Genomic DNA, 115,343 nt, shown 5'->3' with positions numbered 1-115,343 from the left:
CAGCACTTGACGTTTCAATTCAAGCGCAGGTTATTAATCTAATGGAAGATTTACAAGACGAATTTAATCTTACATACATTTTTATCGCACACGACTTGAGTGTCGTTCACCATATTAGCGATCGGGTTGCGGTCATGTATTTAGGGGAGCTTGTGGAAACTGGTGAAGCGGATGAGCTCTATCAAAACCCCAAACACCCCTATACACAAGCATTATTATCGGCGGTACCAGAAGCAAATCCACACCGAGAAAAACAGCGAATTATTTTAAAAGGAGACCTTCCATCACCTGCTATGCCGCCACAAGGATGTAAGTTTCACACAAGATGTCCATTTGCAGAGGAAATATGTCGCACCCAGGAACCCTTACTCAAGAAGGTATCAACCAATGGACAACAAGCAGCGTGTCATTTTGCTGAGGAGGTGGTTGATTAACCCAAACCACATTAGCATTTTTACTAATTTAATTTTTACGAGGGGGAAATATCTTGAAAAAACGTAATTTACTAGCATTATTCAGTTTACTTTTTGCAATTGTATTATTTGTAAGTGCATGTAGCGATGATGCAAATTCAACAGATAGTGATTCAGATGCAAATGCTAACGATGACGACCAAGCAACAGAAGAAGCTTCTGGGGAAAAAACGCTTATATTCGGACGTGGTGCCGATTCGATTCAATTGGATCCATCAAAAGTTACAGACGGGGAATCGATTTATGTTACCAATCAAATCTATGATACCCTGGTTCGCTATAAAGAGGAAAACACAGAGGTTAAGCCAGCCCTTGCAACGGAATGGACACCGAGTGAAGATGGTTTAACATGGACATTTAAACTGCGAGATGATGTGAAATTCCATGATGGAACAGATTTTACCGCAGAGGATGTTGTCTATAATTTTGAACGGTGGGCAACGTCAGCAGAATATATTTACTATGGGTATATGTTTGGTGCTTCTGAGGACGATCTTGGCGGAATTATTGAAAAGGTTGAAGCAACTGGAGATTACGAGGTTAAATTCACGTTATCTGAACCAAATGCGCCATTTCTTCAAACGTTAGCGATGCCACCATTCGGTATTGCAAGTCCTGATGCTATTAAAGAACATGGAGAAGATTATTTTAAAAATCCTGTTGGTACTGGACCTTTCGTATTTGAAGAATGGGTTCCGGATGACAGCATTACGGTAACGAAAAATGAAAATTATTTTGGGGAAGTTGCTAACGTAGATAAAGTGATTTTCCGTACTATCCCAGATAATGGTGCCCGCTTTATGGAGTTACAATCAGGGTCTATCGATATGATGACAGGACTTAATCCTCAAGATATTCAAACAGCAGAAAGTGATGAAAACCTGCAAATTATTCGTCGGCCGTCTATGAATGTAAGTTATATGGCAATGAACACCGGCAAAGAAGGTCCTATGTCAGAAAAATTAGTTCGTCAAGCTATTAACCTAGCAATTGATAAAGAGAAGCTCATAACACTATATGAAGGTATTGGAAAAGCAGCTAAGAATCCTATCCCACCATCACTTTGGGGGTATAACGATGAAATCGAAGACTATGGCTATGATGTGGAAAAGGCAAAAGCATTGTTAGCAGAAGCTGGTTATGCAGATGGATTTGATATAACACTATACACTTTTGCTAATCCTAGACCATACATGCCACAGCCAAAAGTAACTGCTCAGGCAATTCAGGAAATGTTGAAAGAAGTAAATATTAATGTAGAAATAATAGAAAATGACTGGGATACTCATTTAAGCGTAACCGAAAATGGTGAACATGACATGGCATTCCTTGGTTGGACTGGTGATAACGGTGACCCAGATAATTTCCTATACGTTTTATTGGATAAAGACAATGCAAAAATGGGATCTGCCGGGAACATTGCTTTCTATAAGAGTGATGAGGTACACGATCTGTTGAAAGAAGCACAAACAGAAATGGACCAGGAAAAGCGCACAGAACTTTATTTGAAAGCACAAGAGTTAATTCATGAGGATGCACCATGGTTCCCAATTGCACATACAACACCACCAATTGCTGCAAGTAAAAAAGTGGTAGATTATGTTCCACATCCAACTGGTAGTGAGCCATTTAACTTGTTAGATATTAAACAGTAAATTTAAAAATAATTCCCTAAATGGAGAATAATGAGCGTGTCTCTTGAACAAAAGAGGCACCCTCTATACTCCAGATAATTGGAGGAATCAAACGATGCTTAAATACATTATCCGAAGACTAATTATGCTTATCCCCGTTCTCATTGGTGTTTCCATCCTTACTTTTTCCCTAATTCATCTAATTCCTGGGGACCCAGCAAGAAGTATGCTCGGTGAGAAGGCTACTGAAGCCCAACTAGAGTCTTTACGGGAAGAACTAGGTCTAAATGATTCTTATATCGTACAGTATGGACGCTTTCTAGGAGATATACTACAAGGTGATTTAGGTGAATCCATACAATCAAAAGAAGATATCGCAATTCAATTATTACATAAGCTTCCAGCAACCGTTGAACTAACGATTTTTGCAATGCTTTTAGCTGTGATAATAGGAGTATTAGCAGGCGTAATAGCCGCTGTAAAACAATATTCGTGGTTTGACAACATAAGTATGACCGGGGCCTTATTTGGTGTGTCATTACCAATATTTTGGCTGGGGTTAATGATGATCTGGCTTTTTTCTGTAACATTAAATATATTACCTCCGTCTGGTAGGTTAACCTCTGGTGTTGAATTAAATACGATAACCAACTTTTATCTACTAGATAGTATATTAACGGGAAATTGGCTTGCTTTTAAAGATGCATTTTTACATTTATTAATGCCAGGACTTGCTCTTGGTACAATACCAATGGCTATTATTGCCCGAATGACACGTTCTAGTATGCTTGAAGTTATGCGTCAGGATTATATACGTACTGCAGATGCCAAAGGGTTAAAAAAACATTTCGTTATATTTCAACATGCATTAAAAAATGCTGCTTTACCCGTCTTAACAGTAATAGGTTTGCAATTTGGACTGTTACTCGGTGGTGCCGTTTTAACGGAAACTATCTTTTCTTGGCCTGGTATAGGACGATACGTATATCTTGCTGTGCTCGGACGAGATTATCCAATTGTCCAAAGCACAATCTTGATCGTAGCAACCATTTTTGTTCTAGTTAACCTATTAACAGATGTACTCTACAAATATTTCGATCCTAGGATAAGGTATGAGTAGAAACTATACTTACTTGGTGAAAATAATGACTAATAGGAAAGGATGTGCACCATTTGTCACTTCAACCAAATCCATTACCAGATCCAAATTCAGCAAATATTGGTGAACCTGAACAAACAAAATCTAGCAAATTATGGCTAGATTCAGCCATGCGAATTGTAAAAAGTAAAACATCCTTTATTGGATTATGTATTATTCTAATATTGATATTAACAGCTATATTAGCGCCAATAATTGCTACAAACAGCCCTACGGATCAAGACATTATAAACCGCTATCAGCCACCATCATCTGAACATTTTCTAGGCACAGATGAACTTGGACGAGATATCTTCAGCAGAATTGTGTATGGATCACGGATTTCCATTCAAATTGGGGTTATTGCAGTTGGTATTGCCATGATAATTGGCGTACTATTGGGAGGCATTGCCGGTTATTTCGGCCGTTGGATTGACCAAATTATCATGCGGATAATCGACATTATGATGGCTTTTCCAAGTATTCTGCTCGCCATTGCTTTAGTAGCTGTACTTGGACCAGGTTTAACAAATGCTATGATTGCTGTTGGTATAGTAGGAATACCACAGTTTGCCAGAATTGTTCGATCTGCAGTATTATCTATTAAAGAAACAGAGTATATCGAAGCTGCTAAATCTATTGGCGCAAAAAACGGAAGAGTCTTAATGCAACATGTACTTCCCAATTGTGTTGCTCCAATAATTGTTCAAACAACTCTTAGTATTGGTACGGCCATATTAGACGCCGCTGGGTTAAGCTTTCTTGGTCTTGGAGCACAGCCACCAACACCTGAATGGGGCGCTATGTTAAGTGATGGGCAGGCTGCGATACAAAATGCTCCATGGGTTGTAGCTTTTCCTGGCCTTGCAATTTTCTTTGTCGTATTAGGATTTAACCTATTAGGTGACGGATTACGCGATGCCTTAGACCCTAGATTAAAACAATAAATAGTTTATACTAAAAAAGGTAAAGCCATGCTTTACCTTTTACATTTTTTGGCGAGAAGTGGAGTGTCTTAATTGAAGAAATATATTCCAGTTATTCTATGTTTTTTTCTATCATTAACCTTTCTATTTACCTCTATGGATTTTTCCACAAATAAGCATGTCAATACATATCCAAATCTACCAGCACCAATTGGTGTGGAAAAAATCCTAATTACTTCGGCAGGACAAGCTCCAGAAGGTACGATCCTTCTCTCAATTGCTGAAAATTTGAACCTTGATGCAGATTATCGTCCAAGAGCACTAGCTACAGATCTTTATGATTATCAAAGTGTTGTGATTGTACTTGGATATAGTGCTAATGGTTTGTCACATACACCAAGATCTTTAAACGATGAAATAGTCCGTACAGGGAAATTGGTAAAAGAAGCTGAATTGAAAAAGTTGCCTGTTGTACTTGTCAACCTTTCTGGTTCAAGTCGAGCTAATAAAAATACATGGAAGCTTTTCAAAAAGGCTGTTCCCTATGCTGACTATTATATCGGTCTAAAAAATACGAAACATGTAACCAAACTATTAAATACACTAAAAGCACACCACGTACCATCTACACTTGTAAATCAGTTAGCGGATATGCAAGTACCTTTTAACTCTGTGTTTAGATAGGATCTTTTAATAGTAAGGAAGGTTGAGATACGAATGAAAGAAAAAAATTATTCACTTATTGGCTTTGTAGGAATTCTTTTACTAGCATATGGCGAATTCTTTCCGACATTTATAAATGAATGGTCAATATTTATATTAGAGGGGATTAAGGAAAGCATTGTCCTACAAGATAGCGGTCAACTTATGATTATTTCATTTGCCTATATAGCAAAATATACAATCATTTTCTTTCTTATTATTTTTGGTAGTATGATGGTTGCCCATGCTCTTTCCAAAAATTTGGAATCCATTACATTTTCTTTGTTGTTTATTGCCTTTTCGATGATTGCCTTTTTACTATTTAATCAATTTTATAATGAAAATTTTTCTTCCCTTGGGTTTATCCTAACAATAGGTATTGTGATTTCCCTTCAATTGTTCATACCAAAACAAAAGCTTTATTATATGATTTCATCTATTATTATCTTTTTAATTTTGGTTTCCATTCAATGGGCTCAGCTAATCCCTGCTTTATCTCATTTTGGATTCGGAACAAGTGATATTGCAGTTAGTATAAAAATTGCCGATAACTATTTTACCAGTAACAGATTGTTTAATACACTTGCGACGATATTTTTTGCTTCGTTTCTTACAATCGCAAGCATTCTTACCTTCCTTATTCATCTTGTTAACAAACAACTCTTTACCGTAAGAAAGTATCAGCACCAGGAGGAAGAATTAAAAGAAACTCGTATTGCGTTAGTTGAATCAAAAGTGTATCAAGAAATAAATGCATTGGTTCACGATTTAAAAACGCCCTTAGTAACTGTGGAGGGTTTACTTTCGTTAATTAACATGAAATTACAGCCGGAAAATAATAGCATTTTACATAACTATTTTAAACGAATGGACCACTCCCTTGACAAGATGAACGATATGATTTCAGAAATACTCTATGAGAATATTAAACAATACATCTCGATCAAGGATTTACTTAACTATGTAACAAGTCATTTAGGTCTAGACGAACAAAAAGCTGATTTAGAAATTGTTATGGAAGAAAATTTGCCACCTATTTACATAAATAAAATTCGTTTTTCCCGTGCTATTTCCAACATTCTAGAAAATGCAATCACTTCATTCGCTGGAAAAGCAGGATATATCCGTGTCCATGTCAAAAGAATAGATAGGGGGATTTTGTTCCGAATTCAGGATAATGGTCCAGGGATCAAAACATCACACCTGGAAAGTATCTGGCAAGATGGATTTAGCACGAAAAATTCTTCGGGGCTTGGTCTATCTTTTGTTAAACGTGTAGTGGAAAACCATGATGGAAGTATAACTGTGAACAGTGTACCGGGTAGTCATACACAAATGAATATTTTACTTCCGATTCATAAAGAAGGTGAAAACAAAGTTGAGTACAACCGTTTTAATAGTTGATGATAACGAAGACATTCGTTATACATTAAATGAGATCTGTAAATTTGCCGAATATAACGTTGTTGAAGCATCAACTGGCAGACAGGCAGTAGAGTTATGTAAAAAAATAATTCCAGATTTAGTACTCCTTGACTACCACATGCCAAATTGGGATGGGTTAAAAACGACAAAAGAAATCCGGTATTACAACCAACGAGTACCAATCATTATCCTAACAGTAGACGAACGGCAGGAAATTGCGAATAGTTTTCTAAATGCTGGTGCAACTGACTTTGCTCTAAAGCCATTCAAAGCACCGGATTTACTTTCCAGAATTCGTATTAATTTAAAAATCAGCCGACTGACAGATGATAAAAACAGTGTGTTTGTCGATAAAGGGATCAATCAAGCAACATTGATGTCAATCAAAAATTATCTTTTGACGCAAAACAATCCCTCCTCAATAAATGAAATTCAGCAAAATTTACCGATTGCCTATCAAACTGTTCACCGCTACTTAAATTACCTCGAGGGAAAAGGAGAAGTTGAAGTTATTTCACATTATGGGAAAAAAGGGCGTCCAAAAAATATGTACAAATTCATTTAAAAAAGGCTCTTTTCGCTTAATTTGTTGCTATTTATAGAAATTATGACATAACACAAAATCATGTATGATATGCTGCGACTGCTACGGGAAAATACTACGCTTTGCACGGGCTCGCGCTGCGAGACAAAGAGCAACTAAAGGTGCGAAATCAACATAGCATTTCATATCAATTATTAAACCGTACGATTCAACATGTAAAAAAGCAACAATCTTTTAGAAAATAGCCTTTAAACATAATCGATAACTAGATAACGCTCAGTAAGAAGGTTTATTTTATAAGATAATGGGAATGATGGAAAGTGTATTTTTTACAAATTAAAGAATATATTAGCCTATTTCATTACTAACTATGGATGGCTAACAGAAGAGCTTATGCTTTTTATTTATATTTTGTCGATCGTTTTTGTTTGACCTTTTTTGACCTATTAGTTATGATAAAAATATCCAATCTAAATGGATTACTTTGAATGAATTAAGGGAGGATTTACACATGAATTTAATACCTACAGTTATTGAACAAACAAACCGTGGAGAACGTGCATATGATATATACTCACGTTTACTTAAAGACCGCATCATTATGTTAGGAAGTGCTATTGACGATAACGTGGCAAACTCAATCGTTGCTCAATTACTTTTCCTAGAGGCAGAAGATCCTGATAAAGACGTTTCCATATACATTAACTCTCCGGGTGGTTCTATTACAGCTGGAATGGCTATCTATGACACTATGCAGTTAATTAAGCCTGATGTATCCACAATTTGTACTGGGATGGCAGCATCAATGGGTGCATTCCTTCTGACTGCTGGTGAGATTGGAAAACGTTATGTTCTTCCAAATAGTGAAGTAATGATTCACCAACCACTTGGTGGAACACAAGGGCAAGCAACAGATATTGAAATCCATACAAGACGAATCTTAGAAATGCGTGAAAAAATCAATGAAATTCTAGCTGAGCGTAGTGGTCAACCACTTGAGGTTATTCAACGTGATACAGAGCGCGATAATTTCATGACCGCTTCAAGAGCTGTTGAATATGGTCTAGTTGATAAAGTGTTAGAACGTAAATCAGATAAGAAATAACAACAAAAACCCCTTGATTATCATGAACATAATCAAGGGGTTTTCATATTTCAAACTTTTGTAACCGTTACAAACGAAGTCAATTGATTAAGAGCTACCTCTTCGTCAGTTCCTTCAGCAATTAATGTAATAGTTTCACCCATCGTAATTGCTAAACTCATTAACCCCATAATGCTCTTCGCATTCACACGTTTTCCATCTTTCTCTAAAAATAAATGTGAAGCGTAACGATTTGCCTCCTGAACAAATCTAGCTGCTGGTCTTGCTTGTAAACCACTATCAATTTCCACCTTTACAGACCTCTCAACCAACTCCATCATCCTCTCCCCATTTTTTGAAATCGCTATCATTATATTTCAGAAAAACACTCCCCACCTTTCCCAGATGAAGAGCATTGGGTAAATTATCCACATTATATCATGGAATATTGTAAAAATGTTTATATATATTATTTTTCCAAAACTTTTTCGCCGTTTCGAATTTTATCTGCGAATTCATCAATTTTCTTTAACCGGTGATTAACTCCAGATTTAGAAATTTTCCCATTGGATACTAGTTCCCCCAATTCTTTTAAGGAAACATCCTGATGCTGCACTCGTAACACTGCTACTTCACGAAGCTTCTCAGGTAATGTGTCAAGTCCAACTGTTTTGTCGATTAGATTAATGTTCTCAATCTGTCTAAATGCCGCTCCAATTGTTTTGTTCAAATTAGCAGTTTCGCAATTTACAAGTCGATTTACCGAATTACGCATATCACGGACAATCCGAACATCCTCAAATTTAAATAATGCATTATGAGCTCCAATGATACTTAGCAATTCAGTTATTTTTTCAGCTTCCTTTATATACGTGATATAACCATTTTTCCGTTCTAGTTTTCGAGCTTTCAAATTAAAACTATTTAATAAATTACATAACGAGTCGTTATGTTCTTGATAAGAATTAAATATTTCTAAATGATAAGAGGAAGTTTCTGGATTGTTTACCGATCCCCCTGCTAAAAAAGCACCTCGCAGGTAGGATTTCTTACAGCATGACTTTTTCAAATAGTGTTCTGAGATGGTACGGTCAAATGTATATGGCTCTTGTAAAATATCTAGATCCGATAGTAAAACCCGTACATCTTCCTTCATCCGAACAATATAAACATTATTTTTCTTCAGCTTCATCTTTTTGCGTACCAGCAATTCTACTTGAAACGAATAAAGTGATTTAATCAATGTATAAATACGACGTGCTATTGCAGCGTTTTCCGTTTGAACATCAAGTAAATAATCCTGCCTAGATACCGAAATGGCACCGTTCATGCGAACTAGTGCTGCAAGTTCTGCACGAATACAGCATTCGTCAAGTTGAACTGATGTTAATTCTTTTTTTATTTCCGATGCAAATGACAATCCATCACCTCCCTACTATTTACTTTATATTTGTCGTTTGAACAAAAACAGCTACGAAGCCGATTTCTTCAAACCCTCTCGTTTACAGAAAACACAGAGGATGTTGAGTGTTGATTTAAGTTAATCAATAAGTGAATAAAGCAGTTTGGCAATTTTATGCGTATCATGCCGAAGCGTTGATTTTGAATGATCAATAATATCCCCTTCGATTATTTGCAGATTCATCTCCAGAAGCTGCTCCGTATCATAAACTACAGGCTCAGCATTTTCCTCTGCATACACATCACGGACACTTTCACTAATTGGTTCATTATGCACAACAATTGAATCGACACATTCATTGCCAACATGATTGCGAATAGCTTGGACATGATCTGAAGCAGTGAATCCAGTTGTTTCACCTGCTTGTGTCATAACATTGCAAACATAAACAACTTTTCCTTTTGAATTGTTCAATGCAATATCTATTTTTGGAATGATTAAATTTGGTAATATGCTTGTATATAAACTACCTGGTGAGATTACAACCAAATCGGCATTATTTATTGCACGTACTGCATTTGGTAATGGCTGAATCGATTGAGGACTTAAAAATACGCTCTCAATTCGTTTCTTTACAAGTGGGATATTTGATTCTCCAGAAACGATTGTTCCATCTTCCATTTTCGCATGTAATGACATACTTTCATTTGAGATAGGATATATTTTGCCTTTCACATTTAATACACGGGAAATTTCTTTGATACCGGTGTAAAAATCACCTGTAATTGAAGTTAATGCAGCCAGCAACAAATTTCCCATTGAATGCCCAGATAATCCATTTCCATTTGCAAAACGATGCTGGAATAAATCTAATAGCATCGGTTCTGCGTCTGATAATGCAGCAATGACATTCCGGATATCACCAGGAGCTGGGATATCCATCTCTGTACGCAATCTTCCTGTGCTTCCACCGTCATCGGCAACCGTAACTAGAGCAGTTAAATGAATTGGTAAACTTTTCAGGCCACGCAAAAGAACGGGCATCCCAGTCCCACCACCTATTACGACAACCTTTGGTAATTGTTCCTTATTCATATATGATGGGCCTTCCGCTTATCAATGTCACGGTGACTTATATGGGTAATATAATTGCTTGATAACTTTTTAGCAAAATACTCAGCTATGGCTACTGACCGATGCTGACCACCCGTACAACCAATTGCAATGACAAGCTGGGATTTACCTTCTTTTTTGTATTGAGGTAACATAAATTGCAGCAAATCAAGAACCTTTTCATTAAACTTTTGTGTATCTGACCATTTAAATACATAAGAGGAAACTTCTGGATTAAGACCCGTTAATGGCTGCAATTGTGATACATAATGAGGATTTGGTAAGAACCTGACATCAAAAACTAAATCCGCATCAATTGGCACACCATATTTAAAGCCGAACGAAACCATGTGTACAGAAAAAATCTCCTGCTTATCCTCTGAATATGTTTTAATTATCTTTTCACGTAATTCTCTTGGTTTCAGGTTTGTTGTATCAATAATCCGCTGTGCTCTGCCCCTTAATTCATCAAGTATTTTCCGCTCTTGTTTAATACCATTAAGAGGTAATCCACCTACAGCGAGTGGATGGGAACGTCTTGTTTCCTTATATCTCGTAACCAATGATTCATCTTTTGCATCAAGAAATATAATGTGCTCCTCAAGCCATTCTGATTCATCCAGTACATCTAATGCCTCAAATAAAGAATCGAAAAATTCACGTCCTCGCAAGTCCATTACTAATGCGACTTTTTGAATATTGTTTGTTGCATCTCTCATTAGTTCCAGAAATTTCGGTAGTAACGCTGGGGGTAAATTATCAACACAGTAATAGCCTAAATCTTCAAAACTCTGAACAGCTACTGTTTTTCCTGCTCCAGACATCCCAGTAATAATAACCAATTTCGTTTCCTGTTCCGTTTTCTTCATATGCTTTCCCCCTTAAGATATTGCTGGATCAAGCCTCTCATCAAGTAACTCATACTCTGTTGTATACGTAAATGTTCCATATAACATATCTTTATTATTGGATAAAATGTGTTTAAAGATATTTCGATCCCCTTCAGCCATCGGCAAGTCAAGGATTTGGTTTAATGGTATCCATTCCAACTCACCTTCAACACAATGCTCTGTTAATTTGCCATCAAATGTTTGACAAACAAATGTAAACATCATCCACTCTTGAATAATTGTTTCATGATCAAAAATGTTAAACGTAAATACTCCGGCCAGCCTGGGATTTTTGATATTCAATGAAGTTTCTTCGCGATATTCCCTTGTCACTGATTCTTTTATGGACTCCCCTTGCTCCATTTTCCCACCAGGAATAGCATACCAGCCTCGTCTAGGTTTTTTTAATAATAATACCTGTTCATTATCTATAACTATGCAATTTGTCACTCGTTGCATGCGTAATCCACCTCTTTCTTTTTAAGAGGAAAAGTATAAACACTACTCCTATTATACAATGAAAAAATTCAAAGCTACAAGAATATGATTCAAATAGAAGGCTGTTTTCGAAAAGACTGTTGCTCATTCTAACGCTGCATCTTATCTAATTGAACTCACCACTGGGCGCCGCTAAGGAAATACACTACGCTTTCCGTGGCCTAGCGCTGAGTCTCCTCGCTCACAAAGACCACTCCCTGTGGAGTCTCCGTGTATTTCCTTCGCTGCCCATTCACTTATCAGAAAAGATAAACATATATCGCCATAGATGCGCGCAATGTATACGGGCTACGTGCCAGAAAGTAATAAAAAATGTGAAATTCTGTTGTTATATATAAATAGAAATATATAAGCCTAATGGAAAAAACCACCTTAAATCGATATAGGACTGGCAAGGATGTTCGACAAGTTTGGACAAACGCTTATCATAAAGTACAAAAAAAGGCACAGATGCAAAGCACCTGTGCAATAAACTAATTTATCTATTAAAAGGGGGTCAATTAGTTAACTATATTGTACCCCAAAAATATTTCGTGCGTGTTACAACAGCGTTAAAAAGCAATTACTTTCATAAAAAAATTATTAATTTTTATTTTGCGGCTTTTAGTTCTTCTAATAAATTTTCAATGTAGCCCTGTGCTGACTGGGCTGCAATGCTTCCATCACCAGTAGCTGTCACAATTTGTCGAAGCTCTTTCTCACGAATATCTCCGGCAGCAAAGACACCTGGCATCTTTGTTTCCATGTTTTCATTCGTTGGAATATAACCATCTTCATTTGTTATTCCTAGTGATTTAAATGGGTCACTTAATGGCACCATTCCAATGTAGATAAACACCCCATCTGCTGAGAAATCACTTTTCTCTCCAGTATTTCGGTTGTTTAATGTTACACTACTTACTTTTCCATCTGTACCATTGATTGTTTCAACTACTGTGTCCCAAATAAAGTCAATTTTTTCGTTATCAAATGCACGTTGTTGCAGAATTTTTTGAGCGCGTAATTCATCACGACGATGGATAATCGTTACTTTCTTAGCAAAACGAGTTAAATAAACACCTTCCTCAACGGCAGAGTCTCCACCGCCAATTACAACTAATTCTTTTTCTTTAAAGAATGCGCCATCACATACTGCACAATAAGATACTCCACGACCACTTAATTCTTCTTCACCTGGAATTCCCAATTTTTTATACTGTGCACCAGTTGTAATAATAAGTGTTCGCGTTTTGTATTCTTTTTTACCAGCAATTACAGTTTTATAATCTCCATGGTCAACTACTTCTTTAATATCACCGTACGCATATTCTGCACCAAATTTTTTAGCATGCTCAAACATCTTATTTGATAAATCCGGTCCTAAAATATGATCATATCCAGGATAGTTTTCTACATCTTCTGTATTTGCCATTTGGCCCCCTGGAATTCCTCGTTCAATCATTAATGTCTCTAAATTCGCACGTGAAGCGTAAACAGCTGCTGTCATTCCTGCAGGTCCAGCTCCTACAATAATAACATCGTAAATTTGCTCTTCGGACATATACTTCAGCCCCTTTTTCTCTATTATCTTAAATCACACTTATCGTATAAGAACAAGACCGTTTCGTCTATTATTCTGCTCAAATTGGGCCTACCACGGTTTCTGTACATTTGACAGTTTAGGGTGCCGTTTACAACCCTCTTCCCACAATTTATCTGCTACAGCCTGCTCTCCTAACTGATACGCTGCACAACTATACCATCTGTAATAAGATGGATGACCTTTAACGACACTTTTTACAAGCGCACGAAAACGCTGATATGCTTCTTGATAAAAATGTGTTCTTGCTAACGTAGCAGCTATCCTTAATTTTTGATGTTCATGGATTGGATATACGTTTAATAGTCCACTAATATGTTTTTTATATTCTTCATCATTTGATTCATAATAAAACACTGCTAAATTAGTATGACAATACAAAGAATTAGGTTCCTCCTCAAGAACATCTAATTCCATCTGAATCGCATCCTTTTGACGTCCACTGAAGAATAATGCATGTGTATAATCATGTTTGGTTAACTTATGATCTGGAAATAGCGAGATCATCTCTTCGAGTATTGGTAATGCCTGTTCCCATTCCATGTTTTCCATATGATGAAAAACCGTTTCCTGGTAAACAAGAAGCTCATCCTCTTCTTCCAGTTCCCAATCTTCCTCATCATCTTCATCTATATCAATTAAATATAACAAACTTTCTGCCTCTTCACTGAAATCACCATTAGGCTCTTTATCAAGGTACGATTTAGCATATTTTTTGGCATCGTTTAGTAAACCTAGATGTGCATAATTATTAGCTAATAAATAATAGCAATCTGTATATTTATCACCTGTTGATTGTAGTACCTGGTTCAACAGTTGGTTAGCTGCATGGAATGCTCCAATTTCCGTATATACAATTGACATTTGACATTGGTATAATGGGTCTTTGGGGGTTGCTTCTATTGCCTTACGCAACCATTTTAATGAAATATCAAACTTTCTTTTCTGAAAGGCTTCAACGCCTTTTGTAAAATAAAAATCACCTTCAGGAATAAAAGGGACAACATTATTTTGTTTACTATTTTCTGTATTATTCTCTATACGTTGCATGCTTATCCCCCTACTTATCATAACGTACCCGAACAAAGTATATCACATTCATGTAGGGAATTATAGAAGATATATTTAATTTCCTTTGATATATATAAAAACACCACTCAAATGTGAGAGGCGTTTCTATTCCGCTATTATTTTTCCGGTGTTACAGCTTCATGAAGCAATTCGTCTAATTGTTTTGTGTAATCCTTTTTTTGATCGTCGCTCCAATTAAAGGTTTTAGCCATATAGTTTATTACATTATCTTTGTGTGTTCTAACCCAATCAATCTCAAAAAATAATCCACCAGTTCTGCGTATGAAAAAGTCAACTGGTTTATATGCCAGTTCATAATCTAAAGCATAGATAAGTTCAGCAAATACGATTGGATCAATTTCCTCATTATTAGCTTGACCCTGTTTATCCTGATATATTTCAAAAATAGTATCTATGTTTGCACCATATCTTTGAACAAGCATTTCCACCGTAGTTTCATCGATTCCTAGTACAACACCCTCTTGAACTTTTCGTTGTTTATACCGTGCAAACCCCTTAGAACCACCGACTTCACCACCAGAAATTGGCATGTGTTCCGTTTCTGATTTAGAATATAATATCCCCTGTTCATCCTTCAATTGTTTAACAACTGTATTAACAGCTTGTTCCGCCATTTTTCTATAACCAGTTAATTTACCACCAGCCATAGATATAAGACCCGAATCAGATATGAATATCTCATCTTTGCGAGAAATTTCATCAGGAGATTTCCCTTCTTCTTGAATTAATGGTCGTAAACCCGCCCAGCTAGATTCTACGTCTTCTGATTTCATATCTAACGAAGGGAACATATAGTTAATGGAGTCTAACAAATAATCCCGGTCATTTTCAGTCAAGGTTGGATGTGCAATATTCCCTTCATAACTTGTATCCGTTGTACCAACATAAGTACTATTGTTACGTGGAATTGCAAATATCATCCTACCATCGGGTGCATCAAAATAAATCGCTTGTTGTAGCGGAAAACGTTCTTTAGAAAATACTAAGTGTACACCTTTTGTTAAATGTAATGACTTGCCTTTTTTAGACCCATCAATTTCCCTTAAATCATCAACCCATGGACCACATGCATTCACAATTTTTTTTGCATAAATTTTTAATGTTTCTCCATTTATTTGGTCTTCAACTAAAACCCCTGTAATCTTACCTGATTTGTTATAAATGAAGTCCATCGCTTTAGCATAGTTAATGGCATGCGCTCCCTTTTGTACTGCCTTCTTCATTACTTCAATAGTTAAGCGTGCATCATCTGTTTTGTATTCAACATAGTAGCCAGCACCTTTTAGATCTTCTTTTTTGATTAACGGCTCTCGTTGTAATGCTTCATTCGGACTTAACATTTTTCGACGTTCACTTTTCTTAACACCTGCTAAGAAATCATAAACACGTAATCCTATGTTTGTTGTGAATGGTCCAAATGTTCCACCTTTATGAAATGGTAACATCATCCATTCAGGAGTAGTTACGTGAGGTCCATTTTCATACACAATCGCACGTTCCTTCCCAACCTCTGCTACCATTTTTACTTCAAATTGTTTCAAATATCGTAGTCCGCCATGCACAAGTTTAGTAGAACGGCTTGATGTACCTGCAGCAAAATCCTGCATTTCAATTACACCGGTATTTAGCCCACGTGTAACAGCATCTAACGCGATCCCTGAACCTGTTATTCCGCCACCTATTACTAATACGTCTAATGACTGCTCAGTTAAATTGTTAAAAATATCGTTACGCTTTAAGCTTGAGAAATTTGTCATCAACCTTCACTCCCCTACAAAAATTCTCTTCTAATTATAAGTACCCTTTCAATCAGAAACTCATGTATTATTTAGAAGAATTTTTATTATAGTTAATGGATTTTAAACATAAAAAAACCACAAGACGCACTAATGACCTAACATTAGTGGTTTGTGGTTTCTCCAATTCTCCGTCCAAAAAATATTAACTTATCTTTACTTTACCATAAAATTTCGTTTTCGAAAAGGAAAAAGAATTACTTAAATGCTTGGGCAGATTTAACGGCTTTTTTCCATCCTGTATATAACTCTTCTCGTTTTGCTTTAGCAAGGTCCACCTTAAAGGTATGATCAATTTTCCATTGTTCTGCAATATCATTTATACTCTCCCAATATCCAACAGCTAAACCGGCCAAATAAGCAGCACCTAATGCAGTGGTCTCGTTTACTACTGGTCGTTCAACCGGGGCACCTAACATATCACTTTGAAATTGCATCAGAAAATCATTTTTTACGACTCCACCATCGACACGCAATTTTTTTAATTCGATACCTGAATCTGCAATCATCGCATCCACTACGTCTCGTGTTTGGTATGCTAACGATTCTAAAGTAGCTCTGACAAAATGTTCCTTACTTGTACCACGTGTGAGACCAAATACAGCACCCCGGACATCACTATCCCAATATGGAGTTCCAAGACCGACAAAAGCTGGGACAACATAAACACCCTCTGTGGAATCTACTACTTTTGCCAGTGATCCACTTTCTGATGAACTATTGATTATTTGTAAACCATCACGGAGCCACTGGATAGCCGAACCTGCTACAAAAATACTACCCTCTAATGCATATTCTACTTTTCCATTCACTCCCCATGCCAATGTTGTTAGTAAACCATGATTAGACTTTATTCCTTCATCACCAGTGTTCATTAACATAAAACAACCAGTACCATATGTGTTTTTCGCCATTCCTTTTTCAAAACAAGCTTGTCCAAATAATGCTGCTTGCTGGTCTCCTGCAATCCCTGCAATTGGTACCTCATAGCCAAAAAAATGATAGTCTACTGTTTTTCCGTATACTTCAGATGATTGTTTCACTTCTGGTAGCATTGATTTTGGTACAGATAAGATATCTAATAATTCATCATCCCATTTTAAGTCGTATATGTTGTACATTAACGTTCTAGATGCATTAGAATAATCAGTTACATGTACTTTTCCACCAGTCAATTTGTAAACTAGCCAAGTATCAATCGTACCAAAAAGTAAATCACCATGATTAGCTTTTTCTCTTGCACCGTCTACATTATCAAGAATCCACTTTACTTTGGTTCCAGAAAAATACGGGTCAATTAGAAGACCTGTTTTATCACGAAAAAGATCATTGTGACCAGCTTCACGCAATTCTTTACAAATATCAGCTGTTTGCCTTGATTGCCAAACAAGCGCTTTATAAATTGGTTTTCCCGTATGTTTATCCCATACTACAGTTGTCTCACGTTGATTCGTTATACCAATTCCCGCAATTTGGTTTGGTTCAACATCACTTTTTCTCAACACATCAGAGATACATGCAAGAATAGAAGTCCATATTTCATTCGCATCATGTTCTACCCAGCCTGGTTTTTGAAAATACTGTTCAAATTCCTTCTGGCCAGTTTCTACTATTTCCCCATTATGATTAAAAAGAATTGCACGTGAGCTTGTTGTACCCTGATCAAGTGCTAAAATATATGTTTCCACGAAAATTCCTCCCTAAATTATCATATAATAATAAAATTCTATACGAATCTTTCTATTTTCCTTTAATTATTCGCCTTTCTAAGTTCAATTCCCAACGAGATAAGAAAAATAACAGCAATAATTCCACTACTCATCCAAAAATAAAAAGTTTTATCCCCTTCAAACATCGCTTGATAAAACAATCCGCCATAAATACCACCAAACGCTGGACCTAATACCGGTACCCATGAATACCCCCAATTTGACGGTCCTTTGCCAGGTATTGGTAAAAACCAATGTGCTATTCGTGGACCTAAGTCTCGAGCAGGGTTGATCGCATAACCTGTTGTTCCACCTAATGACATACCAATTGCGACAATTAAAAACCCTACTATCAATGGATTTAATCCTTCTGTAAATTCATTTGATCCAATAAACAGAATCCCCATTACTAACACAAAGGTACCAATTATCTCACTTACTAAATTTGACATTGGACTTGCTATAGCTGGGCCGGTTGAAAATACTCCTAACTTTGCATCCGGATCATCCGTCACTTTCCAATGTGGTAAGTAGTGAAAGAATACAACTACCGCACCAACAATTCCTCCAATCATTTGCGCGGTAATATACATTGGAACTTTAGACCATGGAAAATCGCCCACTGCGGCTAATCCTAATGTCACAGCAGGATTGACATGTGCACCAGTGATATTACCAACGGCATATACCGCCATTGCTACGCCTAACCCCCAAGCGAATGTGACCAATACCCAGCCAGCACCTTCAGCAAGTGTATTTTTCAATGATACACCTGCAACAACGCCACCACCAAAAATAATTAATATCATTGTGCCGATTAATTCTCCTAGAAATTCAGACATAGCAACTCCTCCTTTGCAAGCGATATACGTTTATAATGTTTAGGTTTTAAACGGATTTGTAACATCTATTCCACTTTATTCGAATTTAATAACATTTTTCTAAGAAAAAAGACTATACAAAAGCCCACTAAAATAGTAGCTATCTTTTGTATAGTCTCTCAAAAAACTATATTTTAATAATGCCAAAGCGCTGAATTTGATGTGGATACAGCTCTTGCACCACTATTTAATGCGGAATTTATCTCATCTTTGGACTTTACCAATCCCCCTGCGATCACTGGTATACCTGTTTTTTCATATATGTGAGTGATTAGATCCGGGATTAGGCCAGGTAATACTTCAATACAGTCTGGTTGATAACGTTCAATTGATTTTAAATTATGCTCCAATGCCAAGCTATCCAATAAAAATATACGCTGGATTGCCAATAATTTATGCTTTTTTGCCAAATTAATGACATTCCCACGGGTAGATAAAATACCATCTGGCTTTATTTCACGTAGCATGAATTCCATACCATATTCATCCGCTTTTAAGCCATGTATCAAGTCAAAATGGACAAGTGCCAGCTTTTTTGCACGTTTTGTATACTCCACCAGACTTTTTAGTTGAGCAAGTCTTGTTTCTAGAAAAACAATTGAATCATGCGTAGTTTCAAGCGCCTTATCAAAATCTTTCATTTTTCGGATTGCAGGCAGTATACCTGTAGGCATGTACATTTTGATCCCCTCCCTTGTGTTGGTTGCTATTATTGGATGTATTGATTAACATCTATAATCAAAAGTCATCCTTCGCATCCCGCTTCTCCATCTCTTCTTTAGAATAGATTATTTGCATCGGATTACCACCAACAAATGCACCGGGGGGGACATCTTTATGTACAAGCGTACCTGCAGAAACAATGGCATGATCACCAATTGTTACCCCTGGTAAAATAGTCGAATTAGCACCAATCATAACTTCATCACCGATCACTACATCCCCGATACGGTATTCCTTGATAAGATATTCATGCGCCAGAATTGTAGTATTATAGCCAATGATGCTATTTTTACCAACACGAATCTTCTCAGGAAACATAATATCGGGCATTACCATTAAAGCGAATGCAGTTTCATTTCCAACATCCATCCGTAAAAAGGTTCGATACAACCAGTTTTTCATCGCTAAAAATGGTGTATAACGAGCCAGTTGAATGACAACAAAGTTTTTCATTACCTTCCAAAAAGAAACAGTATTATAAATTTTCCATAACGAATTGTATTTTTCAACTGGATACCGCTTTGTATTGCGCATCGCTTACACTCCTACAATTTTCAATAAATCACGAATGTCTTCCAGCATATAGGTTGGATTGTATTCCAATAACTTCTCTTTTCCTTTTAACGACCATGCTACAGCAGCAGTTTGCACGCCAGCGTTTTGACCTGCTTCAATATCATGTGAATTATCACCAACCATTAACGTTGTATCGACCGTTGCACTTAATTCCTTCATCGCCTTTACGATCGGTTCAGGATGTGGCTTAGCTTGCGTTACATCATCAAGTGTGATAATGGTATTAAAATAACGGTCCAGTCCAGTTAACACCAATCCCATATCGACTGTGCCACGCATTTTAGTAGTAACTATCCCTAAATTATAATTCTCTTCCTTTAATTGCTTTATCGTTTCAAGCACATGTGGAAAAGCAGTTACATAATCGTCATGATGTTTTAAATTATGCTCACGATAGGTTTTTATCATGGCATCTGTCTGATTTGAATCAATTTTTTCAAACGAGTCCTTTAATGGAGGGCCAATAAATTCGATTGCCTGTTCACGTGATACGTTTTTCCCATAAAAATTAAATGTATGCTCAAATGATGCAATTATTAATTCATTTGTATCAATCAAAGTCCCATCAAGATCAAAGAGTATGGTATGAATGCTCATGTGATGTGTCCTTCCTTTTTGTATATTCAACTCGTTTCCATATAATTGCGACAACCATTGTTACTAGTATTGCCGTAATCAAGCGAATTACAAGTAGTGGCCAAACAGGTATTCCAAGTGGTATGAATATGACTGTATCTTCGACAACTGCATGACAGGAAACAAGAAAGATCAACGCTAAATACATATCCCGCTTCGAGACGCCATCTTCTTTAACCGCCTGAATCATTAGTCCTGCACCATAGGCCAACCCTATGGTTAGCCCAGCTACAAGTGTCATCGAAGTATTCTTTTCCATACCAAGCATTTTCGTGAAAGGAGCTAAGCCATTCGAAAGTCTTGTTAAAAATCCATTCTCACGCAAAAATTGCATAACAACCATTAATGGTATGACGATTAATGCCAATTGGGCAACTGCTACAACAGACGTTTGAATACTTTGAATAACAATTTCGATCCATCCATCTAACATTACCTCAGTTGATGATATGAAACCATATTGCGCAGGCTCTGAGCCACCATTCCAAATAAAATTAATTAACATAGCTGATAGAAGTGCAAGTACTATCCGTATACCAGATATCAACCATCCATTTACACCAACTTTTCCGGCGACTGTTGATTCGATAAACAAGTTATGTGAAAAAGAAAGCATTACCGCCATAATAAATACTTCTTTGACGGAAAAATCGAACGACACAATCGCAGCAATCCCGGCATACAAATTAAGAGAATTTCCTAGAACTAATGGTACCGCTGCTTCACCAGATAAGCCGATCATCCCCATAATAGGGGTTAATTGATCAATAATCCACGGCAAAATTGGTGTATACTGTAAAATTGATACAATGATCGTAATAGGAAAAATAACTTTTCCTAATGTCCATGTTGTTTGAACACCTTGCTGTAGACCTCGATAAAAAATTCCAGTCAACCCCTAATGCCCCCCTTTGTCTATCTAATTCATTTTTTCTTAGTAGATTGAATTTTTTTGCCATCATACCGTTTTTCAGCCATACCAGACTTGCGGCGATAAATAATCAGTACGATCGATAAAACAACTAGTATGACAGAAATTAATTGGGCTGTTCGTAACTCTCCTACAACATAGAGGCTATCTGTTCGCATACCTTCAATAAAGAAACGTCCTATTGAATAGGTTATTACGTAGCTTAAGAATACCTCACCACGAACAGGATTATACCTTCTTAGTACTAGTAGAAAAATAAAAACAAGAATATCCCAAAACGATTCGTACAAAAATGTTGGATGATACATAATACCATCTATACACATTTGATTCATAATGAAATCGGGTAGGTACTGGTGAAAACTATTGAATGTAGCCTCTGAAATAGGTCCTCCGTGTGCTTCCTGGTTCATAAAATTTCCCCAACGACCAATTGCCTGTCCTAAAATGATACTTGGCGCAGCAATATCGGCTAATTGCCAGAATGAAACCTTTTTCACACGCGTATAGACGATAGCTGTGATCACAGAACCAATCAATGCACCATGAATGGCAATACCGCCATTCCAGACTGCAAACACATCCCACCATTTACCGCCATCGTATTGTTCCCATTCAAATAGTACGTAATAAATACGTGCTGATATAATAGCAATAGGTATTGCAAAGACAACTAAATCTACCATTAAGTCTTTTTTGAGTCCTAAACGATCCGATTCTCTTGTTGCTAAAAATAGTCCTATAAAAGCTCCTGTTGCAATAATTACTCCATACCAATAGATTGGTAGTGGTCCTAACTGCAAAAATATACGATCCATTGAAGGTGCACTACAACTCAATAAAATCACTCCTATTCCAAATCGTCTTGTTCTTGTTCAATCATTGTTGACAGTCTTTCTGAAAATTCCTCTGCCGCGTTTACGCCCATCCGCTTCAATCGGAAATTCATTGCTGCTACTTCGATAATTACTGCTAGATTTCGACCTGGGCGTACAGGAATTGTAGCTTTTGGCAGCTGTACATCCATTATTTTCATGTAATCTTCATCTAGTCCAAGCCGATCATATTGTTTTTTCTGATCCCACAATTCTAAATCAATTATGAAGGAAATTTTTTTATTGCTCCGAACAGCTCCCGCACCAAACAATGTCATTACATTGATAATTCCTAATCCGCGAATCTCTAAAAGATGCTCAATTAATGGTGGAGAATTTCCGATAAGGGTATCATAATCCTCCTGACGAATTTCTACACTGTCATCTGCCACTAAGCGATGCCCCCGTTTAACAAGTTCTAATGCAGTTTCACTTTTACCGACACCACTTTGTCCAGTTATTAATACACCAATACCATAAATATCAACCAAGACACCATGGATTGCAGTAAAAGGCGCAAATTTAGCTTCAAGATAATTAGTTAATCTACTAATTACTCTTGTTGTTTTGCGCGGGGAATGCAAAATTGGGACACCGGATTTATTTGCTGCCTCAATCATAACTTTCGGTACTTCCATTCCCCTTGATACAACAATGCCAGGGGTGATATCGGTACATAACCTCTCAGCACGATCCTTCTGTTGCTCAAATGATAGATCTAAAAAATATGCCATTTCTGTCTTTCCAATTAATTGCAGACGTTCTTTTGGATAATACTTAAAATAACCTGTCATCTCTATCCCTGGCCTGGAAATGTCACTAGTAATAATTTCTCTATGTACACCATCGCTTCCGGCAACAAGGGTTAGATTAAAATTTGCTAATAAATCCTTCGTGCGTACTTTGTCCATTTAATGGTCCCTCCACATACACGCAATTACTGTTTTTTATTGTAGCATATTTTTTTGTTATGAAGTGAAGGATAAAGTTTAAAAGTAAAATCGCAGGAGAAACCCCCTGCGATTTTGCATATTTTATGATTTTAAAGTATCTTTTATTAGACGATTTAATAACAAATTTAAAATTGAAACAACAATTGCTGCAATAACAGCTGTGCCAAAACCTTCAATTACAAACGATGAATCCATTAACCATTGCGTAATCATTAATGTGATGGCATTAATAACAAATAGAAATAGCCCAAGTGTTACTACAGTTATCGGTAATGTAAGAACAATTAAGATAGGTTTAATAATTATATTTAGGATTGATAATATAAAACTAGCTAGTAATGCCGTACCAAATCCTTCAAGATGAAAAGAATCAACCAATTGTGCAACAGCAATCAAAGCAATTGCATTTAAAAATATCGATATGAACCAGCGCAGGAACATTACTAGACCTCCCTATCCTTTGGAATAATAAAGTATGCCACAAAATATATTAATGTTAATGTAAACATACTTGGAATTAAGGCGATTACAAATATTAACCGAGCAAGTGTTGAGTCTACACGAAAGTACTCTGCAATACCACCTAAAATTCCTGCAATTTTACGGTCAGTATTTAAACGTGTTAAACGTTTAATCATTATAGTGATCCTCCTCTACCATACTACTTCCCAATAATCAATATACGAAAAACATTACTATACATATCTATACGTTTGTAGACGTAAAAGGCTTCATATTTTTCACAGAAAAAATCCCTCACCGCTAAAAGTAAGGGACAATAATTCCTAATCAATAGTTCCATATATAAAATTGCTCAGTTCCTAGCCTTTGTTTTGCCGCCTCTTCAATATCTGCAGTTATTTCCGAGTTTTCTCTGAACTTACCAAGTATTCCGTCGGCCTGTGATTTATGTGCTACTATAGCTTTCATTTTTTGATCAAAATAAGCAGTTACATCATTACGTACATCTGGTTTGCCAAGCTCTTCATCATAATTATTCGTAATCGCTTGGACCCAAACAACTGGACGTTTATCTTCGTCCATCAATCGAACAGCTTCAATAGCGGCTGCACCTAATGCGTTATGGTCCGGATGTACTGCATGTTCTGGATAATGCGTTATTACTAAACTAGGGTTAATGTCTTCTAGAAGACCTTTCAGATGATTAGCAACCATTTGACGATCTTCAAATTCAAGTGTTTTATCTCTATATCCAAGCATTTGCAATTCAATATCTAGTGCTTCACATGCATTAATCAATTCTTCCTTGCGAATCTCTGGCAAGGTTTCTCTATTTGCAAATGTCGGTGATCCCATGTTTCTTCCCATTTCACCTAATGTACCACACAAATATGTAACTGGTACTCCTTCTTCACGAAATTTTGTAATCGTTCCCGCCGCACCAAACGATTCATCATCTGGATGTGGATAGATTACCACAACATGTTTCTCCATTTATTTTCACCTAACCTTTACCAAATTTAATAACGAAATGGTACTTCACTAAGCTCAAGTGAAACCATTAAACGTCCTTCACGATCATGTCCAGCAAGCAAGAGTTGTTTTTCTTCATGTATTGTCCAGTCTGTTAAGCCTTCTGCGTAAATCCAGCCAAACTCCATTTTCAAACCAACTCGATAGCTTTTTCCATTTCCTACAATTTTTGCCTGAGAAAACTTAACCTGTGCATTTCGTATGTACGCACCTACATTATATGCTTTTTCATCAAAATGACTTGCATATGCTCCATTTGTAGTTTCTAAATGAACATAAACATCTTTATCTATAAAACTTTCTAGTTGTTGTTGTACACTTTCTATTTCAATTGGATTCATAAAATGGACTCCTCTCAAGAACCTTCTTCTATTTTACATTACATAAATGAAATTGATGCGTCAAAAATTTTGACCGTAAAATTTCTCCTCTCGCGACAATTCACTATATCCTAAATAAAAAGGTTGCCTTCTAAATGTTTGTTGCTTTTTCAAATGTTAAATCATATCTATTTTGAGTTGATATTGCATTTTTTATTGCTTTCTCCTCATAAATGAAATAAGAATAATAGCAGATCATCGGTGGAGGAAATACACGGTGACTCCTTTGGGAAAGCAAAGAAGATGAGACCCACGGAAAGCGTAGTATTTCCGGAACGGTGGTTTTCGCGGTTTCTATAAAAATAACAAATGATGTGAAATGAGCCTAGTAAAAAAGATAGCAAACCAATACTGGCTTACTATCTCAAAAAAATTAATTTGATCCAATTTTCTCTTTTTCTTCCACCAAAGCTTCAGCACGTTTTTTATCTCGCTCCAAAACCGGCTTCAAATAGCGTCCTGTATAGGAAACTTCTGATTCTGCAACTTTCTCTGGTGTGCCGGTGGCAATTATTTGACCACCACGGTCGCCGCCTTCTGGACCAAGATCGATAATATGGTCGGCAGTTTTAATTACATCAAGATTGTGTTCAATAATTAATACGGTATCCCCATTATCAACTAAACGTTCCAATACACTTAACAAACGTTGGATATCATCTACGTGTAATCCGGTGGTCGGTTCATCCAATATATAGAATGATTTTCCATTAGAGCGGCGGTGAAGCTCACTTGCTAGTTTTACCCGCTGTGCCTCCCCACCAGACAATGTAGTAGCCGGCTGACCAAGCTTAATATAACCAAGTCCGACATCATATATGGTTTGAAGTTTACGTTTAATTTTAGGAATATTCGCGAAAAAGTCGAGTGCTTCTTCAATCCTCATATCTAAAACATCAGCAATGTTCTTACCTTTGTATTTTACTTCTAACGTCTCACGGTTGTAACGCTTCCCATGACATACCTCACATGGCACATACACATCAGGCAAAAAATGCATCTCAATTTTAATAATTCCATCACCACGGCAGGCTTCACAACGTCCACCTTTAACATTAAAGCTAAACCGTCCTTTTTTATAGCCTCTAATTTTTGCTTCATTTGTTTGGGTATAAACATCACGAATATTATCAAAAACGCCTGTATATGTTGCAGGGTTTGATCTTGGTGTTCTACCGATTGGTGATTGGTCGATATCAATCACTTTTTCGATATTTTCTATCCCCTTAACTTTTTTATGTTTACCAGGCTTACGTTTGTTACGATAAAGTTCTTTTGCTAATGATTTATACAAAATTTCATTCACCAATGTGCTTTTTCCTGACCCTGATACACCTGTAACTACTGTCATTAAACCAATTGGAAATTTGGCGGTTACATTTTTTAGATTGTTCTCTTCTGCTCCAACAACCTCAATTTTACTTTTTGTTGCTTTACGCCGTTTTGTTGGAAGTGGAATATATTTTTGACCTGATAAATATTGTCCAGTCAATGACTTTTTGTTTTTCATAACCTTTTCTGGTGTTCCGCTTGCAACAATTTCCCCACCATGTTCACCTGCACCTGGTCCAATATCGATCAACCAATCCGATGCAAGCATCGTGTCTTCATCATGCTCCACTACGATTAACGTGTTATCTAAATCCCTCATTCGTTGTAAAGTGCTAATTAAGCGATCATTATCTCGTTGATGCAAACCAATTGATGGTTCATCCAATACATATAGTACTCCCGTTAATGCGGATCCAATTTGCGTTGCTAGACGAATTCTTTGTGCTTCTCCACCAGAAAGTGTTCCAGCAGCTCGAGACAATGTTAAATAATCAAGGCCAACATTATTTAAGAATTCAAGACGATTATTAATTTCCTTCAAAATCATCTTCGCAATCTTTTCCTCTTTTTCAGTTAGTTCGAGATTGCCAAAAAATTCAGTTGCCTCTGTAATGGAATAATCTGTTATCTGACTTATATGCATGCTATTAATTAGAACGGCAAGTGCCTCTTCTTTCAACCTGTACCCATCACATGAAGGACAATTTTTCTGGGCCATATATTTTTCTAACTGTTCCCTAATGAAATCAGAAGATGTTTCCCTGAATCGTCGCGCTATATTATTAATTACACCTTCAAACATAATCTGATTGTCTCGAACATTACCGAAATCATTCACGTAATGAAAATGAATTTTTTCTTTTCCACTTCCATGTAAAATTTTGTCCATTTGTTCTTTCGTTAATTTCTTAACTGGTGTATCCATATCTATCCCATAATGGGCACAAACACTTTTAAGCAGCTGTGGATAGTATTGAGAACTAACCGGTTCCCATGCTGCAATAGCATGTTCATTTAGTGTTTTATCCCAATCGGGTATGACTAAATCAAGATCAACCTCCAATTTAGTCCCTAATCCATCACATGTTGGGCAGGCACCGAATGGACTATTAAATGAAAATAAACGTGGCTCTAATTCACTGATTGAGAATCCACAAATTGGACATGCATGGTTTTCACTAAACTTAAGTTCCTCTTCTCCAATTACATCGACAATTATGTTTCCATCTCCAAGGTTCAGAGCTGTTTCAATTGAATCACTTAGTCGTCCTGAAATTCCTTCCTTTACAACAATCCGGTCCACAACAACTTCGATTGAATGTTTTTTATTTTTTTCAAGCTTGATCTCTTCCGTTACCTCACGCATTTCTTTATCAACTCGAATTCGAACGTAACCTTCCTGCTTTAATTTTTCAAATGTCTTTACATGCTCACCTTTTCGTCCGGAAACTACTGGAGACAGAATTTGTAATTTCGTTCGCTCTGGGTATTCTAAAATTCTATCAACCATTTGTTGCACCGTTTGTGAGCTAATTTCAACCCCATGATTTGGACATGTTGGACGACCAATGCGTGCAAAAAGAAGGCGCAAATAGTCATAGATTTCTGTCACTGTTCCGACAGTTGACCTTGGGTTTTTACTTGTTGTTTTCTGATCAATTGATATCGCAGGTGATAAACCTTCGATCATATCAACATCCGGCTTATCCATTTGACCTAAAAACTGCCTGGCATAGGCAGAAAGGGACTCGACGTAACGACGCTGTCCCTCTGCATAAATGGTATCAAAAGCAAGTGACGATTTCCCTGACCCAGACAAACCCGTTAAGACTACAAGTTTATTTTTGGGGATCGTGATATCGATATTTTTTAAATTATGTGCTCTAGCACCTTTAATTTGTATTGATTTACTAGGCATAAAACGGTCATCCTTCCACTATTAAACATTGAATAGTTATACTTCCAATTTTAATTCCATTACAATATCTCGAAGCTCTGCAGCTTTTTCGAAATCAAGCGCTTTTGCAGCTTCCTTCATTTCTTTTTCCATGTTTTCGATTACTTTTACTTTTTCTTTCTTCGGTAGTTTTGCTAGGCTTGTTGTTTTATCATCATCGTATGATTCCTGATCTTCGGCTGCAACTGTTGCCTTGATAACATCCCGAACATTCTTTTTAATCGTTGTCGGTGTAATGTTATGTTTTTCGTTATATGCCATTTGTTTTTCACGGCGCCGATTCGTTTCATCCATTGCCACTTGCATCGAATCGGTTATTCTATCAGCATACATAATAACTTCACCGTTTTCATTGCGGGCTGCACGCCCCATCGTTTGAATAAGTGAACGTTCCGAACGTAAAAATCCTTCCTTATCAGCATCCAAAATAGCTACGAGTGAAACTTCTGGAATATCAAGTCCTTCACGTAATAAATTAATTCCAATTAGAACATCATATTTTCCAACTCGTAAATCTCGAATAACTTCAATACGTTCAAGTGTTTTAATTTCTGAATGTAAATAAGCAACCTTAATACCAATCTCTTTCAAATAATCCGTTAAATCCTCTGACATTTTCTTCGTTAATGTTGTCACAAGCACGCGCTCGTTACGCTCAGAACGCTTATTTATCTCACCAATTAAATTATCAATTTGACCATCAATTGGTCGTACTTCAATTTTTGGATCCAACAATCCAGTTGGCCGAATAATTTGCTCTGTCATTTCAGGTGAGTGCTCCAACTCATATGGTCCAGGAGTAGCAGAAACATAAATAAGCTGATTTGTTTGTTTCTCAAACTCCTCAAACTTTAATGGTCGATTATCAAGTGCTGATGGCAAACGGAAACCATGATCAACTAATACTTGTTTTCTTGCTTGGTCTCCATTATACATTCCCCTGATTTGGGGTAAGGTAACATGTGACTCATCTATTACCACAAGGAAGTCTTCTGGAAAATAATCCAGCAATGTATATGGTGTCGATCCTGGTTCACGAAATGTCAAATGTCTCGAATAATTTTCAATTCCAGAACAAAATCCCATTTCTTGCATCATTTCAATGTCATAATTCGTACGTTGCTCGATCCTTTGAGCCTCTAGTAATTTGTTCTCTGAACGTAATTCCTTCAAGCGTTCCTCTAGTTCTTTTTTTATATTTGTAATTGCAAGCTTCAGTTTCTCCTCACGAGTTACAAAGTGGGATGCCGGGAAAATAGCTACGTGCTCACGATCTCCAATAATTTCCCCTGTTAAAGCATCTACCTCCCGGATACGGTCTATTTCATCACCAAAAAATTCGAATCGTAAACAATGTTCTTCGCGTGATGCTGGAATTACTTCAACTGAATCTCCACGAACACGGAAAGTACCACGTTGAAAATTTATGTCATTTCTCGCATATTGGATATCTACTAAATCACGCAATAATTGATCACGATCCTTTTCCATCCCCATACGTAATGAAAGAACCTGACTGCTATAATCCTCTGGTGAACCCAAACCATAAATACACGAAACACTAGCAACAATCAGCACATCATTTCGTTCAAATAATGCTGAGGTAGCAGAATGTCGTAACTTATCAATCTCATCGTTTATACTTGCATCTTTTTCAATAAATGTATCTGTCGATGGCACATAGGCCTCTGGTTGATAATAATCATAATAGCTAACGAAATATTCAACAGCATTGTTCGGAAAGTATTCTTTAAACTCGCTGTACAATTGACCTGCCAATGTTTTGTTGTGCGCAATTACCAATGTAGGTCGATTAATTTCCGTAACAACGTTTGAAACAGTAAATGTCTTACCTGTACCCGTTGCTCCTAGTAACGTTTGATGCTGCTGACCTGCTAAAACCTTTTCAACTAATTCATTAATTGCTTTCGGTTGGTCTCCACGTGGCTCATATTGTGCCACTAGTTCGAACTGTTTTTCCACAAGGCAAGCCTCCGTTCTTCTAATTTACTATAATTATAAACTAATTTTAACATAAACACGAACAAATATTCGACCAATATGTTTTATTTTTCTATCTTCTATTCTACCCTTATATTATATTGAAAAATCATTTGTAAAAGGAATCACGTATAAATACCAGCAGATAGGTGATTCTCTGCTGGTGTTATACTGAGTTATCCCTCATTATTCTATCAATAATTAAATAAATTGGCCGTTTATCTATATTTTGATGATACTCTACAACCCTTTGTGAGTACCTTTCCTGTTGATTTTGATCGGCAAAATAATTCACTAATTGCGTATTTATTGATTTATTCATATTTATTGGCAGGATAAGTCCTTGATTGTATAAATGTTTTGTGTTAATTGTTTCCTGACCTGGCAGTGGATTATATACAAAAATTGGTTTTCGCTTTAATAAGCTTTCACTTATCGTAACACCACCTGGTTTTGTCATTACTGCGTCAACTTGATCATATAAACGATTCATCTTATCCCTAGATGTTATATATGCGTATGGCGTAACATTTGCTTTATTTTCATGTACTAGCTGTTGATATAATTTTTCGTTTTTCCCACACAGCACATGATAATGAAGGTGATTTTCATTTGTAGGATCCGATAACATCTCTTTTATAGATCCTACACCTAAATTTCCTCCAGCAACCAATATAGAAAGCTGTTGCACTCTATTTGGCTTCGATTCCTGTATCTTAAAAGCTGAATGCACAGGTATACCCGTAACAAATATACAATTTTCATTAACACCTTGATCTAACAAATAACGTTTAACAGCTAGTGTTGGAGCAAAATGAAAATCAATTTCTTTCAATCCCCAAATTCGATTGACAAAAAAATCCGTATACACATTAACAATAGTAGCATTTAGTTGATTTTTTTGTTTCAACACACTAGCAATATTTGATGGTAATGCATGCGTGCAAAAAACAACTTTTGGCTTTTTAGCATTGATTAGCCGTTTAAAAAAATAGGTAAACAATAATTCATAGAGATAATTACGATTGTTCTGAGGAGAGCTTTTATATGCAGAATGGAAATAAAGCCAATGGTAAACGCTTGGTAACCATTTAATCCAAGTTAAATACGAAGCAGATACAACTTTCTCCACTTTTCCAAAACTGTACGATAAAATATCAATCTTGTCACATGTCATATTTCTTTCACAGTATTTCATTTCGTTTATTAATGCATCTGCGACATGATGATGTCCGGACGGTATTTGCATAAAAGGCAAAAATAATGCTACTTCTCGATTAGGTTGATCCATTAAATCATCTCGCTTTATTTATAATACCACTATTTACATATGAAATAACTGATGTATGCATGATATAATCCTTTGTGGGAGAGGAGTTGTCTATTATGGCATTCACACTTACAATTTTGCTTATTTTAACAGTAATTCTCTGTTACAAAGCTTATAGAAATACAAAAGACATTACGATAAATAAAATAAAAATAAATTCTAACCATACCCTTAAAACAAATCATTCCCTATCTATTCTCCACATCTCTGACATGCACCTTGAAAATATATCATTAACACCTTCGCAGCTAAAGAAAAAACTGAACGACGAAGCGGTTGATATCATTGCCTTAACAGGAGATTTTCTTGATCGCAAACGTACTATTCCAAAGCTACAACCCTATTTAAAGGTTCTACAAGAAATAAAACCACGATACGGGATGTACGCCGTTTTTGGTAATCACGATTATGTTTTAAACGAAACTGATCTTACTGAACTAAAGTCGTTGCTTGAACGATATGATTGTCACGTATTGCAAAATACTAGTAAAACAATTTCAATTAACGGAAGCTTAATTAACATAATCGGTGTCGATGATTACAGCACAAACCGAAGCAATTTACCTTTAGCTTTTCATAATGTAAAAGCAGGTACAAATATTGTTTTAACCCATGACCCAACGATAGTCTTGGAAATGGATCATTATTCATTTGATTATTTAATGGCAGGTCACTTTCATGGCGGACAAATATGTTATCCTAAAGCTTATCACCTTGCTAAAATGGGAAAGCTTGCTAGAAAAAACGTTATTAAGGGCCTGCATAAACAAAATAATATGCCTTTTTATATTAGTGAAGGATTAGGACAAACTGGTCTAAATATTCGAATTGGCAGTAGACCTGAAATAACATTTCATGATATTGCAATTCACACTTCGGAATCAAATGTTATATAAGGTTAGCAGTTGCTCTTTAGACATGAATAAATAAACCGGGCTATTCCGACACGAAGTATTAGCTAAGAAATTTATTGGTAAAAAGCTCCCTTTTTTTAATATACTATAGTAAGGATTGTTAATTGAAGTTATTTCAAAACCTAAACGGTCTGCACCACGATATAAAGTAGTAATGCCTATTATGGCTTTAATTTCTTTATTTCGATAGTGAATCTGGACGTAATTAGCAAGTCGAGGTAAGGAACGTTTAATCATATGATAAACGTAAACAGCTCGTTTAACTTCACTTGTGATGTTGTTTAAATCTGTGAGCATTCGTACATTGTGTAAATGAATTTTTATTAATAAATCATTTTTATTGATTACAGTTCCATCTTTTAGTATTACTCGACTACCTTTATAACGTGTTAGTCTAACACGAAACAGCGTATTACGTTTATCATTATCTGGTACGTAGCGTAAACGAGTTAAACTATAATATATAGGATCAATAACATTCCATACACCTAACAAATAGCTTTTCATTTTGCTTTCCTTTCTTTGCGGTGATTACTATTAGTTTGTTATAAAGGTAAGAAATTATAAAAGGAATTTTTTAGCAAAAAGAAGTGCTCTACAAATTAAACGTAGAGCACTTCTTTTTTGTTATGATTCTAGTTACCTTGTAACGCCTGTCCATCATCGTTTCCATCAACTGTTACTTTAATGTGGCCAACTGCACCCTTAGCAGCATGATTCATTTGATGGGTAACAAAAGGATAAACACCTTCTTCATTTACAGTAAATTCAACAATTGCTCCACCACTTACCGGAAGTATAACAGTCTGCATTCCTTCAAAATGGTTTTCAGGATTGCCATCTAAATAGACATCGTCAAAGATCGTTCCTACTACATGGAAAGAACTTATCTCATTCGGTCCCACATTGTTAAGATAAATTCGTACTTTATCACCTACTTTTGCTAAAAGAGGCTTATTTTTAATAGCTGTAACTGTACCGTTTGTATTAGCTTGACCTTCGTGAAGAGCTTTTGTAGAAAATACTACTTGAGATGGCTCACCATTTGTCATATCATCCAAATCATTATATTTATACCATTCGTTCTGTATAACTACATATTCTTTGTCAACCTCTTTATCGGTTGGATATCCATCATTTGGTTGTACAATAATGACGCCATGCATTCCATTTGCGATATGTGCAAGCATTGGTGCAGTTCCACAATGGTACATAAATACTCCCGGTTTCATTGCTTGATAAGTAAATGTACCTTCCTCATTCGGTGCTACGTCCGTAAAACTTTTATTTGGCGCAGTTTGTACTGCATGAAAATCCATGCTGTGTGGAATTGCCGGATCTTTATTTTCGAGTGTAAAATGAATGGTGTCTCCTTCATTTACTATAACTAGAGGTCCTGGTGCCTCCCCATTGAATGTCCATGCTTTATACGTATACCCTTCTTCAACTTCAATATCTGTTATTTGCGCTGTCATACTAATAAATACTTCTGTTCCTCTTCGTTCCATTTTTACGGGTGTTGGTTGTAAATTAATGCCTTGATGCGGTTTAATTACGTTTGATGTTTCAGATTTTGCGTGAACGGCATCGATAGTATTTTCCACTTCAGGTGATACCTTTGTTTGTGATTCAGAACAAGCAGATAACATTAAAACCGAAATACTTAAAGCAGTAACGACTTGAATCCTTATATTTCTTAACATGCAAGTCACCCCTCATTTTTCATTAGATAAGTTTAGTAACCATCTAATCATTATTAACGTTGACATTGTTATCTGCTAGACTAAATGGTTTATCTTATCTTCATCTGTAGCGTAGTCTAAAATACCTAAATCACATGTGACTCAGATCACTAACACTTTGTGAAATTGTGAACAAATCATGAAAATAAAAAGGTAAAGAAGCACTCTTTAAGTACTTCTTTACCTTTTACTTTAATGTATTAACTTAATTTAAACTATCAGCATGAAAAAGCTCTTTCGGATATTGGCTATTCGAAAAAATAATTCCTAACTCATGATGCTCCCCTTGGTACAATGCACTCTGTAGGAGCCTAACTTCATCCGAATCATCTAATAATTCTAGTTTAAAAGAAGCTCCACTTGCTTGTAATGCCTGATAAAACGCATTGACATCATTTATTTTTTTACCATTTACTTTTATAATTGTTTCTCCAACAAGTATATCTAATCGATCTGCAGGTGTACCTGGTATAATGGATAATACTTTTAAACCTTTATTATTCATATGAAAATACGGACTCTTCTCTTTATCACTAACACGGTGCCTATAACTAATATATTCTCTTCCTAGTATTGCAATAATTACTGCAATAAGTGATATCCAGGTAACAAAAATACTTCCAATCGATAAAAGAAGTACTATTACGCCTAAAGTTGCTATCGACCTTGCTATTCGTTTTCCAGCTGGTTGTGGTAAGCTCCCTTTTACCACATGATCAAACCCAAGTAAAAAAGGTACTAGCAATATACTATATGTTTCTCCCCCTATAGAAAAATATGGCCAAAATGGAGCAAATGAAGTAATCATCCCAGATGGAATTAAAACAAAAAATGGAATAATACTAGCTCTTTTTAGATGGTGTTGCCCTATCCATTTCCCACGTTGACCTATCTTTAAATGAGGGAAAGTTTCATTTCGTTTGGTCCTAACCATTAAAATCGCTTCTATAAGTAAAAATAATCCTAACAATATCGTTAAACCTGTAAAATTAGTTGTTGAAAACAAACTAGCATTTGCAAATGATTGGTTATCTAAAAAAAACGGGATAAATAAAAGTATTAAATACGTCGTACCAATCGTATAACTTGCAGAAAGCATGGTAAATCTAATCGTTAAACTGAAGCTAACAACTACAACACTTAACAAAAGAATTGTTTCATAGGAAAAAACCATACCGACACCTAGCAATAGTACCGATATAAGCACCCCTGATACAAGTGATATAGTCCATGTTCCTTTCCATTCTGAAAAAATATCAAATACTTTTAATCCAAAAATCTTTCTTTCACTATTAATCCGTTTAACCCCAACTAATACAGCCAAAATAATCGACCAGTATAACAAAGGGTTTAAAAACAATCTGCCTATTCCTTTTGCTAGCTCTATTAACCATGTTTCCATTTATGTAATCACCTTTCAGTGTACCTTCATACCTACTCTTCTTATTACTATTCGATATATGTCGAATTATTTCCTGCTTGTACTGGGTGGAATTTTAGCTATAAGTAGAAAGTCCGCGAGATAATCTCGCGGACCATGTTATTCATATAATGAATCTAAGGCCTTCTCCAACTGTCGGTCATCTTTACCACTACGTATCTTATCAACAATTTTTGTTTCAATTGCTCCTGCTGTTTTCTGATCAATTTCCCCTGTAGCTTTCAAATTATTATCCTGTTGGAATACTTTTACAGCACTTTCTGTTTCTTTGTTAAAGTACCCATCATCACGTCCAGTATCATAACCGAGACCATTTAACATAACTTGAATGTTTGCTATTTTTTCGCCTGTATGATTATATGTCAATGGATCCTCTATTTGAACAGGATTAGAATAGAAATAATCCGGCTGCTTCACTTCAATTGTAGGTTTGATTCCTTTTTCATGAATCCAATTCCCCTTTGGTGAAAGCCATTTAAAGAATGTTAATTTAATCGTACTGCCGTCCCCCATTGGAACTGCTTGTTGTACAGTACCTTTACCAAAGCTTTTCGTTCCTACTACATTATATCCAATCTCTTTCATGGCCACAGCAAGGATCTCTGAAGCAGACGCACTACCTTCGTCAATAACTACACTTATAGGATAATCCTTTTTCTCTTCAAGTTTGGAAAAGATCCTCTGTTTCTTTCCATCCCCATCTTCTATTTGCACGTATGGAATATCTTTAGGTACAAACTGTTTCAAAATATCCTCGACAACGTTTAAAAGACCACCAGGATTACCACGTACATCAATTACAAGTCCTTCGATCCCTTTTTCTTCTAACGTTGCTAATTGATCTGTAAAGTCTTTTGCGGTGTTTTCCGAGAAAGTAGTTATTTCAATTACACCCGTTTTCTTTCCATCAACCGTTTTAATATCCGAATAAACGGTTTCTAAAGGAATATCATCACGTACTATTGTTACGTCAAATGGTTCTGATACACCGGGACGCTGAATCTTTAAAACGACCTCAGAACCTTTTTTCCCACGTATTTTTTCAACAGCTTCAAATAAATCTAATCCTTCCACACTTTCCTTATTTACGGTTAGAATTTGATCATTTGGACGTAATCCCGCTTCCTCTGCTGGTGAATCTTTAATTGGTGCAATGATGGTTACTTGTCCGTTTTTCATACTAACCTCTGCACCAATACCTTCAAAGGACGATTCTATTGTTTCATTAAATTGTTCCATTGTTTCAGCATCCATGTATGTACTATATGGATCCTCAAGGGTCTTTAACATTCCTTGAATTGCGCCTTCAATTAACTTTTTATCATCAACATCTTCTAAATAGTTCTCTTTAATTAAACTATACGCTTGGACAACTTTATCCATATTTTCTGGTTGGTCAGTTTTTTTATTCCCATTGTCAGTTAAAGCTGATTGTAAACTCGAACTATCTTCCTGGTTTGATTGATCCGGTTGTGCAATTTTCACTCCAAAATACGCTCCTGCAAAACCAACAATTAATGCAGCTACTAAGATTAGTACTATATTTTGTTTTTTGAAATTCATTTTTTCACCCCAATAGTTAGTGTTCGATTGGTGGTTCTATGTAGTTAATAATTAGAACTATCAAAAAGGCATCACACCGTTATGTGCGATGCCTTTAATATTATAGTTTATGCGAGAAAAATGCAAATATCCATTGATAAAATACTAATTTAAATATTTGATAGGATTAACTACGTTTGAGTTCGGACCAGAGCCTTGGTATCCACCTTTGTGAATTTCAAAATGTAAATGTGATCCAGTAGATGCCCCTGTACTACCCATATATCCGATTAGATCACCTTGTTTTACAGCTTGTCCACTACCTACTACATAGCTACTCATATGTGCATATAACGTAGTATATGTCTGCCCATCTATTCTACTAACAATTATAACATGGTTTCCGTACGAACCATCTATATGTCCTGGCATGGCGACTCCTGAGGTCGATGCATATATTGGTGTTCCACTAGCTGCGGCAATATCTATACCACCATGAAAGTCAGCTGTTCCTCTAATCGGGTGAGTTCTCCAACCAAAATTGGATGAACGGCTACCACTTGCTGGCCATATAAAATTTCCACCAGTAATAACTGGTCCAGAAGATGTAGTTGATCCAGAATTAGCCTTAGCTTTTGCTGCTCGTTCTTTGGCTAGTTGTTCTAGCTCAGCTTTTTGTTGTTCTGCTAGTTTCATAGCTTTTTGAAGAGCAATTTCCTGTTTACGCAATAGCTCCTGTTCATCTGCTAAGCTTATTTTGTAATCTTCTAAACTTTCATGTTGCTCTTCCAATTTTTCCATTAATTTTTCTTTTTCAGCCATTTGATCATTTAACTGAACCTTTAACGACTCTAATTCTTTCTTTTGATCTTCCATAGCTGCTTTCTTTTCTTCAACTTTTATCTTTTTATCTTCAAGTTCTTTCTTTTCGGCAGCATGTGTTTCCATAATATTTTTATCCTGATCCATTATCGTGTTTACTGCCGTAGACCTGCTAATAAAGTCTCCAAAACTTTTTGACCCTAGTATCACTTCTAAGTATCGCATGTCTCCACCATTTTGTTGGATCGTGCGTAACCGTTCCTTAAGTAATTTCTCGCGTTCTTTAATACGTTCTTTTAAAACTTTGATATCTTTTTTTAATTGTTCAATTTCTTTGTTTGTTTTAATAAGTTGATCTTCTTTTGTTTTAATTGCATTTTTCGTTTCTTTAAGCTTCTGATCGATAGAATTAATATCAGTTTTTACCGTATCCTGCTTGGACAGGTTTTCTTGGATTTTTTCTTCTGTATTCGATTTTTCACTATCCAACTTATTCTGTTTATTATCTAATTGATTTTTGTCTTTTTCCATTTGATTAATTTCATCTTTTACATCATCAATTGATTCTGCTTCTACTTGGTTCCCATTAAGCATCCCTGTTCCTAGTAGTAAGGTAACTACTAGGAAGGATGATCCTATCTTTTTCATTCCGTTTCCCCTTTCCCCTTGAAAGTAAGCTATCTTTTGTCAAACTTTTAAGAATTTACGAACACTCATTATGCTTCCCCACATGCCGATAAATGCACCGATGGCTAGAATAATAAGTGATAGTTGCCAAGCAAATGGATTAAACGGTAATATCTCAACAAAGCTAAAGGAAATTTGCTTGCTTAACGTGTTTTCCAAGTAATAATACCCCGATATTATGATGGCAATTGGAATGATTGCTCCTAATACCCCCAGAAGCATTCCTTCAATGAAGAATGGCCATCTAATGAATCCGTTCGTCGCCCCGACTAGCTTCATAATTCCAATTTCTTTACTACGAGCCATAATCGTAATTTTAATCGTATTTGAAATGAGGAAAATAGCTGTAAATACTAGTCCAACAATTAGAACCAATCCAATAGTACGTGCATACTCATTAAACTGGAATAATTTTTGAACTACGTCTTTTCCATAGCTTACTTCCTGCACTGCATCAAAGTCTTTAATCTTATCTGCTATATCCACGGTATCAAGCGGATCTGTTGCTTTTACGATATAAGCATGGTTTAAAGGGTTGTCCTGTTTAAATAATTTCCAAGATTTACCTTCCTCACCCATACTTTCAATTAAGTTTTCTAATTCCTCTTCTTTTGAGGAAAATGACACAGTGTCTACTTCATCTATCTTTTTTATTTGTTCGCCTAGTGACTTAATTTGTGTTTCGTTTGCGGTAAGGTCAATTAAAACTTTTATTTCAACATCATCTTCAATATTATCCGCCATTTGATTTAAGTTGAGCATTAATGCAAGAAATGCCCCTACCAAAATTAATGTAGTTGTTACAGCACCAACTGATGCAACTGTCATCCAACCATTACGAAAAATATTTTTTATTCCTTCACGAAAATGTCTCTTTGCTGTTCTAAGCTTCATAGCCGTATTCACCTCGATGCTCGTCTCGCACAATTAAACCGTCTTCAACAGCAATAACACGCTTCTTAATCGTGTTCACAATATGTTTGCTATGTGTGGCCATGATAATTGTAGTGCCTTTTGAATTAATTTCTTCAAAAACCTGCATAATTCCCCATGATGTATCAGGATCTAAATTACCTGTAGGTTCATCTGCAATTACAATTTTAGGATGATTTACAATAGCTCTTGCAATGGAAACACGCTGTTGTTCACCACCAGATAATTCATCGGGTATAAATCGAGCCTTATTTTTAAGGCCAACTAGTTCGAGGACGTCCATTACACGCTTACGAATATTACGCGGGGATTCTTCGATAACCTCTAGAGCAAATGCAACGTTTTCATAGACTGATAGTTTCGGCAACAATTTAAAATCTTGAAATATTACTCCAATATTTCTACGTAGAAAAGGAACCTTCTTTTCTTTAAGATCACTCATATCCGTATTGTTTATAACAATTGATCCTTGTGTTGGTTTTACTTCCCGGTACATCAGTTTAATAAATGTAGACTTACCAGCACCACTAGGACCAACAATATATACAAACTCTCCCTGATCAATATCTATATTAATGCCATTTAGTGCAGTTACACCATTGGCATACGTTTTGTAAACATCTTTCATATGTATCATTTTACGTATCACCTTCATCTTCTTTTTTATTGTAGGTTCTAAGCTGTCAAAACTTTGTATAAAGAAGTCAATAATCTATTATTTTTAAAGCTCGAATAATTCATTTTAAATTATACTTATATAGTATAACATTTTTCAGCAATTTTTTTAGACAAAAATTATTACATTTTCATTTCAAAGTGATGTAGTTTTTTGTTTTTATGAAAATATTTGTCTAATTTAGACAATATTTGTAATTTTAACGGTTTACTATAAATAATTGCACAAAAAAAGCTTGACCCACAATGGACCAAGCTTTCTACCAAAACTACTTATTTCTTTTCTGCTAACCAAGATGCAATTGTTTGTGCATCTTCTTTTGATACTTGTGACTGTGCTGGCATTTGACCTTTACCATTTTGAATGAATCCAGCAATGTCATCTGCTGAATATTTTGAGCCAACTTTTGTTAAATTAGGTCCCACGCCACCAGATAGGTCTGCACCATGACAAGAAGCACAGTTGCTTTCAAATAATTTTTCAGCAGCTGCAGTGTCTACAGTACCACCTTCAGAACCACCATTGTCGGCAGATTCTTCAGTTGCATTATCGCCACCATTATCGTTAGCATCATCACTTGCGCCGTCATCCCCGCCACCACAAGCTCCAAGTACTAGTGCTGAACCAAATAAAACTGTAAATAGCCATTTTTTCATGCTTCAATCCCCCTAACAAAATTTAGTAGTAACTAACATATTTTATTATAACCTAATTATATTCTTTTAAAACCCTATCCTCACATACTCAAGTAACCGAAAAAGCCAATAAAAACAAGTGGTTCAACGTCTTTGGCAAATTGTGTCAAATTCATGAAATCTTTTTAAAGTATAATTAAATAGGGACAATCCTTGATAATGGATTGTCCCCTAAAAAATTTTCTTTACTTAGTCGATTTGTGACCTTAAATAAGCATCAATAAATGGGTTGATATCTCCATCCATTACAGATTGAGTATTCCCGACTTCAACATTTGTACGGTGGTCCTTTACCATAGAATAGGGGTGGAAAACATAAGACCGAATTTGGCTTCCCCATCCAATTTCTTTTTGTTCTCCACGGATATCGTCCAATTCTTGTTGTTGCTTTTCAATTTCCAATTGATACAATTTTGACTTAAGCATTTTCATTGCTTGATCACGGTTTTTAATTTGCGAACGCTCTGATTGACACGTAACGACAACATTTGTCGGTATATGTGTGATTCGGACAGCTGAGTCAGTTGTGTTAACATGCTGCCCACCTGCTCCGCTTGAACGATACGTGTCAATTTTTAGATCTTCTGTCTTAATATCAATTTCGACATCATCATTAAATTCCGGCATGATGTCGCACGATACAAACGATGTATGTCTCCGACCAGATGAATCAAATGGTGAGATACGTACTAATCTGTGGACACCTTTTTCAGCCTTCAAATATCCATAGGCATTATGACCTTTTATTAATAGCGTAACACTTTTTACACCTGCTTCATCTCCAGGTAAATAATCAAGTGTTTCAACTTTAAAATCTTTATCCTCTGCCCAACGTTGGTACATCCTTAGAAGCATACTTGCCCAATCTTGTGACTCCGTTCCACCTGCACCTGGATGTAATTCCAATAATGCATTATTTGCATCATAGGGCTCGCTTAACAACATCTGTAATTCAAATTCGTTAATGCTTTGGCGTAGGTCTGAAGTTTCATTTATCAATTCGTTAAATAATTCTTGATCATTTTCCTCTTTAACTAATTCATATGATACTTCAATATTGTCCAAACGTTCTTCTAACTCCTCAAATGCAGTAACATATCCTTTTAATCCGTTTGATTCGTTAATGACTTGTTGAGCTACATTTTGATTGTCCCAAAAGTCAGACTCTGTCATTTGCAGCTCTAATTCTTTTATTCGCTCTTTCTTAGCATCTAAGTCAAAGAGACCCCCTAAAGTCAGTAATGCGTGTAGCCATTTTATCTAATTCATTTCTGATTTCAACAAGTTCCATATCGTCACCTCATCAATTAACTATCATGAAAACACTCCCAAATTATATGGGAGTGTTTTATCTAATTAGAAATCGATTTTCTTACCAATTTCCTTCATCTAACTTCTAACTTCAGCCATTTACTTCCCATGACATTGTTTATATTTTTTACCGCTTCCACATGGGCATGGATCATTTCTGCCTATATTTTCTTTTTTTACATATGGTTTTCGGGATTTCTTTTTGTTTTCATCGCCACCAGAAACAGCTTGTGTATTTTTCACGACTTCCTGGCGTTTTAAATTATCACGGATTTGAGCTTTCATCACATATTTGGCAACTTCTTCTTCAATTGCAATTATCATTTGCTCAAACATGTGGAACCCTTCAGCTTGATATTCCTGTAACGGATCATTTTGGCCGTAAGCACGCAAATGAATACCTTGACGTAATTGGTCCATTTGATCGATATGATCCATCCATTTTGTATCAACCGTACGAAGAAGGATTACTTTTTCAAACTCACGCATTTGTTCAGGTGTTAATTCCTCTTCTTTTTCATTTAATTTTACTTTTATCTTTTCCATAATTAAGTCAATAATTTCTTCAGGTTCTTTACCTTTTAATTCATCAACAGTAATGTCTTCCACGTCAAATAAATTTCCGTGTGCATATTCAATAATAGCATTTAAATCCCAATTTTCATCAAGGTCATCTGCTGTATGCGTATTTACAACACGTTCAACTGTTGATTTAATCATAGTTTCAATAATTTCCGTCAAATCCTCGGAATCAATTACATCGAATCGCTGTTTATAAATGATTTCTCGTTGCTGACGTAATACATCATCATAAGACAATACTGTTTTACGTGCGTCAAAGTTATTACCTTCAACACGTTTTTGAGCTGATTCAACAGCCCTTGATACCATTTTACTTTCAATTGGCTGCGTGTCATCCATTCCCAGTCGTTCCATCATTGAACGAAGATTATCTGATCCAAATCTACGCATTAATTCATCTTCCATCGATAAATAAAATTGTGTCATACCTGGATCACCTTGACGTCCAGAACGACCACGTAATTGGTTATCGATACGACGAGACTCATGACGTTCAGTACCTATTACAACAAGTCCACCAAGATCTACTACACCGTCACCAAGTTTAATATCTGTACCACGACCAGCCATATTTGTCGCGATTGTAACTGCTCCTTTTTGACCAGCATTTTCTATAATTTCGGCTTCTCTGTAATGGTTTTTAGCATTTAATACATTATGCCTAACACCGGCTTTTTTTAATAGCTGTGAAATTAATTCTGATGTTTCGACAGCTACCGTTCCGACTAAAACTGGTTGACCATTCTCATGTCGCTCTTTAATATTATCTACAACGGCACGGAACTTACCTTCCATTGATTTATATATCAAATCAGCACGGTCATCACGAATGATCGGTTTATTTGTTGGTATAGCAACAACATCCATAGCATAAATATTACGGAATTCTTCCTCTTCTGTTTTAGCTGTACCTGTCATACCTGAGAGCTTTTGATACATCCGGAAGAAGTTCTGGAATGTAATTGAAGCTAATGTCATGCTTTCATTTTGAATCTGTAAACTTTCTTTTGCCTCAATTGCTTGGTGGAGTCCATCGCTATAACGACGCCCCTTCATTAAACGACCAGTAAATTGATCGACAATAACAACCTCGCCTTCCTCTACCACATAATCTGTGTCACGATGCATCGAGGCATGTGCTTTTAATGCTTGATTAATATGGTGAGTTAACGAAACATGGCTTAAATCAAATAAGTTTTCAATTGAAAAATATCGTTCTGCTTTATTTATACCTTCCTCTGTTAATTGAACACCTTTTGTTTTTTCATCGTACGTATAATCTGTTTCTTTTTGTAATGTACTAACAAAAGAATTCGCTTGTTGATACATAGAGGCGGATTTTTGTGCTGAACCCGAAATAATTAAAGGGGTCCTTGCTTCATCAATTAAAATGGAGTCAACCTCATCAATAATTGCAAAATTTAATGGACGTTGTACCATCTGCTCTTTGTAAAGAACCATATTATCACGTAAATAGTCAAAACCGAACTCATTATTTGTACCGTACGTAATATCACAATAGTACGCATCCCGTTTTTCTTCTTTCGTTAATCCATTACCATTCAAACCAACTGTTAAGCCAAGAAAACCGTATAGTTCCCCCATATCTTTCGCATCGCGACCAGCTAAATATTCATTTACAGTTATGATATGGACACCATCACCTGCGATTGCATTTAAATATGCTGGCATAGTCGATGCGAGCGTTTTACCTTCACCAGTTTTCATTTCAGCAATATTGCCTTCATGTAAAGCTATAGCACCCATTAACTGAACAGGGAACGGTCGCATATTTAATACACGTTTTGATGCTTCACGAACAACTGCATAAGCTTCAACCATCATATCATCTAAGCTTTCACCATTTTGATAGCGCTCTTTAAATTCTTCTGTTTTCTCTTTTAAACCATCATCTGCTAAATTCTCATACTCTGGCTCCAATGATTCTATTTGATCAACTATTTTTTGATATCGATTTAATTGCTTTTGATTTCCATCACCAAAAATCTTTTTCAATAATCCTGGCATACTAAACGCTCCTCAATAAAGTTCAAAATCATTTATATGTTTACTTTTAGCTAACTTTAATAATAACACTTTCCAAACAAGTATGACAACTGCTTGCATTATGGCGTATTTGCTGATACGGAGAGATTATGCAAAAAAAGAGTAGCTTGTGGATAAGCTACTCTTTATATTGAGGCATACTTCGAGGTAGTATTGCGGAATATTGGAAGAAACTATTCGGAGAGATGATTAGGTAAGAGAAAAACCATGTTCTTTTTTATGTACTTTTCGTGATAGCTCAGTAAGTTTACGGTTTGTCGTAGCTACTATTTCTACAAGCTGGGCTATTGTTTCTTCCTGTTGCTGAACTTTAACTACTAATGCGTCAAATGCGATATAATCCTGACTATTCATCACCTTTCCCCCTTCAATTTTTTGTTATCTTACTTATATCATGGAATACGATGACAAGACCAATCTTTATTTTTAAATTTTTAGACCAATTTTGACCGTTTTTTCATTTAAAATGGAATTTTCGAATAGTATTATTCTCCTATTTTGTAAAAAAACATCTTGTAAAAATTCAAAAAAATAAATTTAGTACATTTGAAAGAAGATATAAAATCAAAAAAGCTGACCCGCTGGTTACAAAAATTTGCACCTTGTGAGTCAGCTTAATATTTTTATTTTCAATTGCTATTAGCTATTAGGCTCAATCAAACCATATTTACCATCTTTACGGCGATACACAACATTCGTATCACCAGATATTGCGTTAGTAAATACGTAGAAAGCATGCCCTAACATATCCATTTGTAATACTGCCTCTTCAGAATCCATTGGTTTTAAATTAAATCTTTTTGTTCTTACTATTTCAAGTTCATCTTCTTCTAAAGCAATTTGACTACTTGCTGATTCTTTTTCTAGTTCCGCAAAAACATGCTTGGGAGCTCCATTTTGACGGAATTTACGATTTACTTTTGTTTTATACTTTCGGATTTGTCTCTCTAACTTGTCGACTACAAGGTCGATGGCAGCGTACAAATCAATATGTTGTACCTCCGCACGAAGTAACAAATTAGTCATTGGAATTGTAACTTCAATCTTCTGCTCATCATTATAGACACTTAAATTTACATGTACATCGGATGTTGGCGGTGTATCAAAGTATCTTTCTAGCTTGCTGATCTTCTTTTGTACGTAGTCACGTATAGCGCCAGTCACCTCAATATTCTCACCACGAATGTTATATTTCATAAAAGTGTCCTCCTTTCATCCTTATGTATTTATTATTCTACTATACCCTGTCCAATTCCTGCAAAAACTAAATAATATTTGTGTCAAATCAAGAAGAATTTTGTTGATAAGTTGATAGAATGCATCTATGCAAAGGATTAACCCTAGAATAATTTTGGTCACTTTTTAAAACCTTTTTATTATTAGTTTATAAATGACAAAAAGCCCCTTTAAATAGGAGCTTTTCCATTATTTTCTGCTATCCATAAACATACCATCTATTGTTTTTACGTTTTCATATGGATTTGTATACGTTTTATTAGACTTCTTTTGTTGCTTAATTTGCTTCATTTCCTGTTTTAGCTCAACAAATAGAGAATTCATTTTTTGTTGAATTTTGTTGTTCATTTCGACAAGTTTTTCACCAGTCAGCTTTTCAGTATCATTGAATGGAGGCATTACTTTTTTTAAAAGATCTCCCCTTTTTTCGGTTAACTCATTTATTTCACCTATAACTTGCTCCCGATTTCCAGGTGAAACATCATGATCAAGTATTTCTTCCAGCTGTTTTGTAACTTGATAAAGGCTATCCAAACGATTCATCAGACACTAGCACCTTGTGCGTATTGCTTTTGTCGAGTCTTTAGAATTACTTCCTTCCATGTATCACGAAATTCTGTCACAAGACCTAACACTTCTTCAAGTGGTGCTACCTCATTTTTCACATTTCCCTCTTTTAACTGAAACTGCATATAGTCATATAATGGTAATAGTTGACTTGAAATCTCATAAGAAGGATCTAGTGTAACCATTAATTCTTGTATAATATTTTGCGCTTTTTGGATATTTGTATTTTTTGCTTCAAACCTTTTTTCGTTCATATCTTTCATTGCTTGTTTAATAAATTTAATACAGCCATTATATAACATTAATGTTAATTCGCCACCAGAAGCCGTATTTACCGCATTTTCTTGATAGGTTTGGTACTTGTTTTGTGCCATATGAACGGAACACCCCTTTTATATTTATTACCAATACACAATCACTAAATTAGTACATCACATATGTTGTACTACTTTCCATAGCGTTGGTTTTATACGCCATTTGTCTAAACCAACCTTAATCTTATATTTTTTCATCCACAAGTAATCCCATAAATTCTGCCATCGCAGCATACATATCTAGCATTTTTTTCGGAGGAATTTCTTTGATAACCTCATCAGTTAATGGATTAACAACGGTCACATAATATTCTTTAAGTTTTTCATGAAACTCAAACTTTAAATTAGTTCTTGTAGGTTCAATAAACTCATTCAATTTAGATACAACCGTTTTAACTTCTTTTGAACTAGTTATCTCTTCACCCTGTTTTTCGTGGTTTATCTCGTTAATTTTCTCTATTGTGGATCTATTTTTTGCAGATGTTAGTAGCTCGTTGTGTTCTCTAGTTTGCAAGGGGTGCGATCCAGTAATTATGTTATCTAACCTCATTGCCCATGCATCTCCTCTAGCCTAGCTATTTTTCTTTTATATCGGCTAGAGGCATCTATTTATTAAGTGTAATTAGCTATTTATGTAATATTCTTATCTTTTAAGAGTTCTAATAAATCCTTTGATATATTAGCTGCTTCATTATTTTGTTGCTGAATATCTAAATAAATCTCTTTTCTATATATATCAACTGATTTAGGAGCAGCAATTCCCAGTTTAATTTGGTCACCTTCCATTTCAAGTACTGTAATTTCAATTTCGTCTCCTATTTGAATTGCTTCATTCTTTTTTCTTGTCAAAACAAGCATACTTATTCTCCTTTCACACCCGAAGCAACAGTTGGCCAAATTTTTGCTTTGGATGGATAGTCATCATTATTAAGAATATATTGTTTTCCAAGCTTGCTTTTAGAATTAATAATCACAGGCGCTTTTAGATTTAGTGTACTTTTTTCAAACGTATTTGCTAATGTAACAATAGAAAAAACTGTAACATCTGACTCCGTTTCTATTTGCAGGCTCTCTTGTATACTATCATCTAAATCAAAGGAGTATTCGCGATAAAAATGATATGGAATTGTCACGATAAAAGCAAGATTCTCTGTCTTAAAAGATTGTAGAACCTGAAAAACCGAATTTCCCGGAAAATCTAACAAAACAAATTCTTTTTCCTCGACAAATCCCGGTACTCCCCCTGGAAATTGAATTATGTTTGAATCATCTACTACCATTTCCCCAAAATATTTCGTTTGTATGTTCATAGTACTTTGGCATCCTTTCTATATTGATTCTGAAAATAAATGAACAAAATCGATTTGTAAATCCTGGTATTGCTTCATACCAATATTAACGTTACTTGGTTCATATTTATGAATTGGCCTATGTGGCTCTGCATCTATAATAGGCTTATTTACTTTCACATCTATTTGTAAATCTGATGGCTGATAATTAATTTTCACAGCAAATTGTGATGGAATAAATGTAATCCCTAACTTTTTCATACCATCATAACCATTTTCAATTGCTTGACTTGCAATAGGATTTCCTTTATTTTCAATTTCCATAAGCTCATTTCCTTGTCTAGCCCTTCTACCAATACCTTCCAATAAACGTTGTCGTCCATCACTTGCAAATTTCTCAATGCGCTTAGAAATATGCATTAGATTCATATCTTCCCAAGCTTGAGTTTGATCAATACGAAGCTTAGAAGGAGTCGTTTTCATTGATATTTCCGCCTTCGGTTGCTGTATCGACAAATCAGCTTCCGGTTGTTGAATTTCCTGATGGCCTGGAGTTTGCTGAATAGTTATCTGTGCCATTTGTGAAGACATTCGTATTTGTGGTAGTTGCATATCAATCAGTCCTTACCTAAAAAGTAACAAAACCCTGAACCACTGCGTGTATGTGGGCCAGGGATTAGGGATAAACTAGCGTAGAAAATCTAATAATGTCGGTTGAATTATTTTTGATCCAGCTGATAGTGCAGCACGATGAATACTCTCTTGAGTAATTAATTCCGTAATTACTTTTTCATAATCGATATCTTCATTTTCTGACATCGTTTTCTTAGCAATAATTTCTTGCTGACTTAAACGGTTTTCCACTAAATCTAATCGGTTCATACGTGCACCTAAATCAGCTCTTGCATTAATAACATTATTAATATTTCCATCTAGTGTTTCGATACTTTGTTCAATACCATCTTGATCATTCGAATTTAAGGCATTTATAAAACTATCAATATCTGCAAATAAATCACCTGCAGTATCGGGATCACCCGAAAACACTGAAGATGGATCAACATTTGCCTGTAATTTAGTACCCTTTGCTACCTCAATCACTACAGGATTTGTTGTGGTAGATACGTTGTTTCCATTTTCATCAAATGGCGCTTTGTTTGTATTTGTTCCGTTAAAAATATATTTACCATTTACCTTTGTGTTCGCAATATCAATTAAATGTTCTTTTAACTGTGTTGCTTCTTCCATAATGTTTTTACGCTCTTCCTCATCATACGTATCGCTACTTGCTTGTACAGCTAATTCTCTAAGTTTTTGTAATGCTTGGGTTCCCTTATCTAAGGCTGCATCGGAATTGTCCATCCAGTTGTGTACTTCATTTGTGTTACGCAGGTATTGTTCCACTTCTACTACCTGTGATCTGTAGTTCATACCCTTCATCGCTATAACTGGATCGTCAGAAGGGCGATTAATCTTTTTACCAGTAGATAACTGATTCATTAAAGTGTCTAAACTGGAGTAACTATTCGATAAGTTTCGTAGCATATTATTCGAAAGCATCCCTTGTGTAATCCTCATATATACCTACCTTCCTACTAATCCCATATTATTAATAATCCGGTCAATCATCTCATCTACAGCTGTCATACTTCTGGCTGCAGCGTTATAAGCATGTTGAAATTTGATCATATTTGACATCTCTTCATCAAGTGATACCGAGCTTACAGACATTCGTTGATCCTGTACTTGCGATTTAAGAATTCCAGTATTTTCTACCATTCGATTGGCTTCTTGAGCACGTACTCCGAGATCACCGATAATAGACTCGTAAAACGTTTTTACCGATGTATTATCACCTAGATTTTCCAAGTCCACCTCAAAAACATTAGCTAACTTCGAAGCATTATCACCACTACCGGATGTCCCATCTTCACTAGCTGCGATCAGATCAGGATCATCTAAAATAGCACTATTTACCTTTATTGTTTCTGCTGTTATTTCTTGTTTATCATCAAAAAATGGAATTCCAGGCTGATTGTCTAATCCAAATCCACCTTCATGTACTTCATTAAATTTTCCAGCAAATTCTTTAGCCATTAAATCTAAATCAGCAATCATGTCAGTATACTCACCTGTAACACTACCGTCAGTAGTTGTGTAACCATAACTATCTATAAACCCTTTTAATGATCCATTAGATGAAAAATCGGTTGCACTAAACCCTTGATTTGGATTCGCTGTGAAATTACCATTTTCATCATACTTTCCAACCGATATCCTATGAACAGCATTATCCTGATCTTTTTCTGCATAGGATACATTAAGCTCCTGATACGTTCCATCATTTCCATTCACCAACAAGACAGGTGGATTGTTTAATGATTTACCTTCATCATCTACAACCTCAATTGTTGCCAATCCGTCAGCAATATCCATTGAGCTATCGCTACTTTTGTCATACGAAACCTTTATATTAACAATCCCTGATAATTCATCAATTAACCGATCACGTTCATCATATAAATCATTCGGTAAGTACCCATGTGGTTCAACATTTTTAATCTGTTCATTAATAGAATCGATTTGACGAATTAACGAGTTCGCATCTTTCGTCGTAACATCAATCTGACTTTGTAAATCGGTTCGTATGGAATTTAACGAGTCAGATAAATAATTGAATGTCTTTGCTACTGCTTGCCCGCGTTGTGCAACAACTGACCTTGCTCCTGAATTCTCAGGATTAACAGAAAGATCTTGAAGCGATTGCCAAAACCGATCCATCGTTTTGGAAAGCCCACTCTCAGAAGGTTCGTTCAATAAGTTCTCCATACGAGCTAGAGCGTCAGACTTTGTAGTCCAGTAACCTGTTTTCGTGTTTTCCGTCCGGTACTGATAATCTAAATACTGATTACGTACTCGCTGTACTGAACCCGCTTCGACTCCAGTTCCTAATTGCCCTGGTATTTCTGGACGATTTCGTGACCCGGTAGGGAATGCAGGAAGTGTTTCAAAATTCACTCGTTGTCTTGTATATCCAGGTGTATTTGCATTTGAAATGTTATGACCTGTCGTATATAAAGCTGACTGTTGTGCAAAAAGTGCTTGCTTAGCCATCTCCAATCCATGAAAAGTACTCATTAATTTACTCCTCTCAAAAAAACGATACTATTATGCTTTCGAATCAAACACGGATCTTTTTTCCGTGTCTGTTCCCTCTTTATTCCCGTAATTCATATTTTTAATAGAAGGATTCATCATATCTAAAGATAGCTGGATAAATTGCATCGATTGTTGTATTAATGCTTGGTTAAGCTGTTCCTGTTGCTTTAAACTAGTTATCACCTTTGTAAGGGTAATCGTTTTTTTTTCTAACTCATTCCGTTCATCTACATCCAAAATAACCTCTAGAATTCCAGTTATTGTTGCATTCTCCTTAGAAATTTTCTGATGTGTAAACCATTTGTCTACTTCCTGCTGTCGTTTAACTTCAGCTTGCTCAAGAACCTGCACATGCTTTCGTTCCTTTATAAGCAATGGCTGCAGCTTCTCCACAGAACCCTCTTTAATTACTTCCGTTTTTTGCTTTGATACTACTAATAAGGATTCATGTAACGTCACCAATTTTTCAAGTGATTGAATTATATTTTGAACGGACAAAATTTCGTCCTCCTCCTATAAATGCTTCGTCCAGAATGCAATCATTTTCTGTGCAGTTTTTTCAGGGTTTACTTGATACTCACCAGATTCAACCGCTTTTTTAATATCTTGAACATATGCGGCACGTTCAGCATTTGGTTTAACGTTTTCTTGTAATCTTTTTGCCTGATTAGATATTTGCAATTGATCCTGTTGGTTTGTACCCTTTTTTAAATCTGTCTGCTTTTGCATATTGTTTTTATATGGATTAAAATTCGTTTGATTTGGACCATGTATTTTCATCCTAAAAATCACCTTTCCTTTTACTTCACACATACCTACTTTAAGCACGATCATCATATCTATTTTCTAGTCAATATTATTATCGGTAGAATATAGTTAAATTTAAAGGTTTATAGACGAAACATCAAAATTTATCCTTACGTTTTTCGATTGAATAATAAATATGTGTTTCCTTATCCTTTTCTTTGTGTTCATTTACTCGTTTCTCTATTTGTTCATGCTTCTCTAAATCGTTCAAAAGATCTTGTGAGCATGTCGAGCATAGCTTTCCGCTTGTAATGTTTTTTCCACATTGTTCACATGGATAAGCAAGCTTCGGGAATTGTGAGGTTCTTAGTCGTTTTTCTTTAATAAATTTTATGATTAGGTCTTCCTCAACCTCTGTTGCTTCAACAATCTCCATTAATGTTGCTTCTCTATTTTTTCGTTGACGTAAAAAACTGTATACTCGTTCAAATGCATTTTCTTCTTCTCTATAACAGTTTTGGCAAATATCACGGATGCTTTTAACAAAAACTGCATCACATCTATTGCAATTCGCTAATTCAGCCATTTAACATTCCCCTTATTTTCTTCTTTAATGATAACATACATACCTTCAATGTTTTTACCCACGAATCAATGTATATGCGTACACAAGAGGGCATCCATTCTCCTTTAAGAGAGTCGCAGCATGCCTTAATGTTGTGCCTGTTGTATATATATCATCGACAAGAATGACTGGCTTGTTAACTGTTTCAGTGATTGAAAACGGATTTTTTGTAGAAAGACGTTCCTGTCGTGTTTTTTTTGATTGCTTTTCGCTATCAGTCCGCGTTATTATTTCTATGCTTTTTAATGGTAAAAAGTCAGCTAAAACCCTAGCTTGGTTAAACTTTCGATCCTTCATTCTTTCAACACTTAATGGAATCGGTATTGCCACAGCTTCTTTAGGTAGTGAAGTAAAATGTTGAAGAAATACATTTCTAAAAAGTTGTTGGAAAGAATCTCCTAATTGATAATCTCCACGATATTTCCATTTAGCTATTATTTCCTGCATGTAGGAATTATAGGCAAAAACCGAGTAATTGCTGTTTAAGGAATCCTGTCCTTTAAGATGTTTGTCCCACCACATGCAATCATTACATTCAGCTGTATCACTCAATCTGCTACATCGTTTACAACGTTTGCCTGTCAATTTTTCCAATTTACTTTCACAAACATCACAAAGATTTTTCGGTTTATCTAAGAAAAAAATGTTGCTCCAGCTCATTTCTGGAATTATTACTTGATCACACCATAAACAATGCATACTACCGAAACCCTCCTCGCTTGTTCATAGCTATTATAGACTTGACCGCTTGTACCATTGCCTCTGTTTTTCCATCGTGGAAAAATAATACATCACCAGTAGGATCATTAGGACTTCTTCCAGCTCTTCCAGCAATTTGAACTAGTGCAGCTTCATCAAATATCCTGTTCCCGGCATCAACAATAACTACATCCACGGATGGAAATGTAACGCCACGTTCAAGTATCGTTGTTGTTATTAAAATTGACATTTTCTTTTGCCTAAATTGATTTACTTTTTCTGTACGGTCTTGATCTGACGCGTGAACGAAGACTATTTCAGATTCTTTCTTAATTAACCCTTCGTTAAGTAAACGGATTGTCAATTCTGCTTTCATCTTCTCAGCTAATGTGATTGTGGGTACAAAAAATAATAATTGTCGCTCAGGACGCTCCCGCTGTTTATACCACTTAAAAAATGCCTTTGGTGGAAGACTTTTTTTCAAGTCCTTCTTTAGAGAAGAACACATTTTAAAAATCGGTACAGGTAAAGGACGACCATGAAATCGAATTGGAACAAAGATATGTGGAAGTTTTTTCCTGGCAATTTGTATGCGGTGTTTTTGGCGTGGCGTAGCAGTCAAATAAATGTTTGTTCCATCCTTTTTTATTGCCCGATTGGCAGAAAAAGGTAAAGAAGGATCAGCATGATAGGGAAAAGCATCTATTTCGTCAATAATCATGACATCAAATGCTTGTTTAAACCGGAGGAGTTGATGGGTTGTCGCTATGATAAATTGAGCAGTGGCTTTCTTTTCCTCACTGCCACCGTATAATGCTTGGATAGAGACTTCAGAAAATGCCTGCTCTAGACGAGGCTGGAGTTCACGTACTACATCAGCTCTAGGTGTTGCTAAACAAATTCGTTTTCCTAGTCGAAGAGCCTCCGTTATCCCTGGAAAGAGCATCTCTGTTTTTCCCGCACCACATACAGCCCAAACTAGCATCTCTTTTTCGTTCGTTACGATTGCTGTAGATATACGGTCAGCTGCTCGTTGTTGATCATCAGTTAGCTGTCCGCTCCATGAACAGGGACTTTCATGAATCGGCCAATTGACATTGGGACCGTTCCAAAAATAAAGTGGCTCACATTCTATAATTCTCCCCATTTCAATACACTTTCGACAATACAAATGAGTTGTTTTACAAGATTGGCAGGGGATAGTGGCGAATAATGAGTGCTTTACGTTTCCACAACGCTGACATTGAGGCTGAAAAAGTTTCTTTTTGATTGAAGGAATAGGAGTGAAGCAACTAGAGGAAATTAGTTCTTGGAATTGCTCTTCAGTTAATGGGATTTCTTTTCTAAGTAACAACTTCCCAGAAAAAAGATAGGATAATTCACTTTTATTTAGTACTTTATTTTCGTGAATTGGAGTATTTAGTTGAGGTGATTGCACGTTAAACACATTATTTCACCCTCCTCATTTTGTAAGTTAAGGGCTGCCAGTGGGGCTTGACTGGCAGCTACAATAAAATTAATATAATTGCTATTTAGCATACCAAGCTACACCAATAGCCCCTTCACCCAAATGGGTCCCAATTACTGGACCAAAATAGCTGATCATACTATCAAGATTTGGATATTTTTCTTTTACTTGCTGTTGTAAGTCCAAGGCAGCTTGTTCACAATTAGCATGAATAAAAACTACTCTTAGATCCTTTCCCTGCTCAATATCATCTTCAAGTAATCCTATGATTCGATTTAACGCTTTTTTTCGTGTCCGTATTTTTTCAAATGGTACGATTACTTTTTCAGAGAAATAAAGTACTGGTTTTACCTGCAGTAAACTCCCAACAATTGCCTGTGCACTATTTAAGCGACCACCGCGGTGCAGATTCTTTAAATCATCAACCATAAAATAAGCTCGCATGCTTTGTTTCATTTCATTTAGTCGATCAATTATTGCTTCTGGGGTCTTATTTTTTTGAACCATTTCTGCCGCTTCGATTACATAAAAACCTTGTGCCATTGCACTAAGCTCTGAATCGAAAGGATAAATAGTTATTCCGTCCACCATGTTCCCTGCACTGATTACGGCCTGATAGGTTCCGCTAATTCCGCTAGAAAGATGTATGGAAATTACCGCCTCATAATCGTTTGCAAGTTCTTCTAATTTATTTGTAATATACCCAATCGATGGCTGTGAAGTCTTAGGTAGATTCTCCGACTGCTTAACTTTTTCATAAAATTCCTCTGAAGTAATATCGACTTCTTCCTGATAAGATGTGTCCCCAAATACTACACTTAAAGGAACCATATGAATGTTATATTTTTTCCGCAAATTTTTCGGCATATATGCCGTGCTGTCCATCATTACAGCAACTTTCATTATTACCTTCTCCTCTACTTCTTTACTCTATTTTATTTTACATGAACATAGGAAAAAATGCATTATAATTTAAGGTGTCATATATGAAAAAACTCTGACCCAGAAAAGGATCAGAGTATATTATCTAGCTTAACAAAATTTTAGGAACAAAAATTACAAAGTCTTTATTCTTTATATTATAAAACCTCTACCCAGCCTTTACGAATTGCTGACACAACAGCTTGCGTACGGTCATTAACATTCATCTTTTGAAGAATATTACTTACATGGTTTTTCACTGTTTTTTCACTGATATAAAGCGATTCGGAAACAGCACGGTTACTTTTCCCTTCTGCAAGCAGTTGAAGTACTTCACATTCTCGTCTTGTTAATAAGTGAAGTGGTTTACGATATTCAATACCATATTCTGCTATTCCAGCTGTATTTTCCTTTGCCAAACGGCGATACTCCTGAACTAGATTATGGGTTACTTTTGGATGTAAGTATGATCCACCTTCACTAACAACTTTAATAGCTTCAATCAGTGAATCAGAATCCATTTCTTTTAATAAATAACCACGTGCACCCGTTTTCAATGCGTGGGTTACATAGCTTTCATCGTCATGAATTGATAGGATAATAACATGTGCATCTGGATAGTTCTCTACAAGATCTGCTGTAGCTTGAACGCCATTAATGTTTGGCATATTAATATCCATTAGAACAACATCTGGTTCATGCAGCTTAACAAGTTCTGATGCTACACTACCATCATCACCTTCTGCAACAACCTCAAACGATGGTTCAAATTCCAAAATACGTTTAACACCTTCTCGAAATAACTTATGGTCGTCAACTAATACAATTTTCGTGAGTTTTGTTTTATTCATTGTTTTTGTTCCTCCTGCGTCAAATTCTGTTTCTATTTATCTATTACCCTATTACATGATTTAATTTAATTATAGTTTATTTATATATCGACAAACAGTAAATAATAATAAACAAGACTTTAGTCGTGTTTATTTATTCATAATTATGGGCTTTTAGTCATCACTAGTGTAAGGAACGCTAATAAGTATTGTTGTACCTTCATCGATAATGGAATCAATTGTTAATGTACCTTCTAACATCTCGACACGTTCCCTCATCCCCATTAAACCAAACGATTTATCTCTTTTCATCGCTGGATCAAAGCCTTTGCCATTATCCTTAATTGTCATGACAATACGTTTTTTTCCAATTTCTAATTTCACATTAATTAATGTAGCACTAGCGTGTTTAATAGCATTTTGCACAGATTCCTGTACTAAACGGAAAAAGGCAATTTCATACTTTTGATTTAAACGCTTTTCACTTCCCATTGATACAAACTCAATTTTCGTTTTATTATAGTCTTCAATCGTACTTAAGTATTTTTTTATGGTTGGAACTAACCCTAAATCATCAAGTGCCATCGGACGTAAATCATAGATTATCCGACGAACCTCATATAATGATGAACGAATCATGCGGCGCACACTTTTAATTTCTTTGACAGCATCTTCAATACTTCCCTCTCGAAAGGTTCGATCAACAAGCTCTGATCGAAGTAAAATATTAGCAAGCATTTGTGCTGGACCGTCATGAATTTCTCTTGAAATTTTCCGACGTTCGTCTTCTTGTGCTTCAATAATTTTCAAACCAAATTCCTGTTTTTCTTTTGCTTCTTCAATCATTTCATTTACTTGCCTAAAATCGTCGTTTAGATAGGTGAGAATAACAGATATTTTACTGGCAAGCCCTTCAGCACGCTCGATCGTTTGATCTAACGAGATTAATCTTCTTTCAAGTTCATCCCTTTTTTCACGTAAACCTTTTTCTTCTTGCCTGAGCATCGCTAATTCTGTTTGCATTTTATGTGTTCGTTCATACACTTCTCTTATTTCATTTTCCGAATAGCGATCGAAAAATTTACTAACTTCTGATAGTCGTTGTCTTGAAAACCTTACTTTCTGTTCTAGCTGATCCCCGTCATTAATATGCTTTATTACGCTCTCTTTTGTCTCCGTCAGCTCTTTTAGTAGTCGCTCGTAATCTTTTCTAGCTTCTTCACTGATGTTAAAAATCTCGTCCTTACTATGTTCCACAACATCAATCATCTCATCAATAATACTATCTAGTGCTTTTTCGGAAGTCTTTACTGCCATCGTCTTTCACCAACCTATTGCTATATTCATTCGTAATAGTTGTATTTTTTTATAGGGTCTTTTAGCATACTTATAGGAAAGTTTATCCTTTAACTGTAGGAAATTCGTAATCATGTTAGACTTTTATATTAAGTATATATACTATAATGTTAGTTTAGGAGGTTAAATGCAACATGTTATCAAATTATTATACCATTAAACAAGACGGTTCGAATCAGTTCATCATACAAAAGTCACGATTTATCGGATATGTTAGACGTGTTGAAACGGAAGAAGCTGCTCAAGCTTTTATTCAAGAAATCAAGAAGAAGCATCATGATGCAAATCACAATTGTTCAGCATATATTATTGGCGAACACGACCAAATCCAAAAGGCAAATGACGATGGAGAACCTAGTGGTACTGCTGGTGTTCCAATATTAGAAGTCTTAAAAAAACAAGCATTAAAAGATACGGCCGTTGTTGTTACTAGATACTTTGGTGGAGTTAAACTAGGTGCAGGTGGATTAATTCGTGCATATGGCAGTGCAACATCACAGGCAATCGAGGCAACCGGTGTTGTAAAAAGACAATTGATGCAAGGTATATCTGTTACAGTTGACTACACAATGCTTGGAAAGCTTGAAAATGAAATACGAAATTCGGATTACATATTGTCTAAAATTGATTATCTTGAAAAAGTTGAATTACTAGTTTATGTACAAAATGGTCAAGAACAAAGTTTTCATGATTGGATTGTTGACCTGACAAGCAATCAAGCAACAATTTTAAACAAGGATGTAACATACATTGAAATCGATACTAAAAAAAACTAAGTCCTTTATGTATTCCACCAACAGAGTCAATTCTCCTCCATTGGTGGAATTATTTTTATCCTATTTCTTCACATTTTCTTAAGAGCCGCTTCATCCGCAATTACAATGACGTTATTATGTTTTTGTAAAATTGATGCAGGAAATTCTTCCGAAACGGCTCCATTAACTAGTCTTGTAACGGCATCTGCCTTTTTCTCACCCGAAACCAGTAACACAATTTTTTTACTCTCCATAATTGTGTCGATTCCCATTGTAATTGCTTTTGTTGGAACTTCATTCAGTGAATCAAAAAAACGTGCATTTGCCTTTCGTGTGGATTCATCTAAATCAACTATGTGGGTTCTACTTGAAAAAGAAGTCCCTGGTTCATTAAACCCAATATGTCCATTCAATCCTAATCCCAACAATTGAATATCAATATATTTTGCATGTCGGATTAACTGCTCATAATCATGACATTCTTTGTCCAAATTATCGACCATACCATTAGGAATGTACGTATTACTCTTTTGAATATCAATATGATTGAACAGTTTTTCGTTCATAAAGTAATAATAGCTATTAGGGTCATCGATTGTAATGCCAACATATTCATCTAAGTTAAATGTTAATGCTTGCTGAAAAGATACTTCTTTTTGCTGATATTTTCTTATTAATTGCTGGTACAGCCCTTCAGGTGTTGAACCTGTTGCCAGTCCTAGCACTGATTTTGGTTTTTCTTTAATGTTTTCAACTATTAATGAACAAGCTTCATTGCTCATCTCCTGGTAGTCTTTTACTTTAATTATCTCCATTCAACTTGTCCCCCCCTGTATGAAATTGATCCGCGACAAATTGTATAGTGAATATTCAATGCATTATCTACCAATAAAATATCGGCATCCTTACCAACTGCTATACTTCCCTTCTTATCAAATACACCAATCTGTTTCGCAGGATTGACTGAAGCCATCTCAATGATGCTCCTGATTGTAACACCAGCTAACCCTAGCATATTCTGTGCCCCTTGATACATTTTTAAGATGCTTCCTGCTAAAGTACCATCATCTAAAACTGCTCTATCTTTCGTTACTGATACATTTTGTCCACCAAATTCATAATTTCCTGCCTGTAAACATTTTGCCCGCATTGCATCAGTTATTAATAGTAATCTTTCGCTTCCGATATTATTGTATAGTAATTGCATCATTTCTGTTGTCACATGTATGCCGTCTGTAATTAATTCAGCTCGTAATTGTTCTAATTGAAAGGCTGCGCCAACGACTCCAATATCTCGATGATGAATTCCAGACATGGCATTACAAATATGCGTCACTTGTCTTACACCATAGGAGACTGCCTTCTTTATGTCCACAAATCCCGCAGATGTATGTCCAGCAGAAACATTTATACCTGACTTATAAAGAAATTGTATAAACGACCCATCTTGATCGTGTTCAGGTGCCATTGTAATCGTTCTAATTTTATCCCCTGACAATACTTGCCATCTTTTGAACTGTTCTATATTTGGCTCCATGATGTATTCTAGCGGTTGAGCACCATTTTTGCTTTTTTCAATAAACGGACCTTCTAAGTGAACTCCTAAGACTTCCGCTTGTCCCGGTTTACTATTATACGAAGCAATATTTTTCAAAGCCTTGTCAATATTCTCTGGTGACTGGGTAATCGTAGTTGCAAGAAAGCTTGTTGTACCTTCTTTCGCCAAAGCAGTAGCCATTGTATCAATAGCCTCTTCAGTTGCATCCATCACATCGGCACCATTTGCTCCATGAATATGACCATCAATAAAACCGGGTATTACGTTTTTATTTTTCCCGTCCATTATTTCCGTGTTCCCAAGTAAACGTGATGGCAATTCATTTACATTATAAATAGCTTTTATATGATCATTTTCAATAAGCAGTGCTCCACCTGCTATGACTTTTTCTTCCGTGTAAATGTTTACATTTTTTATGTATAGTGAAGTAGATTTACCCATGCCCCATCGTTCCTTTCTATGTGTACAAACAAATGTTTTCATATTAAAGGTAGCATATCATTCGAAAGTTTAAAAGCTGAAAGAGCTAGTGTCTATTCTAATAACACTAGCACTACTCGTTTACTCAATATCAATTATATTTTTAGTTCCAGCCATCACTCTACCGTTCTGTTTTATTTTTACTACTTCGTTTTCACCTAAATTTGTGAATACAATTGGTGAAATAGTTGAATCTGCATTTTCTTTAATATAATGTAAATCTACTTTTACAAGCGTATCACCTTTTTTTACGTTGTCCCCTTCTTTTACATAAACATCAAATCCTTGTCCTTCAAGCTTTACAGTATCTAAACCAATATGAACTAAGATTTCATACCCTTGCTCTGAACGAATACCAACAGCATGTTTCGTTGGGAAGACATTTAAAATTTCTCCATCCACTGGCGATACAAATGTGCCATCTTCTGGATCAACAGCAAAACCGTCACCCATCATCTTTTGAGAAAATACTTGGTCAGGAACATCCGTGATACTGAAGATTTCTCCTTTAACAGGCATAACGAAATCATCACTAGATAAATTATTCGCTACATTTTCGGTAGATGATTCATTCGATCCTTGTTCGTCAACAGGCGCTTTCATATCGTCTCGATCCATTCTTTTTCGCATTGCAGTTGCAAGAAATTCAACTGTTGTACCTACTACAACCTGTAAGTTTCTTTTATTTACTCTCATTACACCATGTGCACCTTGACGTTTTAACGCTTTTTCGTCAACTTTATCCATATTATTTATTTGCAGACGTAGCCGTGTTGCACAATAATCAAGTGTTTGAATATTATCTGGACCACCTAAAGCTGTTAAATAATAGTATGCTTTTCCATCATAATCCTTCGTACCTTTACCACGCTTAGGTAAACCAGTTTGTTCATTTTCTTCAATGTATTCCTCATCTTCATCCTCACGTCCTGGTGTTTTTAAATCAAGTTTTTTAATGAGGAAATAAAAAAACATAAAATAGATGGCCCCAAATACTATTCCTTGAAGTAATAAGAGCCAAGGTCGTTGTGCTAGTCCAAAGTTAATAAAGTAATCAATAAAACCTGCAGAAAAACCAAATCCATGTCGTATATCAAACCAAAATGCTATCATCATTGATAGCCCTGACAAAATAGCATGTACCACATATAATAGTGGTGACAAAAACATAAATGAATACTCAATTGGTTCAGTAATCCCCGTTAGAAATGATGTAAATGCAATACTACCTAAAAACCCACCTACTGCTGCTTTACGATGCTTTTTCGCTGTCATATACATTGCCAAACAAGCTCCAGGCAAGCCAAACATCATTATTGGGAAGAAACCTGCCATAAAGAATCCGGCAGTTGGATCGCCATTTAAGAAACGGTTAATTTCCCCATGCCACACTTCACCAGCTTGATCGACAAAGGTTCCAAAATCAAACCAAATTAACGTATTAAGAACGTGGTGCAATCCAATTGGAATTAACAATCGGTTAAAGAAACCATATGATCCTACCCCAGCAGCTCCAGCATTGATAAACCAAGTACCTAATGCATTTATTCCATCTTGTACTGGTCCCCAAAAAAGACCGATAATTCCAGATGCCACCACCATAACAAGTGATGTAACAATTGGAACAAACCTTTTTCCGCCGAAGAACGCCAAAAATTCAGGTAGCTGGATATCATGAAATCTATTATACAAATGACCTGCTGCAATACCAGCAATTATACCTGCAAATACACCTAGTTCAAGCTCATCATTGATTGCCTTGTATCCGCCTTCAAGAACTAGAAATCCAACAGCACCTGATAAGGCAGCTGCACCATTCCCATCCTTTGAAAATCCAATAGCAATTCCAATAGCAAAAATAATTCCTAAATGACCTAAAATACCATTTCCCGCATCAGAAACAAACGGGATATCAAATACATCCTCCGCACCAAGCCGAACCAATAAGGCAGCTGCAGGAAGCATTGCGATTGGAAGCATCAATGACTTTCCTAGCCGTTGTAAATAACCTAGCACATTAAACACTCCTTTCTTATTGTTAAAGTGCTTAATTCTCTCAGGAATTATACCCTTAAATGAGTGATACAAACACAAAAAACTACATTTCCAACGAAAATGCGGAAATGTAGTTTTTATTTTTTATTACTATTTTGATTGTACGTTTATATTCCTAGTTAATGAACTACTTTCTTTCAGTTCATAAATCAATGCTTGAATTAGTTCTTCAGATGACTGAATTTTAAAATTCTCCGTTTCATCAATCATTTTTTTTAACATTTTTTTGTAACGTTCTTGCTCTCCCATTTCTTATTACCGCCTTTAATTTAACCTAATTCCATAGACCCAATACAATCATACCATAGACTATTTGTAAATGTTGTCGTAATTTGTTATTTACTAGATTTTTCTACTATAATTTTATTCTTGTTGATAGAATACGTTACTTTTATTCAGTTTTTGTCGTTCGATATCCAAATTTTATAATCCACCAAAAAAACAGTAAACATGCAGTTGCGGCTCCAAAAGCATCAAGCAAAACGTCTCCTACATATGGTGTTCGATTTGCTGTGAATCCTTGATGAAATTCATCTACTCCAGCATATGAAACAGTTAACAAAAATGAGATAAACAAGGTTCGTTTATAGTTTATTTCTATTGATTTTACAATCGCTATAATAAATAAACAAGCTAAAATAAAAAATACAGTAAAATGCGCGCCTTTACGAACAAAGAATTCTATGAATCCAGCAATCCCTAACGCATCAACACTTACTTCAGAATGATGATAGGTAAATGAAACCCAATCAAATAAAGGAATTAAGAATGAAAGATCTATCGTATCCGATAAAAGGGGTTTGATGTCCTGATCTTCATATGGCTGAGCTGACGAATAAAAAATGACACCCATCCAGACAATTGGCAAACCCCAGTATATATATTTTCGCATTAAATCACCAATTTAAACATAAAGGTTAGAAGTATAAAAAGCAATCGTTAATTATCCCAATTCCAAACCTCAATACCATCAAGATAATATTGATGAAATAACTTCTCATTTTGTAATTTTTCAATTTCACGTATCGGTCCAGTAATTGTTGCACCAAATACTTTCATACCATTTTCCTGCAAAAAAGCTAATCGTTTTTTATCAATCTCTTTTCCATGGTAAGCACCGTTTTTCACAAGCCACTTGATATTCTTGTAAAATTGATCAATTGACTCTCGCAGATCAACACTTCTAAGAGAATTATTATACGAAGAAATTCTATTTTCTTTATCAAATGATTGCATCGGACGTAACAATAACGATGAAACAAACGTAAATTGACCCGCTCTCCCGTATCCGACATCAATTGCATTTATTTCCCCAGCATAGACAGGTAATTGCAGAACACGAAGATCATAATTACTTAATATAGAAAGTAATTCTTCTGGATCCATTCCTTTTTTGGTAGAAAAATGCACCTGTGCTACATAACCATCTTCAATCTTTTCTAGTTGCTTCCAAAGCGTTTGACTATTTTTTGAATTATCGTTAGACACACTTTTCCCTAATAAGTCCGGTGCAACTGCGAAATTATAGGAATTATTATCATGTAAATATTCTTTTTCATAATGTATTGAATAGTTCACTTTACCAAACAAACGCTTTTTCGCTTCAACCTCACCGATAACAACATCCCATTCACCTACATTTCGGTATAAGGTAAGCGTTGTATGTTGTGTTAAGAGAGGATTTATTTCAGCAGTCCTTCCCAAAAGCGTTTTATCAACTGATACCCCAGGAATCCGTGATTCTACCAATGTAGTTACAAGACGATCAAATTCAGCCTGCTTACCTGACATATCATAAAATACTGAAACAGGAATGATGTATAAAAGATAGAGAAAACCAATTATGCAAATTGTTCTAATAACGGTAAAACTAATCGAGAGTCTCGTTCGCCATACTAATTTTTTTGCTTTCTTTTTGTCAAAACTCTCTAACTCGTCCTCGTTCCATTCATCTATAACATTATCTTTCCTCATTTCTGTTCCCTCCTTCAAGTATCTGATCATAGTAACGAAATTTAGCCCTCGCCCGATGTAATATTACTTTAACCTGACTTTCAGTTAGATCCATTGCCGCAGCTAACTCCTTATATGTAAATGCCTGTATTTCTCGTAAATAAATAATCGTTTGCATCCGCTCTGGCAACATTTCCAATATCTGCTCAATGTGCTCCTGTCTTGATTTTTGTTCTAGAGCAGCCTCTGGGTTTCCTATGTTACTAACTGTAGTTAGTTCCATTTGCACTCGATCCATCATCCTTTGTTCGGATTTTAATTTTCTGGTTGAGTCTATATAAAGATTACGTGCCACTTTGAATAGCCACGCTTTAGCTTGAACAATATTTTTTACCTTTAGTGATATCATCGCACGGTAAAACGTTTCCTGTAGGAGCTCTTCTGCCACTTGCTTATTTCTACTCATTTGTAATAAATAGCTAAAAAGTGGTTGCTGATATTGCTCAAACAACTCCGAAAATATATATTTTTTCAATCAGCCCCCACCTCCCTCTTTATTAAAACGATGGAATCACGATTTTGTTACAAATTATTTATACAAAATAAAAGGCTTTTTTTCTAAAAGAATGTTGCTTTTTCAAACACTGCATATTATCTATTAGTTGATAAGTACGTGTCGAGAGTAATCTTTTTCCACATAAAAAAACCGCAAGCCCAATAGCTACACGGTTTAAAGTTTCTATCTACTTATCCTTGTTTATTTCTCCACTTATTAAATTCAAGGTACTCTTTAAATTGCTCTTTAGATACTCCAGATCCCATTGCTTCTTGAACGATCTTTAACCACTCATCATCTAGCTGGTCCTCTGCTTGCCTCATACTATCTTCACGAATCAATTCGTTTACAGAAACACCCAACACAGCTCCAATTTTTTCAATAAACTGTATCGATGGATTTGTTTGAAGGTTTCGTTCAATGGAACTTAAATAGGACTTAGCTACACCAGCTTTTTCTGCAAGTTCGGACATCGACATCTTCTTATCTTGGCGTATTTGTTTAATTTTTTCACCGATCAAGTCCACACACCTTCTTTCTATGAAGATTATATCACAAAATGGTGCATGGTTCTATATATAGCACAACTTCTTCAAAAAAATTTTAATCGCTTTTTTGCACCTGTATTAAAAACAATCGGATTTCCTCAACAGTTAAACCGATTGTTTTTGCCTCCTTCATTAAATTGATCCACTCATTATCAAGAACAGTCTTTTTTACCACTTTTGTCATCATCCGTCCCCCATTTTAAACTTTCAGGTAAACCAGCCGTCATAGCCTAGTGCCTTAGACCTGTGATTTTGCGCCCCCACTTTTCAATAAGTTAGCCCTTTTCTGAGGAATATAGATACGTTATAAGTCTACTATACTATATTAAGAGCGGAATGTGGGTGTCTTGTTTTGTCAGAATAGAACTAGTTTTGTAAAATTACTATTATAATGATAATTTAAACTAATCATTACTATATTATGAGTATTTTATACCATTTATTCACGAGTGTTAAAATTATTTTAAAACATCCCACTGTTTTAAATATCACTAATTATCTATATAATAGATATAACTAATTAATTAGGAGCGAATGCGGTGAAAAAATTATCCATACTGCTTGTTATGATTGGACTAATTTTTATAAGCTTTGGTGGGTATGAATTAGTCAAAACGAATGAAGCACAAAAGAATAGTTTAGCCGAAGCTGAGGCTTTGTTAACAAATGAAACTTCTGCCCATCAAAAATCGTCTACTACTGTGGTAGAAACAGCTAAAACATATAGCCCATCGACTGGTGACACAGTAGGGATTTTACATATTCCTCGATTAGATGCAGATCTACCTATTGTCGAAGGGACGGACGAAGACGATCTTGCCAAGGGTGTTGGACATTATAAAGGAACTGCTTATCCGTTACAAAAAGATCAAATTGTTTTATCAGGTCATCGCGATACAGTATTCCGCCGCATGGGGGAATTAGTAATAGGTGATATATTGACGGTGAAGTTACCATATGGCGATTTTTCATATGAAATTGTTGATACAAAAGTAGTAGATGCTGATGATCGAACGGTTATTAAATCAACCGCTCCAAAAGAAGTTTTAACCGTCACAACTTGTTATCCATTTTCTTATATTGGTAACGCACCGGATCGTTACATTATCACAGCACTACCGATAGAGCATAAATAAATTACAAAAACGAAGGACAAGTAGTTGGTTATACTCTAGCCAAGATGTACTATTTTTTTACTAGGTGAGAATACCTGTAAAATCGAGAACAGAAAATAGCGGAAGTGGAGATATGATCGATGGCGTTTGGTATTATATCGTTCCTAACTCGGAGATGAATCGTATTCAAACTGACATTAAGAATCATATGAAGGCTAACTAATACTACAGAAGAGTCATTCTGCATATAATTTCAGAGTGGCTTTTCCTATTTCTTTGCGAGGGAAAAATGATATGATAAGGATAGATTTTTACAAGATCGAGGGGGATCATATGAAAAAAATAATGACAGGTTTATCCATACTGCTATTCTTATTTCTAGCAGCTTGTTCAGATGACGAAGCGACACCTCAAGAACGTTTTGACACATACGTGAAGCAATGGAACAACCAAGAATTCAGTAAAATGTACGATACACTTACGAAGAAATCCACAGACGCCTATCCAACTGAGGAATTCGTGGATCGTTATAAAAAGATCTATAGTGATCTAGGAGTATCTGATTTAAAAGTCACCTATGAGAAATTGGACGAAGAATCTTTAAAAAGTGCAATGGATGAAGGGAAAGCAACATTTCCATTTTCTGTAGAGATGCAAACGATTGCTGGGCCAATTTCATTTGACTATCAAGCAACCTTGATCCAGGAGGGTGAGGAAGATAACAAAAATTGGTATGTCCAATGGGACCCTGGATTCATTTTTCCGGCAATTAAAGATGGTGGCGAAATAAGATTTCAAACAGAATCACCGAAAAGAGGAGAAATTTTTGATCGAAACCAACAAGCATTAGCTAAGAACGATATTGTATATGAAATTGGGATTGTACCTGAAAGACTTGGTGATGATCCTGAACAGATGAAAAAGAAAATATCTGAAATAACAGGTATCTCAGTTGAAAATATTGATGAAAAATTGAGTGCCAATTGGGTCGAGCCAAACTTGTTTGTCCCAATTACAAAGATACCGACAACGAAGGAAAAAGTTATAAGCCAGCTTTCAGAAGTATCTGGTATAACTAAGCGTGAGGTAACTGGTCGTATTTATCCATACGGTAAAGCAACAGCACATTTAGTCGGCTACATTGGAAAAATTACCGCAGAACAATTAGAAAAACAAGAACCAGGTATGTATTCAGCAAACGATATGATTGGTTATCGTGGCTTAGAACAATTATATGAAAAACAATTGAAAGGTCAAAAAGGCATTAAAATCGTCGTTTCCAAGGAAGGCAATGAAGATGTTGTACTTGCGGAAAAACCTGTTAAAAACGGAGAGGATGTCGTCACAACCATTGATGCCGAACTACAGAAAAAAATATTTGAATCATATGGTAAAGATGCCGGAACGACGGCAGCGATTAACCCAAAAACAGGTGAAACATTAGCTCTAGTCAGTAGTCCAGCATTCGACCCAAATGAAATTCTCTATGGATCACCAGATTGGGACGCGATGGAAAACGATCCGCAACAGCCGACCATTAACCGTTTTTCAGCCACATTTGTACCTGGTTCAGTAATTAAACCAGTAACAACTTCAATTGGATTACAGAATGGTAGTATTGTTCCTGGTGAAGGTGTTGAAATTAACGGATTAACATGGAGTAATGGTGAAGGTTGGGGAAACTATAAAGTACGCCGTGTTTCTGAATCAGACGGTCCTGTAGATATAATGGATGCTTTAATCAGATCTGATAATATCTACTTTGCGATGAAAGGAATTGAAATGGGCTCTGAAGCACTTGTTAGTGGTCTACAGCAATTCGGATTTGGTGGAGATGGTATGCCGTTTGAATATCCAATTGAAAAATCGACTATTTCTAATGATGGAACAATCAATGATGAAGTTTTACTAGCAGACACAAGCTATGGCCAAGGCCAAATGCAGATGAGCGCTCTACATCTTGCCATGACATTTACAACATTCTTAAACGATGGAAATATGCTTAAACCAACTTTGCTTACTACGGAAGAAACTGGACAAATTTGGAAAGAAGGTCTTATTACAAATGACCAAGTAACATTCATTCAAGATGCGTTAAGAAAAGTAGTAACTTCACCAAAAGGAACCGCACATTCAGCAGATGGGGCAGGTGTTCCGTTATCTGGTAAAACAGGTACTGCTGAACTAAAAAAAGCGGGTGAAGAATCTGGTCAAGAAAATGGCTGGTTTGTCGCCTATCCTACTGAAGAACAGGATATTTTAATTGCAATGATGATTGAGCATACTGAGGATAGAGGTGGGAGTCACTATACAGTTGAAAAAGCAACAGACATTTTTAAAGCTATTCGGTAATATAAATAAAAGCGGAATCTCTCCTTGTTTAGGTAAGATTCCGCTTTTTTATCTAGCTACAAAAATAATGCCCCATATACAAGTGTTATTCCAATTACAAATGCTGGATGTACCTTCATTCGCTCGATTAGTAAGAAACTCGAGATAGTTATTAAAAGCATTTGCCATAATCCAATTCCTTCATATGATTCTTGGAAAAATCGCCAAGCCATCACACCAAGCAATATCGCAATGACAGGTCTAACATACAAAGTTAACCGCTTAACCTTTGGTGAATCTTTAAATTTATACAGAACACCAAGTAACAGGATCATAATAATGAGCGATGGGGCAACTGCAGCCACTAGTCCAATCACCGAGCCAAGAATTCCACCTTCTGTATATCCTATATACCCTGCAAGCTTTGTCGCTATTGGCCCTGGAAGTGAATTAGCTAAAGCCAGCATTTCACTGAATTCCTGCACTGTCATCCACCCATAACGCCTAACTACTTCATTTTCAACGAGTGGAATTGATGCAGGTCCACCGCCATACCCTAATATTCCTGGAATAAAAAATGCTAAAAATATATGCCAGTATTTCATGTAGCACTCCCCCCTTTATTGGAAGGGGATTTATCCCGTTTACATAATGCCATTAATAAAAGAACACCTATTAAAATTCCTGGATGTACATTGATAAAATAGAAAAGCACAAAAATAATCACAGACATCATAATTGTCTGCATCCATCCCATACCTTTTCTTGCTTTATCAAAAAATTGCCATGTTAATACGGCAAGCATCATACCTACTACTGGTATAACAGCCGCGGTCATCCCTTCCACCCATCCTACATCCTTTATACTCGAAAGCGATGACAATAATACAATCATCAGAACAATTGTGGGGATTGTAGTAGCAATTATTGCATTAAGCATTCCCCAAAAGCCAGAAACTTGATGACCTATGTACCCGGCAAGTTTTGTTGCAATCGGCCCAGGGAGGGTATTCGATAATGCGAGCAAATCACCAAAGTCCTCATCACTCATCCAATTATATTTATCCACTACCTCTTTATGTATTAATGGAATAGAGCCAGGGCCTCCACCATAACCGAGCATCCCTATTCGGAAAAATGCTAAAAATATATGCCACTGCTGCAATGGATTCCCTCCTGTCTATATTGTTGATATCTAGGATTCATTGAAACATTATGATCTTTATTTTGCAATGAAATCCCTGTACCTGTGAACAACTAGTCCTAATCCAAAACCCATGTAGTTACTCTAAATAAATGAAACCATATTACCTTGTAGTTTTCCCCTCAGTTGATATGTATAGAATAAAAAAAATTATACCATATCTGACTAAAATTCTGCATTACTGGAGGAATTGGAGAGTATGGATCGTATTTTACGGTTTTTAGATCGTATCATTTAATTTTCGCTCGTATTTCTTGCGAAGTGGATTGTATTTTTTTAAATTGGATCGTATCACCTTTAATCGGATCGTATTACCATAATTTAGGGTGATTCTGGTGTAACTTAAAAACTCACACCATTAAAAAAGCCATCCTATTCCTAGGGATGACCATCTTAAGTAAAATAATTGCTTTTCATTGAACATAGATTTGAAAAATAAATAATAATTTATAGGTAGCATTGCAATTGTAAAAGAGGATTTCTTACCTATAACAATTTGACCAACTTATAAAACAATTCTTCATCACGCTCGTCTAATGCTTTGTCAATCAGTCTTCTTATATTTAGCTGTTCCAGTTCGTCAATAATAACAACACTTTTCTTAGTAAACTGTGAATCATTTTCGTTATTATTATTCGCATAATACGGCTCAACAATGGTGTGTAATTGAATTAAAAAATCAGGAAGTAATACAAGCTCAGGCATTCCAATATGTATCAATTCCTCACCATTTTTAAAAGTGAATATTGCACTCATATTGACGATTTTTCTTGTTTGTCTGTTGATAAGAATCTCTTTTGCTTTAAATGGCACAAAATGATACACTTCCTTATCAATGATTAAAGAAAAATATTCATAATCTAAAATCACACGTACGTTGTTCTCATCAGCTTTTATAAAATAAGGTTTTAATTTCTTTACAGCCACCATTTGGGTCACCTTTTCATCGGGTATTTTATTTTCTTTTCCCCATAATAAATAGGTGTAAACCTTGGCAAGGAAAAAAGCACCCCTTTGTAGTGCCCTCCAAAAGTTAGATTTTTCACTCTACCTTTTGGGGGTAACCACCCTTATAGGATGCTTTTTTTATAATAATTTTACTAAGGAACGAAATGACTGTTCATCCCATTTATCAAGTGCTTTGTCAATTAAACGTTTTATATTTCTTTGTTCTAATTCATCAATAATCATTGCAATTTCATTATCATGTTCAACCGTTTTTTTCTTCTCTTGTACATAATAAGGTTCAGCTATCGAGTGTAATTGTATTAAAAAATCAGGAAGGGATACAAGTTCAGCCATAGGAATGTATATTATCTCCTTGCCCTTTTGAAAAGCAAATTTAGCTTCAATATTTTCTACCTTTTGCGTCTTTCGATTAATACGAATTTCCTTCGCTTCAACAGGGACAAATTGATATACTTTATTATTGATAAACACAGCAAAATATTGGTATGCCAAAACAATACGAATATATTCATCGTCTTCTTTAATATAGTAAGGCTTTAACATTTTTACAGTTACCACTCAATCCGCCTCCATTTTTTATTAAACTCGTAATTTTCAGTTAATTAATTTTACATAACTTTTCAAAAAATAGCAAGTGTAAATTTTGGAAAATCACATTTTACATTACTTATGTAGCACTCTTACTCTTAATATAACTATTGCCGCCTCTTTCCCAAAAAAGAAATTGACGGCAATGCAAAATTATTACTCTATTAAATTTATTATGTCTGCCACCGCTTTTTCAATCTCATCTTCAGTGATATCATTCATGTATTTCTGCTCAATTTTATCTAAATAAACACCAGCTGACTTTAAGCATTCAATCCCTTTTTTCATATAAGATTTGTATTGGTTGTTTAAATCCGTAATTTCTTTTTCGTATTTTTCATCTGTTCCCGGCGTAACCAATTCTCGATACAAATCAACAATTTCATCACCGTTACGTTTTGGAAAAAACTCATGGGGATCGGTACTATCAAAAATGCAAACATCCAGTTCTCTTACCAAAACCATATCAATGCTGTTTGGATCAAAGCTACAATGATAAAGCTCCACATCTAATCCATGATCGATACATGCGTTAGCTATCTTTTTCATGAAAGTAGATTTACCTGTACCGGCTCTACCTTTGATAAAATAATTTGTTGACAGTGTATCAAGAATTTGTGGAATAACATTGACCACGCCATCCGCTGTGTTTGTGCCAAAAAGTCGATGTCTAAGTTTTCCAGGTGAATCTTGTTTTTTATAACTATGAAGTAGTCTTTCTATGAATTCCTCCGCAAGCTGATCCGCACGGTTGAAATCCATTTCGTTAATATAGATAGCTTCAAGGTCATCGTGTATTTTGAGACCTGTTGCGAAGTTAGTGTATGATTCTTGCGAAAACTTTTGAATCTGACTTTCATGAAAACTATTTTTCATAGTATGTTCAAAATCAACCTCTATAACATCATTAATATCAGTTGAGATTGAATCAAACATAACAGCTACTGATTTATTACGCAGTATAATACCGTCTAAATAATTATTGCCTAATGGACTGCATAAAATTTCTATATCCTTGCTGGTTTCATAACTCTTTATAAGTTTATTAATTATTTTGGTTTTATATTTTTGGGACGGGTGTTTAAGTACAAGCTTTTTTTTAATATCTTCTATATTAGATTCCAGGAAATTCACTAAACCCTTGGCTGTATTACCAGTGACGTAGTAATTAAAGTTCATATAAGTACCATCCTTTTGATAAGACTTATATTACTATATGTAGTTATTCGCCTAATTGTGTTGTTGGAAAAATTAATATCCAAAAAAACGCCACCCTCATATTATGGGATGACGATTTATATGCTTCTATTCTCCTTTCAGATTAGCAGCTACGCCCAATTCCGCCCTCTCTTCCTCCGTAAACACCCTGGACCTCGTCAAAAACCGCTTCCCCTCAGGGCCTTCCAACGAAAACATTCCACCACGTCCATCTACAGCATCAATAATTAATTGGGTATGCTTCCAATATTCATATTGATCCTTTGACATGTAAAAAGGAGTGTCCCCAATTTCACCAAGTAAATAATCCGATTCCCCTACTCGAAATTCATCTTTTGGATAGCACATTGGTGAACTGCCGTCACAGCACCCACCTGATTGATGAAACATTAAGGGACCATGCATCTCTTTTAATGTATTAATTAATGTTAACGCCTCATCTGTAACTGTCACCCGTTCAACCATTTTCACACATCCTTTCGTTTTATTTTACGTATTCAGAACAAAAGGAGTGAGTAATCTAACTACTCACTCTCACGTCCAACAGCCCCCTGTTAAGCAAAACGCATTTTTCTCCGATTTAATAAGCCTTAAAACAATCCAGCTGGACCTTCACTATAGCTAATAAGAAGATTTTTCGTTTGTTGATAATGGTCGAGCATCATCAAATGATTTTCTCGTCCAATACCAGATTTCTTGTATCCGCCAAATGCAGCATGTGCAGGATATTGATGGTAACAATTGGTCCAAACACGTCCCGCTTCAATTTCGCGTCCAAAACGATATGCAGTGTTAATATTGCGTGTCCAAACACCAGCACCTAGACCATATAACGTATCATTGGCAATATCCAACGCTTCCTCTTTATCTTTAAATGTCGTAACAGAAAGTACTGGCCCAAAGATTTCTTCCTGGAAAATACGCATTTTATTGTTTCCTTTGAAAATAGTTGGTTGAATGTAATAGCCCTCTTCCAATTCATCATCACCAAGTTTATTTACATCGCCACCAACAAGAACCTCTGCACCTTCCTGCTTACCTATATCAAGATAGGATTTGATTTTTTCCATTTGTTCTTGTGAAGCCTGTGCCCCCATCATTGTATCCGTATCAAGTGGGTGCCCAATTCGAATTTCTTTTACGCGTTTAATTGCTCGTTCCATAAACCTGTCATAAATTGATTCGTGAACAAGTGCACGCGATGGACATGTACACACTTCACCCTGGTTAAGTGCAAACATTACCAGTCCTTCAATTGCTTTATCTAAAAACCCATCATCCTCATCCATGACATCATCGAAGAAAATATTTGGTGATTTCCCACCGAGCTCGAGTGTAACTGGGATAATATTTTCCGAAGCATACTGCATAATTAAACGTCCAGTTGTTGTTTCCCCGGTAAAGGCAATTTTGGAAATTCCACTGTTAGACGCTAATGGTTTTCCCGCTTCCACACCAAAACCGTTCACGATATTTACTACCCCAGCTGGCAATAAATCCTTAATAAGATCAAGAAGTACATGAATTGAAGCAGGTGTTTGTTCTGCCGGTTTTAGAACTACACAGTTACCTGCAGCAAGTGCTGGAGCAAGCTTCCACGTAGCCATTAGAATTGGAAAATTCCATGGAATAATTTGCCCAACAACACCAAGCGGTTCATGAAAATGATAAGCAACAGTATCATTATCAATCTGACTAATTCCGCCTTCTTGTGCTCGAATTGCTCCAGCGAAATAGCGGAAGTGATCTACCGCAAGCGGAATATCAGCTGCTAGCGTCTCTCTTACTGCTTTTCCGTTGTCCCACGTTTCTGCAACAGCTAATGTTTCTAAGTTTTCTTCCATACGATCGGCAATCTTATTTAAAATATTTGCTCGTTCCGTAACTGATGATTTCCCCCATACATCCTTAGCGGCATGTGCAGCATCAACAGCCGCCTGAACATCATCTTTATTTGATCTAGCAATCTCACAAAATACTTTACCGGTTACAGGACTCACATTTTCAAAGTACTTCCCACTTGCTGGTACTCTGTATTCGCCCCCGATAAAATTATCATATCGCTCTTTAAATGTTACTTTAGCCCCATCTGTGTTTGGATTTGCATATCTCATTTCATACATTCCTCCTCGCAAAATTTGTAAACGCTTACAATTGGTAGATAAATAAAAAATCTAGTTGAACATCTAGTAAAGATTATACCAATTTGTTCCGAATTATTCCAACAATTTGATTTTTAAAATTAAAAAATAAATAAACCCAGGCTCACATAAAGTGAACCAAGGTTTGTTTAGTACCAGTAGCTGAAGCTATTATATATAGTAAAAGACGCTGGTTTCCCAACGTCATGCCTATATAAAAAAGATGCCTAAATGGACATCCCAGCAGAATATATAATGATAAATAAATACTTTTCACTTATAAATATAATAGCTTCAGCTTTATTAATTTACATTACTTCAATTCAGGTAGTACGCGTACTTCCCTTTCCATTGAAGATTTACATAGTGGACATTTTGGTTCTTCTTCAAAACTGTATGATTCCCTCATCCATCCCTGACAGTCTCCACTTGTACAAGACCATACATTTGTTTCCACTTCTGGTACTGGCTCTTTAGGCCCGCGTGAAAAAGACATTACAGCAACCCCTTTCATGGTTCTACTTATATTATACTCCTTTCCAGTACACAAAGAAAGGGATGAAAGTCTGACCCATTTAACTCTTTACAAAAATAGGTTTACCATATAAAGGGTTGCCCAAAATTACTAACAATATACCTGGTTTACGAAAAATTTAAAGAACATACCGTTCAATTGCTTTTGCAACACCATCATCGTTATTTGTGTCCGTTACAAAATCAGCAACATTTTTGATCGCTTCCTGTCCATTTCCCATTGCCACACCAATACCTGCCTGCTGAATCATTTTTATATCGTTTAAACTATCCCCAACAGCCATTACATTGTTCATCGAAATTCCTATCTTATCACAAACTTTACGAAGTGCATTCGCTTTATTTACCCCTACTGGATTAACTTCAACATTCGTTGGTAATGAATTTGTTAGTTCCAGCTCCTCATAAAAAGAAAGCTCTTTGACAATTGTTTCCAATTGATCTTTATCTGTAGAATTAAAGCCTATTTTTAGCCATTCATGATTAGAAAAGTCATTTGGTCGAGTTGATCCCAGCCATGCATCATCCGTTGAAAACATCCAAGAATTCATGCCAATTTCCTGGCCAAGTTCATACAGCTTTTCCATTAGTTTCGCATCTATTAAATGACGCTCCAACAACTCTTTTGAAACTGTCCAAATTTCTCCACCATTAACAGTAATTAAAAAGGATGGAAGCCCTAATGCTTCTGCATAAGGATAACATGAGTTAAGCCAACGACCTGTACTCAATACAACATGGATATCATTTGCCAACGCCTTTTTTATTGCCCCCTGTGTCGGTAATGAAACCTCATGATCACTATTCAATAGTGTTCCGTCCATATCTAATGCAACTAGTTTAATTTCATCTGCCATATGCGCTCACCTCTTCTATTTTTTAACCAACTTTTGCTTTACTTTGATTTTCTTGAATACCCCGATCGTAAAAATAGGTTGTTACAAAAGGAATCAATAACAAGAATAATAGTACAAAGAATAATAATTGAATATTATACACATCGACAATTAATCCACCAATAACCGGCCCAACCATTCGGCCTGCAGCAGCAACACTATTGACAAAACCTTGATAAAAGCCCGCTCGACCTTTTGGTGCTAAATCATTTGCAAGTGTTGGTATTGCAGGCCATACAATCATTTCACCAATTGTTAAAATGACCATTGCAATAACAAACACTGTAAATTCTTCTGCAAACATGACAATGATAAACGAAGTAATCAAAATCGTAGTCCCAACATATATCTGATTTTTTTGCGATGTAATCCTATCTGTTACTAATTTTAACAGAGGTTGCCCTAAAACGATAAGGAAACCATTAACCGCCCAAAGCAAACTATATTGATCCAGTGGAATTCCGATATCCTGTGTGTGCGATGCTATCGTTGATTGCCACTGACTATAGGCAATCCATGCGGCCAAGAAGCCACCACTTAATATAATTAATGCAATAAACTTTGATTTGTTTTGGATTTTACCACTTTGCTCAATAATTGTCGTATGCATTTGACGATTCCGTTCTTCATCCATCCATTTAAAGGCTACCAATACGATGATAAAAAATACTGCAAATAATGATGCATTTGCAATAAATATGTAATTAAAGGACAAACTTGCTACATATCCACCGACCGTAGCTCCCAAAGCAACGCCGAGATTTTGCGCTACATAGATCGCATTAAATGCACGCCGTCCTCCTTCAGGCCAAACCGATCCCGCCATGGCAAACATGACCGGCCACGTAATTCCTGACCCGAATCCGATTAAAACAAGTAAAATGGAATATGGTACGATACTGTGATATAAAGACAATGTAATTGCTGATACCATTGCTAGCCCTGTGCCATACAGGATCGTTTTATACGCACTAAACTTATCAAAAAGTACCCCACCAATTAAATTTCCTGCAATCGAAGCCCCTTGATTAAACATCAAAATAAACCCCGCAAAAGCTAAACTTTTACCGAGCTCATTGTGCATGTAGATTGTATTTAACGGCCACAAAAACGAGCCTCCTGTTACATTAATTGTTGTAGCAATAACCAATAGCCAAATATACCTCGGCATCCCCATCATCTCGCTTTTTACAATATCATTCAGCTAATTGTAATACATTTCACGAGGGTAATCAATGAGGAAACTCAAGGGTGATTAAAAGCAGATTTTCCCGTAAATTCAAACTGGATTTTAGTGATTATTTGATATCACTCCAACTTACTCATCCGTATCATGAAAACAATAATAGTAACCAATGGAATGACTATTACCACAACTATAAAACCTATTCCTAATGTTTCATTTCCCATTGCTGACTGAACCATATCCCATGAAATATAAGAAAACAAAGCAACTGTCTCAAAATTAATCACTGACATGAATAATCGTGCTACAGGATATAATCGCGGAGCGTTTTTATCCGTTACTTTAACGATATAATTAAATGTATGTGGCTTTTTGCTAAGAAAATACATTGGGATAAAACAGACAAATGTAGCAATTGCAGGCATCAAGAATATAAACGCTTTATTTCCCCATCCATCAGCTTCTCCCATTGTATTAAAATGTGTCGGAACTGTCTCAGGCAAACTACCATACGCCAACACAACATATATATAAGATAGTATAAGTAGTAAAATGGATAAAAAATTAAAGAGCTTCTCCCACTTTCCCGCAGGAACATCAATTTTCGGATGATTTTTCATTTTTCTCACCTTTCTGGGCCAAAGGGACAGTCCCTTCATCTGTCTACAAGCATTTTATCGAAATCTTTATAGCTTGTAATAAATCACTATGAGACCAGCTCGGCATACTCTTTTTAACCGCTAATGCATGTGATGCGGGTATATGGATAAATCCTGCTCTATGGTCCAACCGATTTTCCTTCAGATAATGTAACCCATGGTACATGACATTGTTACACAAATATGTTCCAGCAGTATTAGATATTTTTGCAGGAATGCCCAATTCTGTTAATTTATCAATCATTTCATAAATGGGTAACGTAGAAAGATAACCATCTGGACCGTGGTCAAAAATCTTTTCCCCTGAAGGTTTATGACCGTTATTATCAACTGGACCGTCATTACAATTGATGGCGATTCGTTCAGGTGTAATACAATTTCTGCCACCTGCTAATCCAAGTGATATTACAGTATCGGGATTATGTTTTTCAATTAATTCAACTAATTGTTGTCCAGACTTATGAAAATCAACGGACAGTACTTCACCAATAATTTCAAATTCATTTAGTTGGGTTCCAGCTAATTCGTTAACAATATCTGTCGTAGGATTGATTGGAAATTCTAGAAATGGATCAAATCCTGTAAGTAATAGTTTTTTCATTAATAATGCTCCTCGTATAGTTTTATATTTGGCCAGGTAGTCTTCCATTCTTTATTTTTAATTCGTCTTTTATAAATTGGATAAAGCTTACTATCTCGAAACAGTGGTGTTGGTTTCACATTGAGCTGGACAACATCTTTTATTCCGTGTGGTGCCGTCAACATTACCCTATCATTTACATCTAATTTCACACCTAGAGCCGTTGGAGTTTCAGGGAACTTTGCAATCGCATCCTCTGAAGATTGGTATGGTGGAAGGTCATTAATAAGATGCATTCTAGCTTCGTTTTTGACAGACCAAGGTATTGCGGGATTCATGGTAGTTAGAATTTTTTCTAACCGTTTTTCTTCTGTTTCGTCAAGGTTGGACTGGTCAAAGTATACGACATCGACATCTTGCGTTTTCGTTCTTTTTTTATATCCATGAAGTATATCCCAAATTTTTGATCGAACAAACCCGGCGCAAACCCACCAATCCGGTAAGTCTAGTGACTTTGCAGTGTGTAGAACCTCCATCATCCATATATCCTCTTCAATTACCCGTATTATATCTTGTTCAGTTTTGATCATCGTTCTTCTCCCTAATTTAAATCTTGTCGAAATTTTTCCAGGCACCATAAAAATAATTCCATTTCCACTGCTCGATCCTGTGCTTCTTCAATCGAAATTGGATGGAAACAAATCTTGCCTTGTGGAGGAAGCTGGGCGATTTTTGCCAAATCACTTGAAACAACAGTACCAATTCGCGGATAGCCACCTGTTGTCTGACGATCCGCCATTAATATAATTGGCTGTCCATTTGGCGGAATTTGTATGCTACCGAACGGAATAGCGTCAGACCATACATCTCCAATTGTTTCTATACTGCCATTTTCAGCTTTCAGGCGATACCCCATTCGATTTGAATTTGTATCCACCGTAAAGAATGAGTTGAAAAAACTTTCCCGTGCTTTTTGGGTGAAGTTTTCCTGATGGGGTCCTTCGATTACTGCTACATCAATAGATTTATCATAGATGGGAATGGATTGACCTGATAATCCAAATCTTTTCTTTTTTTGTGCTGGATACCCATAGATTGTGTCTTCTTTTTCAATAAGTTTCCCAAACCCACTTTTTATGTCAGTCGATTTACTCCCGAGCATAAGTGGACAATCGAAAGCACCACCTATTGCGATATATGCGCGCACTCCCGATTGATGCCTACCAAAATGCAGAATATCGCCTGGTTGTAAGTGAATGGATTGCCACATGGGGATAATCTCCCCATTAACTTGCGGCTGTAGATTTGCTCCGGTAATAGCAACCGTGACTGGACACTTCACTTCAAGCTCAGGACCAATCAGTGTAACTTCCAAACATCCCTCATTTCTCTGATTACCAACCAGAATATTCGCCACTTGGAATGCAAATGTATCCATCGCTCCGGACACCGGGACTCCAAAACGTTGATAACCATATCTACCCATATCCTGAAATGTTGTATAGACACCTGCTTTGTTTACATTGAAAATTAATTGACTTTTCATAGACTCACCATTCTTGATTATAATAGTGTTATTATTTCATGTTGATGCGTGATTATCGTGGTTGTTGCACGGTTCCGGGTGATTATTGCACGATAATTCTAGGCTGTTGCGCGATCCTGCTCCTTTATCGCACGCTATTCTCTTGTTGTTGCGCTACTACGCCTCTCTATTGCGCGATATCTCTTGTCTGTTGCGCTATCCTGCTCCTTTATCGCACGCTCTACAAATTATTGCACATTCCCAGTCCACTAAACGTAGCCAACTGCAATCCCTGCTCGTTCTAACGCTAAACGTAGCTCTCGTACAAATTCAACTGCATGTTCCCCATCGCCATGGACACAGATGGTATCTGCATCTATCTTCACAATCGTTCCATCAACTGCTTGGACTTCCCCATTCTGTACCATCCATAAAACTTGATTCACAGCACTTGACGTACTTTTTATAAGTGCATTTTCATTCTTCCTAGGGGTCAGGGTCCCGTCAGCCTGATAAGTACGGTCAGCAAACACTTCCGAGGCGGTCTTCATGCCAACTTCATGTCCTGCTGCAATAAGTTCACTTCCAGCAAGACCATATAATATTAATTCATCATTAACATCATATACAGCCTGCGCAATAGCTAGCGCCACTTCACGATTACCTGCAGCAAAATTATATAGTGCACCATGTGGCTTTACATGCTGCATCGCTACATTATGAATCTTGCAAAATGCTTGTAATGCTCCGATTTGGTAGACGATAAATCGGTAGACTTCCTCTGGGGTGTATTGGATCATTCGTCTGCCAAATCCAGCAATATCAGCGAACCCTGGATGTGCCCCAATACGAACATTGTATTTTTTAGCCAACCGTACAGTTCGTTCCATTACATCGGGATCCCCAGCGTGAAAGCCACACGCAATGTTTGCTGACGTCACATACTGAAGTAATTCTTCATCCAAACCAATTGTATACCTACCGAAACTTTCACCCATATCACAATTAAGATCGATTCGTTTGACCATTAACATACATTCCTTCCATATACTGCTTCTACTCTATCTCGACGACATATTTACCGGAAACAACCGCTTCTTCTATTTCCAAAAATTCTGTTTCACTAATTTCACAAAATCGTACCAAATCACCCGCTTCAAACAAAAAGGGATGTCTTTCATTTGCTAGATCAACTAATTGGAGCGGTGTTTTGCCAATAATATTCCAACCTCCTGGCGATTCAACTGGGTAAATTCCCGTTTGTTTATGTGCAATTCCAACCGATCCGGCCGATACTGATTTTCGTGGATTTTCCATGCGAGGGGTTGCTAAATCAGCATTAAGTTCACCTAAATAGGGAAATCCAGGTAAAAATCCGAGCATGTAAATAAGGTAATCTGGTTTTTGATGTAGTTTAATGACTTGCTCAAGAGATAGCTGATTATACTTCGCAACACGCTGCAAATCAGGACCATATTCACCACCATAAACAACCGGCACCTTAATCAATCGCTGCTCTTCAAATTCGTTTTCAGAACCATCTACGCTCAAACTATTCATTTTCTGGCAAAGATCAAGATACGTTTCTCTAAAAGGCTGATAGTAAATGGTAACGGAATTAAAGGCTGGAACAACTTCCACAACACCTTCAATGTTTAACCCGGTAATTTTTTTACAAAATGATTTTATTTTCATGTTCAACTGAGGGGTAACTTCCTGCTGAAATTGAACTTTTACCGCACGATCACCAACAGGTTTTATTGAAAAGTCCATACTTGCGCCTCCGAAACAATTATTCTATTAACAAAATTGTAGCATACTTTAAGTAAATTTTTCGAATTTAGTAAAATAATCGGAATAGGTGAATAAGAGATCATTCGTCGGTTTGAAAATTATCGCTCTGCTCATATACTTGGAACACAAAAAGTTACGTTACCCCCATAAATGTAAACGCCAACACTTTCCACTTGTCGAATTTTTCATAAATTTGTATAATAGGAAAGATTCCAAGATATTTAAATAAAGTTTACTGATAATTGGAATTATAAGTATACATTAATTAAAACAAACAAGGGGGAAAATCATGGGCACAACTGCATGGAATTGGTTATGGGACAAGCATGACCAGGCAAAAGATTTACTGAGCTTTTTTGTTAAACCGAGCTCGTCTAACATAGGCTCCAGTCATTCAACTAGTAAAGCAAAATCTGGCAAAAACGACGGAAACAATAATCGGACATATAAGCAAGCGCAATTGTATGGACTTATTTTAGGACCTGTATTATTTATTTTGACATTAGCATTTTTCTCTCCAGATGGTCTATCTTCAGAGGGGCAAGCAATACTAGCAAGCACACTATGGATTGCCGTATGGTGGATGACTGAAGCAATTCCAATTCCGGCAACCTCCTTATTGCCTATAATCTTGTTCCCGTTAACCGGTGGGTTAGATATCGACGCAACAACCTCATCATACGGTGATGATACAATCTTCTTATTTATGGGCGGTTTTATGATTGCGCTTGCAATGGAGAAATGGAATCTTCATAAGCGAATTGCTTTAAGCATCATATCCATAATTGGAACAAACACAGACCGTATTATCCTCGGGTTCATGGTTGCTACAGGATTCTTATCAATGTGGATTTCCAACACAGCAACAGCAATGATGATGGTACCAATTGGTTTAGCAATCATCTATCAAGTTTCTGAAGCATTGAAGGATGATCCTTCCATCGACACCTCAAAAGAAAACTTTGGATTTGGAAAAGCATTAATGTTAGGTATTGCTTACTCCGCTTCTTTAGGTGGAATTGGGACTTTAATTGGTACACCACCAAATACATTATTAGCCGGTGCAATTGAAAAAACATACGGGATTGAACTTTCTTTTGCACAGTGGATGCTTTTTGGAGTACCGATTGCTTGGGTGTTTATCATTATAGCTTGGTTGTATCTTGTAAAAGTTGCCCATCCTTTAAAATTGAAGCAATTACCTGGTGGAAGAGAAGTAATCCAAACAGAGAAAAAGAAACTTGGGAAAGCTTCATTTGAAGAAAAAGCTGTATTTGTTGTATTTGTTTTAGCCGCATTAGCTTGGATAACAAGATCATTTTTACTAGCACCATATATTAACGAAAGTATTAATGACGCAATCATCGGCATGGTTGCGGCAGCAATCCTATTTATCATTCCTTCAAAAAATAAACAAGGTGATAGATTACTAGATTGGAATACAGCGGTTAAATTGCCTTGGGGTATACTGTTACTCTTTGGTGGCGGTCTGGCAATTGCTGCAGGATTTGTAGAGTCTGGCCTTTCCGATTGGATTGGCGGTCAACTAACGGCATTACAAGGTATTAATATTTTCGTCGTATTACTTGTCGTGACAGGTCTAGTTATTTTCCTAACCGAAATAACATCAAACACTGCAACAGCATCAATGATGTATCCAATTATGGCATCGCTCGCAGTAGCACTAGGTGTTCATCCATATGCAGTAATGATTGCAGCCGGTGTAGCTGCATCATGTGCGTTCATGCTTCCGGTTGCAACACCACCAAACGCAGTCGTTTTCGGATCAGGTTATTTACGAATACCAGATATGGCAAAGACTGGATTCGCCTTAAATATACTAGGAATTATTTTAGTAACACTAGCTATTTACTTCATCTTACCAGCCGTTTGGGGTATTGATCTAACAAGTGTTCCAGAAATGTTTCAGCAGTAATTAGTTCACAAAAAGGAAGAACCCGCTTTATACAGCGATGTCCTTCCTTTTTTTTATTTCTTCCTACTTCGAAAGTTTTTAGGTAAAGTAAACATTATAATAACGATTCCTACTCCCAAAATTATATAATGAAATACCATTGGATCATTATCAAACACAAAATAAGCACCTATACCTGTTATAATCCAGCCAATAATTTCAAACAATAACCGCATAAAAAAACACCTCAATCCTAATTCGTTGCATTTTTTCGAGCACGCACAGACATTACATTCACAAATACTAAATAAGCAACAGGTAATATTCCCGTTAATACCACTAACCCCGTCCATCCCGCTACACTCCACAATGGACCAAGTGCCGAGCTTCCAATCGCAACCCCAATATAATACGCAACTAAATAAAGACTCGACGCACTGCCTTTATGATGTGTTGCCTGTTCACTAACTGACGCGGCTGTAAGAGAATGTGCCGTAAAAAAACCTAGACATGAAACACATAATCCTATGACGATCATGGTTACTGTCTGACTTAAGGTCAATAGTATTCCAATTGACAATGTCACAACTCCTACAATCCGAATTTTTCTTATGCCTAGATTCCCGGCAAGCCAACCAGCAAATGGGGAACCAACAACTCCTAACCCATAAGCAAAAAATGTATACGAAATGGCCTGTAGCGATAAGGAAAATGGTGGACCTTCAAGGTGAAATGGTAAGTATGTCCAAATTCCTGTAAACGAAAATTGCAATACAATCCCTAAACCAAATACAAGTAATAATGCAGGATTTTTTAAATGGAAGAAAAATGCTTCCATATCACGAGAAAATGATAGGTTACTAGGTTGAAAAAATCGTGATTTCGGTAATAGTAAAAATACGGAGGCTAAAATAATCACACCTAGCCCTGCCAAAAAGTAAAATGCAACTTCCCAAGAATAATGATCTGTGATATATCCAGTCAGCACTCTCCCCATCATGCCTCCAAGTGCATTACTGGAAATATAAAGGGCCGTTGCAACACTAACACTTCGCCGATCAATTTCCTCGCTCAAATATGCAAGTGATGCTGCAGGTAGTCCAGCAAGTGCGAAACCCTGAATCAGACGCAGTACTAATAAAAGTAAAAATGAATCAGTTAATGGTATGAGCAAAAATGGAATAACCGACCCAATAAGTGAAAACTTGATAAACAACGTCCGTCCATTTCGATCAGACAGAAATCCAAGTACGATTAAGCCAACAATTAAACCAATGATTGTCAGTGATATTGCAAGACTTGCCGTTGATACAGATACGCCAAACTCCTTAACAAAAACTGGCAGAAGTGGTTGTACTGAATACATACTGGCAAAAATGAAAAACGAAGCAAGTGCCAAACTCAATGTAATTTTCCAAAAGTAAAAATCCCGTATGGTATATGTCTGATATTGCATGGTGTCACTTCCAATATATATAGCTAAATCAAGTATAGCGTTTTTTTCATGAAAAAACATCCAAAGGACTTAGTCAAGCACATATTTATCTCTACCAGCGCCAAATCCAAAAATGACTACGAATAATGCTACGCAAATCAACGTGATAAGCGGTACCGTCCAAATATGTGTCAAGTCATATAAATAACCGATGAACATTGGCCCTACCGCAGCTAAAACATACCCCAACGACTGTGCCATCCCTGACAATTCTGCCGCCTGTTTTGCGTTGCGTGCGCGCATTCCAAGAAATGCTAGGGCCAACGCAAAGCTACCGCTCATCGCAATCCCAATCAATATCGTACTGATGACCATCACTGCATACGAATCACCAACAAGCAGTCCTCCATAACCACTTACAGCAAAAGCACCCATAACAAGTACAATACCCCGCTGAGAGGAAAATCTTCCCGCAATTACTGGCACAAGAAAACTTGCAGGTAAACCTATGAATTGTGTAAAGGATAGCATCCACCCTGCAGTAGCCATACTTACACCGTAATCATGCAAAATTTCCGGTAGCCAGGAAATTGTCACATAAAACAAAAACGATTGTAGCCCCATAAACGACGCAACCTGCCATGCAAGCGGGGACCGCCACATCCGATTCTCACCTTTACCAACATATGTCATCTCAGCAGTGGTTTCTGACTTACTTTTCTTACTTAAATAAATCCAAATCATAATCGCAAGAATCGCCGGAACAATCCAGACCAGCAATGCTATTTGCCAGCCTAAATCCAAACCCTTGGCAAATGGAATACTTAATCCTGAAGCAGTCGCAGCAAAAATCCCCATTGACGTCGAATACACACTGGTCATCAAAGCAACCTTGGTAGGAAATTTTTCTTTAACGACCCCAGGTAACAAAACATTACAAATCGCAATCCCCAATCCAATAAACAATGTTCCTATAAATAAAAGCGTGATAAAGGTAAAAGAACGAATTACAATACCAAATAAAAGTAAAAGAAGTCCAATTAATAAAGCACGTTCATTCGTCAAGCGATTCGCAAGCCTTGGAGCAATCGGTGACATAACCGCAAAAGCTATTAACGGTAAGCTCGTTAATAAACCTGCACTCCAATTAGAGAGTCCAATATCATCTCGAATGATACCTATCACCGGCCCAACTGATGTAATAGCTGGCCGTAAATTAAACGCTATAAACACAATTCCCGTAATCAATAAAAATTGATATAAACGCTTTGATTTATCCGATGTCATCGTATTATGTACATCCATGCAAAAAGCTCCCTTTATCATAAGTAAATTCCAATAAATTTAATAATAGCATATACGGGTTGGTTAATGGTATTAATTGGCGTGGGAGGTGCGCTCGGTTGGGGTTGCTGCACGTTCGATCCGAGTGTTGCGTGTTCCATCGGGATTATTGCGCGTTTAATCTTGTTTGTTGCGCGATCATTCCCGATTATTGCACACTTAATCCTGATTGTTGCGCGCTCGATCCTGGATTCCGCGCGTTTAATCTAGTTTGTTGCGCACTTCTTATGGTTATTGCGCGCTAATCCAAATTATTGCACGCTTTAGCATGATTACTGCGAATTCAATCCAGATTATTTCCACTTGATCAAGGTGCTGCGCGGTCAATCGTAGGTATCGCGCGCTCGGTTGAGGTTGTTGCACGCTCACTCACAATTATTGCGCGCTTGATCCTGGTTGTCGCACGTTTAATCCAGATTATTGCGCGCTTACACTTGATTACTGCACGTTCACTCACGATTATTGCACGCTTTATCGATTAATGCTTGTAAACCCTTTTCAAACTGTTCATTCGTAAGATAATCTACCGTTACTGGATCAGTATAAAATGCTTGTGGACATGCGAAATACACCTTCATTACTCATTTCAATATATGACAATGAGAAAAAATAGTTAATCACACTCTTCCAAAATAATACATTACTACATATCACACAAATATTTTCCGATATAAAAATAAGAGTATCCAATGAATTACATACAGAAGGGTGATAAAAATGGAGGAAAAAAAGCTACATCAAAAAGGTAAAAAAGACAAGCCCAGTAAAAAGCAGAAAGATAATAAAAGAACATTTTTCAACAAATCATTACAACGACAAATTCTTACCCCGTTTTTAACGTTAATCATTGTTGCTGGAATAGTAATTGCAATTACTAGCTATACACTAAGTAAAAATCTGATCACAGAAGAAACCGAAACAAGTATTTCAACACAAACTAAAAATTTAAACGATACATTTAATATGTTCTTTTCTAACGCTGACAGCACGTTGAATCGATTTACCAAGAATGAGCTAATCACCAACTATAATCCGAAAAAGAAAGCAGAACTTTTAAGTTATTTAGGTGAAACAGCTGATGCAAACAGCACGATAGCCAATGTGTATACTGGAATAGAAAAATCGGGCGAAACGATCATTTACCCTGTAGCAGATTTACCAGATAACTTCGATCCACGCGAACGCGACTGGTATAAGAAAGCAGTAAATGCTTCAGGGAAAACGGTATGGACAGAGCCATACAAAGATGCTGCAACAGGTAAAATGATCATTACAGCCGCAAGATCCTATTCTAAAAACGGACAAATAGTTGGGGTTGCTGCAGCTGATGTTTATGTCGATACGTTAATCAATATGACCAATGAGCTGGAAATTGGGAAAACAGGACATGCCATAATTGTTGACCGTGACGGAAAATTTGTAGCACATTCTAACAAAGACCTAATTGGCAAAAATGCTAACGATCTTGCCTTTTATAAACAGGCTCGTGATAAAGGTACCAGCGGGGTAGTTCATTTCACCGAGGATGATGAAGATAAAGTACTTGGCTTCTCAACCAATAGTACTACCGGTTGGTTATTGGGAGAAATAGTATCTAAAAGTGAAATTCAGAAAAAGGCTAAATCAATATTTCCTCCAATCGTAATTACACTTGGAGTTGTCTTATTGTTCGCCATTGTCTTTTCTATTGTAAGTGCACGCAGAATAACGAAACCAATTAAAAGCTTACAACAAACGATGAAAGAAGTGGAAAACGGTAATCTGTCTGCAAAAACAGACATAAAATCAGTGAATGAAATTGGTCAGCTTTCCAATAGTTTTGAACGTATGCTTGAACAAATGCGCTTGATGATGATCAACATAAAGGACGTTTCTTTTCATGTATCAGAAGCTTCTCAAACACTAGTCGCAAGTGCTGAGGAAAATACTGCATCATCAAACGAGGTCGCAACCACGATGGAACAAATCGCAACAGGAGCTGGCGAACAATCCGAAATAATGGAACAAAATACAGTGGCAACTGATAAACTATCATCATTGATTAAACAAATAGAAAACTATAATAAAAATGTTTACGAAGAAGCAAAAACGATGCTTGATGTATCTGAAAAAGGCACAAAAACAGTAAGCGTTCTGCGAAAACAATCAGAAGAAACCGGTAAAGCGACAAACAATGTCGTAAAAGCTATTCAATCATTGGACAAAAAATCAACAAACATAAACGAGATCGTAACCAAAATTGCAGACATTGCAAACCAGACAAACCTTCTAGCCTTAAATGCAGCAATTGAAGCTGCCCGTGCCGGAGAAAATGGACGTGGATTCGCAGTTGTAGCAGATGAAGTAAGAAAACTGGCAGAACAATCCGAAAATGCATTAGGAGATATTTCGACACTAATTGAAGAAATGCAATCTGAAACAAAACAAACTGTAACTCTAATTGGGAAAACAAATGAAGTAATCGAAACCCAATCGAAATCAGTGAGTGAAACGGAACAGGCATTTACAAGCATACAGAACACTATTGAAACGAATAACCAACTAATTAATAAAGTAATGGATGTAATGGAGACCATCATTAATCAAGAACAAATTATTTCATCCAATACTCAAAGTATCGCTTCGATTAGTGAAGAAACAGCTGCTGGAACAGAAGAAATTTCTGCTTCCATCGAGGAACAAACCGCATCAATGGAACAGTTAAATCATTTAGCAGAAGAACTAGAAACGTATTCAACGGAAATGCAACAACAGGTGAATACGTTTAAAATAGATTAATTTATAATACGAGGGACAATTCGATTGAGTTGTCCCTCTCTACATATGTAATATTGCCCAGGAAATATAAGTCGAATTAAGGAAACATTTGTAAACCTTATACAACAAATTATTACTATATTTAGGCACATTAATGTAAATATGTTCATCGGATTCTTTTCCCTTTTCAACACCTTTTTTTATGGTATAATATAGGTAGAAATATGCATATACTTATAAGACCACAGCTGCAACTGTGGTCTCAAGATAAGTGGTTCCCCCAGGGGATCTGCTATCCAAGAATAGACCTCTCCCATCAATAACTTTTGAGGGTTAATAGGGAGGTCTATTTTTTATTGATCATTTTCATTACGAGTGTCAAAAGAGCAACCAAGAATGTGCCAAAAGCGAACATGACCATCAATACCTCGTAAATGCTCAATGGCATCACCACCTTTTTTTAGAAAAAGGGCTAGCCGACCATTCCCTAAAAGAACATTATCTAGTACATAGTATATCATAATTGTAAGGTAAATAACCACAAAAACAGAACATTTGTTTGTGGTTTAGATTTGAATACAAACTTTTGCTAATCCTTTTGGCTTGCAGGTATATTATTTTAATAATTGGATATACGTTACTTTTTAGTAGAGTTTTGATATACACATTGTACAAGTATAACAAGCTATAGAGCTTGTATAGTTCATTATATGCAATCAAGTGAGGAGGAAGCATTGCATTTGTGGGGTAAAATGTGTGGAATTTAAAATTACACTCTAACAAAACGAAATTTTCTATCTACTCATTATTAATAGGGATAGTAATAGGCGTCTACCAGGATGGTAAACGCCTAATGTATTGGTTATTATGAAGTTTAAGATCCTGCGATAATATGGAATCCTGAATCAACGTGAAGCACATCACCAGTAATCCCACGAGACATATCACTTAGTAAAAACACTGTCGCATCCCCTACTTGATCCTGGTCAATCTGTCTGCGTAATGGAGCCTTCTCTTCAATTACAGACATTTTATCGTTAAAGCCTGATACACCTTTTGCAGAAAGTGTACGAATTGGCCCAGCAGAAACAGCATTCACACGAATTCCGTACTTACCCACATCCTCAGCTAAGTAACGAACACTTGCTTCAAGCGCAGCCTTGGCAACTCCCATAACATTGTAGTTAGGGACAACACGCTCAGCACCAAGGTATGTTTGCGTAACAATTCCGCCACCCTCACTCATTAACTTTTTCGCTTCTCTTGTTACTGCCACAAGTGAATATGAGCTGATATTTTGTGCGAGTAAATAACCTTCACGAGATGTATCAGCATATTCCCCTTTTAACTCATCACGATTTGCAAATGCTACAGAATGAACGACTCCGTGAATAACACCAACTTTTTCGCCGATTTCCTGGAAAGCTTGTACAATACTTTCATCATCTGCCACATCACAAGAAACAATCAATTTTGGTTCAATTTCGTTGTCGGCTAAAAGCTTTTCTAATTTTTGTCTAGAGCGTTCCTGCCGGTTTGTAAAAATTAGGTTGGCACCAGCATTATATAGTGACTTTGTGATACCCCAAGCAATGCTGCGGTTATTGGCTACACCCATTACGACTATGTTTTTGTTTTGCATTAGATTGTTCATTTATGTACCTCCAAAAAATAATTATGTATTTATTGTAATGCATTTTATTATGGATGTACAAAAATAATAGTACGTTATGAAACCAAGTAAGGTTGAAACATCTCATCAAGCTCTTCCATCCACTTTTTATAGCTAGGTATCAATGTGAATTGTAATATTTCTTGGATTTTGCCAAAGTTTTTCAACTCAAATGAACTTACAACTAGGTTAAGAGCATCTTTCACTTTGGTTGTAAGTGATTGAGTTTCATTGCTAAAAACTTCCTTAGGTAAAGTAACCACAGAATTTTCAACAACTGAAAAAGCTTCAACGATATTATTAAATAATGGGATTGTATCTTCAAATTTACCATCATTAAGTAATGTTTGCATATGTTGCAGTCCTTCGTAAACGGTAACCTGCAATTCTGATGCATGCTTCATGACATTTATGTATTTTTCCATTTTTAAATCACGCCTTTTCTATTAAAAATTAATAAAGCCCCACTTCCAAAAGTGAATGGGGCACTAAAATGGTGACTAAGTTTTTACATTCCGCCACCAAATTGCTGCATCAGATACGTAGACTGTGAATTCATCCGTTGAATAGCTTTTTCCATTTCAGTAAATTGGCGCCAATATCGATCTTCAACTTGAATTAAACGATCTTCAAATGCTTCAATTCTGTCATCCATATCATCAAGTCGTTTACCCATTGAATACTGATCTTCTGTCTTAAACGTATTACCTGCCTTTTCCGTAACTCGATCCATCACCTGATTAACGGAATCTGTCATTCGTTGTAAAATTCCTTTTTGATCATAGGAAGCACCATCACTTGTAAACAAATCCTCAATCGCTTTAGGATCGTCTTGAATTGCTTCTTTCAACTTTGATTCATTAATTTCTAATTTTCCACCCTCTAAATAATTTGCCGTAGTAGTTATTCCAATACTTGACAACTGTTGATACATAGATGGAACGTCACTGTTTTCCACAGACGTATAAAAATCTCTTCGCATATTATTCAGAGCACCTGACAACGTACTGTCACTTCTTAACAAACCACTTTTAGCTTTTTCTTCCCATAATTCCTGTTGTCTATCAGATAGTTCCTCACGTTGTTTATCTGTTAAAGGTTTATAGTCGCGGTATCTATCCTCTTGAAGTTTGTCCTGAACTTTTCCAATAAGCTCGTTGTACTTTTCAACAAATCCTTTGATATTCTCAAAGACTGCCTCACTGTCATTGGAAACATTTACCGTAACATTTTGATTCGAGAATGTTTGTTTTAAATTAAATGTGACCCCAGAAACAGTAAATGAGTTCGATGATCTAGATGTAGTTAAGCCATTTAAAGTGAATTCAGCATTTGTCCCACCAGTTTCCTGAGCTAGATCAAAGCCCATTTGCTCGTTTATAAAACTTCCTGATGTAATAATTTCCTGATTACTAGCATCATCAGTGGAAACATCGGAGTTATCAATAGATCCGTTAAAATTACCAGTTTCCGTCCTTGTCAGAGACATCTGTCCTGTCATTTCATCATAAAACATACTTACACCATTATCTGCTTGGTTAACCTCACTTAAAAGCGAATTAAAAGATTGCGATCCTTTAATATTAAAAACCTCATCCTTAAAACCATCTTTCGTATGGGCACCAGCACGAAAATTTATATAATCATACTGGTATTTCACAGAAACATTTGTCTCAGCGGGAATCGTATTGTCATCATTCATGGTTATTGTACCTGTTTCATAATCAATGGTACCAACAACGATTGAGTTATCATCTTTTTTAACAATGTTTGTTCCATCTGCAATATATTCATTATCACCAATAGTTAATGCAATATTATCTTGTACTATTTGTTCATTTGAAAGCTTGATTTTCGTGCCCGCCTTCGATGTTGACATAATGTCCACTTGAAAGTCGGTAGTATACTTAACCTTTACTTCTGCACCTTTACTCAAATTATTTTTAAATGTCAGATCACCAGTAGAAGTATCAACTAACACTTCATTTTCTAATAAATCATCTGCAGACTTTTGAGTTGAGTCTACAGCTGTATAATAGTTACTTCCCACTTTAATAGACATTTCGTCAACATTATTGATCTTTACGCCATCCTGTAAAACTAGGGAAAATTGATTCGTTTCTGTTTTAGCTGATATTGATTCTTGTTTCACACTTCCCTGTTTCCAGTCAAAAGAATTGGAAGCAAATTCTGATTGCAGTTCAGAAAGACTTTTACTAGTGTCAATAGAAGATGGATCATTAAAAATACTAGCATTATTAACCTTAGTCGCTGCAGATGCCATCTGTGTTACTTCTGATATTGTATAGGATGATTGACTTGCTGCACTAGTAGCACTTGATGTCACTAGATCTTCATTCGTAGTTGAAGTGACCCTAGAGCGGTACATATCTGACATTTTCATGTCTGTTAACTGTGATCGAAAATTTAAAAATAATGTATTCATTTCACGGTATGCATCGCGTTGCCACGTGAGCCACGTACGGTCCTGTTCCATTTTTTGAAGCGGCATGCGTTCTGCTTTCATTAGATCAGATATGATTTTATCAGTATCTATTCCTGAAGCTAGACCACCTATTCGCATGTTGGACATGTAAAATTCACCTCTGGGATTAGTAATTTTTGTATATTAGAATTTATGTTTTTAATTTTTTTGTTTGACTACTAGTGATTATATCGGTTAAATTTGGATAATGTTTAGAGGTTAAGCGTAGCAGAGGGGGAAAATTTTCTAATTACCAATTTAATTCCTTTATATTCATATTTCTAAAAAGTTTACTCATCTAATTGTTTATAGAACAAACATGTGTGGTCATATCATTCCAAGTAGCAACCTAAGAAAATGCTTTGGCATTAATTTACCTAAAAAAGGAAACCCTAGTATTAACTAGAGTTTCCTTTACTAAAATAGTTATATTTAACGTAGAAGTTGTAAAACTCCTTGTGGCATTTGATTTGCTTGTGCAAGCATTGCTTGAGATGCTTGAGCTAAGATAGACGCCTTAGTTTGGTTCATCATTTCTTTCGCCATATCAACGTCACGAATACGAGATTCCGCAGCCGTTAAGTTCTCAGCAGATGTACTTAAATTGTTAATTGTGTGATCCAAACGGTTTTGAGTTGCACCAAGTTTAGAACGTTCAGCAGATACATTATCGATTGCTGATTGAATAGTTGTAACTGCATCTGCAGCGCTAGCATGCGTTGAGACATCTAAAGCTGTCTCTGTTATAGTACTATCCGTTCCATTTGTAACTCCTAAGTCAGCATCAGTATTCCCTACAGTAGCAATACCTAAAGATACTGCTCTCATATCTGAAATTTCTAATGAAAGACTTTGATTTTCATTTGCACCAATTTGGAAGTTTAGTGCAGCACCATCAGCTTTTCCTTCTGTTGTTGTTATAGCATCATCAGTAACAGCAGTTGCACCAGAAAGATCTGCAGTTAAACTTTCATCAGATGTATTTGTTTTTGTACTAATATTAATTGTGTTTGCTGTGCCAGTAACATCATATTTAGCACTTAATTCAGCATCACCTGTGATAGCTGCTTTAACTGCACTAACAGTTGTAGCAAGGTCAGTATCCCAAGCAACATCTTTCCCTAATACACTAACCGTTCCACCAGTCATTCCAGATAAGTCAAATTCAATTGACGTCTTAGAACCAGTAGTAGTTGAATCTTTTTCACCATTAAGCAAACTCTGTGTATTAAACTCAGTAGTGTTACCAATTCGGTTAATTTCTGAGGTTAATTGGTTAATTTCTTTTTGAATTTCCCCACGATCCTGATCTGTGTTTGTATCGTTTGACGCTTGAACAGCTAGTTCACGCATACGTTGAAGAATACTGTGTGTTTCATTTAATGCACCTTCAGCAGTTTGAATTAAAGAAATACCATCCTGTGCATTAGTAGAAGCTTGCTCCAACCCGCGAATTTGCCCACGCATTTTTTCGGAAATTGCTAACCCTGCTGCATCATCAGAAGCATTGTTAATACGAAGTCCTGAAGAAAGTTTTTCCATTGAATCTGAACGTGCATTATTCGCCGCACCCAACTGACGATACGTGTTTAATGCCGCAATATTGTGATTAATTCTCATTTTTCCTTACCTCCATGTAAGTGTATTTTTTTTGCGAGTCACATCCTTATGTCTCGCCTCTATAACAACTCCTATTCAGAGTTATTACCAATTCCTGTGTAAAGCTCTCCTCTGAGAACTTTGTAATTCTTTGGAGCATTCACTCGTAATCGCATGTAATCCTCTGGCTTATTGCGATCGCCTTTGACGACCTCAATTTCGATTTTCTCGCCATTTGGATCTATGATGTATAGTTTTTCTCCGGGTTTTCTCCCTAACGTTAAGGCCATAACAATCATCCTCCCTGATGATTCATTACTTATATCGGCAAACTTTGATAATGTTTAAATCTTTTTTTATAAAATTTTTATAAAAACATAGTTCCATAATCCCACAAAAAAGGAGATTCCCTGCCGCAACAGAAAATCTTCATTATTACACATTATCCTAACACGTCTTCCTTCTTCGGCTTTTTCGCAATCCAGGCAGAAATTAGTCCGATAACAGGAAATACTATTGTCAGTAAAATGATAGATGTATAACTATGGAACATATCAAAACCAACCCCGAATGGCAATGGTCCAAAGGCAGAACCGAGTACCATAACGGTAGAGCCCACACCAGTAATACTTCCGATGTATTTCCGTCCGAAGTAATTTGGCCAGATGATGTTCAGTCCAATTCGCTCAAACCCATTTGCTATACCCCAAATGATGCCGAATAAAATTGCCATAGCGAAATTTTTAGTAACCAATAATAACAGAAGCAAAACAATTTCCAATACAAAAATAAACATGAGCACGTAATTCGTTTTGATTTTTTCTGTAATATATCCAGATACAAACGACATTGGGATTCCGACGAGTGCCATTAAACTTAGTACGAGGGCTGCTGTTGTTGGCGATAGGTTGTTTTCGTCAAAAATGGAAATAATATGGAACGTGATCCCCGTGTTGACCATTGCTGGTATTCCTACACAGATGAGAATTGCCCAGAAAGCTCGTGTTTTTCGTGCTTCCTTTAAAGTCCAATCCTCCTCAGCCGCTTCGACAACCGTTCCCAGTTTCGGCTGACTTTTTTCTTTATGCATATTCCCATCAGGCACAAGTCCCATATCTTCTGGACGGTTTTTAACTGTAAAAAATGCGATTGGTACAAATATAATGAGAATTAATGCTCCCCAAAAGCGCCAAGCGAGCTGCCAACTCCACGTATGAATCAGCCATGTATTTATAATAGGAAACAGACTCGCGCTAATAAAGCTTCCAAGCGTCATTAGACTTAACGCAATTCCCCTTTTTTGAATAAACCATTGAGCCACAAGCGTTTTCGGTACGAGTGTCATGCTTCCCTGTCCAAATAGTCGTATGATGAAAAAACCAACACCAAGCATCCATATTGATGAGACAAAACTATTAAAGAAACATGCCAGTGCTAACATGCTTCCGACCATTACCATCATAAAACGCTGGCCAAGCCTATCAATAAATCGACCAACAAGCATCATACCAAAACCAGCAATCAATGTTGCGGTGGAATAGAGACTAGATACCTCTGATCGAGACCAGCCAAAATCCTGAATATATTCATCGATAAACGTGGAATTCGAATACGTCTGCCCCGGACCCGAGAAAAACACACCGAGTCCTGCTACGAAAACAATTACCCAACCATAATAGATGCTACCTACCCTACTCTTTAGTTGTCTAAGTCCCATAAGATACACCTCATTGTTCTAAAAACATTCACTTGTAAAATCTATCACTGGTAGTTGAATTTTTCAAATAGTGCTAGGTTTGTGTAAAACTGATATAATCCTATAAACAGCACATGTCATGAACAAGACAGGCATATAATCTGTATCAAAGAAGGAGGAGAGAAGTCTTGATCAAATCATTAACATCATTCTTCGACCGAATGGTTCAGCGTTTTCTACCTGATGCATTCCTATTCGCAATCATATTAACGTTTGCCGTATTTCTCTTAGGTGTCTTTTTCACTAATAGCTCACCTATCCAAATGGTAGAGTATTGGGGAACTGGGTTTTGGGATCTATTAGCTTTTGCCATGCAAATGTCTTTAATTGTTGTAACTGGTTATATATTGGCAAACACACCTATCGTAAAAAAACTACTATCGAAAATTAGTAAGCTAGCAAATACGCCAGAACAGGCAATTTTGCTCGTCACATTTGTTGCTTCTATCGCATGTTTAATCAACTATGGATTTGGAATAGTTGTAGGGGCATTATTTGCTATCCATGTAGCGAAACGTGTTCCAACAGTGGATTATCGAGTTCTGATGGCAAGTGCCTATAGTGGATTTCTACTGTGGCATGGTGGACTATCAGGGTCAATTCCACTCTTAATCGCAACACCTGGACACTTTTTGGAAGATACAATGGGCGTTATTCCTGTCACAGAAACGTTGTTTAGTAGTTTCAATTTATTCATCGTCTTTGTTCTATTGTTTACACTTCCATTTTTGAACAGGTTTTTGATGAAATCACGAAATTCACTACATAACACAGATGCATCGCAATGGCAGTCAGACATATCTGATGATAGTAAAGATTCGCAGACAATAACTTCTACAGATAAGTTGACCCCGGCAGAACGGTTAGAGAATAGTCAAATCGTTTCATTAATAATTGGGCTAATGGGACTTGCATTTATTGTTTATCATTTTGTGGCGAACGGGTTCGATTTAAATATCAATATTGTAAACTTTATTTTTCTTTTCTTGGGGATTATTTTTCACAAAACTCCTAGACGCTTTTTGGACAGTGCAACAGGGGCGGTGAAAAATGCTGGAGGTATTATCATTCAGTTCCCATTTTACGCAGGTATTATGGGAATGATGGTTACATCGGGACTATCCGAACAAATGTCGTTATGGTTTGTTAGTATTTCAACTGATTTTACGTTACCGTTATTCACGTTTATCAGTGCAGGTATCGTCAACTTCTTCGTCCCATCTGGCGGCGGACAATGGGCAGTTCAAGGTCCAATCATGATTCCAGCAGCTCTAGAAATTGGAGCAGATACTGCGAAAACAGCGATGGCAGTTGCTTGGGGTGACGCATGGACAAATATGATCCAGCCATTTTGGGCATTACCACTCCTTGCAATCGCTGGATTAAAAGTACGCGATATCATGGGTTTTTGTGTAATGATTTTATTGTATAGTTTTATTCCGATTTCTATTGGACTATTATTCTTTTAAGTACCAGAAAAACCTCGTTTACCCTAACTAGAACGAGGTTTTTTCTTTGAAATCTGAGCAATAATTATTCCCACTATGATCAATCCGGATCCGGTCACAACTCCCACTGACATTTTCTCATCTAATAGAAAACTACTAAAAACCAACCCAAATATCGGAACAAGCAAAGTGGACAATGTGGCAGTCACCATATCAATAATACTTAGAATAAAGAACCAGACCGTAAAACAAAGTGCGGAAGCTAAAACACCAGTAAATAAAATATAATAAATGCTATGTACATTAAATTCAATCGGCTGACCCCACTCCATAAAAAGTGTTGCAATAATTATTCCGATGGTACCGAACAACATTTGGTAAGTGTTTACTTGTAATTTCGGTAGACCTTGAAGCTTGATTCGATAATAAACATTGGAAACACCCCATGAAACAGCTGCAATGATTATGAGCAGTTCACCAAAAATCACATCAACACTTTGCCCAATCCACACATCCCAACCTAAAATGGTCAAAAGCCCGAGCATCCCAATAAGAAGACCTGTAAATTTTGCAGGTGTTATTTTTTCACCGAGAAATTTTACTGCAAGAATACTGCTCCACATTGGCATTGAATATAAAAGGACGGATGATTTTCCTGCATCAACAAATCGAAGCCCGTACATGACAAGTAAAAAAACAATAGATGTTTGTAGTATGCCGACAATGACTAAATGTTTCCAGTAATTCTTAGGAGGTAATTTCATTTTCGAAATCGATACAATTAATAATAACGTGATCGATCCGACACCAAATCGAAAAGATGAAAAAGTAAATGGACCCATGTATGTAAGGACCTCTTTCATAAGGACCCACGCGTAGCCCCAGAGGATGGTGATTATCAAGATTAATAACCACACGATGCTTTTATTTTTTTGAAGAATCGCAATGAAGTTTGGCATATTGCTCCTCCTATTGATCAATTAGTATTTCTTTTTAGGATAGCAGTTTTGGTTAAGATGAGATAATAATTAAACTGCAAAAAAAATAAGCCTGCCCCTGCACGCTTTAATTAACTGCTTTATGTAATGGTTGCCTAGCTACTCTAATTTTCGAAAGTTCATTTACTACAAGTGTGACGTTCTGATCTATTTTACGAATATTTTGTTGTAACCCATTTAAATCCAACCCTACATCATTAATTCTTATTTCTATATCGGAAACAAGTTCATCCAAACGACTTCCGCTTTTTTGTAAATCCTTCACTTCACCCGACATGATTATGATGGTCTGCAATAAGTCATCAATCATTTCTCTGTTCAATCAATCCCCCCCTTGCATCGTGCTTATCTTAGCATGCAGCCCCCCTCCCTACAAGTGTCTTTTGAACTAAATATGAATCTAGTTTGGGGAAGTTTGTCTAATAGTGTTTGTAGTTAAAAAGGTAAAAATAAGCCCACTTTTACTCATTTTAGAATTGTCTACTATAGAACTCGATTGCTACCAGTTTAATACATCGAAAACCCATGCTAATTTTAGATAATACATTCCTCTTCAATAAAAAAACAAATTCTATTTTCATGAATTCACCAGCATGCACAACGCTAACACGACTCAATTCTTCCAATTCCACCCCTAACACTAATCTAATCTACCCACATCATTTATCACGATTTTTTTAACTTTCACAATATTTTTAGTACTAATGCGCCATAGACGAATCTATCATTATTCAATTATGTTTAATAATGTAAGCATTTTCATATATTCTCTAATTGGGAGGTTCGCAATGAGACGAAATTTTTATTCTGTTTCACTATCAATGGTACTAATTTCATCCATGCTTTTAACTCCACAAATGTCAGTAAATGCTGAAAAAAGCAGTAATCACAGTCCTACTATCGAAAACCATGGGAAAAAGCAATCACAAGAACGTCCACACCCTGTTTTTTCATGGGGAAAACCAGGACCAACATCACCTGTACTACATCCAGGTTCTGCAAAGGGAGCAGGCATGATGAGTGAACCATTAAAAGAAATTGATTCCGTCATGGAGTCAATGATTGATGATGGTATCATGCCTGGAGCGGTTACGTTTGTTGCAAGACGCGGTCACATTGTCCAGAACAAAGCATACGGTGATGCGGTTCGTTACAAGGATGACAGTGGGACCGAATTTGATCATCCGATAGCCATGGATGAAGACACTATATTTGACCTCGCCTCTCTAAGTAAAATTTTTACAACAACTGCAGCAATGAAGCTTTACGAAGAAGGGTACTTTGAACTTGATGACCCTGTGGCTGACTATATTCCTGAATTTGCTCAAAACGGCAAGGAAGAAGTCACAATTAGACAGCTAATGACACACACCTCAGGATTTAAGCCTTGGATTCCACTATATACGATTGGTGATTCTAGAGAGGATCGACTGCAATATGTTTTTCAGTATCCTTTAGAAAATGAACCCGGTAGCACATACACCTATAGTGATTTGAACATGATCACGTTAGGTGCTTTAATCGAACGCTTATCTGGTAAACGTCTTGATGAATACGTTCAAGATACACTCACCGGACCACTTAACATGGCAGACACGATGTACAATCCACCAGAATCATTGAAACACCGAATTGCCGCAACAGAGTACCAGCCATGGACAAACAGAGGTCTTGTTTGGGGCGAAGTACATGACGAAAGCGCCTGGTCACTTGATGGCGTTGCTGGACATGCTGGTGTTTTCTCCACTGCCAGCGATTTAGCAAAACTAGCACATATGTTTATTAATGAAGGACGTTATGGTAGCAAACAAATTCTTGAACCTGAAACCATCAACCTTTTAGTCAAAAATCAAATACCAGAATTTCCAGGGGACGAACATGGTCTAGGATGGGAGCTTGCACAAGGATGGTATATGGATGCCTTATCTGAAGCTTCGACAATAGGTCATACGGGTTATACTGGAACATCCATCGCTGTAAATTTGAACAATGATACGATTGCAATTCTTTTAACGAACCGTGTTCACCCCACACGTGAGACGGTTTCAACAAATCCGGCACGGCGTCAATTTGCACGAAAAGTTGCTGATGCGATTCCAGTAGCGATGCCAACAAAAAAAGGAAATGCATGGTTCTCAGGATATGGCGATAATTTAAACCAAACATTAACAGCAGAAGTAAATGTTAATGAAGAAGCATCACTAACATTTGATACTTGGTACAGAATCGAGCAAGGCTGGGATTTTGGTACGGTTGAAGTTTCCAGTAATGGTACGGAATGGACGGAAGTAATGGATCCATTAACAGGTACTAGTATTGATTGGCAGACAAAAGAAGCTCAAATTCCAGCGGGCACAAAGTTTATCCGCTTCACCTATACTACTGACGTTTCGACAAATGCAAGAGGGTGGTATGTGACAAATCTTCAACTAGATGGAGTATCTATAAATCTATCTAGTAATGGTTGGGAAAAACGGAATTATTAGCATCCAAAAATTTAGAAGGATAGAGTAGCCTGTAGAAGCTATGAAAGCACAGTGGCAAGATGCGTTATAAGAATTTAAGGATGTAAGGGCAAACTATTTACTTTATTAAACTCAGACAAAAGCAAAGCAAACATAATTCGTTTGCTTTGCTTTTTTTGTGTTCAATTGCAGGAAAAGAATAGATAGAAATCTATTACTATAAGAAGGAGGTCTAATATGAATACGATACAAGAAACTATCAAAAACTACTTTGATGCTTGGAACGAAGCATTTACTAGCAAAAATGCCGATAACATTCGGTCATTTATGTCTAATAAGTTTACTGGTTATTGGGCTCACTCCACTATTGAAAAACCTGACGAATATGGTTATAACTATGATTTACCTAAACATTATTAATCTCAAACCACATACAGCAAAATGTATGTTCATATGGCAACACGAAAATGGCGAATGGAAATTAGTTCGGGAATATATTGAGTTAGAAAAGTAAAAAACACGCTTGGAATCAAAATCCAAGCGTGTTTCTACTGAACTATTTACTTAAACCAGGCAGAGGTAACTTCTTTAGCCTCTTTTTCACGGTATTCTATTATTTCAGCATCATCCATAGAACCGCCCCACCCTAAATAGTTTACTTTCCATTTCTTTTGTTTTGTATCGTAAATAAGTTCATAACCAATGTCGTCATTAACCTCTTCTAATTTTGGTTTTTCATCACCGTACCACGAATCTTCTTCAAAATATGTTACAGTATCAACCTTAGCAACCCAACCCTCTCCATAATTGTTTATTGTAAAGGATTCAGAATTGAAATCTACTCCAATGAATTTGCCTTTGTAATAGTAGTCATTTTCTTTATCATATTTAGCATCATCAATAATATCTGTTGTTACATCTTCAGTTGCCACCGTAAATTTCTTTTCATCTGCCGTTGTAATGGCTGCTAATAACTCCTTGTTAAATTGAACAATTGTGTCTTGGAGTGATTGTTTTACCTCATCATTAGCTACAAATTTTGCTTCAACGTAATATGAATCAATTGGAACTTCCTCTGTTTTCATTGTGCCCCAAGGGAATTCCGCTTCAAACGATGCAGTCATGGATCCATCCGTAAGAATTGGGCCAACCGTATCCTTTTTCAATATATCGATACCAGAGTCCTTCCCATTAATAAACAGCTTTACACTATCAAATCCTTCATTGTACGGGAGACCAAATGTCACTTCTTCCCCTTCGATAAAAAGATCTACATCATCGGTATACCCAGGATCAAAGTTTGTGCTTTCTGCTTCCGCTGTCAATTCTACATAATCATTCTTATACGTAGCAGTAAAGGTATATGTACCAGGTAAAAAAGGACCAACTTCTTTTGTGAAATCTTCTTTATTAGCAGTCGCGATAACTTCACCATTTAGCTTTATTTCCGTGTCTTTATAATTAGTGTAGACATTAAAATATACTGGGCTGACCTGAATATCAAAATTATCATAAACAAACGTTTTTCCGTCTTTTATTAGATTAACAGCATAAGATAAAGAAGAATCGTCTGATGCTTCGGCGGCTTTCGGATTCGTTTCATATTCCTTCGCTTGACTCTTTAGGTGGTCCATTAAATAATCCATTTCACTTGGGTTTTCTGCATAGTAATTAATAAATCCTTTTACCGTACTATTGTTAATCTCGATGTTTTTACTAGTTGCCAGCAAGTCAGCTACAGTCTTAGAATCCTTTTTAACCATTGCTTCCTCAAATTTTTCGAGGATCTTTTCCTTTGATGTCATTGAAGCTCCAACCTGATAAGCAATAAATAATAATACTATAAGTGCTCCTGCAACTGCCATTAGAATCTTTGACTTCTTAGAAAGCTTTGATGGCTGACCACTTGATTTTTTTGAGGAGACTAATCCGCCCTGTTCAGATTTCTTCGATTGAACAACAGGTTTATTAGCAGAATCCTTGTCATCTGACAGTCCATTCTCTGTTACCGGTGTTTCATTTGTATCTGTAGGTTCATCTGATTGGTGATTTACCTTTTCTACAAATTCCTCTACCTTGTCTTTATCTTCGGTATCTTTTTGATTACTTTCTCCAGTCAAATCTTGCCCACAATGCTTACAAAACTTTGCACTTGCGGAAATTTCTCCTCCACAATGCTTACAAAATTTCATTTTACTCCTCCTTATATTTGACATTTTTATAATGTTTAGAAAACAATAGTGCTATTATACTATACAAACTGGAATTTATGTCAGTATTTCACCTAATAAAGAAAAAATAGTCCATAAGCCTCTAATAGGCATTAAAAAAGTGATACATAGCCTAAAAAGCTAGGTATCACTTATAAATTTTAAAATTACCCTTTAATTGCCCCTTCTGTCATACCTTTAGCAATTCGCTGCTGGAATATAGCATAAAGAACAATTACTGGAACAATCGCAATAACAAGTCCAGCAAAAAGTGTACCCCATGCATTCGTATATTCTGCTTCATTACTAATAAAGTCAATTGCCAAAGCCAATGTATAGTTATCTTCCGACTGTAAGAATATCAATGCCATAAAATATTCGTTCCAAAACTGAATAGCATTCATGATTGTTACCGTAATAATGCCTGACATACTAAGCGGTGTAATGATTTTCCATAAAACACGATACGGAGACATGCCATCCATTGCAGCTGATTCTTCCAAGGATTTAGGGATCGTACTAATAAAACTAGTTAAGACAAAAATACTAAATGGTAGCTGGCTTACCGCATAAACAATTGCTAAACCAAATATATTATCTAGTAAACCTAAATCCGATAATAGAAAGAATAATGGGATCCACCCTAACACCATTGGGATCATCATTGCAGATACATATAAGGTAAATAAAAATTTACTTCCACGGAAATTCAACCGTTCAATTGCGTATGCAGTTGGGATTGCTAGTACCAATGTAAGCACTGCCCCTACTACTGTTACAATTAAACTATTAAAAACACTTGTATCTATATTATAATTTGTCCATGCATCAACAAAGTTTTGAAAATTCCATGTCTCTGGAAAGCCCCAAGGATTCTTATATATTTCAGCATTAGATTTAAACGATCCAATAAACATCCAAAAAATCGGGTACAAAACTGCTATCGTCCATAGAATCAAGGGGATTCGTATCCCTGTTCGTCCCAAAATCTGACCGACACTTCGCTTCACTTTGATTTCCTCCTTTTCATTTCATCAATACCTTTCGATTCTTTTAGACAACCGATTAATATTCAACCTTATCTCTTCGCATAAAGAATTGTAAGATTAATACGGTTATTAATGAAAGAATCAAAATCATTACACCAATGGTTGCACCATACCCAAAGTTATATTGCTTAAATGCTTGTTGATAGAGGTATGAACCCATAACATGTGTGGAGTTATTTGGTCCACCGCCCGTCATGATTTGTACAATAATAAATGAACCATTTAGCGTGGTAATGACGATATAAAGGACGGAAATTTTTATTTGTGGCCAAACAAGTGGTAAGGTTACCTTCCAGAATTGCTGCCATTCATTCGCCCCATCGATCTCGGCTGCTTCATAATAGCTTTTCGATACGTTCGCTATACCACCCATCAGCATTAGCATAAATAATCCGATACCTGCCCATATAGATGGTAAAACGAGACTTGGCAATGCCCATTTCTCATCACCCAGCCATGGCTTGGCCCAACTTTCTAACCCTAGAAACTCCAAACCTGAATTAATAAAGCCCATGCTTGGGTTATAAATAAATGTCCACAATATACCAATAACTACAACTGACATAATGTTGGGGAAAAAAAAGATAATCCGATAGAATGGTGCTTCTTTTATCTTTAGCTGTGTTAAGGCTACAGCAAAAAACATTGCTAGAATCATAATTCCAATAACCTTTGTAACTACTAAAAAGTAGTCATGAATAATCGTATCGGCGATTATTGCATCATTAAATAAATGTATGTAATTATCAATACCAATAAATTCTTTATTTTCTGCTGACCCTGACCAATCGAAAAACGAATAGTACAAACCACTAAACAAAGGATAAAGGGTAAAAATAGCAAACATAATAAAGGTAGGAAGTAAACAAAAAGCTAGAAATAGATATTTTTGCTTCTTAGACTGTACCATCCAATCACCTTTCTTAGAACAAAAGCGGAAGCGCCCGGTAAGCGACGTATGGACTGGACTGCCCCGTATGAGATAAAGGAAACACGATGAGCGTAAGCGAATCGATGTTGACTTATCGTAAGGAGGGGAAAGAAGTCCAATAGTCGTTGGGCGCTGGAGCTGGACGCTGCTTATCCTGCTATCCAGTTACAACTTTGTTCAAAATTTATACTTTCTTGTTAAATAAATGGTATGGAATTAAGAGGCACATATACGCGCCCCTATATTCCATACCGCACATCAATTACTTACTGTTACGATATTGTTCTGCAGCTTTTTCTGCTTCTTTCACAAATTCTTCTGCGGAAATATTACCTAGCATCAATGAAACGAGTGAATTGCTAATTGGTGTTTCAAGATCCGCACTCATTGGATGTGGCTTATTATAAATTTGTACCTGTTCAGGGTCATTAATCATTGCATTTGCATCGATTAAATATTCAGGTACATTTTCATTAGTTGAAAGATCCACACCAGTTAAGTTCATAATTGCTCCAGTATGCTCTGAGAACAATGATGCATATTCTTTTGTGAAGACAAATTCTACAAATGCTTTAGCCGCTTCAGGATTTTCCGCTTCTTTTGCAATTGCAAGTGGGCGTAAATCTGGAACGATAGCACCTGGTTCACCTGCATTATTCATCGGTGATGGAATGAATCCATATTTGAAGTCTTCAGGTGTATCTTTTGCCATTTCATTTGGTAGCCAGAACCCTACAGGAATAAATGCATTGTCATGAAGTAAGAAGTTCATTTGAGATTGCGTATGGTTCAATGCACCAAATCCTTCATCAATATAGCCAGCTTTTTGCATTTCTTCTACTTTTTTCATAACTTCTAACACTGCGTCACTAGACCAAGCTCCTTCAGCACCGTCTATAACATTAGCAAGTAATTCCTCGCCACCTGCTGCTGCAAAGGCTGGATAAAGTACTCCTCGTAAGAAGTAGTATGGATATTGTCCAGTTGTGACAAATGGAGCAATGTCTTCTCCTTCTTTTATCTCACCCATTGTACTCATAAAGCTTTCAAAGTCTTTTGGAGCTTCATATCCTTTTTCCTCGAATAAAGCCTTATCATACCAAGTACCCCATGTATCAAATACCAATGGCAAGCTGTAGATCTTACCATCATCATACTGAGCAGGTTCCACTATAAAACTATCCATTAATGGAGTTCCATCTTCTAATTTCACACCTTTAATCCATTCCGTTAGATCCATCAGTTGACCATCTTCAACCATTTGCGTTTCACTTGATCCAGCACCATCAATATAAACTACATCAGGTGGATCCGCTGAAACCCAGCGAGAACGCATTTCTTCGTTAATATTAGGACCAGCATGTTCAATGATATTTACATCAGGATATTTTTCCTTGAAATCACCGATGACCTCTTTCCACCAAGAATCACCATAACCACCTACGAAATACTGAATTTCAAGGTCTCCTGAAATTTCACCATCACTGCTTCCGTTGTCCGTAGTTTCCTCGCCCTTTGCTTCACCGTCTTTATCTTTATCATCGTCTGATGAGCACGCTGCAACTAATGCTAGCATTAGCATCGCAACCAACAGAAACAATAAACGGCCATTAAATAATTTCTTCACCATATTTGCCCCCTTTGATTTTTATTAATATATATGAAACACATCAACAGTTCATGTGACTATTGATGGGGTTTCTAAAATAACTATTTAACTATTTCAACAAATCAATTGCTTTTCTCACATAGCCATTGCTTTGCTTTATAGCCTCTCTTGCTTCGTTTAAGGTAACTTCAGCTTCTATCATCACAATGGCTGGTTTTACCTCATTGTTTGTGAGACCAAGTACGCGTTCAGCTTCGTGATATGATGCATTTGTAACTTCCATAATAGTTCGTTTTGCTCGTTCCATTAGCTTAAAATTACTAGCATGTACATCAACCATAAGGTTTTCATGCACTTTTCCCAGTTTTACCATCGTTGTTGTACTGATCATATTGAGAATCATTTTATGTGCAGTAGCGGCTTTCATTCGAGTTGAACCTGTCAAAACTTCGGGTCCAACAACAACTTCTATCTCACAATCTGCAAAACTACTAATCAATGAATTTTCATTACATGATAATGAAATAGCGTAAGCGCCAAGCTCATGTGCATATTTTAACGCACCAATCGGATATGGTGTTCGCCCACTTGCAGTTATGCCAACAACAATATCATTCTTAGACAAGTTTCTAGCTTCTAAATCTGCTGCACCTTGTTCTTCATTATCCTCGGACCCCTCAACAGCATTAAAGAAAGCACCAGTCCCTCCCGCCATAACAGTCTGCACCATTTCAGGAGAAGTCATAAATGTTGGAGGACATTCGGAAGCATCAATGACACCTAGTCGTCCACTAGTTCCTGCACCAACATAAAATAGTCGTCCACCATTTGCCAATGCATTGGTAATATGTTTGACAGCAATTTCAACTTTAGGTAAAACTGCTTCAACAGCTAGTGCTACTTTTTTATCTTCCTCATTAATCGTCTTTAAAATATCATTTGTTGACATCTCATCTAAATGCATACTTTTTGGATTTCGTTGTTCGGTAGTTAAGCTTGATAAATTCATCAGCATGGTATTCTCCTTATCTAAGTAAATCAGTATTTAAATATTCGGTTTTTTAAAGATAAAGATATAATAAGCACTTGTTCCTCTTATGTATTATTTCTATATTACTCTTTATAAATAAAACGCTTTCATATAGTTGTTTTCATTATAGTCTTAGTGAATTTTTTTGTCAACGAATCATTAAAAAACAGTAATAAAATTTCAATTTACATACATTTTTACTAAGAAGTTTTAAAAACAAGTTACTGTCGTTTTCCATTAAATTTTTTATCTCTTAAAAACGAGACAGCTTCTCTTGTCTGATCTAAGTGTTTTACGGTCTCCTCATATTCTTCAGAAGCTAAACACATAAATAAAATATCAATAACATGTAGCTGAGCAATACGTGAAGAGGTTGCCCCACTCCTAAATGTTGCTTCTCTTGCCGCTGATGTATGTAGTAGGATATCAGAAAAATCACTCACTTCTGAGTTACCGTACTTTGTTATACCTATAGTTGTTGATTGCTTTTGTTTTGCAAGACGTAATAATTTCGCGACTTCCTTGGTATTGCCTGAAAAAGAAATCCCAACAATAACATCATCATTACCTTTGTTTGCAATGGAGGTAGCCGCTAAATGAACATCCGAAAATGACTGTACATTTTTATCAATTCGTAAAAACTTTTGTTCCGCATCCTTTGCCGCAATATTTGAAGCACCAAAGCCTATAAAAATAATTGACTTTGCTTTGGAAAGTTTTTTTACAGCTTTTCTAAGGTTTCCCTCACTCATTATATCTACTGTTTCTTGAAGCGTTTGAATCGTATTAGATGTAACCTTATCAATAATACTTTTATAGGATTCGTTTGATTCAATGTCACGATAACCTTTGACATCTTCTGCCTGCATATCTCCTGCAACCCGGATCTTTAATTCCTGAAAGCCATTAAATCCTAAGGACTTACAAAGCCTTATGACCGCTGCACTACTTGTTTGACTTTTTTCTCCTAACATTACCGCCGTTAATAGTATAGACTCCTCTGGATTATTTAAAATATACTGGGCTATTTTTTGCTCTGATGGGGGTAGGCTAGTTACCATTTCCTTCAAAATTACAAGCCCACCTTTTGTATAAGACACCTTTATCACCTACTTAACAGTTTCAATTGATTAGATTGTTTTCGCAATAGCTTCTATTATTTTTGAATTTGGTTTGAAATGTTGCATGATATACGCTCCTATTATTGAACCCCCAACTGGAGACATTATCGGAATAGTTATCTTCATATTACCATATTGTAATTTGTTCGTAATTAATGGTGGTAATACATCATTATCATTAAAAACACCACCGCATAATACAACAATGACTTCTTCATTAGGTTGAAAAAGTTTACTATATAAAGTTTTAATACTTAGCTCTAATTCTTCTACAACGTCATATAATAACTCTTTTGCAACTATATCATTTTGCTTATATGCTTCAAATACAACTTTTGAAAGTGGTGCTATCTCTACTTTAGGGATTCGTGAAGCATATATTTTTTCTATTATTTCTCGAGGATTTTTTACATCAAAATAGGTATATAGCTTATTTAACAAAGTCGTTTCAATTCCCCGTCCGTCATAGTATTTAAGAGCGGCAATCACCGCACGACGCCCTATATCATATCCGCTACCCTCGTCCCCAAATAAATATCCCCATCCACCGATCCGATCATGTTTTGACTCATTATTTACACCATAAGTTATGGCACCAGTTCCTGCAATTTGAACAATTCCCGGTCCACCGTATGTTCCGCTATATAGTGCGTTAATCGTATCTATTTCAACACCTATATTGGAAATGTGAGGTACAGCTTCTTGTATCATACCTTTTAAAATATGTTTAGATCTTTTGCTACCAGCTCCAGACATACCTGCAAATAACGTATTTACATTCTCGTATGGTATAGGGACTTGTTTTCTTAGTTCATTCATTAGTTCTTTAAACGTTTGCTTGATTTTACTTATTGGCATCACATTAGGATTAGTGGGACCTGCTTGAGACTTCGCAACAACAAACCCATTCATGTCTGCAATAACCGCAATTGTTTTTGTTCCACCGCCATCAATCCCCATTACATATTCCATATATTTATTCATCCTTCATGTTAACAATGATTAATTTCAACTAATACAGTTTATTTCTTATATGAGTATGGTATTGACCTAAAATTAATTTATTTCGTTATATAAATGGCACGCTACCCAATGATTATCTTTTACTTCTTGGTACATCGGCTCTTCTACTTTACACCGTTCATGCGCCATTGGACACCTAAGTCTAAATGGACATCCTGATGGCGGATTTGATGGATCTGGTACGTCGCCTTGTAGAATAATGCGTTCTTTTTTCTCAGTAGGATCACTCGAAGGTATCGCCGATAGCAGAGACTTTGTGTACGGATGTAATGGATCACTATAAAGCTCCTCCGTTTTCGCCATTTCCATCATTTGTCCAAGATACATCACACCAACTCGATCACTAACATGTCGAACAACGTTTAAATCATGTGATATAAATAGATAAGTTAGTTTTAATTCTTCCTGAAGCTCGATTAACAAATTCAATATTTGCGCTTGAATAGAAACGTCTAAAGCGGATACTGCTTCATCAAGTATAACTACTTTTGGATTTAAAACTAAAGCCCTTGCAATACCAATTCGTTGACGTTGTCCCCCACTAAACTCATGTGGATGCCGATTAATCTGTTCTTTAGCTAGTCCTACTTTATCAGCGATAGCTATAATTCGTTCTTCTGCTTCCTTTTTTGTACAAATATTATGCGTAAGCAGTGGTTCCATTAGTAATTTTTTTACTGTCATTCTTGGATTCAACGAACTATATGGATCTTGAAAAATCATCTGAAGATCTTTACGAAGTTTTCGAAAATCTCTTGTCGAATAATTCAATATATTTTTGCCATTGTATAGAATTTCGCCTGATGTTGGTTCATGCAAACGTAAAATGGAACGACCTGTGGTAGACTTTCCACAACCACTTTCACCCACGAGAGAAAACGTTTCCTCCTCATTTATTTCAAAACTAATCCCGTCAACAGCACGTACAAAATTCTTGGGCCTTTTTAATACTCCTGACTTTTGAGGGAAGTACTTTTTTAAATTATTTACTTTCAATAGTATGTTGGTAGTGCTCATTATTTTTCTTCCCCCCATCTTTGTATAACCAACATTTACTTTTATGATCATCATTAATCACAAATTGAGGTGGATCCTGCTTACGACAAATATCCATCACATGTGAGCACCTCGATGCAAAACGGCACCCAGATTCATTTAATTGTGCTGGTGTTGGTACATTTCCGGGGATAGAATATAATTTTTTCGTACGATCACCTAACGATTTTACAGAGTCTAACAATCCAACTGAATAAGGGTGTGTTGGATTCTTAAATAATTCTTGAACGCTCGCTTCTTCAACTAATGTCCCTGCATACATTACTGCCACTCGTTCACATGTTTCAGCAATTACACCTAAATCGTGTGTAATCATTAGAATAGAAGTATCATAGTCTTCCGTTAACGCATTCATTAAATCAAGAATTTGCGCTTGAATAGTTACATCTAGCGCTGTTGTCGGTTCATCCGCTATTAACAGCTTTGGTTTACAAATTAAAGCCATAGCAATCATAACTCGTTGTCGCATTCCACCAGAAAGCTGGTGAGGGTAACTTTTCAATATTTGCTTTGGCCGTGAAAACCCAACCTTATCAAGCATGTCGATTATCAACTGCTTCATTTCTTTTTTTGTGTATTTTTCATGAAACTTTAGTACTTCTGAAATCTGATGTTCTATTGTAAATAACGGATCTAATGCAGTCATCGGTTCTTGAAATATGATTGAAATTTCATTACCTCGAATGTTCAACATTTCTTTTTTTGATAGTTTGGTTAGATTAATAGTTTGATCAAGCATTATGTGACCATTACTTACATGTAAAACATCTGGCAACAAATTTAATATGGACAAAGATGTTAGACTTTTACCACTGCCTGACTCACCAACTATTCCATACTTTTGTTTTTTATCTATACGTAAAGATAAATTATTTACAACGTTAAATTCTTGCTTATCGATTGTTACGTCAACTGATAAGTCTTTTATATCCAATAATGTGCTCATCATTCAACTCTCCTCAAAGAATCTAGCCGCTCGAGTGCATCGGGATGTGTATAGGCTGTTTTTCCCATAATAACTTCCTTATACGCACCAGTTGCAGTCGGAATTTGATTATACTTACCTTTGATACACTGATATCCTAGCACGGCAAATGCCATTGCCTCTTTTAAATCACTCGAAATTCCAAAATCCTCATGTCTATATACATTCATATTTGGTAAATGATGTTTCAAACGTCCAATCAAATACGGGTTATAGCTACCTCCACCTCCTACAATCACTTCATCAATCACATACCCTTTTTCTTCCAAAAAGTGTTTATAGCTATATGCAATTGATAAAGCAGTCCATTCACTAATTGTAGAAACTAAATCTTCAGATGATAGATTTCCATATTCTTCAAAAATAGTATCAACAAACCGTCTACCAAATAGTTCTCGTCCAGTTGTTTTTGGTGGTGTTATGTTAAAATATTTATTACTCATCAGTTTTTCTAATAGTTGTTGATTTATCCGTCCTTTTTTTGCTATTTCACCATCTTTATCATAGGTTAGTTCGCCATTAGTAATACGAAAAACAACTTCATCAATAACCATATTTCCAGGACCTGTGTCAAAAGATTGTGTTACATCACTCGAACTGTTTTTAGGTACATAGGTTACATTCCCAATTCCACCTATATTTTGTATCGCTCGTGATTTATTAGGATTATTAAATAATAAATAGTCAACAAATGAAACAAGTGGGGCACCTTGGCCATTTGCCGCCATATCCGCTGTACGAAAATCACCAACTACTGCAATACCAGTGGCTTCAGATAACATAGAGATATCTCCTATTTGCAATGTACCTGCAACATCAAATTCATTCTTACCCTGAAAGGGCTGATGATAGATAGTTTGTCCATGTGAACTTATGAAATGGACGTCTTCATTTGATAAATTTGCTTTTTTTACTAGTTCATTTACAATATCACCAAATTCTTTTCCTAAATACATATTCATAGAAGAAATTTTGGGTAATGTCGCTGTTTCAGGGGAGCATATGTCCATTATTTCCATCCGTACTTTATCTGAATATTGCCTAGTTAACGATTCAATAATCTTTACATCAACATTTCCGCCCATTCCATCGATCTCAACCAATACCGCATCA

The 115,343-nt window shown here is 36.3% G+C and carries 116 protein-coding genes and 1 riboswitch (2 of these 117 cut by a window edge); of the genes, 17 read left to right on the top strand and 99 right to left on the bottom strand.

What is annotated here, in order from left to right:
* From CS937_RS18430 to clpP, 8 genes are all read left to right on the top strand, one after another.
* On the top strand, window positions 1-434 hold the 3' end of the coding sequence (locus tag CS937_RS18430; protein ID WP_099159923.1) for an ABC transporter ATP-binding protein. Its footprint begins 547 nt before the window's first position; 434 of the gene's 981 nt are visible here — the last part of the coding sequence; its start codon lies off the left edge, out of view; its stop codon occupies window positions 432-434.
* Between the two features lie 53 nt (window positions 435-487).
* Window positions 488-2,128: an ABC transporter substrate-binding protein gene (locus CS937_RS18425; RefSeq protein ID WP_099159922.1), complete on the top strand. Its 1,641-nt coding sequence runs from the start codon at window positions 488-490 to the stop codon at window positions 2,126-2,128.
* Between the two features lie 94 nt (window positions 2,129-2,222).
* Window positions 2,223-3,227, top strand: a complete 1,005-nt coding sequence (locus CS937_RS18420) for an ABC transporter permease (protein ID WP_099159921.1) — start codon at window positions 2,223-2,225, stop codon at window positions 3,225-3,227.
* 53 nt (window positions 3,228-3,280) lie between these two features.
* Window positions 3,281-4,192, top strand: coding sequence for a nickel transporter permease (nikC, locus tag CS937_RS18415; RefSeq protein ID WP_245835805.1), 912 nt, complete (start codon window positions 3,281-3,283; stop codon window positions 4,190-4,192).
* 72 nt (window positions 4,193-4,264) lie between these two features.
* Window positions 4,265-4,855: a DUF6305 family protein gene (locus CS937_RS18410; protein ID WP_099159920.1), complete on the top strand. Its 591-nt coding sequence runs from the start codon at window positions 4,265-4,267 to the stop codon at window positions 4,853-4,855.
* A 33-nt stretch (window positions 4,856-4,888) separates the two neighbouring features.
* Entirely contained in the window at window positions 4,889-6,277 is a 1,389-nt protein-coding gene (locus CS937_RS18405) for a sensor histidine kinase (protein ID WP_099159919.1), read from the top strand.
* Window positions 6,252-6,863 (top strand): response regulator, encoded by a 612-nt coding sequence (locus CS937_RS18400; protein WP_099159918.1) that lies wholly within the window; start codon window positions 6,252-6,254, stop codon window positions 6,861-6,863. Before CS937_RS18405 ends, CS937_RS18400 begins: the two co-directional genes overlap by 26 nt.
* 490 nt (window positions 6,864-7,353) lie before the next feature.
* Window positions 7,354-7,947 carry an ATP-dependent Clp endopeptidase proteolytic subunit ClpP gene (clpP, locus tag CS937_RS18395; RefSeq protein ID WP_099159917.1) on the top strand — a complete coding sequence of 198 codons (594 nt, stop codon included), beginning with the start codon at window positions 7,354-7,356 and terminating at the stop codon, window positions 7,945-7,947.
* 50 nt (window positions 7,948-7,997) lie between these two features.
* Here the strand turns inward: clpP and CS937_RS18390 are convergent, their stop codons facing one another.
* The 23 genes from CS937_RS18390 to CS937_RS18280 all read right to left on the bottom strand — a co-directional run bounded on the left by CS937_RS18390 (window position 7,998) and on the right by CS937_RS18280 (window position 32,035).
* Window positions 7,998-8,258 carry an HPr family phosphocarrier protein gene (locus tag CS937_RS18390; protein WP_099160116.1) on the bottom strand — a complete coding sequence of 87 codons (261 nt, stop codon included), beginning with the start codon at window positions 8,256-8,258 and terminating at the stop codon, window positions 7,998-8,000.
* A 137-nt stretch (window positions 8,259-8,395) separates the two neighbouring features.
* The gene (gene whiA, locus CS937_RS18385) at window positions 8,396-9,346 is read right to left on the bottom strand and encodes a DNA-binding protein WhiA (RefSeq protein ID WP_099159916.1); all 951 of its coding nucleotides are present in this window, start codon (window positions 9,344-9,346) and stop codon (window positions 8,396-8,398) included.
* A gap of 120 nt (window positions 9,347-9,466) precedes the next feature.
* Window positions 9,467-10,423 (bottom strand): gluconeogenesis factor YvcK family protein, encoded by a 957-nt coding sequence (locus CS937_RS18380; protein ID WP_099159915.1) that lies wholly within the window; start codon window positions 10,421-10,423, stop codon window positions 9,467-9,469.
* Window positions 10,420-11,310, bottom strand: a complete 891-nt coding sequence (gene rapZ, locus CS937_RS18375) for an RNase adapter RapZ (RefSeq protein WP_099159914.1) — start codon at window positions 11,308-11,310, stop codon at window positions 10,420-10,422. Before rapZ ends, CS937_RS18380 begins: the two co-directional genes overlap by 4 nt.
* 12 nt (window positions 11,311-11,322) lie before the next feature.
* Window positions 11,323-11,790 carry an 8-oxo-dGTP diphosphatase gene (locus CS937_RS18370; protein ID WP_099159913.1) on the bottom strand — a complete coding sequence of 156 codons (468 nt, stop codon included), beginning with the start codon at window positions 11,788-11,790 and terminating at the stop codon, window positions 11,323-11,325.
* Window positions 11,791-12,418: 628 nt separating this feature from the next.
* Complete coding sequence (gene trxB / locus CS937_RS18365; RefSeq protein ID WP_099159912.1) at window positions 12,419-13,369, bottom strand: thioredoxin-disulfide reductase; 951 nt, start codon at window positions 13,367-13,369, stop codon at window positions 12,419-12,421.
* A 90-nt stretch (window positions 13,370-13,459) separates the two neighbouring features.
* Window positions 13,460-14,458, bottom strand: a complete 999-nt coding sequence (locus CS937_RS18360) for a tetratricopeptide repeat protein (RefSeq protein ID WP_176555886.1) — start codon at window positions 14,456-14,458, stop codon at window positions 13,460-13,462.
* A 137-nt stretch (window positions 14,459-14,595) separates the two neighbouring features.
* The gene (locus tag CS937_RS18355) at window positions 14,596-16,257 is read right to left on the bottom strand and encodes a glycerol-3-phosphate dehydrogenase/oxidase (protein WP_099159911.1); all 1,662 of its coding nucleotides are present in this window, start codon (window positions 16,255-16,257) and stop codon (window positions 14,596-14,598) included.
* Window positions 16,258-16,493: 236 nt separating this feature from the next.
* Window positions 16,494-17,984 (bottom strand): glycerol kinase GlpK, encoded by a 1,491-nt coding sequence (glpK, locus tag CS937_RS18350; protein WP_099159910.1) that lies wholly within the window; start codon window positions 17,982-17,984, stop codon window positions 16,494-16,496.
* A 62-nt stretch (window positions 17,985-18,046) separates the two neighbouring features.
* Entirely contained in the window at window positions 18,047-18,847 is an 801-nt protein-coding gene (locus CS937_RS18345; RefSeq protein ID WP_099159909.1) for an MIP/aquaporin family protein, read from the bottom strand.
* Window positions 18,848-19,020: 173 nt separating this feature from the next.
* Window positions 19,021-19,566, bottom strand: a complete 546-nt coding sequence (locus CS937_RS18340) for a glycerol-3-phosphate responsive antiterminator (RefSeq protein ID WP_099159908.1) — start codon at window positions 19,564-19,566, stop codon at window positions 19,021-19,023.
* A gap of 58 nt (window positions 19,567-19,624) precedes the next feature.
* Window positions 19,625-20,143 (bottom strand): acyltransferase, encoded by a 519-nt coding sequence (locus CS937_RS18335; protein WP_099159907.1) that lies wholly within the window; start codon window positions 20,141-20,143, stop codon window positions 19,625-19,627.
* A gap of 3 nt (window positions 20,144-20,146) precedes the next feature.
* Entirely contained in the window at window positions 20,147-20,782 is a 636-nt protein-coding gene (gene ppaX / locus CS937_RS18330; RefSeq protein WP_099159906.1) for a pyrophosphatase PpaX, read from the bottom strand.
* Window positions 20,757-21,716, bottom strand: coding sequence for a nucleoside recognition domain-containing protein (locus CS937_RS18325; RefSeq protein ID WP_099159905.1), 960 nt, complete (start codon window positions 21,714-21,716; stop codon window positions 20,757-20,759). The genes ppaX and CS937_RS18325 overlap by 26 nt, the downstream gene beginning before the upstream one ends.
* A 29-nt stretch (window positions 21,717-21,745) precedes the next feature.
* Entirely contained in the window at window positions 21,746-22,591 is an 846-nt protein-coding gene (gene lgt, locus CS937_RS18320) for a prolipoprotein diacylglyceryl transferase (RefSeq protein ID WP_099159904.1), read from the bottom strand.
* An 11-nt stretch (window positions 22,592-22,602) separates the two neighbouring features.
* Window positions 22,603-23,538, bottom strand: coding sequence for an HPr(Ser) kinase/phosphatase (gene hprK / locus CS937_RS18315; protein WP_099159903.1), 936 nt, complete (start codon window positions 23,536-23,538; stop codon window positions 22,603-22,605).
* 123 nt (window positions 23,539-23,661) lie between these two features.
* Complete coding sequence (locus CS937_RS18310) at window positions 23,662-24,021, bottom strand: phage holin family protein (protein ID WP_099159902.1); 360 nt, start codon at window positions 24,019-24,021, stop codon at window positions 23,662-23,664.
* A gap of 2 nt (window positions 24,022-24,023) precedes the next feature.
* The gene (locus CS937_RS18305) at window positions 24,024-24,218 is read right to left on the bottom strand and encodes a PspC domain-containing protein (protein WP_099159901.1); all 195 of its coding nucleotides are present in this window, start codon (window positions 24,216-24,218) and stop codon (window positions 24,024-24,026) included.
* 151 nt (window positions 24,219-24,369) lie between these two features.
* Window positions 24,370-25,035 carry a bacillithiol biosynthesis deacetylase BshB2 gene (gene bshB2, locus CS937_RS18300; protein ID WP_099159900.1) on the bottom strand — a complete coding sequence of 222 codons (666 nt, stop codon included), beginning with the start codon at window positions 25,033-25,035 and terminating at the stop codon, window positions 24,370-24,372.
* 26 nt (window positions 25,036-25,061) lie between these two features.
* On the bottom strand, window positions 25,062-25,415 hold the full coding sequence (locus tag CS937_RS18295; protein ID WP_099159899.1) for a YojF family protein: 354 nt from the start codon (window positions 25,413-25,415) through the stop codon (window positions 25,062-25,064).
* A 412-nt stretch (window positions 25,416-25,827) separates the two neighbouring features.
* Window positions 25,828-28,704 (bottom strand): excinuclease ABC subunit UvrA, encoded by a 2,877-nt coding sequence (gene uvrA / locus CS937_RS18290; protein WP_099159898.1) that lies wholly within the window; start codon window positions 28,702-28,704, stop codon window positions 25,828-25,830.
* A gap of 36 nt (window positions 28,705-28,740) precedes the next feature.
* Entirely contained in the window at window positions 28,741-30,726 is a 1,986-nt protein-coding gene (uvrB, locus tag CS937_RS18285; RefSeq protein WP_099159897.1) for an excinuclease ABC subunit UvrB, read from the bottom strand.
* 184 nt (window positions 30,727-30,910) lie between these two features.
* Window positions 30,911-32,035, bottom strand: a complete 1,125-nt coding sequence (locus CS937_RS18280) for an MGDG synthase family glycosyltransferase (RefSeq protein WP_099159896.1) — start codon at window positions 32,033-32,035, stop codon at window positions 30,911-30,913.
* Between the two features lie 95 nt (window positions 32,036-32,130).
* On the opposite strand from CS937_RS18280, the gene CS937_RS18275 reads away from it, so the two are divergent.
* A complete protein-coding gene (locus CS937_RS18275; RefSeq protein ID WP_099159895.1) occupies window positions 32,131-32,970 on the top strand; it encodes a metallophosphoesterase in 840 nt (279 codons plus the stop codon).
* On the opposite strand, the gene CS937_RS18270 is transcribed toward CS937_RS18275, so the two are convergent.
* The 28 genes from CS937_RS18270 to CS937_RS18140 form a co-directional block, all read right to left on the bottom strand.
* The gene (locus CS937_RS18270) at window positions 32,956-33,495 is read right to left on the bottom strand and encodes a YkoP family protein (RefSeq protein WP_099159894.1); all 540 of its coding nucleotides are present in this window, start codon (window positions 33,493-33,495) and stop codon (window positions 32,956-32,958) included. The two genes, CS937_RS18275 and CS937_RS18270, sit on opposite strands and share 15 nt — an antisense overlap.
* Before the next feature lie 128 nt (window positions 33,496-33,623).
* On the bottom strand, window positions 33,624-34,691 hold the full coding sequence (locus tag CS937_RS18265) for a multicopper oxidase domain-containing protein (protein ID WP_099159893.1): 1,068 nt from the start codon (window positions 34,689-34,691) through the stop codon (window positions 33,624-33,626).
* 244 nt (window positions 34,692-34,935) lie between these two features.
* Window positions 34,936-36,132: a PDZ domain-containing protein gene (locus tag CS937_RS18260; RefSeq protein WP_099159892.1), complete on the bottom strand. Its 1,197-nt coding sequence runs from the start codon at window positions 36,130-36,132 to the stop codon at window positions 34,936-34,938.
* 138 nt (window positions 36,133-36,270) lie between these two features.
* The gene (locus tag CS937_RS18255; RefSeq protein ID WP_099159891.1) at window positions 36,271-37,734 is read right to left on the bottom strand and encodes a S41 family peptidase; all 1,464 of its coding nucleotides are present in this window, start codon (window positions 37,732-37,734) and stop codon (window positions 36,271-36,273) included.
* Between the two features lie 144 nt (window positions 37,735-37,878).
* On the bottom strand, window positions 37,879-39,183 hold the full coding sequence (locus tag CS937_RS18250; RefSeq protein WP_099159890.1) for a murein hydrolase activator EnvC family protein: 1,305 nt from the start codon (window positions 39,181-39,183) through the stop codon (window positions 37,879-37,881).
* Window positions 39,184-39,222: 39 nt separating this feature from the next.
* Window positions 39,223-40,116 carry a permease-like cell division protein FtsX gene (ftsX, locus tag CS937_RS18245; RefSeq protein ID WP_099159889.1) on the bottom strand — a complete coding sequence of 298 codons (894 nt, stop codon included), beginning with the start codon at window positions 40,114-40,116 and terminating at the stop codon, window positions 39,223-39,225.
* On the bottom strand, window positions 40,106-40,792 hold the full coding sequence (gene ftsE / locus CS937_RS18240) for a cell division ATP-binding protein FtsE (protein WP_099159888.1): 687 nt from the start codon (window positions 40,790-40,792) through the stop codon (window positions 40,106-40,108). The genes ftsX and ftsE overlap by 11 nt, the downstream gene beginning before the upstream one ends.
* A gap of 311 nt (window positions 40,793-41,103) precedes the next feature.
* Window positions 41,104-41,487, bottom strand: a complete 384-nt coding sequence (gene cccB / locus CS937_RS18235; RefSeq protein WP_099159887.1) for a cytochrome c551 — start codon at window positions 41,485-41,487, stop codon at window positions 41,104-41,106.
* 228 nt (window positions 41,488-41,715) lie between these two features.
* Window positions 41,716-42,817, bottom strand: a protein-coding gene (prfB, locus tag CS937_RS18230) for a peptide chain release factor 2 (protein WP_099159886.1) whose coding sequence is annotated in 2 segments (ribosomal slippage) — window positions 41,716-42,744 and window positions 42,746-42,817 — 1,101 coding nt in all. Because the reading frame shifts where the segments join, the coding sequence is not laid out codon by codon here.
* Window positions 42,818-42,936: 119 nt separating this feature from the next.
* Window positions 42,937-45,447 carry a preprotein translocase subunit SecA gene (gene secA / locus CS937_RS18225; RefSeq protein WP_099159885.1) on the bottom strand — a complete coding sequence of 837 codons (2,511 nt, stop codon included), beginning with the start codon at window positions 45,445-45,447 and terminating at the stop codon, window positions 42,937-42,939.
* Between the two features lie 228 nt (window positions 45,448-45,675).
* Window positions 45,676-45,840: a hypothetical protein gene (locus tag CS937_RS19595; RefSeq protein ID WP_176555885.1), complete on the bottom strand. Its 165-nt coding sequence runs from the start codon at window positions 45,838-45,840 to the stop codon at window positions 45,676-45,678.
* Between the two features lie 285 nt (window positions 45,841-46,125).
* The gene (gene hpf, locus CS937_RS18220; RefSeq protein WP_099159884.1) at window positions 46,126-46,683 is read right to left on the bottom strand and encodes a ribosome hibernation-promoting factor, HPF/YfiA family; all 558 of its coding nucleotides are present in this window, start codon (window positions 46,681-46,683) and stop codon (window positions 46,126-46,128) included.
* 228 nt (window positions 46,684-46,911) lie between these two features.
* Complete coding sequence (locus CS937_RS18215; RefSeq protein WP_099159883.1) at window positions 46,912-47,265, bottom strand: flagellar protein FliT; 354 nt, start codon at window positions 47,263-47,265, stop codon at window positions 46,912-46,914.
* Window positions 47,265-47,663, bottom strand: coding sequence for a flagellar export chaperone FliS (gene fliS / locus CS937_RS18210; RefSeq protein WP_099159882.1), 399 nt, complete (start codon window positions 47,661-47,663; stop codon window positions 47,265-47,267). The genes CS937_RS18215 and fliS overlap by 1 nt, the downstream gene beginning before the upstream one ends.
* 124 nt (window positions 47,664-47,787) lie before the next feature.
* The gene (flaG, locus tag CS937_RS18205) at window positions 47,788-48,153 is read right to left on the bottom strand and encodes a flagellar protein FlaG (protein WP_099159881.1); all 366 of its coding nucleotides are present in this window, start codon (window positions 48,151-48,153) and stop codon (window positions 47,788-47,790) included.
* 80 nt (window positions 48,154-48,233) lie between these two features.
* A complete protein-coding gene (csrA, locus tag CS937_RS18200) occupies window positions 48,234-48,461 on the bottom strand; it encodes a carbon storage regulator CsrA (RefSeq protein WP_099159880.1) in 228 nt (75 codons plus the stop codon).
* 2 nt (window positions 48,462-48,463) lie between these two features.
* On the bottom strand, window positions 48,464-48,913 hold the full coding sequence (gene fliW, locus CS937_RS18195) for a flagellar assembly protein FliW (protein WP_099159879.1): 450 nt from the start codon (window positions 48,911-48,913) through the stop codon (window positions 48,464-48,466).
* An 18-nt stretch (window positions 48,914-48,931) separates the two neighbouring features.
* Complete coding sequence (locus tag CS937_RS18190; RefSeq protein WP_099159878.1) at window positions 48,932-49,504, bottom strand: DUF6470 family protein; 573 nt, start codon at window positions 49,502-49,504, stop codon at window positions 48,932-48,934.
* A gap of 75 nt (window positions 49,505-49,579) precedes the next feature.
* Entirely contained in the window at window positions 49,580-50,470 is an 891-nt protein-coding gene (flgL, locus tag CS937_RS18185; RefSeq protein WP_099159877.1) for a flagellar hook-associated protein FlgL, read from the bottom strand.
* A gap of 6 nt (window positions 50,471-50,476) precedes the next feature.
* Window positions 50,477-52,030, bottom strand: coding sequence for a flagellar hook-associated protein FlgK (flgK, locus tag CS937_RS18180; protein ID WP_099159876.1), 1,554 nt, complete (start codon window positions 52,028-52,030; stop codon window positions 50,477-50,479).
* A gap of 30 nt (window positions 52,031-52,060) precedes the next feature.
* Window positions 52,061-52,549, bottom strand: a complete 489-nt coding sequence (locus CS937_RS18175; RefSeq protein ID WP_099159875.1) for a flagellar protein FlgN — start codon at window positions 52,547-52,549, stop codon at window positions 52,061-52,063.
* A gap of 15 nt (window positions 52,550-52,564) precedes the next feature.
* Window positions 52,565-52,831, bottom strand: a complete 267-nt coding sequence (gene flgM, locus CS937_RS18170; RefSeq protein WP_099159874.1) for a flagellar biosynthesis anti-sigma factor FlgM — start codon at window positions 52,829-52,831, stop codon at window positions 52,565-52,567.
* A gap of 124 nt (window positions 52,832-52,955) precedes the next feature.
* Entirely contained in the window at window positions 52,956-53,384 is a 429-nt protein-coding gene (locus tag CS937_RS18165; RefSeq protein WP_099159873.1) for a TIGR03826 family flagellar region protein, read from the bottom strand.
* Window positions 53,385-53,438: 54 nt separating this feature from the next.
* On the bottom strand, window positions 53,439-54,122 hold the full coding sequence (locus CS937_RS18160; RefSeq protein WP_099159872.1) for a ComFC family protein: 684 nt from the start codon (window positions 54,120-54,122) through the stop codon (window positions 53,439-53,441).
* 1 nt (window position 54,123) lies between these two features.
* Complete coding sequence (locus CS937_RS18155; protein WP_245835802.1) at window positions 54,124-55,269, bottom strand: ATP-dependent helicase ComFA; 1,146 nt, start codon at window positions 55,267-55,269, stop codon at window positions 54,124-54,126.
* Window positions 55,270-55,650: 381 nt separating this feature from the next.
* The gene (locus CS937_RS18150) at window positions 55,651-56,493 is read right to left on the bottom strand and encodes a DegV family protein (protein ID WP_099159871.1); all 843 of its coding nucleotides are present in this window, start codon (window positions 56,491-56,493) and stop codon (window positions 55,651-55,653) included.
* Window positions 56,494-56,669: 176 nt separating this feature from the next.
* On the bottom strand, window positions 56,670-57,362 hold the full coding sequence (locus CS937_RS18145) for a response regulator (RefSeq protein WP_099159870.1): 693 nt from the start codon (window positions 57,360-57,362) through the stop codon (window positions 56,670-56,672).
* A gap of 153 nt (window positions 57,363-57,515) precedes the next feature.
* Entirely contained in the window at window positions 57,516-58,658 is a 1,143-nt protein-coding gene (locus CS937_RS18140) for a sensor histidine kinase (RefSeq protein WP_099159869.1), read from the bottom strand.
* A 173-nt stretch (window positions 58,659-58,831) separates the two neighbouring features.
* Between CS937_RS18140 and CS937_RS18135 the strand changes: the two genes are divergently transcribed.
* Window positions 58,832-59,473: a YigZ family protein gene (locus tag CS937_RS18135; RefSeq protein ID WP_099159868.1), complete on the top strand. Its 642-nt coding sequence runs from the start codon at window positions 58,832-58,834 to the stop codon at window positions 59,471-59,473.
* A 68-nt stretch (window positions 59,474-59,541) separates the two neighbouring features.
* On the opposite strand, the gene nagB is transcribed toward CS937_RS18135, so the two are convergent.
* The 9 genes from nagB to CS937_RS18095 form a co-directional block, all read right to left on the bottom strand.
* A complete protein-coding gene (gene nagB, locus CS937_RS18130; RefSeq protein ID WP_099159867.1) occupies window positions 59,542-60,267 on the bottom strand; it encodes a glucosamine-6-phosphate deaminase in 726 nt (241 codons plus the stop codon).
* The gene (nagA, locus tag CS937_RS18125) at window positions 60,258-61,451 is read right to left on the bottom strand and encodes an N-acetylglucosamine-6-phosphate deacetylase (RefSeq protein ID WP_099159866.1); all 1,194 of its coding nucleotides are present in this window, start codon (window positions 61,449-61,451) and stop codon (window positions 60,258-60,260) included. The genes nagB and nagA overlap by 10 nt, the downstream gene beginning before the upstream one ends.
* Window positions 61,452-61,571: 120 nt before the next feature.
* Entirely contained in the window at window positions 61,572-63,506 is a 1,935-nt protein-coding gene (gene nagE, locus CS937_RS18120) for an N-acetylglucosamine-specific PTS transporter subunit IIBC (protein WP_099159865.1), read from the bottom strand.
* 129 nt (window positions 63,507-63,635) lie between these two features.
* Window positions 63,636-63,794, bottom strand: coding sequence for a hypothetical protein (locus CS937_RS19590; RefSeq protein WP_176555884.1), 159 nt, complete (start codon window positions 63,792-63,794; stop codon window positions 63,636-63,638).
* A gap of 142 nt (window positions 63,795-63,936) precedes the next feature.
* Complete coding sequence (locus CS937_RS18115) at window positions 63,937-64,437, bottom strand: VanZ family protein (protein WP_099159864.1); 501 nt, start codon at window positions 64,435-64,437, stop codon at window positions 63,937-63,939.
* Between the two features lie 47 nt (window positions 64,438-64,484).
* Complete coding sequence (locus CS937_RS18110) at window positions 64,485-65,519, bottom strand: anti sigma factor C-terminal domain-containing protein (protein WP_176555883.1); 1,035 nt, start codon at window positions 65,517-65,519, stop codon at window positions 64,485-64,487.
* Entirely contained in the window at window positions 65,506-66,033 is a 528-nt protein-coding gene (locus CS937_RS18105) for an RNA polymerase sigma factor (RefSeq protein WP_099159862.1), read from the bottom strand. Before CS937_RS18105 ends, CS937_RS18110 begins: the two co-directional genes overlap by 14 nt.
* A 212-nt stretch (window positions 66,034-66,245) precedes the next feature.
* Window positions 66,246-66,575: a helix-turn-helix domain-containing protein gene (locus tag CS937_RS18100; RefSeq protein ID WP_099159861.1), complete on the bottom strand. Its 330-nt coding sequence runs from the start codon at window positions 66,573-66,575 to the stop codon at window positions 66,246-66,248.
* Between the two features lie 82 nt (window positions 66,576-66,657).
* The gene (locus CS937_RS18095; RefSeq protein ID WP_245835800.1) at window positions 66,658-66,786 is read right to left on the bottom strand and encodes an anti-repressor SinI family protein; all 129 of its coding nucleotides are present in this window, start codon (window positions 66,784-66,786) and stop codon (window positions 66,658-66,660) included.
* Between the two features lie 23 nt (window positions 66,787-66,809).
* Window positions 66,810-66,893, bottom strand: a riboswitch (cyclic di-GMP riboswitch).
* 248 nt (window positions 66,894-67,141) lie between these two features.
* On the opposite strand from CS937_RS18095, the gene CS937_RS18090 reads away from it, so the two are divergent.
* Complete coding sequence (locus CS937_RS18090; protein WP_099159860.1) at window positions 67,142-67,738, top strand: class D sortase; 597 nt, start codon at window positions 67,142-67,144, stop codon at window positions 67,736-67,738.
* A gap of 312 nt (window positions 67,739-68,050) precedes the next feature.
* Complete coding sequence (locus CS937_RS18085) at window positions 68,051-70,069, top strand: penicillin-binding transpeptidase domain-containing protein (RefSeq protein WP_099159859.1); 2,019 nt, start codon at window positions 68,051-68,053, stop codon at window positions 70,067-70,069.
* A gap of 56 nt (window positions 70,070-70,125) precedes the next feature.
* Here CS937_RS18085 and CS937_RS18080 read toward each other — a convergent pair whose 3' ends face one another.
* The 16 genes from CS937_RS18080 to pxpB form a co-directional block, all read right to left on the bottom strand.
* On the bottom strand, window positions 70,126-70,653 hold the full coding sequence (locus CS937_RS18080) for a chromate transporter (protein ID WP_099159858.1): 528 nt from the start codon (window positions 70,651-70,653) through the stop codon (window positions 70,126-70,128).
* Entirely contained in the window at window positions 70,650-71,213 is a 564-nt protein-coding gene (locus CS937_RS18075; RefSeq protein WP_099159857.1) for a chromate transporter, read from the bottom strand. Before CS937_RS18075 ends, CS937_RS18080 begins: the two co-directional genes overlap by 4 nt.
* 525 nt (window positions 71,214-71,738) lie before the next feature.
* On the bottom strand, window positions 71,739-72,182 hold the full coding sequence (locus CS937_RS18070; protein ID WP_099159856.1) for an IDEAL domain-containing protein: 444 nt from the start codon (window positions 72,180-72,182) through the stop codon (window positions 71,739-71,741).
* A 156-nt stretch (window positions 72,183-72,338) separates the two neighbouring features.
* Window positions 72,339-72,779, bottom strand: coding sequence for an IDEAL domain-containing protein (locus tag CS937_RS18065; protein WP_099159855.1), 441 nt, complete (start codon window positions 72,777-72,779; stop codon window positions 72,339-72,341).
* A 186-nt stretch (window positions 72,780-72,965) separates the two neighbouring features.
* Window positions 72,966-73,988, bottom strand: a complete 1,023-nt coding sequence (locus CS937_RS18060) for a hypothetical protein (protein ID WP_099159854.1) — start codon at window positions 73,986-73,988, stop codon at window positions 72,966-72,968.
* Window positions 73,989-74,114: 126 nt separating this feature from the next.
* Window positions 74,115-74,492 (bottom strand): DUF779 domain-containing protein, encoded by a 378-nt coding sequence (locus CS937_RS18055; RefSeq protein ID WP_099159853.1) that lies wholly within the window; start codon window positions 74,490-74,492, stop codon window positions 74,115-74,117.
* 125 nt (window positions 74,493-74,617) lie between these two features.
* Complete coding sequence (gene adh, locus CS937_RS18050) at window positions 74,618-76,141, bottom strand: aldehyde dehydrogenase (RefSeq protein ID WP_099159852.1); 1,524 nt, start codon at window positions 76,139-76,141, stop codon at window positions 74,618-74,620.
* 340 nt (window positions 76,142-76,481) lie between these two features.
* Window positions 76,482-76,664, bottom strand: coding sequence for a cold-shock protein (locus tag CS937_RS18045; protein ID WP_099159851.1), 183 nt, complete (start codon window positions 76,662-76,664; stop codon window positions 76,482-76,484).
* A gap of 157 nt (window positions 76,665-76,821) precedes the next feature.
* On the bottom strand, window positions 76,822-77,559 hold the full coding sequence (locus CS937_RS18040) for a Cof-type HAD-IIB family hydrolase (RefSeq protein WP_099159850.1): 738 nt from the start codon (window positions 77,557-77,559) through the stop codon (window positions 76,822-76,824).
* 22 nt (window positions 77,560-77,581) lie between these two features.
* Window positions 77,582-78,769: an MDR family MFS transporter gene (locus CS937_RS18035; protein WP_099160112.1), complete on the bottom strand. Its 1,188-nt coding sequence runs from the start codon at window positions 78,767-78,769 to the stop codon at window positions 77,582-77,584.
* Between the two features lie 137 nt (window positions 78,770-78,906).
* Complete coding sequence (locus CS937_RS18030; RefSeq protein WP_176555882.1) at window positions 78,907-79,404, bottom strand: SdpI family protein; 498 nt, start codon at window positions 79,402-79,404, stop codon at window positions 78,907-78,909.
* Between the two features lie 43 nt (window positions 79,405-79,447).
* Window positions 79,448-80,044 (bottom strand): pyroglutamyl-peptidase I, encoded by a 597-nt coding sequence (locus tag CS937_RS18025; RefSeq protein WP_099159848.1) that lies wholly within the window; start codon window positions 80,042-80,044, stop codon window positions 79,448-79,450.
* Window positions 80,044-80,613, bottom strand: a complete 570-nt coding sequence (locus CS937_RS18020; protein ID WP_099159847.1) for a nucleotidyltransferase family protein — start codon at window positions 80,611-80,613, stop codon at window positions 80,044-80,046. Before CS937_RS18020 ends, CS937_RS18025 begins: the two co-directional genes overlap by 1 nt.
* 11 nt (window positions 80,614-80,624) lie before the next feature.
* Window positions 80,625-81,569, bottom strand: a complete 945-nt coding sequence (locus CS937_RS18015; RefSeq protein ID WP_099159846.1) for a 5-oxoprolinase subunit C family protein — start codon at window positions 81,567-81,569, stop codon at window positions 80,625-80,627.
* Window positions 81,570-81,817: 248 nt separating this feature from the next.
* Window positions 81,818-82,576 (bottom strand): LamB/YcsF family protein, encoded by a 759-nt coding sequence (locus tag CS937_RS18010; protein WP_099160111.1) that lies wholly within the window; start codon window positions 82,574-82,576, stop codon window positions 81,818-81,820.
* 28 nt (window positions 82,577-82,604) lie between these two features.
* Window positions 82,605-83,321, bottom strand: a complete 717-nt coding sequence (gene pxpB / locus CS937_RS18005; protein WP_099159845.1) for a 5-oxoprolinase subunit PxpB — start codon at window positions 83,319-83,321, stop codon at window positions 82,605-82,607.
* 310 nt (window positions 83,322-83,631) lie between these two features.
* Between pxpB and CS937_RS18000 the strand changes: the two genes are divergently transcribed.
* The gene (locus CS937_RS18000) at window positions 83,632-85,278 is read left to right on the top strand and encodes an SLC13 family permease (protein WP_099159844.1); all 1,647 of its coding nucleotides are present in this window, start codon (window positions 83,632-83,634) and stop codon (window positions 85,276-85,278) included.
* Window positions 85,279-85,331: 53 nt separating this feature from the next.
* Here the strand turns inward: CS937_RS18000 and CS937_RS19585 are convergent, their stop codons facing one another.
* From CS937_RS19585 to CS937_RS19865, 4 genes are all read right to left on the bottom strand, one after another.
* Entirely contained in the window at window positions 85,332-85,493 is a 162-nt protein-coding gene (locus CS937_RS19585; RefSeq protein WP_176555881.1) for a hypothetical protein, read from the bottom strand.
* 17 nt (window positions 85,494-85,510) lie between these two features.
* Complete coding sequence (locus tag CS937_RS17995) at window positions 85,511-86,713, bottom strand: MFS transporter (RefSeq protein ID WP_099159843.1); 1,203 nt, start codon at window positions 86,711-86,713, stop codon at window positions 85,511-85,513.
* Between the two features lie 69 nt (window positions 86,714-86,782).
* Window positions 86,783-87,997, bottom strand: a complete 1,215-nt coding sequence (locus CS937_RS17990; protein ID WP_245835799.1) for a CynX/NimT family MFS transporter — start codon at window positions 87,995-87,997, stop codon at window positions 86,783-86,785.
* Between the two features lie 488 nt (window positions 87,998-88,485).
* Window positions 88,486-88,608 carry a hypothetical protein gene (locus CS937_RS19865; protein WP_281251921.1) on the bottom strand — a complete coding sequence of 41 codons (123 nt, stop codon included), beginning with the start codon at window positions 88,606-88,608 and terminating at the stop codon, window positions 88,486-88,488.
* A gap of 145 nt (window positions 88,609-88,753) precedes the next feature.
* Here CS937_RS19865 and CS937_RS17985 point away from each other — a divergent pair, with 145 nt between their 5' ends.
* Entirely contained in the window at window positions 88,754-90,814 is a 2,061-nt protein-coding gene (locus CS937_RS17985; RefSeq protein WP_099159842.1) for a methyl-accepting chemotaxis protein, read from the top strand.
* Window positions 90,815-91,139: 325 nt separating this feature from the next.
* Here CS937_RS17985 and CS937_RS17980 read toward each other — a convergent pair whose 3' ends face one another.
* The 7 genes from CS937_RS17980 to CS937_RS17950 all read right to left on the bottom strand — a co-directional run bounded on the left by CS937_RS17980 (window position 91,140) and on the right by CS937_RS17950 (window position 98,266).
* Window positions 91,140-91,235, bottom strand: coding sequence for a putative holin-like toxin (locus CS937_RS17980; protein WP_099159841.1), 96 nt, complete (start codon window positions 91,233-91,235; stop codon window positions 91,140-91,142).
* A 432-nt stretch (window positions 91,236-91,667) separates the two neighbouring features.
* A complete protein-coding gene (gene fabI / locus CS937_RS17975) occupies window positions 91,668-92,447 on the bottom strand; it encodes an enoyl-ACP reductase FabI (RefSeq protein WP_099159840.1) in 780 nt (259 codons plus the stop codon).
* Between the two features lie 74 nt (window positions 92,448-92,521).
* The gene (locus CS937_RS17970; protein WP_099159839.1) at window positions 92,522-92,890 is read right to left on the bottom strand and encodes a DUF8042 domain-containing protein; all 369 of its coding nucleotides are present in this window, start codon (window positions 92,888-92,890) and stop codon (window positions 92,522-92,524) included.
* A gap of 83 nt (window positions 92,891-92,973) precedes the next feature.
* Complete coding sequence (gene fliD / locus CS937_RS17965) at window positions 92,974-95,058, bottom strand: flagellar filament capping protein FliD (RefSeq protein ID WP_245835798.1); 2,085 nt, start codon at window positions 95,056-95,058, stop codon at window positions 92,974-92,976.
* A 324-nt stretch (window positions 95,059-95,382) separates the two neighbouring features.
* The gene (gene flgL / locus CS937_RS17960) at window positions 95,383-96,570 is read right to left on the bottom strand and encodes a flagellar hook-associated protein FlgL (RefSeq protein WP_099159838.1); all 1,188 of its coding nucleotides are present in this window, start codon (window positions 96,568-96,570) and stop codon (window positions 95,383-95,385) included.
* A gap of 71 nt (window positions 96,571-96,641) precedes the next feature.
* Entirely contained in the window at window positions 96,642-96,839 is a 198-nt protein-coding gene (locus CS937_RS17955) for a carbon storage regulator (RefSeq protein ID WP_099159837.1), read from the bottom strand.
* Window positions 96,840-96,991: 152 nt separating this feature from the next.
* Window positions 96,992-98,266, bottom strand: a complete 1,275-nt coding sequence (locus CS937_RS17950; RefSeq protein ID WP_099159836.1) for an MFS transporter — start codon at window positions 98,264-98,266, stop codon at window positions 96,992-96,994.
* A gap of 170 nt (window positions 98,267-98,436) precedes the next feature.
* Between CS937_RS17950 and CS937_RS17945 the strand changes: the two genes are divergently transcribed.
* A complete protein-coding gene (locus CS937_RS17945; protein ID WP_099160108.1) occupies window positions 98,437-99,774 on the top strand; it encodes a short-chain fatty acid transporter in 1,338 nt (445 codons plus the stop codon).
* Window positions 99,775-99,797: 23 nt separating this feature from the next.
* Here CS937_RS17945 and CS937_RS17940 read toward each other — a convergent pair whose 3' ends face one another.
* Window positions 99,798-100,712 carry a DMT family transporter gene (locus CS937_RS17940; protein WP_099159835.1) on the bottom strand — a complete coding sequence of 305 codons (915 nt, stop codon included), beginning with the start codon at window positions 100,710-100,712 and terminating at the stop codon, window positions 99,798-99,800.
* Window positions 100,713-100,818: 106 nt separating this feature from the next.
* Window positions 100,819-101,073 carry a hypothetical protein gene (locus CS937_RS17935; protein WP_099159834.1) on the bottom strand — a complete coding sequence of 85 codons (255 nt, stop codon included), beginning with the start codon at window positions 101,071-101,073 and terminating at the stop codon, window positions 100,819-100,821.
* Window positions 101,074-101,539: 466 nt separating this feature from the next.
* Here CS937_RS17935 and CS937_RS17930 point away from each other — a divergent pair, with 466 nt between their 5' ends.
* On the top strand, window positions 101,540-103,237 hold the full coding sequence (locus CS937_RS17930) for a serine hydrolase domain-containing protein (RefSeq protein WP_099159833.1): 1,698 nt from the start codon (window positions 101,540-101,542) through the stop codon (window positions 103,235-103,237).
* A gap of 216 nt (window positions 103,238-103,453) precedes the next feature.
* The gene (locus CS937_RS17925) at window positions 103,454-103,636 is read left to right on the top strand and encodes a hypothetical protein (RefSeq protein ID WP_245835797.1); all 183 of its coding nucleotides are present in this window, start codon (window positions 103,454-103,456) and stop codon (window positions 103,634-103,636) included.
* Window positions 103,637-103,776: 140 nt separating this feature from the next.
* Here CS937_RS17925 and CS937_RS17920 read toward each other — a convergent pair whose 3' ends face one another.
* The 10 genes from CS937_RS17920 to CS937_RS17875 all read right to left on the bottom strand — a co-directional run.
* Window positions 103,777-105,408 (bottom strand): zinc ribbon domain-containing protein, encoded by a 1,632-nt coding sequence (locus CS937_RS17920; RefSeq protein ID WP_099159832.1) that lies wholly within the window; start codon window positions 105,406-105,408, stop codon window positions 103,777-103,779.
* A gap of 185 nt (window positions 105,409-105,593) precedes the next feature.
* Entirely contained in the window at window positions 105,594-106,436 is an 843-nt protein-coding gene (locus CS937_RS17915) for a carbohydrate ABC transporter permease (RefSeq protein ID WP_099159831.1), read from the bottom strand.
* A gap of 55 nt (window positions 106,437-106,491) precedes the next feature.
* Entirely contained in the window at window positions 106,492-107,385 is an 894-nt protein-coding gene (locus CS937_RS17910) for a carbohydrate ABC transporter permease (protein WP_099159830.1), read from the bottom strand.
* A gap of 283 nt (window positions 107,386-107,668) precedes the next feature.
* Entirely contained in the window at window positions 107,669-108,988 is a 1,320-nt protein-coding gene (locus CS937_RS17905; RefSeq protein ID WP_425445488.1) for an ABC transporter substrate-binding protein, read from the bottom strand.
* Between the two features lie 136 nt (window positions 108,989-109,124).
* Window positions 109,125-110,030 (bottom strand): N-acetylmuramic acid 6-phosphate etherase, encoded by a 906-nt coding sequence (gene murQ, locus CS937_RS17900; RefSeq protein WP_281251920.1) that lies wholly within the window; start codon window positions 110,028-110,030, stop codon window positions 109,125-109,127.
* 236 nt (window positions 110,031-110,266) lie between these two features.
* Window positions 110,267-111,145: a MurR/RpiR family transcriptional regulator gene (locus CS937_RS17895; protein WP_099159828.1), complete on the bottom strand. Its 879-nt coding sequence runs from the start codon at window positions 111,143-111,145 to the stop codon at window positions 110,267-110,269.
* A 30-nt stretch (window positions 111,146-111,175) separates the two neighbouring features.
* Window positions 111,176-112,138: an N-acetylglucosamine kinase gene (locus CS937_RS17890; protein WP_099159827.1), complete on the bottom strand. Its 963-nt coding sequence runs from the start codon at window positions 112,136-112,138 to the stop codon at window positions 111,176-111,178.
* A gap of 84 nt (window positions 112,139-112,222) precedes the next feature.
* Complete coding sequence (locus tag CS937_RS17885) at window positions 112,223-113,206, bottom strand: ABC transporter ATP-binding protein (RefSeq protein ID WP_099159826.1); 984 nt, start codon at window positions 113,204-113,206, stop codon at window positions 112,223-112,225.
* Window positions 113,172-114,191, bottom strand: a complete 1,020-nt coding sequence (locus CS937_RS17880) for an ABC transporter ATP-binding protein (protein ID WP_342748229.1) — start codon at window positions 114,189-114,191, stop codon at window positions 113,172-113,174. The genes CS937_RS17885 and CS937_RS17880 overlap by 35 nt, the downstream gene beginning before the upstream one ends.
* A protein-coding gene (locus CS937_RS17875) for an anhydro-N-acetylmuramic acid kinase (RefSeq protein ID WP_099159824.1) crosses the window boundary here: on the bottom strand, window positions 114,191-115,343 show its 3' portion. The gene runs 53 nt beyond the window's last position; only the last 1,153 of its 1,206 coding nucleotides appear in the window; the start codon falls outside the window, past its right edge — the gene reads right to left on this strand; its stop codon occupies window positions 114,191-114,193. Before CS937_RS17875 ends, CS937_RS17880 begins: the two co-directional genes overlap by 1 nt.

It is taken from the genome of Virgibacillus ndiopensis (assembly GCF_900187325.1).
GTDB classification, from domain to species: domain Bacteria; phylum Bacillota; class Bacilli; order Bacillales; family Amphibacillaceae; genus Virgibacillus_E; species Virgibacillus_E ndiopensis.
The sequence above is the reverse complement of the archived record's forward strand: the minus strand, read 5'-3'. Positions and strand labels throughout refer to the sequence as shown.

Coding starts and splice junctions, on each gene's coding strand:
- hprK (WP_099159903.1), bottom strand. CDS start 23,538: ATGGACAAAGTACGCACGAAGGATTTATTAGCAAATTTTAATCTAACC.
- CS937_RS17955 (WP_099159837.1), bottom strand. CDS start 96,839: ATGGCCTTAACGTTAGGGAGAAAACCCGGAGAAAAACTATACATCATA.
- CS937_RS18310 (WP_099159902.1), bottom strand. CDS start 24,021: ATGTTCCTGCGCTGGTTCATATCGATATTTTTAAATGCAATTGCTTTG.
- cccB (WP_099159887.1), bottom strand. CDS start 41,487: ATGAAAAAATGGCTATTTACAGTTTTATTTGGTTCAGCACTAGTACTT.
- CS937_RS18255 (WP_099159891.1), bottom strand. CDS start 37,734: ATGAATTTCAAAAAACAAAATATAGTACTAATCTTAGTAGCTGCATTA.
- CS937_RS18155 (WP_245835802.1), bottom strand. CDS start 55,269: ATGGGGAGAATTATAGAATGTGAGCCACTTTATTTTTGGAACGGTCCC.
- trxB (WP_099159912.1), bottom strand. CDS start 13,369: ATGTCCGAAGAGCAAATTTACGATGTTATTATTGTAGGAGCTGGACCT.
- CS937_RS18010 (WP_099160111.1), bottom strand. CDS start 82,576: ATGGTCAAACGAATCGATCTTAATTGTGATATGGGTGAAAGTTTCGGT.
- CS937_RS19595 (WP_176555885.1), bottom strand. CDS start 45,840: ATGAATAGTCAGGATTATATCGCATTTGACGCATTAGTAGTTAAAGTT.
- rapZ (WP_099159914.1), bottom strand. CDS start 11,310: ATGAAGAAAACGGAACAGGAAACGAAATTGGTTATTATTACTGGGATG.
- flaG (WP_099159881.1), bottom strand. CDS start 48,153: ATGAGGTTAGATAACATAATTACTGGATCGCACCCCTTGCAAACTAGA.
- CS937_RS18085 (WP_099159859.1), top strand. CDS start 68,051: ATGAAAAAAATAATGACAGGTTTATCCATACTGCTATTCTTATTTCTA.
- CS937_RS18045 (WP_099159851.1), bottom strand. CDS start 76,664: ATGTCTTTTTCACGCGGGCCTAAAGAGCCAGTACCAGAAGTGGAAACA.
- CS937_RS19590 (WP_176555884.1), bottom strand. CDS start 63,794: ATGGGAGAGCAAGAACGTTACAAAAAAATGTTAAAAAAAATGATTGAT.
- CS937_RS17990 (WP_245835799.1), bottom strand. CDS start 87,997: ATGGATGTACATAATACGATGACATCGGATAAATCAAAGCGTTTATAT.
- CS937_RS18165 (WP_099159873.1), bottom strand. CDS start 53,384: ATGGCTGAATTAGCGAATTGCAATAGATGTGATGCAGTTTTTGTTAAA.
- CS937_RS17930 (WP_099159833.1), top strand. CDS start 101,540: ATGAGACGAAATTTTTATTCTGTTTCACTATCAATGGTACTAATTTCA.
- nagB (WP_099159867.1), bottom strand. CDS start 60,267: ATGGAGATAATTAAAGTAAAAGACTACCAGGAGATGAGCAATGAAGCT.
- CS937_RS17920 (WP_099159832.1), bottom strand. CDS start 105,408: ATGAAATTTTGTAAGCATTGTGGAGGAGAAATTTCCGCAAGTGCAAAG.
- CS937_RS18335 (WP_099159907.1), bottom strand. CDS start 20,143: ATGCGCAATACAAAGCGGTATCCAGTTGAAAAATACAATTCGTTATGG.
- CS937_RS18145 (WP_099159870.1), bottom strand. CDS start 57,362: ATGAATAAAACAAAACTCACGAAAATTGTATTAGTTGACGACCATAAG.
- CS937_RS18370 (WP_099159913.1), bottom strand. CDS start 11,790: ATGCAACGAGTGACAAATTGCATAGTTATAGATAATGAACAGGTATTA.
- CS937_RS18340 (WP_099159908.1), bottom strand. CDS start 19,566: ATGTACATGCCTACAGGTATACTGCCTGCAATCCGAAAAATGAAAGAT.
- murQ (WP_281251920.1), bottom strand. CDS start 110,030: ATGCTGATGAATTTATCAAGCTTAACTACCGAACAACGAAATCCAAAA.
- ftsX (WP_099159889.1), bottom strand. CDS start 40,116: ATGAAGCTTAGAACAGCAAAGAGACATTTTCGTGAAGGAATAAAAAAT.
- CS937_RS18380 (WP_099159915.1), bottom strand. CDS start 10,423: ATGAATAAGGAACAATTACCAAAGGTTGTCGTAATAGGTGGTGGGACT.
- CS937_RS18095 (WP_245835800.1), bottom strand. CDS start 66,786: ATGACAAAAGTGGTAAAAAAGACTGTTCTTGATAATGAGTGGATCAAT.
- CS937_RS18035 (WP_099160112.1), bottom strand. CDS start 78,769: ATGCCGAGGTATATTTGGCTATTGGTTATTGCTACAACAATTAATGTA.
- CS937_RS18135 (WP_099159868.1), top strand. CDS start 58,832: ATGTTATCAAATTATTATACCATTAAACAAGACGGTTCGAATCAGTTC.
- CS937_RS18355 (WP_099159911.1), bottom strand. CDS start 16,257: ATGACAAATTTCTCAAGCTTAAAGCGTAACGATATTTTTAACAATTTA.
- CS937_RS18405 (WP_099159919.1), top strand. CDS start 4,889: ATGAAAGAAAAAAATTATTCACTTATTGGCTTTGTAGGAATTCTTTTA.
- CS937_RS17950 (WP_099159836.1), bottom strand. CDS start 98,266: ATGGGACTTAGACAACTAAAGAGTAGGGTAGGTAGCATCTATTATGGT.
- CS937_RS18115 (WP_099159864.1), bottom strand. CDS start 64,437: ATGCGAAAATATATATACTGGGGTTTGCCAATTGTCTGGATGGGTGTC.
- CS937_RS17985 (WP_099159842.1), top strand. CDS start 88,754: ATGGAGGAAAAAAAGCTACATCAAAAAGGTAAAAAAGACAAGCCCAGT.
- ftsE (WP_099159888.1), bottom strand. CDS start 40,792: ATGATACATATGAAAGATGTTTACAAAACGTATGCCAATGGTGTAACT.
- clpP (WP_099159917.1), top strand. CDS start 7,354: ATGAATTTAATACCTACAGTTATTGAACAAACAAACCGTGGAGAACGT.
- CS937_RS18190 (WP_099159878.1), bottom strand. CDS start 49,504: ATGCAACTACCACAAATACGAATGTCTTCACAAATGGCACAGATAACT.
- CS937_RS17910 (WP_099159830.1), bottom strand. CDS start 107,385: ATGGTACAGTCTAAGAAGCAAAAATATCTATTTCTAGCTTTTTGTTTA.
- ppaX (WP_099159906.1), bottom strand. CDS start 20,782: ATGAGCATTCATACCATACTCTTTGATCTTGATGGGACTTTGATTGAT.
- CS937_RS17880 (WP_342748229.1), bottom strand. CDS start 114,191: ATGAGCACATTATTGGATATAAAAGACTTATCAGTTGACGTAACAATC.
- CS937_RS18025 (WP_099159848.1), bottom strand. CDS start 80,044: ATGAAAAAACTATTACTTACAGGATTTGATCCATTTCTAGAATTTCCA.
- CS937_RS18140 (WP_099159869.1), bottom strand. CDS start 58,658: ATGGCAGTAAAGACTTCCGAAAAAGCACTAGATAGTATTATTGATGAG.
- CS937_RS17885 (WP_099159826.1), bottom strand. CDS start 113,206: ATGAGCACTACCAACATACTATTGAAAGTAAATAATTTAAAAAAGTAC.
- secA (WP_099159885.1), bottom strand. CDS start 45,447: ATGCCAGGATTATTGAAAAAGATTTTTGGTGATGGAAATCAAAAGCAA.
- CS937_RS18015 (WP_099159846.1), bottom strand. CDS start 81,569: ATGAAAAGTCAATTAATTTTCAATGTAAACAAAGCAGGTGTCTATACA.
- fliW (WP_099159879.1), bottom strand. CDS start 48,913: ATGAACATACAAACGAAATATTTTGGGGAAATGGTAGTAGATGATTCA.
- CS937_RS18280 (WP_099159896.1), bottom strand. CDS start 32,035: ATGGATCAACCTAATCGAGAAGTAGCATTATTTTTGCCTTTTATGCAA.
- CS937_RS17905 (WP_425445488.1), bottom strand. CDS start 108,988: ATGCTAATGCTAGCATTAGTTGCAGCGTGCTCATCAGACGATGATAAA.
- CS937_RS18040 (WP_099159850.1), bottom strand. CDS start 77,559: ATGGCAGATGAAATTAAACTAGTTGCATTAGATATGGACGGAACACTA.
- CS937_RS18345 (WP_099159909.1), bottom strand. CDS start 18,847: ATGTCTGAATTTCTAGGAGAATTAATCGGCACAATGATATTAATTATT.
- hpf (WP_099159884.1), bottom strand. CDS start 46,683: ATGAAATATAACATTCGTGGTGAGAATATTGAGGTGACTGGCGCTATA.
- CS937_RS18055 (WP_099159853.1), bottom strand. CDS start 74,492: ATGGTTGAACGGGTGACAGTTACAGATGAGGCGTTAACATTAATTAAT.
- CS937_RS18030 (WP_176555882.1), bottom strand. CDS start 79,404: ATGAAAAATCATCCGAAAATTGATGTTCCTGCGGGAAAGTGGGAGAAG.
- CS937_RS18150 (WP_099159871.1), bottom strand. CDS start 56,493: ATGAAAGTTGCTGTAATGATGGACAGCACGGCATATATGCCGAAAAAT.
- CS937_RS18270 (WP_099159894.1), bottom strand. CDS start 33,495: ATGAAAAGCTATTTGTTAGGTGTATGGAATGTTATTGATCCTATATAT.
- fliS (WP_099159882.1), bottom strand. CDS start 47,663: ATGGCACAAAACAAGTACCAAACCTATCAAGAAAATGCGGTAAATACG.
- fliD (WP_245835798.1), bottom strand. CDS start 95,058: ATGTCCAACATGCGAATAGGTGGTCTAGCTTCAGGAATAGATACTGAT.
- uvrA (WP_099159898.1), bottom strand. CDS start 28,704: ATGCCTAGTAAATCAATACAAATTAAAGGTGCTAGAGCACATAATTTA.
- CS937_RS17970 (WP_099159839.1), bottom strand. CDS start 92,890: ATGGAAAAATACATAAATGTCATGAAGCATGCATCAGAATTGCAGGTT.
- flgK (WP_099159876.1), bottom strand. CDS start 52,030: ATGAGTACTTTTCATGGATTGGAGATGGCTAAGCAAGCACTTTTTGCA.
- adh (WP_099159852.1), bottom strand. CDS start 76,141: ATGAGATATGCAAATCCAAACACAGATGGGGCTAAAGTAACATTTAAA.
- flgM (WP_099159874.1), bottom strand. CDS start 52,831: ATGAAAATACATGGTCCAAATCAAACGAATTTTAATCCATATAAAAAC.
- CS937_RS18110 (WP_176555883.1), bottom strand. CDS start 65,519: ATGAGGAAAGATAATGTTATAGATGAATGGAACGAGGACGAGTTAGAG.
- CS937_RS17890 (WP_099159827.1), bottom strand. CDS start 112,138: ATGGAATATGTAATGGGGATTGATGGCGGTGGAACAAAAACAATTGCG.
- bshB2 (WP_099159900.1), bottom strand. CDS start 25,035: ATGGAGAAACATGTTGTGGTAATCTATCCACATCCAGATGATGAATCG.
- CS937_RS18070 (WP_099159856.1), bottom strand. CDS start 72,182: ATGGTGGCTGTAAAGAAATTAAAACCTTATTTTATAAAAGCTGATGAG.
- flgL (WP_099159877.1), bottom strand. CDS start 50,470: ATGAGGATTACACAAGGGATGCTTTCGAATAATATGCTACGAAACTTA.
- pxpB (WP_099159845.1), bottom strand. CDS start 83,321: ATGGACTTTTCAATAAAACCTGTTGGTGATCGTGCGGTAAAAGTTCAA.
- CS937_RS18305 (WP_099159901.1), bottom strand. CDS start 24,218: ATGATTAAACGTTTAACACGTTTAAATACTGACCGTAAAATTGCAGGA.
- csrA (WP_099159880.1), bottom strand. CDS start 48,461: ATGCTTGTTTTGACAAGAAAAAAGAATGAAGCAATTCAAATAGGAGAC.
- fabI (WP_099159840.1), bottom strand. CDS start 92,447: ATGAACAATCTAATGCAAAACAAAAACATAGTCGTAATGGGTGTAGCC.
- CS937_RS18275 (WP_099159895.1), top strand. CDS start 32,131: ATGGCATTCACACTTACAATTTTGCTTATTTTAACAGTAATTCTCTGT.
- CS937_RS17995 (WP_099159843.1), bottom strand. CDS start 86,713: ATGCAATATCAGACATATACCATACGGGATTTTTACTTTTGGAAAATT.
- CS937_RS18260 (WP_099159892.1), bottom strand. CDS start 36,132: ATGGAAACATGGTTAATAGAGCTAGCAAAAGGAATAGGCAGATTGTTT.
- CS937_RS18420 (WP_099159921.1), top strand. CDS start 2,223: ATGCTTAAATACATTATCCGAAGACTAATTATGCTTATCCCCGTTCTC.
- CS937_RS18060 (WP_099159854.1), bottom strand. CDS start 73,988: ATGAACTTTAATTACTACGTCACTGGTAATACAGCCAAGGGTTTAGTG.
- CS937_RS17940 (WP_099159835.1), bottom strand. CDS start 100,712: ATGCCAAACTTCATTGCGATTCTTCAAAAAAATAAAAGCATCGTGTGG.
- CS937_RS18000 (WP_099159844.1), top strand. CDS start 83,632: ATGGGCACAACTGCATGGAATTGGTTATGGGACAAGCATGACCAGGCA.
- CS937_RS18250 (WP_099159890.1), bottom strand. CDS start 39,183: ATGAAAAAGATAGGATCATCCTTCCTAGTAGTTACCTTACTACTAGGA.
- CS937_RS18295 (WP_099159899.1), bottom strand. CDS start 25,415: ATGAATCCAATTGAAATAGAAAGTGTACAACAACAACTAGAAAGTTTT.
- CS937_RS17925 (WP_245835797.1), top strand. CDS start 103,454: ATGAATACGATACAAGAAACTATCAAAAACTACTTTGATGCTTGGAAC.
- CS937_RS18020 (WP_099159847.1), bottom strand. CDS start 80,613: ATGATCAAAACTGAACAAGATATAATACGGGTAATTGAAGAGGATATA.
- CS937_RS18080 (WP_099159858.1), bottom strand. CDS start 70,653: ATGAAATACTGGCATATATTTTTAGCATTTTTTATTCCAGGAATATTA.
- CS937_RS18160 (WP_099159872.1), bottom strand. CDS start 54,122: ATGCATTGTTTATGGTGTGATCAAGTAATAATTCCAGAAATGAGCTGG.
- nagA (WP_099159866.1), bottom strand. CDS start 61,451: ATGGGTAAATCTACTTCACTATACATAAAAAATGTAAACATTTACACG.
- flgL (WP_099159838.1), bottom strand. CDS start 96,570: ATGAGAATTAATCACAATATTGCGGCATTAAACACGTATCGTCAGTTG.
- CS937_RS19585 (WP_176555881.1), bottom strand. CDS start 85,493: ATGCGGTTATTGTTTGAAATTATTGGCTGGATTATAACAGGTATAGGT.
- CS937_RS18265 (WP_099159893.1), bottom strand. CDS start 34,691: ATGTTAAGAAATATAAGGATTCAAGTCGTTACTGCTTTAAGTATTTCG.
- CS937_RS18360 (WP_176555886.1), bottom strand. CDS start 14,458: ATGCAACGTATAGAGAATAATACAGAAAATAGTAAACAAAATAATGTT.
- CS937_RS18215 (WP_099159883.1), bottom strand. CDS start 47,265: ATGAATCGTTTGGATAGCCTTTATCAAGTTACAAAACAGCTGGAAGAA.